At 62.4% G+C, this 85,072-nt stretch carries 90 protein-coding genes and 6 pseudogenes; 59 read left to right on the forward strand and 37 right to left on the reverse strand.

Features of this window, described 5'->3' with window-relative positions:
- The 8 genes from J7I86_RS20765 to J7I86_RS20800 form a co-directional block, all read left to right on the forward strand.
- Positions 1-156, forward strand: a 156-nt coding sequence (locus J7I86_RS20765; RefSeq protein WP_214822829.1) for an L-serine ammonia-lyase, iron-sulfur-dependent, subunit alpha, incomplete at its 5' end; no start/stop codon positions are given.
- 105 nt (positions 157-261) lie between these two features.
- Complete coding sequence (gene lipA, locus J7I86_RS20770; RefSeq protein ID WP_011774451.1) at positions 262-1,269, forward strand: lipoyl synthase; 1,008 nt, start codon at positions 262-264, stop codon at positions 1,267-1,269.
- 71 nt (positions 1,270-1,340) lie between these two features.
- Positions 1,341-2,108 (forward strand): methylenetetrahydrofolate reductase, encoded by a 768-nt coding sequence (locus J7I86_RS20775; protein ID WP_214822756.1) that lies wholly within the window; start codon positions 1,341-1,343, stop codon positions 2,106-2,108.
- Between the two features lie 142 nt (positions 2,109-2,250).
- A complete protein-coding gene (locus J7I86_RS20780; RefSeq protein ID WP_214822757.1) occupies positions 2,251-3,315 on the forward strand; it encodes an FUSC family protein in 1,065 nt (354 codons plus the stop codon).
- A 74-nt stretch (positions 3,316-3,389) separates the two neighbouring features.
- Positions 3,390-3,908 carry a MarR family winged helix-turn-helix transcriptional regulator gene (locus tag J7I86_RS20785; RefSeq protein WP_214822758.1) on the forward strand — a complete coding sequence of 173 codons (519 nt, stop codon included), beginning with the start codon at positions 3,390-3,392 and terminating at the stop codon, positions 3,906-3,908.
- Positions 3,909-4,023: 115 nt separating this feature from the next.
- Positions 4,024-4,389: a hypothetical protein gene (locus tag J7I86_RS20790; protein ID WP_309476775.1), complete on the forward strand. Its 366-nt coding sequence runs from the start codon at positions 4,024-4,026 to the stop codon at positions 4,387-4,389.
- A complete protein-coding gene (locus J7I86_RS20795; protein WP_214822760.1) occupies positions 4,386-5,000 on the forward strand; it encodes a protein kinase domain-containing protein in 615 nt (204 codons plus the stop codon). The genes J7I86_RS20790 and J7I86_RS20795 overlap by 4 nt, the downstream gene beginning before the upstream one ends.
- Before the next feature lie 74 nt (positions 5,001-5,074).
- Positions 5,075-5,335, forward strand: coding sequence for a GlsB/YeaQ/YmgE family stress response membrane protein (locus J7I86_RS20800; RefSeq protein WP_062065229.1), 261 nt, complete (start codon positions 5,075-5,077; stop codon positions 5,333-5,335).
- 79 nt (positions 5,336-5,414) lie between these two features.
- Here J7I86_RS20800 and J7I86_RS22985 read toward each other — a convergent pair whose 3' ends face one another.
- Positions 5,415-5,576, reverse strand: a complete 162-nt coding sequence (locus J7I86_RS22985) for an SHOCT domain-containing protein (RefSeq protein ID WP_286180095.1) — start codon at positions 5,574-5,576, stop codon at positions 5,415-5,417.
- A 211-nt stretch (positions 5,577-5,787) separates the two neighbouring features.
- On the opposite strand from J7I86_RS22985, the gene J7I86_RS20810 reads away from it, so the two are divergent.
- Positions 5,788-7,062 carry a hypothetical protein gene (locus J7I86_RS20810; protein ID WP_214822761.1) on the forward strand — a complete coding sequence of 425 codons (1,275 nt, stop codon included), beginning with the start codon at positions 5,788-5,790 and terminating at the stop codon, positions 7,060-7,062.
- A 72-nt stretch (positions 7,063-7,134) separates the two neighbouring features.
- Here the strand turns inward: J7I86_RS20810 and J7I86_RS20815 are convergent, their stop codons facing one another.
- A complete protein-coding gene (locus J7I86_RS20815; protein ID WP_214822762.1) occupies positions 7,135-7,890 on the reverse strand; it encodes a ZIP family metal transporter in 756 nt (251 codons plus the stop codon).
- A gap of 287 nt (positions 7,891-8,177) precedes the next feature.
- Here J7I86_RS20815 and J7I86_RS20820 point away from each other — a divergent pair, with 287 nt between their 5' ends.
- The 3 genes from J7I86_RS20820 (at position 8,178) to J7I86_RS20830 (ending at position 10,115) form a co-directional block, all read left to right on the forward strand.
- Positions 8,178-8,786, forward strand: a complete 609-nt coding sequence (locus J7I86_RS20820) for a TasA family protein (protein ID WP_286180096.1) — start codon at positions 8,178-8,180, stop codon at positions 8,784-8,786.
- 191 nt (positions 8,787-8,977) lie between these two features.
- The gene (locus J7I86_RS20825; RefSeq protein ID WP_214822764.1) at positions 8,978-9,709 is read left to right on the forward strand and encodes a signal peptidase I; all 732 of its coding nucleotides are present in this window, start codon (positions 8,978-8,980) and stop codon (positions 9,707-9,709) included.
- A complete protein-coding gene (locus tag J7I86_RS20830) occupies positions 9,702-10,115 on the forward strand; it encodes an Hpt domain-containing protein (RefSeq protein WP_214822765.1) in 414 nt (137 codons plus the stop codon). Before J7I86_RS20825 ends, J7I86_RS20830 begins: the two co-directional genes overlap by 8 nt.
- A gap of 47 nt (positions 10,116-10,162) precedes the next feature.
- Here J7I86_RS20830 and J7I86_RS20835 read toward each other — a convergent pair whose 3' ends face one another.
- Positions 10,163-11,461, reverse strand: a complete 1,299-nt coding sequence (locus tag J7I86_RS20835; RefSeq protein WP_214822766.1) for an aromatic acid/H+ symport family MFS transporter — start codon at positions 11,459-11,461, stop codon at positions 10,163-10,165.
- Positions 11,462-11,771: 310 nt separating this feature from the next.
- Between J7I86_RS20835 and J7I86_RS20840 the strand changes: the two genes are divergently transcribed.
- Positions 11,772-12,512: an IclR family transcriptional regulator gene (locus tag J7I86_RS20840; protein ID WP_214822767.1), complete on the forward strand. Its 741-nt coding sequence runs from the start codon at positions 11,772-11,774 to the stop codon at positions 12,510-12,512.
- A gap of 118 nt (positions 12,513-12,630) precedes the next feature.
- On the forward strand, positions 12,631-13,818 hold the full coding sequence (locus J7I86_RS20845) for a 4-hydroxybenzoate 3-monooxygenase (protein WP_214822768.1): 1,188 nt from the start codon (positions 12,631-12,633) through the stop codon (positions 13,816-13,818).
- A 263-nt stretch (positions 13,819-14,081) separates the two neighbouring features.
- Here J7I86_RS20845 and J7I86_RS20850 read toward each other — a convergent pair whose 3' ends face one another.
- Positions 14,082-15,932: a DUF222 domain-containing protein gene (locus J7I86_RS20850; RefSeq protein WP_396019931.1), complete on the reverse strand. Its 1,851-nt coding sequence runs from the start codon at positions 15,930-15,932 to the stop codon at positions 14,082-14,084.
- Between J7I86_RS20850 and J7I86_RS22990 the strand changes: the two genes are divergently transcribed.
- A complete protein-coding gene (locus J7I86_RS22990) occupies positions 15,835-16,440 on the forward strand; it encodes a hypothetical protein (RefSeq protein ID WP_286180116.1) in 606 nt (201 codons plus the stop codon). The genes J7I86_RS20850 and J7I86_RS22990 overlap by 98 nt on opposite strands.
- A 277-nt stretch (positions 16,441-16,717) precedes the next feature.
- On the opposite strand, the gene J7I86_RS20855 is transcribed toward J7I86_RS22990, so the two are convergent.
- Together J7I86_RS20855 and J7I86_RS20860 are read right to left on the reverse strand one after the other, a co-directional pair.
- Entirely contained in the window at positions 16,718-17,341 is a 624-nt protein-coding gene (locus J7I86_RS20855) for a hypothetical protein (protein ID WP_214822769.1), read from the reverse strand.
- 141 nt (positions 17,342-17,482) lie between these two features.
- Positions 17,483-18,367, reverse strand: coding sequence for a helix-turn-helix transcriptional regulator (locus J7I86_RS20860; RefSeq protein ID WP_214822770.1), 885 nt, complete (start codon positions 18,365-18,367; stop codon positions 17,483-17,485).
- Between the two features lie 211 nt (positions 18,368-18,578).
- Between J7I86_RS20860 and J7I86_RS20865 the strand changes: the two genes are divergently transcribed.
- A complete protein-coding gene (locus J7I86_RS20865) occupies positions 18,579-19,961 on the forward strand; it encodes an MFS transporter (RefSeq protein WP_214822832.1) in 1,383 nt (460 codons plus the stop codon).
- Between the two features lie 103 nt (positions 19,962-20,064).
- Here J7I86_RS20865 and J7I86_RS20870 read toward each other — a convergent pair whose 3' ends face one another.
- Positions 20,065-20,925: a class II glutamine amidotransferase gene (locus J7I86_RS20870; RefSeq protein ID WP_214822771.1), complete on the reverse strand. Its 861-nt coding sequence runs from the start codon at positions 20,923-20,925 to the stop codon at positions 20,065-20,067.
- Positions 20,926-20,946: 21 nt separating this feature from the next.
- Entirely contained in the window at positions 20,947-22,347 is a 1,401-nt protein-coding gene (locus tag J7I86_RS20875) for a glutamate decarboxylase (protein ID WP_214822772.1), read from the reverse strand.
- 471 nt (positions 22,348-22,818) lie between these two features.
- On the opposite strand from J7I86_RS20875, the gene J7I86_RS23365 reads away from it, so the two are divergent.
- From J7I86_RS23365 to J7I86_RS20885, 3 genes are all read left to right on the forward strand, one after another.
- Positions 22,819-23,310, forward strand: coding sequence for a PRC-barrel domain-containing protein (locus tag J7I86_RS23365; protein WP_396019926.1), 492 nt, complete (start codon positions 22,819-22,821; stop codon positions 23,308-23,310).
- The gene (locus J7I86_RS23370; RefSeq protein WP_396019927.1) at positions 23,307-23,678 is read left to right on the forward strand and encodes a YsnF/AvaK domain-containing protein; all 372 of its coding nucleotides are present in this window, start codon (positions 23,307-23,309) and stop codon (positions 23,676-23,678) included. Before J7I86_RS23365 ends, J7I86_RS23370 begins: the two co-directional genes overlap by 4 nt.
- A 114-nt stretch (positions 23,679-23,792) precedes the next feature.
- Entirely contained in the window at positions 23,793-24,002 is a 210-nt protein-coding gene (locus tag J7I86_RS20885) for a hypothetical protein (protein WP_214822773.1), read from the forward strand.
- Here J7I86_RS20885 and J7I86_RS20890 read toward each other — a convergent pair.
- The 4 genes from J7I86_RS20890 to J7I86_RS20900 form a co-directional block, all read right to left on the reverse strand.
- The gene (locus tag J7I86_RS20890; RefSeq protein ID WP_214822774.1) at positions 23,971-25,830 is read right to left on the reverse strand and encodes a glycoside hydrolase family 15 protein; all 1,860 of its coding nucleotides are present in this window, start codon (positions 25,828-25,830) and stop codon (positions 23,971-23,973) included. The two genes, J7I86_RS20885 and J7I86_RS20890, sit on opposite strands and share 32 nt — an antisense overlap.
- 99 nt (positions 25,831-25,929) lie before the next feature.
- The gene (locus J7I86_RS22995) at positions 25,930-26,349 is read right to left on the reverse strand and encodes a TetR/AcrR family transcriptional regulator C-terminal domain-containing protein (RefSeq protein ID WP_286180097.1); all 420 of its coding nucleotides are present in this window, start codon (positions 26,347-26,349) and stop codon (positions 25,930-25,932) included.
- Positions 26,313-26,591, reverse strand: a complete 279-nt coding sequence (locus tag J7I86_RS23000; RefSeq protein ID WP_286180098.1) for a TetR/AcrR family transcriptional regulator — start codon at positions 26,589-26,591, stop codon at positions 26,313-26,315. The genes J7I86_RS22995 and J7I86_RS23000 overlap by 37 nt, the downstream gene beginning before the upstream one ends.
- A gap of 454 nt (positions 26,592-27,045) precedes the next feature.
- A complete protein-coding gene (locus tag J7I86_RS20900) occupies positions 27,046-27,708 on the reverse strand; it encodes a hypothetical protein (protein WP_214822775.1) in 663 nt (220 codons plus the stop codon).
- Positions 27,709-28,085: 377 nt separating this feature from the next.
- Here J7I86_RS20900 and J7I86_RS20905 point away from each other — a divergent pair.
- From J7I86_RS20905 to J7I86_RS20930, 6 genes and pseudogenes are all read left to right on the forward strand, one after another.
- Positions 28,086-28,259: pseudogene (locus J7I86_RS20905) on the forward strand (cold-shock protein); the annotation flags it as partial.
- Positions 28,260-28,491: 232 nt separating this feature from the next.
- A pseudogene (locus J7I86_RS20910) lies at positions 28,492-28,626 on the forward strand (A/G-specific adenine glycosylase); the annotation flags it as partial.
- A 65-nt stretch (positions 28,627-28,691) separates the two neighbouring features.
- Positions 28,692-29,123 carry a DUF3592 domain-containing protein gene (locus J7I86_RS20915; protein ID WP_214822776.1) on the forward strand — a complete coding sequence of 144 codons (432 nt, stop codon included), beginning with the start codon at positions 28,692-28,694 and terminating at the stop codon, positions 29,121-29,123.
- 12 nt (positions 29,124-29,135) lie between these two features.
- Positions 29,136-29,558, forward strand: coding sequence for a DUF3592 domain-containing protein (locus J7I86_RS20920; RefSeq protein ID WP_214822777.1), 423 nt, complete (start codon positions 29,136-29,138; stop codon positions 29,556-29,558).
- Positions 29,559-30,074: 516 nt separating this feature from the next.
- Positions 30,075-30,290, forward strand: coding sequence for a hypothetical protein (locus J7I86_RS20925; protein WP_214822778.1), 216 nt, complete (start codon positions 30,075-30,077; stop codon positions 30,288-30,290).
- A gap of 92 nt (positions 30,291-30,382) precedes the next feature.
- The gene (locus tag J7I86_RS20930) at positions 30,383-30,754 is read left to right on the forward strand and encodes a hypothetical protein (protein ID WP_214822779.1); all 372 of its coding nucleotides are present in this window, start codon (positions 30,383-30,385) and stop codon (positions 30,752-30,754) included.
- A gap of 247 nt (positions 30,755-31,001) precedes the next feature.
- Here J7I86_RS20930 and J7I86_RS20935 read toward each other — a convergent pair whose 3' ends face one another.
- Together J7I86_RS20935 and J7I86_RS20940 are read right to left on the reverse strand one after the other, a co-directional pair.
- Positions 31,002-31,442 carry a hypothetical protein gene (locus tag J7I86_RS20935; RefSeq protein ID WP_214822780.1) on the reverse strand — a complete coding sequence of 147 codons (441 nt, stop codon included), beginning with the start codon at positions 31,440-31,442 and terminating at the stop codon, positions 31,002-31,004.
- Positions 31,443-31,512: 70 nt separating this feature from the next.
- Positions 31,513-31,746, reverse strand: a pseudogene (locus J7I86_RS20940) (integrase core domain-containing protein); the annotation flags it as partial.
- Here J7I86_RS20940 and J7I86_RS20945 point away from each other — a divergent pair.
- Positions 31,700-32,155, forward strand: a pseudogene (locus tag J7I86_RS20945) (SulP family inorganic anion transporter); the annotation flags it as partial. The pseudogenes J7I86_RS20940 and J7I86_RS20945 overlap by 47 nt on opposite strands.
- A 45-nt stretch (positions 32,156-32,200) precedes the next feature.
- Here J7I86_RS20945 and J7I86_RS20950 read toward each other — a convergent pair.
- Positions 32,201-33,130, reverse strand: a complete 930-nt coding sequence (locus tag J7I86_RS20950) for a DMT family transporter (RefSeq protein WP_214822781.1) — start codon at positions 33,128-33,130, stop codon at positions 32,201-32,203.
- Positions 33,127-33,729 carry a helix-turn-helix domain-containing protein gene (locus tag J7I86_RS20955; RefSeq protein ID WP_214822782.1) on the reverse strand — a complete coding sequence of 201 codons (603 nt, stop codon included), beginning with the start codon at positions 33,727-33,729 and terminating at the stop codon, positions 33,127-33,129. The genes J7I86_RS20950 and J7I86_RS20955 overlap by 4 nt, the downstream gene beginning before the upstream one ends.
- A gap of 116 nt (positions 33,730-33,845) precedes the next feature.
- On the opposite strand from J7I86_RS20955, the gene J7I86_RS20960 reads away from it, so the two are divergent.
- The 4 genes from J7I86_RS20960 (at position 33,846) to J7I86_RS20975 (ending at position 35,984) form a co-directional block, all read left to right on the forward strand.
- Positions 33,846-34,742: an SDR family oxidoreductase gene (locus J7I86_RS20960; RefSeq protein WP_214822783.1), complete on the forward strand. Its 897-nt coding sequence runs from the start codon at positions 33,846-33,848 to the stop codon at positions 34,740-34,742.
- Positions 34,743-34,871: 129 nt separating this feature from the next.
- Positions 34,872-35,102, forward strand: a complete 231-nt coding sequence (locus J7I86_RS20965) for a DUF6458 family protein (protein ID WP_214822784.1) — start codon at positions 34,872-34,874, stop codon at positions 35,100-35,102.
- Between the two features lie 91 nt (positions 35,103-35,193).
- Positions 35,194-35,682 carry a TetR family transcriptional regulator C-terminal domain-containing protein gene (locus J7I86_RS20970; RefSeq protein WP_309476776.1) on the forward strand — a complete coding sequence of 163 codons (489 nt, stop codon included), beginning with the start codon at positions 35,194-35,196 and terminating at the stop codon, positions 35,680-35,682.
- Positions 35,683-35,699: 17 nt separating this feature from the next.
- Positions 35,700-35,984, forward strand: a complete 285-nt coding sequence (locus J7I86_RS20975) for a hypothetical protein (RefSeq protein ID WP_214822785.1) — start codon at positions 35,700-35,702, stop codon at positions 35,982-35,984.
- A 128-nt stretch (positions 35,985-36,112) separates the two neighbouring features.
- On the opposite strand, the gene J7I86_RS20980 is transcribed toward J7I86_RS20975, so the two are convergent.
- The 4 genes and pseudogenes from J7I86_RS20980 to J7I86_RS20995 all read right to left on the reverse strand — a co-directional run bounded on the left by J7I86_RS20980 (position 36,113) and on the right by J7I86_RS20995 (position 41,123).
- Positions 36,113-36,706 carry a histidine phosphatase family protein gene (locus J7I86_RS20980; RefSeq protein WP_214822786.1) on the reverse strand — a complete coding sequence of 198 codons (594 nt, stop codon included), beginning with the start codon at positions 36,704-36,706 and terminating at the stop codon, positions 36,113-36,115.
- Positions 36,707-36,842: 136 nt separating this feature from the next.
- Positions 36,843-38,464: pseudogene (locus J7I86_RS20985) on the reverse strand (amidohydrolase).
- Positions 38,461-39,684, reverse strand: coding sequence for a serine hydrolase (locus tag J7I86_RS20990; protein ID WP_214822787.1), 1,224 nt, complete (start codon positions 39,682-39,684; stop codon positions 38,461-38,463). Before J7I86_RS20990 ends, J7I86_RS20985 begins: the two are co-directional and overlap by 4 nt.
- On the reverse strand, positions 39,681-41,123 hold the full coding sequence (locus J7I86_RS20995) for a cytosine permease (RefSeq protein WP_214822834.1): 1,443 nt from the start codon (positions 41,121-41,123) through the stop codon (positions 39,681-39,683). The genes J7I86_RS20990 and J7I86_RS20995 overlap by 4 nt, the downstream gene beginning before the upstream one ends.
- 127 nt (positions 41,124-41,250) lie before the next feature.
- Here J7I86_RS20995 and J7I86_RS21000 point away from each other — a divergent pair, with 127 nt between their 5' ends.
- Both J7I86_RS21000 and J7I86_RS21005 read left to right on the forward strand, forming a co-directional pair.
- Positions 41,251-41,895, forward strand: a complete 645-nt coding sequence (locus tag J7I86_RS21000; RefSeq protein ID WP_214822788.1) for a TetR/AcrR family transcriptional regulator — start codon at positions 41,251-41,253, stop codon at positions 41,893-41,895.
- Between the two features lie 226 nt (positions 41,896-42,121).
- The gene (locus J7I86_RS21005) at positions 42,122-43,546 is read left to right on the forward strand and encodes a serine/threonine-protein kinase (RefSeq protein WP_214822789.1); all 1,425 of its coding nucleotides are present in this window, start codon (positions 42,122-42,124) and stop codon (positions 43,544-43,546) included.
- Positions 43,547-43,612: 66 nt separating this feature from the next.
- On the opposite strand, the gene J7I86_RS21010 is transcribed toward J7I86_RS21005, so the two are convergent.
- Both J7I86_RS21010 and J7I86_RS21015 read right to left on the reverse strand, forming a co-directional pair.
- A complete protein-coding gene (locus tag J7I86_RS21010; protein ID WP_286180099.1) occupies positions 43,613-45,136 on the reverse strand; it encodes a polysaccharide deacetylase family protein in 1,524 nt (507 codons plus the stop codon).
- An 86-nt stretch (positions 45,137-45,222) separates the two neighbouring features.
- Positions 45,223-46,451, reverse strand: a pseudogene (locus tag J7I86_RS21015) (ATP-binding protein).
- Between the two features lie 78 nt (positions 46,452-46,529).
- Here J7I86_RS21015 and J7I86_RS21020 point away from each other — a divergent pair.
- On the forward strand, positions 46,530-47,945 hold the full coding sequence (locus tag J7I86_RS21020; protein ID WP_214822790.1) for an MFS transporter: 1,416 nt from the start codon (positions 46,530-46,532) through the stop codon (positions 47,943-47,945).
- Positions 47,946-47,996: 51 nt separating this feature from the next.
- Here J7I86_RS21020 and J7I86_RS21025 read toward each other — a convergent pair whose 3' ends face one another.
- The gene (locus tag J7I86_RS21025) at positions 47,997-48,635 is read right to left on the reverse strand and encodes an isochorismatase family protein (RefSeq protein WP_214822791.1); all 639 of its coding nucleotides are present in this window, start codon (positions 48,633-48,635) and stop codon (positions 47,997-47,999) included.
- A gap of 132 nt (positions 48,636-48,767) precedes the next feature.
- Here J7I86_RS21025 and J7I86_RS21030 point away from each other — a divergent pair, with 132 nt between their 5' ends.
- The 7 genes from J7I86_RS21030 to J7I86_RS21060 all read left to right on the forward strand — a co-directional run bounded on the left by J7I86_RS21030 (position 48,768) and on the right by J7I86_RS21060 (position 54,129).
- The gene (locus tag J7I86_RS21030) at positions 48,768-49,709 is read left to right on the forward strand and encodes a GlxA family transcriptional regulator (protein ID WP_214822792.1); all 942 of its coding nucleotides are present in this window, start codon (positions 48,768-48,770) and stop codon (positions 49,707-49,709) included.
- 133 nt (positions 49,710-49,842) lie between these two features.
- Complete coding sequence (locus J7I86_RS21035) at positions 49,843-50,265, forward strand: STAS/SEC14 domain-containing protein (protein WP_214822793.1); 423 nt, start codon at positions 49,843-49,845, stop codon at positions 50,263-50,265.
- A gap of 106 nt (positions 50,266-50,371) precedes the next feature.
- Complete coding sequence (locus J7I86_RS21040) at positions 50,372-50,851, forward strand: hypothetical protein (RefSeq protein WP_309476777.1); 480 nt, start codon at positions 50,372-50,374, stop codon at positions 50,849-50,851.
- 522 nt (positions 50,852-51,373) lie between these two features.
- The gene (locus J7I86_RS21045; protein WP_214822795.1) at positions 51,374-51,577 is read left to right on the forward strand and encodes a hypothetical protein; all 204 of its coding nucleotides are present in this window, start codon (positions 51,374-51,376) and stop codon (positions 51,575-51,577) included.
- 121 nt (positions 51,578-51,698) lie between these two features.
- Entirely contained in the window at positions 51,699-52,502 is an 804-nt protein-coding gene (locus J7I86_RS21050; protein ID WP_214822796.1) for a DUF1206 domain-containing protein, read from the forward strand.
- A gap of 80 nt (positions 52,503-52,582) precedes the next feature.
- On the forward strand, positions 52,583-53,518 hold the full coding sequence (locus tag J7I86_RS21055; protein WP_214822797.1) for an SDR family oxidoreductase: 936 nt from the start codon (positions 52,583-52,585) through the stop codon (positions 53,516-53,518).
- Between the two features lie 47 nt (positions 53,519-53,565).
- Positions 53,566-54,129, forward strand: coding sequence for a cysteine hydrolase family protein (locus J7I86_RS21060; RefSeq protein ID WP_214822798.1), 564 nt, complete (start codon positions 53,566-53,568; stop codon positions 54,127-54,129).
- Here the strand turns inward: J7I86_RS21060 and J7I86_RS21065 are convergent.
- The 4 genes from J7I86_RS21065 to J7I86_RS21080 all read right to left on the reverse strand — a co-directional run bounded on the left by J7I86_RS21065 (position 54,121) and on the right by J7I86_RS21080 (position 56,204).
- Positions 54,121-54,984, reverse strand: coding sequence for a helix-turn-helix domain-containing protein (locus J7I86_RS21065; protein ID WP_214822836.1), 864 nt, complete (start codon positions 54,982-54,984; stop codon positions 54,121-54,123). The genes J7I86_RS21060 and J7I86_RS21065 overlap by 9 nt on opposite strands.
- Positions 54,985-55,179: 195 nt before the next feature.
- On the reverse strand, positions 55,180-55,440 hold the full coding sequence (locus J7I86_RS21070) for a hypothetical protein (protein WP_214822799.1): 261 nt from the start codon (positions 55,438-55,440) through the stop codon (positions 55,180-55,182).
- On the reverse strand, positions 55,433-55,702 hold the full coding sequence (locus J7I86_RS21075; RefSeq protein ID WP_214822800.1) for a GlsB/YeaQ/YmgE family stress response membrane protein: 270 nt from the start codon (positions 55,700-55,702) through the stop codon (positions 55,433-55,435). Before J7I86_RS21075 ends, J7I86_RS21070 begins: the two co-directional genes overlap by 8 nt.
- A gap of 304 nt (positions 55,703-56,006) precedes the next feature.
- Positions 56,007-56,204, reverse strand: a complete 198-nt coding sequence (locus J7I86_RS21080) for a CsbD family protein (protein ID WP_214822801.1) — start codon at positions 56,202-56,204, stop codon at positions 56,007-56,009.
- 186 nt (positions 56,205-56,390) lie between these two features.
- On the opposite strand from J7I86_RS21080, the gene J7I86_RS21085 reads away from it, so the two are divergent.
- Complete coding sequence (locus J7I86_RS21085) at positions 56,391-56,828, forward strand: hypothetical protein (RefSeq protein WP_214822802.1); 438 nt, start codon at positions 56,391-56,393, stop codon at positions 56,826-56,828.
- Here J7I86_RS21085 and J7I86_RS21090 read toward each other — a convergent pair.
- On the reverse strand, positions 56,825-57,529 hold the full coding sequence (locus J7I86_RS21090; protein ID WP_214822803.1) for an alpha/beta fold hydrolase: 705 nt from the start codon (positions 57,527-57,529) through the stop codon (positions 56,825-56,827). The two genes, J7I86_RS21085 and J7I86_RS21090, sit on opposite strands and share 4 nt — an antisense overlap.
- Positions 57,530-57,571: 42 nt before the next feature.
- Positions 57,572-58,141, reverse strand: coding sequence for a YdeI family protein (locus J7I86_RS21095; protein ID WP_214822804.1), 570 nt, complete (start codon positions 58,139-58,141; stop codon positions 57,572-57,574).
- Positions 58,142-58,338: 197 nt separating this feature from the next.
- Between J7I86_RS21095 and J7I86_RS21100 the strand changes: the two genes are divergently transcribed.
- The 8 genes from J7I86_RS21100 (at position 58,339) to J7I86_RS21135 (ending at position 67,870) form a co-directional block, all read left to right on the forward strand.
- Positions 58,339-59,859, forward strand: coding sequence for a fumarylacetoacetate hydrolase family protein (locus J7I86_RS21100; protein WP_214822805.1), 1,521 nt, complete (start codon positions 58,339-58,341; stop codon positions 59,857-59,859).
- The gene (locus J7I86_RS21105) at positions 59,852-60,535 is read left to right on the forward strand and encodes a GntR family transcriptional regulator (RefSeq protein ID WP_214822806.1); all 684 of its coding nucleotides are present in this window, start codon (positions 59,852-59,854) and stop codon (positions 60,533-60,535) included. Before J7I86_RS21100 ends, J7I86_RS21105 begins: the two co-directional genes overlap by 8 nt.
- A gap of 35 nt (positions 60,536-60,570) precedes the next feature.
- Complete coding sequence (gene hpaE, locus J7I86_RS21110; protein ID WP_214822807.1) at positions 60,571-62,082, forward strand: 5-carboxymethyl-2-hydroxymuconate semialdehyde dehydrogenase; 1,512 nt, start codon at positions 60,571-60,573, stop codon at positions 62,080-62,082.
- A 37-nt stretch (positions 62,083-62,119) separates the two neighbouring features.
- Complete coding sequence (gene hpaD / locus J7I86_RS21115; protein ID WP_214822808.1) at positions 62,120-63,214, forward strand: 3,4-dihydroxyphenylacetate 2,3-dioxygenase; 1,095 nt, start codon at positions 62,120-62,122, stop codon at positions 63,212-63,214.
- A gap of 4 nt (positions 63,215-63,218) precedes the next feature.
- Positions 63,219-64,004, forward strand: a complete 786-nt coding sequence (gene hpaH, locus J7I86_RS21120) for a 2-oxo-hept-4-ene-1,7-dioate hydratase (RefSeq protein ID WP_214822809.1) — start codon at positions 63,219-63,221, stop codon at positions 64,002-64,004.
- Positions 63,989-64,792: an HpcH/HpaI aldolase/citrate lyase family protein gene (locus J7I86_RS21125; protein WP_214822810.1), complete on the forward strand. Its 804-nt coding sequence runs from the start codon at positions 63,989-63,991 to the stop codon at positions 64,790-64,792. Before hpaH ends, J7I86_RS21125 begins: the two co-directional genes overlap by 16 nt.
- A gap of 84 nt (positions 64,793-64,876) precedes the next feature.
- Positions 64,877-66,370: an NAD-dependent succinate-semialdehyde dehydrogenase gene (locus J7I86_RS21130; protein ID WP_214822811.1), complete on the forward strand. Its 1,494-nt coding sequence runs from the start codon at positions 64,877-64,879 to the stop codon at positions 66,368-66,370.
- 63 nt (positions 66,371-66,433) lie between these two features.
- Entirely contained in the window at positions 66,434-67,870 is a 1,437-nt protein-coding gene (locus J7I86_RS21135) for an MFS transporter (RefSeq protein WP_214822812.1), read from the forward strand.
- Between the two features lie 74 nt (positions 67,871-67,944).
- On the opposite strand, the gene J7I86_RS21140 is transcribed toward J7I86_RS21135, so the two are convergent.
- Positions 67,945-68,325 (reverse strand): nuclear transport factor 2 family protein, encoded by a 381-nt coding sequence (locus tag J7I86_RS21140; RefSeq protein WP_214822813.1) that lies wholly within the window; start codon positions 68,323-68,325, stop codon positions 67,945-67,947.
- A 53-nt stretch (positions 68,326-68,378) separates the two neighbouring features.
- Entirely contained in the window at positions 68,379-68,924 is a 546-nt protein-coding gene (locus tag J7I86_RS23010; protein WP_286180102.1) for a hypothetical protein, read from the reverse strand.
- Between the two features lie 296 nt (positions 68,925-69,220).
- On the opposite strand from J7I86_RS23010, the gene J7I86_RS21150 reads away from it, so the two are divergent.
- Positions 69,221-70,429, forward strand: a complete 1,209-nt coding sequence (locus J7I86_RS21150) for an aspartate transaminase (RefSeq protein WP_214822814.1) — start codon at positions 69,221-69,223, stop codon at positions 70,427-70,429.
- Positions 70,430-70,450: 21 nt separating this feature from the next.
- Positions 70,451-71,125: a 4-carboxy-4-hydroxy-2-oxoadipate aldolase/oxaloacetate decarboxylase gene (locus tag J7I86_RS21155; protein ID WP_214822815.1), complete on the forward strand. Its 675-nt coding sequence runs from the start codon at positions 70,451-70,453 to the stop codon at positions 71,123-71,125.
- 525 nt (positions 71,126-71,650) lie between these two features.
- On the opposite strand, the gene J7I86_RS21160 is transcribed toward J7I86_RS21155, so the two are convergent.
- Positions 71,651-72,595, reverse strand: a complete 945-nt coding sequence (locus tag J7I86_RS21160; RefSeq protein ID WP_214822816.1) for a LysR substrate-binding domain-containing protein — start codon at positions 72,593-72,595, stop codon at positions 71,651-71,653.
- A gap of 300 nt (positions 72,596-72,895) precedes the next feature.
- Here J7I86_RS21160 and J7I86_RS21165 point away from each other — a divergent pair, with 300 nt between their 5' ends.
- The 5 genes from J7I86_RS21165 to J7I86_RS21185 all read left to right on the forward strand — a co-directional run bounded on the left by J7I86_RS21165 (position 72,896) and on the right by J7I86_RS21185 (position 77,694).
- Entirely contained in the window at positions 72,896-73,684 is a 789-nt protein-coding gene (locus J7I86_RS21165; protein WP_214822817.1) for a LamB/YcsF family protein, read from the forward strand.
- A gap of 1 nt (position 73,685) precedes the next feature.
- Complete coding sequence (locus J7I86_RS21170; protein WP_214822818.1) at positions 73,686-74,453, forward strand: allophanate hydrolase subunit 1; 768 nt, start codon at positions 73,686-73,688, stop codon at positions 74,451-74,453.
- The gene (locus J7I86_RS21175) at positions 74,450-75,463 is read left to right on the forward strand and encodes a biotin-dependent carboxyltransferase family protein (protein WP_214822819.1); all 1,014 of its coding nucleotides are present in this window, start codon (positions 74,450-74,452) and stop codon (positions 75,461-75,463) included. Before J7I86_RS21170 ends, J7I86_RS21175 begins: the two co-directional genes overlap by 4 nt.
- 57 nt (positions 75,464-75,520) lie before the next feature.
- Positions 75,521-76,861 carry an MFS transporter gene (locus tag J7I86_RS21180; protein WP_214822820.1) on the forward strand — a complete coding sequence of 447 codons (1,341 nt, stop codon included), beginning with the start codon at positions 75,521-75,523 and terminating at the stop codon, positions 76,859-76,861.
- An 83-nt stretch (positions 76,862-76,944) separates the two neighbouring features.
- Entirely contained in the window at positions 76,945-77,694 is a 750-nt protein-coding gene (locus J7I86_RS21185; RefSeq protein WP_214822821.1) for an SDR family oxidoreductase, read from the forward strand.
- A 134-nt stretch (positions 77,695-77,828) separates the two neighbouring features.
- Here the strand turns inward: J7I86_RS21185 and J7I86_RS21190 are convergent, their stop codons facing one another.
- The 4 genes from J7I86_RS21190 to purB all read right to left on the reverse strand — a co-directional run bounded on the left by J7I86_RS21190 (position 77,829) and on the right by purB (position 81,521).
- Positions 77,829-78,263, reverse strand: a complete 435-nt coding sequence (locus tag J7I86_RS21190; protein ID WP_011776502.1) for an acyl-CoA thioesterase — start codon at positions 78,261-78,263, stop codon at positions 77,829-77,831.
- 52 nt (positions 78,264-78,315) lie between these two features.
- Entirely contained in the window at positions 78,316-78,819 is a 504-nt protein-coding gene (locus J7I86_RS21195; protein WP_214822822.1) for a GNAT family N-acetyltransferase, read from the reverse strand.
- A 221-nt stretch (positions 78,820-79,040) separates the two neighbouring features.
- Positions 79,041-79,703 (reverse strand): histidine phosphatase family protein, encoded by a 663-nt coding sequence (locus J7I86_RS21200; protein WP_214822823.1) that lies wholly within the window; start codon positions 79,701-79,703, stop codon positions 79,041-79,043.
- A 411-nt stretch (positions 79,704-80,114) separates the two neighbouring features.
- Positions 80,115-81,521 (reverse strand): adenylosuccinate lyase, encoded by a 1,407-nt coding sequence (purB, locus tag J7I86_RS21205; protein ID WP_214822824.1) that lies wholly within the window; start codon positions 81,519-81,521, stop codon positions 80,115-80,117.
- Positions 81,522-81,797: 276 nt separating this feature from the next.
- On the opposite strand from purB, the gene J7I86_RS21210 reads away from it, so the two are divergent.
- Both J7I86_RS21210 and J7I86_RS21215 read left to right on the forward strand, forming a co-directional pair.
- Positions 81,798-82,001, forward strand: coding sequence for a hypothetical protein (locus tag J7I86_RS21210; protein ID WP_286180105.1), 204 nt, complete (start codon positions 81,798-81,800; stop codon positions 81,999-82,001).
- A gap of 95 nt (positions 82,002-82,096) precedes the next feature.
- Positions 82,097-83,341 carry a hypothetical protein gene (locus J7I86_RS21215; protein ID WP_214822826.1) on the forward strand — a complete coding sequence of 415 codons (1,245 nt, stop codon included), beginning with the start codon at positions 82,097-82,099 and terminating at the stop codon, positions 83,339-83,341.
- A gap of 30 nt (positions 83,342-83,371) precedes the next feature.
- Here J7I86_RS21215 and J7I86_RS21220 read toward each other — a convergent pair whose 3' ends face one another.
- Complete coding sequence (locus tag J7I86_RS21220; RefSeq protein WP_214822827.1) at positions 83,372-83,800, reverse strand: phage holin family protein; 429 nt, start codon at positions 83,798-83,800, stop codon at positions 83,372-83,374.
- A 72-nt stretch (positions 83,801-83,872) separates the two neighbouring features.
- On the opposite strand from J7I86_RS21220, the gene J7I86_RS21225 reads away from it, so the two are divergent.
- On the forward strand, positions 83,873-84,991 hold the full coding sequence (locus tag J7I86_RS21225; RefSeq protein WP_214822828.1) for a histidinol-phosphate transaminase: 1,119 nt from the start codon (positions 83,873-83,875) through the stop codon (positions 84,989-84,991).
- Positions 84,992-85,072 lie beyond the last annotated feature (81 nt).

Raw genomic sequence — 85,072 nt, forward strand, 5'->3', positions numbered from 1 at the left:
ATTAATGCTACGAAGATGGCGTTGTGGGGTGATGGAACGCATCGGGTGTCGTTGGACGAGGTGATCGTGACCATGCGTGAAACGGGCAAGGACATGTCCACCAAGTACAAGGAAACCGCGATGGGCGGACTGGCCGTCAACGTCGTCGAATGCTGACCGCCGCATGCGCTGTGAGGCCCGCTCTGCGTGCCTGAACGCTCGTTGCGGGCGCAGAGCAGGCCCCGCAACGCAAGAACTTACACACCAACAAGGAAGAACCTCATGACACTCGCACCTGAAGGCCGTAAGTTGCTGCGCGTTGAGCAGCGTAACTCGGCGGTCCCGGTTGAACGTAAGCCTGAGTGGATCAAGGCCAAGGTCCAGATGGGTCCGGAGTTTGTCCAGCTCAAGAATCTGGTGAAGAAGGAAGGCCTGCACACGGTGTGTGAGGAGGCCGGTTGCCCGAACATTTTTGAGTGTTGGGAAGACAAGGAAGCGACGTTCCTGATCGGCGGGTCCGAGTGCACCCGGCGCTGTGATTTCTGCCAGATCGATACCGGTAAACCGTCGCCGGTGGACATGTTCGAACCCACCAAGGTGGCCCGCAGTGTCCAGGCGATGCAGTTGCGGTACGCGACCGTGACCGGGGTGGCCCGTGATGACCTGGCCGATGAGGGTGTGTGGTTGTACGCCGAAACGGTCCGGAAGATCCATGAGCTGAATCCGGGCACCGGGGTGGAGTTGTTGATCCCTGATTTTTCCGGCAAGCCTGAGCACATCGCGGCGATCTGTGATTCCAAGCCCGAGGTGTTCGCGCACAACGTGGAGACCGTGCCGAGGATTTTCAAGCGGATCCGTCCAGCGTTCCGGTACGAGCGGTCCTTGGATGTCATCACGCAGGGCCGGGATTTGGGGATGGTGACCAAGTCCAACCTGATCCTGGGCATGGGCGAGACCCGTGAGGAGATCTCCGAGGCGTTGCGGGATCTGCACGCGGCCGGGTGTGATTTGATCACGATCACCCAGTACCTGCGCCCGTCCGAGCGGCACTTGCCGGTGGACCGGTGGGTCAAGCCGCAGGAGTTCGTGGACCTTCAGCACGAGGCCGAGGAGATCGGGTTCCTTGGTGTGATGTCCGGGCCGTTGGTGCGGTCCTCGTACCGGGCCGGGCGTTTGTGGGCCACCGCGATGCGGAAAAAGGGCTGGGAAATCCCCGCCGCCCTGGCACACATCGAGTCCTCCGGCACCACCCGCCAGGAAGCCTCCACCATCCTCGCCGCCCACGGCTAAACACCATCCTCGCCGCCCACGGCTAAAGACCAACACCTGCCAAACACCACAAGCACACCAAGGACTCCCTCATGATCCCCATACGTGTTGAAATCGTTCCTACCGATGGCATTGTTGACGCCGTCGGCAAGGCAGTACCAACAGGCGCCGCTATCAGTGTTACTTGCCTGCCGCACCACGGGATCGGGCCAACCCTGCGCACCGCGGCACAGCTCAGCGAGCTCGGCTATAGCGTGGTTCCGCATGTGGCCGCTAAGTGCGTGGAAGGACGGGCCCAGCTCGAAAAGATTCTGCGGGATTGCGAGAATGCGGGTATCTCCGAAGTTTTTGCCATAGGCGGGGACGCGGCCCAACCGGCAGGACCCTATGCCACCGGCAGTGAGTTGCTGAGGGACATCGCGGACGTCACCGGTGGCCAAATGAGGGTTGGGGTGGCGGGCTACCCCGAGGGGCACCCGAACATCAACGGACTCCAACTCGTGGAGGCTCTGCTGGAGAAGCAGGAACTGGCCAGCGGGATCGTCACGCAAATGTGCTTCTCTGCAGAGACCATCCACAGCTATGTGGAGTCGCTGCGGAGGGAAGGCGTGCACCTTCCGGTGATTGCCGGCGTCGCAGGTGCAGTACCCAAGGCCAAGCTCATTTCGCTGGCCACCAAGATCGGGGTGGGTTCGTCGTTGAAGTTCCTGAGCAAGAAGGGCCCGCTCGCCCGGCGCCTGTTGGTGGGTGAACGTTACTCGCCTGAAACGCTGATCCTCGAGCTGGCCGAACGTCCGGGTATAGACGGCATCCAGCTCTACAGCTTCAACTCCTTGGATGCGCTTCCGCAGCCGGTCTAAGCAGCCTGCCGCCCCGGACGCGTGATGAGGGGCACTATCTGCCCACAATTACCGGGTAGCCCTAAAACCCGGGCGTAACCTTGAAGCGGACGCCAGTGCCGCCGTCGTACGTTTGATCCTGCGACGAAAGGCGAGCCGCCCCTTGAAGGCTGTAGCGGAAATGTTCACGATGGGCCCTGGAAACAAGGACCACCATCCCGCACTCCGCTGCGCTGTAGGCGTGTTTGTGCCGCTGATTACGTTGACGCTACTGGGGCGGCTGGACTTGGCCGTGTTCGCGTCGTTCGGTGCGTTCGCCGGAATTTATGGTCGAAACGAACCCCACAGCGTGCGTTTCCGGAGCCAATTGCGCGCCGGTGGCTTCATGCTTTTCATCATTCTTCTGGCCACACTCGTGGCCCGTTTCGCGCAAGCCGGAGGCATCGATGGTGCCGCCTATTCCTGGCTGCTGACTGCAGCCACCACTATTGTGGCCGGTGCGTGCTCCGTGGTGGTGGCGGCTTGGCGGCTCCGTCCCGGCGGCTCGCTCTTTCACATCTTTGCCTTCGCTGCCATTGCCTCGATCGCCGCGCAGCCTCCCCTTTGGGAAGCCATGTTGGTGGCGGTGGGTACTACGATCTTTTGCCTGCTGATCGGTATGTCATCGCGCGTCCTCAAAAGCCACCGGACTCAGTGGAAGCGCCCGCCGCGCATCCGTCACACCGCGGCTGAGCGGCGGGCGATCTGGCTTGAAGGCGGCGGCTACCTGGTTGCTGCAGGCTTGGCGGGAACCATCGCAACGTTGGTGGGGGAGCGGCTCGGGTTCGGGCACACCTACTGGGCTATGGTGGCGGCTGTTGTTCCGCTGGTGGGTCACTCCACCCGGCACAGGGTGAGCCGTGGCATCCAAAGGATCGCGGGAACGGTGCTCGGGCTGGTGCTGCTGGCAGGCATTCTCTGGCTGAATCCCGCGCCGTGGGCCATGGTCCTGGTGATCGCCGCGTGCCAGTTCGGGGCGGAGATGTTCATTGCGCGGCAGTACCTGGTGGCGCAGGTCTTCGTGACGCCCCTGGCCTTGATCGCCACACTTCTGGCTGCCCCCGTTGACCCCGCTTTGTTGCTGCGGGACCGCATCATCGAGACCGTCATTGGTGCCGCCGTCGGCGTCGCAGTAGTGGTGGCTCCGGCAGTTTGGCGGCGTTTGCGGGCGTCTGAACCCGGCGCTTAGCACTCGGGCAACGCCAGGTTTCGGCACCGCGGGAACAAATCACCTACTATCAACTGGTTAGACAAGCGAGATACATGTCTACCAAAGGACTGGTGATGAGCGACAAAGGTGAACGTCAGGGCTATTGGTACGGGCTGGAGAGCCGCAAACAGATGGGCGCCGTGGATGTCCTGAACGCCCTCAGGGACTACCGCTCCGCCGAAGCTGACATGCGGCGACGAACGCAGGCTTCCATGGGCATGGGCGAAACAGATCTCATGGCCCTGAGGTATCTCCTGGAAGCTGAGCGCGCGGGAAGGGACGTAGGGCCGAAGGAGTTGACGGTCCGATTGGGAATCACTTCAGCTTCCATGACGTCTTTGGTGGACAGGTTGGTCAGATCCGGCTACGTGAGCCGTGAGCCGCACCCCACTGATCGGCGGGCCCTCATTCTCAAGCCCACCCTGGGATCGGATCAGGAGGTCCGCAACACTCTGGGTGATATGCATGCCCGGATGATGGAAGTTGCGGGGACCCTTGATCCCGAGGAAACGGCAGTGGTGGTGAACTTTCTCAGGCGCATGCGCGGCGCCATTGACAGCGTGGCTCCGTAACCCCGACTGGACTTAAGTAGTAAGTACACATATAACTAGATAGCCAAGCTACTTACTAGTAAATGTGTGGGAGAGAACGATGACAGTCGCGCTGCGTGAACTAAGCTCCACACCAGTGGCTGAAAATACCGTGGACATTGTCTCGGAACAAGTTATCCCCCAAGGACCCGTTCACTGTGGTTCACATATGGCCATCTCCGCCGGACCATCCTACGACTCCATGCAATGGGTCTCCGTGGAGCCCATCTGGCCCGAGTGGGCCTGCGGGTGCGGTTTCCGCATGGACGTCGACGCCCTGGACCCCGTGAGCGGTGTCTGGATCGCGGCGCTTCGCCGCCAGAGCCTGCAGCACGAACTGGCAATTGCTCAGAACACGCTGGAGCTGGCGTTCAAGAAAGCGGTCGACGCCGGTGTCGACCCTCGCGCTCTGGCCGAGGTGACCGGAGTCCCGGCCACCGAAATCGACTCCCTTCTTCAGTGACGCTCCTTGAACGGGCGGCTGTCCGCGCTGATCGCGGGGCTGTCTGTACTGATCGCGCGGCTGCAAGGGAAACTTCCAGGGCAGCTCGCGTCACCGCAACTGCCGCATCTGCAGCTGCAACCGCAAGCGCCGCAACTGCCGCATCTGCAAACGCCAGTCATCCCAATGTGGTGCTCGGAGGCCGCTACCGGCTCGGCTCCCAATTGGGTGGAGGCTCGGAGGCGTACGTCAAAGAAGCCTGGGATCTGGATACGGGCAAAGCGGTAGCGGTCAAGATCTTCAGGTCAACGGACTCCACGGATAACGCCCCCTTTCGGCGGGAGCTGGATATCCACGGACGTTTGCGGCACAAGAACATCGTCAGAGTTCTGGACTCGGGAGACACCCACGACCCGGGAGTCACTGACCATGTTGAATGCCTGACCGGAACCAAAGCGTTCCCAGGCCCTCCCCTGGAGTCCATGGTGGCAAGGACTCTCGGGGAACCCCGAATTCCCGGCACGGTGCGGCGGCGCTGGTCCATGGTGCTTCATGCCATGACAGACCCCAATCCGGCCGGCAGGCCGTCTGCCAGCCAAGCCGTCGGTATGCTCCGACGACTCAGCTGGTAGCCAACAATCAGGCCGATAGCGGCATGCGTCCTTATGCCGAACTGGGGCCTCCTTTAGGAAAGAGAGAATGAAAAATGGGAATTATCGGATGGATTATTTTGGGTCTGATTGCCGGCGCCATTGCCAAGGCCATCATGCCCGGTAAGCAGGGTGGCGGCTGGATCACCACAATCCTCCTCGGCATTGTGGGCGCCGTTCTGGGTGGTTGGATCGGCAGCGCACTCTTCAAGGTGGGCATCAACGAGTTCTGGTCGCTTTCCACATGGCTGCTCGCCATCGGTGGCGCACTGCTTGTCCTCATCATCTGGGGACTGGTCACGCGCAAGAAGGCGTAACTGCCCCAAGCCAAAGAGACCCCGACACTGCACGTTCTGCAGTGTCGGGGCTTTTGCTTTAAGCCAGCCCACCGCTAAGTCAACGGCCCAGAATCCTGGCCTTCTGGGCCTGAAACTCATTGTCAGTGAGCACGCCGGCACCTTTCAGCTCCCCGAGCTGCTTGAGTTGGGCGAGCATGTGATCTGTTGGATCGACGACGGCGGCCGGTGCAGGCGGCGGAGGCACCGGCGTCGCGCCCAAGTGCGTGCGCCTTCAAGGTATCGGAAGCGTTGAGGCAGAAAGATCACCCACTAAGGGTGAGTGTGGGTGGTTGGCGTTCGACGACGGGTGGCTGGGATAGGTGCATGCCAGTCGGTCACAAATCCCCCGTAGCCGGGCAGCTGCAGACGCCGTCCAGAGGTCGGTTACGCTGCTCAAAGCCACGCCACACTCCGCACGCATAGGGCCACCAATGACGCACTCGTTTGCCGCCGACAACGCCGTCCCACAGTCGGAAAATTCGTCGGAACCTGCGCTCGAGCGCAGCCCCGTCGTCGAACGCAGCGCTGCTGGCACTGCCTTGGGAGCGTTCGGGATGGTGGCCGTCGTCGGCGTGTTCGCATTTCTCCTCCACATGCTGGCTCAGCTTTCACTGCGAGTCGGTCCCGGCTACTCGGGCTGGGCGCTGGACACCATCGATTCCCCGTTGGCCGCACTGCGTTGGTTCTTCGGGGACATGACCGAGCCCCTGTTCTACAAGTCCCACCTCGCAGCCCTCGGACTGCTCGCAGGTGCCGTGGCCGCGTGGTGGGTTGGCCGACGAGGCAGCAACTGGGCGGGCACCCTCAGCTACGGTTCCGGGCTGTGGCCCTGGGTTCTGGCTTCCGCGTCGCTGAGTTTGATGCTCTCCAACCTGGTGTTCGGGTGGATGCTCGACGACGGGTGGCAGCCCACGTTCGTGCCCTTCGTCTGCGTCGCTCCTGCAATCGTCCTGCTCTACGGAGCGGGGTGGAGGACCTGCATCACCGGCGCCGTTCTGGGAGCCGCCACCACCACACCGTTGGCGTTGCTGTTCATTCCCACCCTTTCAGCACCTCTGGGTCTGCCAGCCGTGGTGGCGAACGTGGCTGCCATGTCGGTGGGCTCGGTCATCTCGTTCCTGGTGGCCCGGCGGCTGCCGTGGCTTGCCCTGCGGGAGACCCGGAAAACTCGGGATACTCGGGAGGTTCGCCCGGAGACGCAAGCCGAGCTGCCGCCGTCGAGCCTCAACCGAAACATCCCGGCAGACGCCGCTTGGGCTGCGCGACGGGTACTCAAGGACTTCACCGAAACCCATTTTTTCGCCAACGAACTCGCCGGGGCTGGTGTGATCCTGGCTGTGGCCACGGCGTTTGTCCTCAACCCGGGACTGCCGGCCTACGGGACGGGGCTGCTGCCGCACATTCTGTTTGCCCAAGCGTTCACCTCGGCCATCGGCGTCGTCCTATGGCGGAACTGGTACCGCGCCGGCGGGTGGGCAGCCACCTACGCGTCCGTCGTGTCGGTTGCTCCGGCGGCAGTCCTCGCGTACGGCGGTTCCTGGCAGGGAATGGTGGGCGGGGCCGTCCTGGGCGCGGTCTTCGCCCCGCCTCTGGCCCGGGCTATTTCCGCGCAGCTGCCCGTCGGCTTCCATCCGGTTATCGGTAACACTGCGGCCATGGCAATCTCGACGGCGGTCGCGTTGCCGCTGCTTGGGCTGCTGCCCTAGTTGTACTGCCCAAGTGGCAGCTAATGACAATGTTCCTCGGGAACATTGTCATTAGCTGTGAACTCGGGGAGTTCAGCCGCCAACGTGATGAATCGTGAACGCACTCAAGAAGCCGACGGCGGCCGTGAGCCCGGTCAGGTTGTGGTGCTCCTCGAAGGCCTCGGGGATCATGGTGTCGGCCAGCATGGCCAGGATTCCGCCCGCGGCGATGGCGGTGATGAACGCGATCACGCTCTCCGGAGCATTTTCCAAGGCGGTGTATCCCAGTAGTGCAGCGAGCCCGCTGAACAGTGCAATTCCGGTCCACGTGCCAAAAACGTAGGCGGGGCTACGTCCGGCCTTCTTCATGCCGGCGGTGCTGGACAGGCCCTCCGGGACGTTGGAAATGAAGACGGCGGCGAGCATGGCCGGGCTGACAGCTCCACCTGCGAGGAGGCCAACACCAAGGACCACTGATTCCGGGATGCCGTCAATGAGTGCACCCACTGCGATGGCCGTGCCGCTTCCGGGGGAGTCCTTCTCGGAAGGTTGAGTGCCTCCGGAACGTTTGCGATGCTTGGCTCCAGCCCGGGCCAGCAGGACGTTGGAGCCCACAAAGATCACGGCGCCCAAGAGGAAACCCAGGATGGTGGGGAGCAGCCCGCCGCCCTCCACGGCTTCATCAACCAGTTCGAACGCCAACGCGGAGATCAGGACGCCGGCGCCGAAAGCCATCACCGTGGACACGATTTTGGCCGGCACTTTCCAGATCCACGCTACGCCCGCCCCGAGGACCAAAGCACCACCGGCCAGCGTTCCCCACATCAAGGCCTGCAACCACATCGGCATAATTCCCGCCTTCCATCGGCCTTTACACGTGCATCAAGAAGTGTTGCACATAAGGCCCGGATTGCTTTTCCGAAACTGCACGATAGGGCTGCGTTCGATGGGGGAGCTCGATTTGCCTGCGTGGGATTGGCTTGTGGGAGTCTTGAGGTTTTCCTGAGGAAGTGTTGACCGTTCACAGGATTTGTTCTTGATCCGGGCCCGGCAGAGTAGTTCTTGTCAGCCAGAGAGGCTGGAAAAATGAACGGCCGGCCGGACCCGCGGTGGCCTCCCGAAAGGACCATACTCAGATGGCCATCAGCCTCAAGACCACTTCCGGCAAGATCCTCGCTTCCGTCGCACTGGTCGGCACCGCAGCCGCCGTCGCCGGCATGGGCACCTACGGCGCGTTCACTTCCTCCACCTCAGCCTCCCAGGCAGTCACCGCAGGCACCGTCACCATCGCCCTGGGCGCACCCGGACCGGCCAGCACCCTCAACGTCCCGGTAGCTGGCTTGCTGCCCGGCGACAAAGTCGAAAAACTCGTCACCCTGGCCAACACCGGCAACTCGGATTTGAACAACGTCACCCTCACCACCTCCGCCGGCGCCACCGGATCGCTGCTCACCACGGATGTGACGAACGGTCTGCAGCTGACCATCGAGAACTGCTCCGTGGCCTGGACCGGTGCCACTGCACCCTACAGCTGCACCGGCACCCGAAGCACCGTCCTGGCCTCCGGCCCCGTGATCGCAGCGAACAAGGCCCTGAGCAACCTGGCCTCCCTGACCTCGGCCAAGACCGACAACCTCAAAGTCACCACCGCGTTCCCCACCACCGCGAACAACGACTTCCAAGGCGCCACCTCAACCATCGCCTTCGCCTTCACCGGCACCCAACGCACCGAAACCACCAAGTAAGCAACACCAGGTAAGTACAAGAACCACCACCAGCCCCGCCGGGCCTGGTCGGGCGCCCCCCCTGCCCGATCAGGTCCGCCGGTATTGACGCACCCGGATCCACCGCTTGACGCACCCGGAGCCACCGCTTGACACCGCGAGCAAGCTCTACCCCCGCGAATTTCGCCCCCACACGGAAGGAACGCCAACTCATGAGCACCATCACCAGCATCAACGAACGCGCAGTCCATGGCCGGCGTTCCGCCGCGGAGGCTAGTGCCGCCGTCGGGATTTCAGCGGATCCGGCCGCCGAGACCGCCGCTGTGAAGCAGCCCGCAGCGGCCACAACCGTAACCGCCGTCAGTGCTGAACCGCGTGCGTTCCGCCGGGTTGCCGGCAAAGTGGTCAAGGGCATCGGCGTGGGCATGCTGGTCCTGGCCGCCATGGTCTTCGTACTGCTGGCGATCGGGCCCCGCATCCTCGGCTACCAGACCTCCACCATGCTCACCGGATCCATGGCGCCCCTGATCAACCCCGGTGACGTCGTCGTGACCGTCCCCACCCCCATCACCGACGTCAAGGTAGGCGACATCATCACCTACCACATCCCGGTCGAAGACCAGCGGGTGGAAACCCACCGCATCACCGAAATCACCACCACCGCCGACGGCGGCATCGCGGTCCAAACCAAAGGCGACGCCAACAACGGCATCGACCCCTGGATCGCCACCCTCCAAGGCAAAACCGTGGACAAGCAGATGGCCACCATCCCGCACGTCGGCAACGCCATCCGCACCCTCCGCGAACCCATCGTCATGAACACCCTCATGTACGGCGCACCCGCCATCCTGGTCATCGGAATGCTCGCCTCCATCTGGACCAAAAACCCCAACAAGACCACGCCGGAAGACACCGCAGGAGCCGAGGCAGCAAGCAGTGAGTGAGGATTTGGGCCCCACGATCGAGGCAGCCGTCCTGGAACCGTGGAGACTGCAAGAGTTGGCTGACGAGTTGGGGGACTCAACCCCGGCACTGGGCTTTCTCGCCAACTACCTGTCCATGCTGCCGGACCGGATACTGAACATCTCCCGCGGCTTGTGCCGGCACGACGCCGTTGTGAGCATGGACGCCATCCTGAGCCTCAAGATTTCCTCGGCCATGGTGGGAGCTCTGGAGACAGAGGGCCAGTGCGAGGCCATCGAACTGATGATTCGGGAAGACCAATTCGACTCCGCGGTCCGGGCATTCCCTGCCCTTCAGCAGTCCACGGACCGTTGCTTTGCTGCAGGACCGCAGTTGCTGCGGAAGGCGCGGGAGTCGCTCTGCTCCTGGCCCCGGACTACTTATTAGGCCTCGGATCTCTTGTGAGGATCGCGGGTTCGGTTCAGGGTGAGGGATCAGCGCTCGGCTGGCACGCTGGTGTCAGCCGCCTTGACCTCCTGCGGCACCAGGAACAGTGCGGCTACGGCCAACAGCCCGGCGGCGGCGAACACGTAGAAGCCGGCAGGGTAGGCGATGTTCGCGGCAACCAAAGTCCCCGTCACTGCGGGCCCGACGATCGCTCCTAGCCTGCCCACTCCAGCTGCGAAGCCCAGAGCGGTTCCACGAAGGCGAGGCGGGAAGAGTTGGCTGACCCAAGCGTAGACCAAGACTTGCGAGCTAAAGACGAAGACCCCGGTGACGAACACTGCTGCGTTGAGCAGGAACTCGTTCTGGATCTTGACGCTCAGAATCCCCAGGAACACCGCAGACAGTCCGAACCACATCAGCACGATCTTTTTGGTCCCGTGTTTGTCGGCCAGGACTCCGGCAAGGAAAAGACCCGCGACGGCGCCAAGGTTCAGGACCAGTAGCAGCGTAAGGCCCGTGCTGACGGGGTATCCGGCGGCGGCCATCAGCTGCGGCAGCCACGTGTTTAGGCCGTAAACCAGCAGAAGCCCCATGAACGAGGCGATACCAATGCCGACCGCCACCATGGGGTACGGCTTCTGCAGGAGGTCGCGGAATCCGGTCTTTGGCTTGGTGGCCGTTGAACTCCCGACGGCGATTTTCGCCTTCGCGGGTTCGCTCGCCTGTGGCCTCTCGGCTTCTGCCGGGCCAACCTTGGCCGGAGCTGCTTCAAGGAGCGATTCCGGCAGTTTGGCCCACAGGAAGGGCAGGAGTGCCAGGCCGGCAATGCCGCCGATGATGAACATGAGCCGCCAGTTTGGAACGATGAAAATTGCCAGAAGTGCCGTTGCTACAGCGCCAACGTGATAGCCGGTCATAGTCCGGGTGGTGGACTTACCGGCGGATCCGGCGGGTGCGTAGTCGTTGATGTACGCCAAAGCGGCGGGAAGGCAGGCGCCCAACCCGAGTCCGGCCAGCATGCGAAGCAGGGAGAAGACTGCCACGTTCGGGGCAAAGGCAACGCCGATGGTGAACAGGGAGAAGCTTGCCACGCAGGCGATCAGCAATTTGCGGCGTCCGAACTTGTCTGAGAGCGGCGCGATGAAGAGTGCACCGAGGCCTACGCCCACCAGTGAAATGGTGGCGGCGAAGGTGGCCCCGATGGCGTCAAAGCCAAGCTCGCCTGTCTTGATGAGTGTTGGGATGACGGTGCCCAGCACCACGAGGTCGAAGCCGTCCAACACCATGGCCAACCAGCAGAGCCAAACGGGCCATTGGGAGCGGCGGGCAGATGACATCGTTGGCATAGCGTCCTCGGTACTTCTCAGATGGATCGTTCCGACAGCAGAACGATTGGTCAGTCAGTTATGAGAGTTGTATCACCGCATGCTGTTGTCTGGCACACGCCCTACCATTGAATGGAAGGCTGCTGGGTGAAGGATAGTTGAAGTAGGGCGCTCGGGTGCCGTGCCCTTGGAACACCGTGCCCCTGGAACACGTGATCGGCGAAACAGGCAGCAACGCCGATGGCGTAGTGATCGGGAAGTAGCGCCTACGACAACCCCGCCCGGGAAGCAGTACCTGTGACACGACGACCAAAAAGCAAGGGAGCATCTCGTGGCCAACTCGGCATCAGGCGATTCTGTGGTGGACCGCGTGGTCAGGGTCATCGAGGCCTTCCCGGAAGGGGTGACCTCCTTGCAGTTGAGTGAGCTCGCAGACCGGTCCGGGCTCCCGTTGTCATCGGCCCACCGTCTGGTCCGGCAACTCTCCGGGCATGGCCTCCTGGATCTTGGCGCAGGCGGAACGGTCCGCTTGGGACTGCGTTTGTGGGAACTCGTCAACCGGAATTCACCCACGCTGGCTCTCAGGCAAGCGGCCATGCCCTTCATGGAGGATATACAGCAAGTCCTCAACCAGAATGTGAACCTGGCTGTGCTTGACGGCTGGGAAGCACTGTTTGTGGAACGGCTTTCCCGGCGGGGATCAGTGGCCAACCGGGCGCGAGTCGCAGGACGGATGCCCGTCCACATTTCCTCTGCAGGCCTGGCCCTGATGTCACACCAGTCGCGTGAGGTGCAGGCGGAGTACCTCGAGCAATTTGCAGATCCGTCCGGAAAGGTAACTGCCGGCGTCGTGCGTCATCTGCTGGCAGAAGCGGCGCAGCAGGGGTACGCGCAATTGGCTGGCGTGGTGGATCCGGACACCTGGGGAATTGCCGTGCCGGTGATAAACGGCAAGCGGCGCACTGTAGCGGCGCTTGGAGTGGTTGTGCCGTTAGCCGAGATGCGGTTACAGGCGCTGGTGCCCGCGCTCCAAACAGCGGCTCGGGGGATCGGCCGTCAACTAGGCGACTAAATTCCAGTTTCCGTTCAACGGAATCCATGTAACGCCAATCACGCCTCGCGGCCCACACTGAATCCAGATTCATCCCGCTTCCAAGAAAGCCGGGATCCGCAACGAAGCGAGGAAAACCATGGCACGTACACCGATTATCACCCAAGTCGCCATCATGGGCGCAGGGCCTGCCGGCTTGATGCTCTCCCATCTGCTGGCACAGCAGGGCATCGAGTCCGTGGTGGTGGAAATCCGCAGCCACAAGGAAATTCAGGAAACTGTCCGTGCAGGAATTCTCGAACACGGAACCGTGAACTTGCTGGTCGATTCCGGTGTCTCGGACCGGGTGCTGCGCGAAGGCGACCGACACGACGGAATCGAACTGCGGTTCAACGGCGAGAGCCACCGCATCAATTTCAAGGAACTTGTGGGTGAATCCGTGTGGCTTTACCCGCAGACGGACGTTTTCGCGGACCTTGCCGCTAAGCGGGAGACCGACGGCGGCGACGTCCGCTACAGCGTCACGGACACCACCGTGCACGACCTCGAAGGCAAGCCGAAAGTCTGGTTCACCGACGCCGAAGGCCAGGAGTTCGAAATCCAGGCCGACTTCCTGGTGGGCGCCGACGGATCCCGCAGCCACTGCCGCTTCCAGATCCCTGAAGCCAACCGCAAATGGTACTTCCACGAGTACCCGTTCGCATGGTTTGGGATTCTCGCGGAGGCGCCCCGCAGTGCCGACGAACTCATCTATGCCAACTCTGAGAACGGTTTTGCCCTGATCAGCCAGCGCACCGAAACCGTTCAGCGCATGTACTTCCAGTGCGACCCCAAGGAAAACGTGGCCGACTGGGACGACGAACGCATCTGGACCGAGTTCCGCAAGCGCGTCAACGGCAACGGGTTTGAGCTCAAGGAAGGACCTGTCCTGGAAAAGATGGTCCTGCCGTTCCGCAGCTTCGTCCACACCCCCATGCGTTACGGCAACCTTTTCCTTGCCGGCGATGCTGCGCACACAGTTCCGCCCACCGGCGCCAAGGGCCTCAACCTGGCCATCCACGACGTCAAGGTGCTCTTCGAGGGTTTGGATTCCTTCTACTCCAGCGGCTCCACTGCGCTGCTCGATTCTTACAGCGATCGCGCCCTGGACCGTGTGTGGAAGGCTCAGCACTTCTCGTATTGGATGACGTCCATGCTGCACACCGTGCCAAGCGCCGACGATTTCGACCGCGCCCGCCAGCTCGGCGAGCTTCACTCCGTGGTCACGTCCGAGCACGCCAAAGCGTATCTGGCGGAGTCGTACACGGGCTGGCCGACCTCGCGGTAAGAGCTGGACGTTCCACGCTGGATATTGGGGGGCGCGGTTCCGGGCCCTGGGCCGCCCTGGGCGCGGGTCGCCGAGGGCAGGCGGCGGGATGCACGACGCAGGTTTGGTGGGAGTAGGAGTCGCCGACCAGACCGTGTATCGCCCCTGCCTGGAGCCTGCCCCACAACCCGTACCGCCCCTCGCATCGCATCGGACCGGACACGCCACACGCCACACGCCGTTATTCAGACAAGTCCCACGCCAACCCAGGGCAGCGCCCTGCGTCATTTGTGGCGTGTTTGTGTTCTGTGGGGTGTGTGGTGGTGGTTGCGTCGGGGTGTTTGGTTTGGGTCGATGTGGGGTGGGGGGATGAACCAGGGGACGCCGGTTTTCATGTCGATGCGCCAGTGTTCTTTGTGGATGAGGTGGTGGTGGTGGCTGCAGAGCAGGGTGCCGTTGTCGGTGCCTGTGGTGCCGCCGTGGGACCAGTAGGTGGTGTGGTGGGCTTCGCACCAGGGTGCGGGCATGGTGCAGTCGGGGAAGGTGCAGCCTTGGTCGCGGGCGGTGATGGCTTTGCGGATGTGGGGTGGGAAGATCCGGGTGGTGCGGCCGATGTCCAGGACGCGGGAGTCGCTGCCGAGCAGGACGGGGATGATGTCGGCGTCGCAGGCGATTTTGCGGATGGTGCTGGGGTGGATCGGTCCGAGGAACGTCCCAGTCCCAGTCCCAATCCCGGACCCGGTCCCTGCCCTTACAACGCTGCCGCTGCCGGTGCTGGTGTCGTTGGGCTGGCTGGCTTGGTTGTGGTCGGTGAGTTGTTTGAGGAGTTCTTGGTAGCCGATGGTGACGGTGAGTTGGGGTCGGAGTCCGCCGTTGGAGGGTAGTTTTTCTGTGGTCATCGCGACGCTGCAGGCACCGACGAGGCCGTTGAGGAGTTTCTGGGCCCGGGAGCGCCGGTCCAGGTCCGGGCCGGTTCCCTTGTCCGTGCCGGCATCATCGCCTCGGCGTCCTTCAGCGTTGGTTGCGACTGCGACGGCTTCGGGGGTGGTGTCGGTGCTTTGGAGTCGGGGGTTGGTGGCGGTGTTCATGACGGTGGTGAGGGTTTCGTATTGTTCGTCGGTGGCGAAGATTTCGATGTGGTGGAGTCCGTAGCGGCGTCGGCTGCGCAGGAACGCGCCTTGGTGTTGGCGGAGGGCTTCTTCGGATGGTTCGGGGCCGTCGTGGTCGATGTGGTCGATCCAGCGTTTGGTCATTTTGGTGACGAAGTCCGGGTCGGTTTCCACCGCGGTGGTGGTCAGGGCGTGTTCCATCCGGGTGATGGTTTCGGCGTCGGTGAGGTGCCGGACTTTGTCCAGGGCGGTGCTGATGATCGTCGCGGACCGGGAAGACACCAGTCCGGATCCGACAGCGTCGGCGAGGGCTTCGCGGCGGGCCGGGATCTGCTGCCCGGTCATGCCTGTCTGGGGGAGGACGTCGGGGGCGAGCGCGAGCCTGCGCCGGGCTTCACCGATACCGATCCGCAACCGTGCCCGCAGGAACTGTGCCGCGTCCCGAAACCCATCATCCAGCACACTGGCCGTGGACCTGGCGCCACCCGCTGACCCTGTGCCCATGCTCGTTGCGGAACAGGCCCTACTTACGGCCTGTGCCGCGTTAGTGGAGCGTTCTTCACCAACGAACGATGATTCCGTGTCGGTTCCCGTCACCGGTTCGGTCCACCCCGTCCGCCAATCCTGCGCACCTGCTGTCGCTGACGACGACCGAGGTCCCGATTCTTGTGCTTCCTTCCGGGCCTGTTCCACCGCCTGCGCCGCAACGACCTGCAAATACTCCACGCTCCGCGAGATCTCCTCAACCCGGCCCGCAAAATCAGCAGCCTCCACAAACCCCAACAACCGCACCTCACTGGCCGCCATTGATCGCAACACATTGGTTGCAGCAGCACCCGCTAGAAGCGCCGCTTCCAACGCATGAACATCGGACCCGGAGAACCCCGCAGACGGTTCTGCCCCTACCGCAGGCGCGCATCCCGCCGAGGTGCTCAGCGACTCTGCCCCTACCGCAGGCGCGCATCCCGCCGAGGTGCCCAGTGACTCTGTCCCTACCGCAGGCGCGCATCCCGCCGAGGTGCCCAGTGACTCTGTCCCTACCGCAGGCGCGCATCCCGCCGAGGTGCCCAGCGACTCAGGCACTTCCCCAGGTGTGGATTCCGTGGACCCGGATAGGGGCGTGGACAAGGGCGCAGGTACGCGTTGCGGCTCGGATTCGGCGGGATCGGTCAACGGTTCAAGCAAAGCCGCGGACAAAGGCCCGGCCACGCTCTTCGACCCGGATTTCGAACCTTTCGACCCGGGTTTTGCACCCTCGGACAGCGTCTCAAGTCCAAATAGCAGCCCAGTGCTCCGGGACATTCCCGCGTTGGTTGCTGCCGCCGTCGGGCACTTGCGCGCTGGTGGTCGGGAGGCCACGTCCAAGGAGATGCGTGTGACATCCTGGGGCGCCTCATTGGCGCCGGGCGAACCTGCCCGCCGCGCCAAAATCTGCCCTATGCCTTCCATAACTCAACCCTGTCACGAAGGCTCGACGGGCATCAGCCCCTATCGGTGCTATGTGGAAAACCCGGTTCGAGGCGCAGAATACTGATGGAATCCGAGCTGCACGAACTACCGTGCAAACAGGCCCATTGAACCAAGCCCGGCATCACCGGTACGGCAGTTGCGCCTCGTGGTGGGGGCTGAGGCTGCGTTAGCGTTTTTCCGTGACGCCCTGGGCCTGCCCGAGCAGGCTGCGGTCGAAGGAGATGGGGACGCCCCCGTCACTATCCTGGAAGCCGGGCGCACCACACTGGAGGTTTCCAACCCCGGATAGGTTCCGCTGATCGAGGAGGTTGAGGCCGACGGCCAACCTTTTTGGGCGGGGCCTAACTGACGAGCCCGGTTTGGTGATCGACGCCGGCTTGGTCGACTTTGCGGTGGAAGCGCATGCCGGCCTTGCCTCCCACAATGGCACCGATGAGGGGGACGAGCAGGGCGATGATGAGGCCAATGATGCCGCTGGCGGTCATGAGGCTTCCGTCGACGGGAATCTGCGGGGCGCCGTTGAGATTGCCGAGGATGTTGAATTGGCTTCCGGCCACCGCAGCGAGAACAGCCACGATGATGGCGATGATGATGCCCCATAGCCACACGGCGAGCCCTTGTTTCACGCCGTCGAACCGGGCCATGCGGCCAGCGACGTATCCTCCGCAGTAGTAGGCCACGAACAAGACGACCGCAAGGACGATTCCGCTCACTATGCCCAACGTTTCGGCGTTCTGCTGGGCCTGGTTTGCCGCTTGTTCGGCGCCGGATGGGTTCGCCGCTCCTACGCCTACGCCGATGGCTGTGGCCAGACCGCTGAGGAGGACAGTCATGCCGATGGCCGTTAACCAGCCAAAGAAGGCTGAACCCCACTTGATGCCGCCAAAGCGTTCCTTTTCCGCTCTGACAACGTCGTCCCTGCGGCCTTGAGGGGTGCTCGATCCCGCGCCGTTTTCATCTGCCATGTCAGCTCCTATGCCGGGTGCCTGAACTGTGGTTAATCAAGCAAAGCACCACTTTCAGCAGGAAAGCAAGGATACTTACTAAATTGCTGCATCAAAGCGATCGCCGATGGCCGGGCGGACACGTGGGCATGAGCAGATGGCTCAGGAGTCGATGACTGCCAAACTGTGCGGGACTTCCTCCATGCCGCCCGAACGTTGGAGAAGCTGAAGAGCCGTCGCCGCTGGAGATCCCGGGTCAGCTGCGTACAGGAGCACCCGGTGTCCGGATTCGTCCGGGGGCGTAAGGACCTCGAAGTCCAACTCCAGATATCCGATTTCAGGGTGGTGCAGGTATTTCATACCGGACATGCAGTTCTCCACCGGGTGTTTGGCCCAGAGCTTCGCGAATTCCTGACTCTTCAACGTGAGCTCACCCACCAAGGATGCCAGCTCCTGGTCGTCGGCGGATTTTCCCGCCACCAGGCGCAGTGAAGCGACCGCGCGGCTCGCCTCCTCCGGCCACCGCGCGTACAGCTCCCGTGTGTGATCGTCGAGGAAGAGGAGTCGGGTCATGTTGGGACGAGTGGCAGGTGCCTCCGGCGCTGCGAAGTCCACGTGACCGGCAACGAGCCGGTGCCCCAAGGCATTCCACGCCAAAACTTCGCTTCGACGACCCAACACAACCGCCGGCGTTCCTGGCATGGACTGGATCAGCTTCATTGTCCCGGGCCGAACCTTGTCCGGTTTGGTCGGCAAGCGCCGCTTCGTCTTCCCGGGACGCGCCAGATTGAAGAGGTGCGAGCGTTCGTCCTTGCTGAGATTCAAGGCGCGGGCGATGGCGTCGATAACGGCTTCTGAGGCGTTCGTGCTCAGGCCCTGCTCCAACCGGGTGTAATAGGTGGTGCTGACCCCTGCCAGCATGGCAAGCTCCTCCCGGCGCAGACCAGGGACGCGCCGGATGCCGTAATTCAGAACACCAACGTCCTCAGGCTGCAAGGCTGCCCTGCGGACGCGGAGGAACTCCCCAAGTTCACTGTGTGTACTCATTCACCCATTGTTCAGCCATCGGCCGGGGTTGTCCTGTCACTGCCAGTGATACCCACAGCGGGGTGTGGTTACCGTCTACGGAAATGGCCACGCTGGAGGCATGCCAACAACCGATAGAGCCAGCCATTCCGACGCCGGACCAACACTCAGCAGGACAACGCCGGACATGACTCCGCCGGACATGACCCCGCGGAACATGACCGCGCAGGCCATGACCACCAGGCAACGTCTGGCACTCATCGTCCTCCTGGCAGCGAGCTTCACGCTGGCTGTCGATTTCTCCATCCTCAACGTCGCGCTGCCTGCCATCGGCACAGACGTTGGCTTCTCTCTGGAAAACCTCCAATGGGTGGCAACGGCTTTCGCCCTGTGCGCGGCCGGCTTCACTTTGCTGTTCGGTCGCGTGGCAGACCTGGCGGGTCGGCGGAAGATGTTTCTGATCGGCATGGCACTGCTCGGGGCGGCGTCACTGGCGGGCGGGCTGGCCACTGAACCGGCGTTGCTGCTGCTGGCACGGGTGGGCCAAGGCATGGCCACGGCCATGGTGGTGCCGGCGGCTCTGTCTTTGTTGCTGGTTTCGTTTCCGGAAGGCCCGCGTCGGGATAAAGCACTTGGACTCAACGGTTCCCTGATGGCTGCCGGATTCACCACCGGAGCCATTCTGGGTGGGCTGCTGACCGACCTTCTGAGCTGGCGGTGGGCGTTCTTCATCAATGTTCCCATTGCGGTGGCGGTTCTCGTCATCGCACCCGTTGTCCTCGCCGAAAGCAGACCAGCGTCCAAGCTGCGGCTTGACGTGCCGGGGGCCCTCACCGTGACCGCAGGGCTGCTCGCCTTGGTGTTCGGACTCACCCGCGCCGCCGAACACTCATGGAGCCACCCTCTAACACTCGGTGCGCTTGCGGCCGCAGTCGTCCTCTTCGCGGTCTTTGCCCGGGTTGAGAGCCGCGCACCGCACCCGCTGGTGCCCCTTGGCATCCTCAAGCGTTCCAACGTGGCGTGGGGCAACGTAGCCGGGGCCCTGGCGTTTGCTACCGAGACCTCGCTGGTGTTCCTGCTGACCCTGTACCTGCAGCAGGTTCTTGGCTATACGCCGCTCGGCGCGGGTCTTTCCTTCGCGGTCCTGGGCCTGGGCACGGTCCTCGGAGGCATGCTGGGACCTAAAGTCATCTCGAGGATGGGCAGCAAGAAGGCGATCGTGTACGGGTTCGTGGTCCAGGCAGCCGCAACCGGGGTGCTGATAGTGCTCAGCTCAAATCCGGCCTCGATCGGTCTCCTCCTGGTGGCGACTTTCATTGGGGGAGTCGCCAACCTGGTGGTCATTGTGGGTTTCATGGTCACCGCCACTTCAGGGCTCCCCGACGCTGATCAAGGAATGGCCACCGGGCTGGCAACCATGAGCCAACAGATCGGCATCACCATGGGCATCCCGGTGATGAGCGCGGTATTCGCGGCTCAGCTGCTTGCCGTCGGGGTGAGCGACGCGCCCGCGGTGATGAGCGGCGTGACCGTAGCCATCGCGGTGAATGCGGCGCTATGCCTCGGGGCTGCTGCGGTTGTGGCCGTCTTCCTTAAGAAGCCGAGCGTGGTCTGACACCGCGGAAAGGCGAGAAGCGCACGACGGCGGAAGGTCGCCGTCGTGCGCTTGTCCTGTTGGGTGCGGCGCTTGTCCTGTCAGGTGGGGACCGACTTAGCGGTTACGGCTGCTGCGACGCCGCCGCGGTGGGTTCGAGGTCGGCGAGGGTGAGCAGATGGCTGGGAGCGTTCGGGAAGTGCACAGCGGAGGACACGGCGAGGTCGGGGCCAACGTGAATCAGCTCCCCGGAGGCCATGGCACGCCAGCCAGGGCGGGGATCCATGGGTTCAGTGGCGAATAGAACGTGCGGGGAGCGGGAAAGCTCGGTGCTCTTTGAACGGATTCGCGGACTCCGAGCGTCCAGCGGGGCGGATGCGCTGGCCGGGTGCCTTTCCAGCACGTACAAATCGTGGGTCGCCGGGTACCTCAGTGCCCACATGTCCGTCGCGGTGGACAAAATGAAGTTGAGGCTGAACACGGGTAGTTCAGAGGCCACCCAGTTGATCGCCTCCACTATGCCGGCTCCCACGTCTCCTCCGGCCCGACGCGTCTCCACAGTGATGAGTGCGAAGAGTCGCTCGCTGTCAGACTGTCCCAGCACCAGGTCCATCACGCCGAGCTCGATGAGGCGCTGATCCAGGCGTTCCAGGCCGTGAAGGACGCCGTTGTGCGCAAACAGCCGCCCGTCCTGCTCGAAAGGGTGCGTGTTGACCCAGGTGAGCGCGCCCGTGCTGGCGTACCGCACATGGGCCAGGAACGTGGTGCTTAACAGGTCCCGCGCTTCGCGGGCGAAGGCGTGATCCTCCCACGCGGCCAAAGGTTGTTTGGCGACGTGAGCCTTGCCAGCCGTATCAAACGTTCCTATGCCGGCGCCGTCGGGCTCCCGCCGGCTCTGAACCGAGAGACTGTCCGGGGCGTTCAACAACCAGAACGTCGCGCGCACCGGCCGGGGACCGGCGTGGAGCCCGAAGAGACGGCACATAGGGAACTTCCCTTCCAAGAGCTAGTGATGAAAACCTTCCGACTGCTTGTTCGTGGGCATCGGTGCCGTGAGGCTGTCGAGGTAGTCGACTTCCTTCTTCAGGTCAACCAGGAAACTGGAGGCGAGGTCGCGGGTGAAACCGTTCCGGACCACGATCCTCTGCACTGTGACCTCACTCAACCCGTCAGGCAGCGGGTACGCCGGAACCAACCAACCGTTCATTCTGAGCCGCTCCGAGAGATGGTGCAGGTTCCAGTGCTCCGTGTGGCCGTCGCTGAGCTGCCACGCAAACACCGGAATGTCCGACCCATCGCTCCAGAGGGTGAACGCGTCCATTTCCCCGATCTCGCTGGAGAGGTAAAGGGCCACATCCCGCGATGTCGCTTGGACGGACCTGTAGCCGGCAAAGCCAAGGCGGAGAAAAAGGTAGTACTGCAGCAACACCTGGGCGCCGGGCCGGGAGAAGTTCAAGGCAAACGTGGGCATGTCCCCGCCGAGGTAGCTGACATGGAAGATCAGGTCCTCAGGCAGGGCTGCCGCATCCCGCCACACCACCCATCCGAGACCGGGATACACCAGCCCGTACTTATGGCCCGAGGTGTTGATCGAAGCCACCCGGGGGAGCCGGAAGTCCCATACCGTTTCCGGTTGCAGGAACGGTGCCACCATAGCTCCGGACGCCCCGTCTACATGGATGGGTATGTCCAGTCCGCGGCGTGCCTGGATCTCATCCAAGGCTTCCGAGATGAGTTCCACGGGTTCGTACTTACCGGTGTAAGTGACGCCCAGGATAGCGACCACGCCGATCGTGTTCTCGTCCACGTACTGGTCCAGGTCATGGCCATCCAGTGTGGGGTGCTCGGCGGAGACCGGGACATAACGGGGCTCCACGTCCCAGTAATTGCAGAACTTCTCCCAGCACACCTGGACCGCGGAGCTGAGGATCAGGTTGGGTTTGTCCGTGGACTTGCCGGCGGCGCGCCGGGCGTGTTGCCAGCGCCGTTTCAACGCCAGCCCGCCCAGCATGCAGGCCTCGGAGGAGCCGATGGTTGAGGTGCCGATGCTCTTCGCGGGATCCGGCGCATTCCACAGGTCCGCAAGCATCCGCCAGCACCTGGTTTCAATGAGCGCCGTTTGAGGGTATTCGTCCTTGTCGATCATGTTCTTGTCGAACGTTTCGGCATAGAGCCTTGATGCTTCAGGCTCCATCCACGTCCCCACGAACGTGGCCAGGTTCAGCCGCGCATTGCCGTCAAGCATCGCTTCGTCGTGGACAACCTGGTAGGCCGTTCCCGGCAGGGATTCACCGTCCGGCAGGGTGAAACGCGGAAAAATGGTGGATTCGCCAGGCCTGCTGAACAAAGGATTAAGTTCGACGGCGGTGTCCGGTTCATGCTGTGACGCTCGGTGGGATCTGCTCATACGGCAACTCCTTGGGATCGTTCGCTCGCGGCGGGTCGCAACCTGTCTCCGGCTCACGCTACCGGTGACGGGCCGCTCACCCAAGCTCCCGGGTAGCCGGCTGTAAGCGCACGACGGCGGTAGCTCGCCGTCGTGCGCAATCTACCTTGGCGTGCCGCAGAACTCAGCGGCCGCTGTTAAGCCGCTGTAAAGCGCCGGTTAGTCCAGAACCCCGACGCTGAATCTGCATTCGTCGCAGTTCAACGCCGTGGTGTCGAGATAGACGTCCAACTCGGGGTCCACGGATGGGGCCGCGATGCCGCCGGTTCTCACATTGGGGCTTGCCAAGCAAACACTAAGCATGCTTATTGTATTGGTGTTCCTTAAAGCTGACGGGTTGAATTCATTCCCCGTCCGGCGTCCGGAAACCATGCCTGGTGATGCAGCCCGCTTGGCAACCCACATAAGAGAACCGCATTCCAAGGAGACATCATGCTCGCGAGGGAAAACATTGACCGTTTGATGGGCCTCAACGGAAACGTCCGCACCACTGAAGGTGACAAGGTCGGCTCCATCGGTACGTTCTACACCGACGATGACACAGGCGAACCCACGTGGGTGACCGTCAAAACCGGTCTTTTCGGCAGTTCGGAATCGTTCATTCCGCTCCAGGAAGCAACGGTGGAAGGCGACGACGTCGTAGTGCCCTTCAGCAAGGACCACATCAAGGACGCTCCCCGCGTGGCCGAGGACGGTCACTTGGATCCGGGTGAGGAGAGCCGCCTTTACAACCACTACGGGCTCGAAGGGGAACGCGGCTTCAGCGGACACGATGACTACGCCGGCACCACTACTGGCACTGTCGGAACCGCCGGCACTGTCGGAACCGCCGGCACTAGGGACGCAGTGGACACAGACGCCAACTACACCCGCGATGCGACACCAGCCGCGATGCCGACACCAGCCGCGGCGATGACGCCATGACGCGCTCGGAGGAGCGGCTGAACGTAGGCACGGAGAAGCAGGCCACGGGGCGGGCCCGCTTGCGCAAGTACATCACCACCGAAAACGTGACCACCACCGTCCCGGTGCAGCGTGAGGAAGTCCGCTTGGAGCGGGAACCCATTACGGACGCCAACGCGGGTGACGCCATGTCCGGTGCGGATCTGACGGAAAGCGAACATGAGGTCACCCTCCACGAAGAGCGGCCAGTGGTGGAGAAGGAAACCGTTCCGGTGGAGCGCGTACGCCTCGAAAAGGACACGGTCACTGATGACGTCCAGGTTGACGAAGAAGTCCGTAAGGAGCGGATCGAAACCGAGGGAACCGACGTAGACCAGAACAGGCGCTAAACGCATGTTGTGAGGCCCGCTCTGCGCCCCTAGAACTCGTATGAGTGCGCAGAGCGGGCCTCGCAACGGCAGTTTGAGCTATCGCTGATGAACTGGTGATGGGACCATTGACTCATGGGCGAACAAGAGAACGTGCAGCCCGCCGAGGGTGCAGCTGCAGGCAGCGCAATGTCAGAAGAACGGGGAGATCCCACCACGCAGCAGATGCGGACCGTCGGCCAGCGCCGGCGTGAAGCCGAACGAAAGCTGGACCTTCATTTGCAGGAAGCGAGCCACAAAGGCGAAGCGACTGCTACCGAAGGCGAGGATCATTCCGAAGTGTAGAGCCGCTGGCCCGCGCCGGATGCTTGGGTTTATGCAGCGGGGTGTCACTGCTGTGGGCTTCGCCTTGGTGAAGTTGCAGGGCGCTGTGAATCAGCGGGAAGTGGCTGAACGCTTGCGGGGTGTTGCCGAGTTGACGTCGGGTGCGCGGATCCCACTCCTCGCTGAGCAGCCCAACATCATTGCGAAGGCTGAGAAGACGCTCAAATAGCCGGGTTGCTTCCCCGGCGCGACCGATTCCCAGCAGCGCATCCACCAGCCAGAACGAACAGGCCAGGAAAACGCCCTCATCGCCCGGGAGTCCGTCGTGACCGGACTCGGTGCGATACCGGAGAACCAAGCCATCGTCCGTGAGGCCCTTTTGGATGGCCTCCACAGTTCCTGCAACACGGGGGTGTCGGTGCGGCAGGAAGCCGACCCGTGGAATCAGCAGCAGGCTCGCGTCCAATTCCGTACTGCCGTAGGACTGGACGAAGGTGTTGAGTTTCTCGTCGAAGCCCTTGGTCATGACATCCTTGTGGATCTCGCTGCGCAGTGCCGCCCACCTATCAGCAGGACCCGGCAGGCCGGATGTTCGTACGGCCTTGACCATACGGTCCGCCGCCACCCAAGCCATCACCTTGGAGTGGGTGAAGTGCCTTCGCGGTCCACGCATCTCCCATAGCCCGTTATCAGGCTGATCCCATGCGCCTTCCAAGTACTCCATCAACGCGATCTGGATATCCCAGGAGTTGTCCACCGTGCCGTCAGGGGACGCCGCCCGGGTCAGGGAAAGACCATCCAGCACCTCGCCCCATACATCCAACTGGAGCTGTGGGGCGGCGGCATTTCCGGTACGGACCGGTTGTGAACCTTCGTAACCGGAGAGCCAGGGGATGTCCGCTTCCGGGAGTCTCCTGGCGCCGTCGAGCCCGTACACAATCTGCAGCTCGGACGGGTCGCCGGCGATAGCCCGCAGCAGCCAATCCCGCCAAGCGGCGGCTTCTTCCGTGTAGCCCGCGGCGAGCAGTGACTGCAAGGTCAGGGTGGCGTCGCGCAGCCAGCAGTAGCGGTAATCCCAGTTGCGCGGGCCGCCCAGTTGCTCCGGCAGGGACGTAGTTGCGGCGGCCACAATGCCACCGGTAGGTGCATAAGTCAGGGCTTTGAGAGTAATCAGGGACCGCTCCACCGGCTCCTTGTATTTGCCGGTCATCTCGCTGCGGCCAGTCCATTCCAGCCAGAATTTCTCGGTTACGGAAACCGCCCGGAAGGGGTCGATCCGCCGCGGCTCCCGCTCGTGGCTGGGTGCCCAGCGCAGCACGAAGGGAACGCGCTCGCCCGCTCTCACCGTGAATTCGCTGAAGGTGCGCTTATCCCGGCCTTCCAAGGTGACCGGGGTGGTGAGGTACGCCGAGTCGGGGCCGGCCACCGCGCTGATGCCGTGCTCGCTATGGCGGACCCACGGCACAACGCGGCCGTAGTCGAAGCGCAGAACCAGTTCCATCTGCATGGTCACCGCACCGGACAGTCCTTCGACAATGCGCACCAGATCCACGGCCTCGTCGCGGACGGGCATGAAATCGATGACGCGGACCGAGCCTCCGTCAACTTCCCATTCCGTTTCCAGGATCAGCGTGTCCTCACGGTACTGACGGCGTGTGCAGTTGCCGCCGTCAGGTGTGCCGGTGGGTGCGAGTAGCCAGCGACCGGCGTCGGAATTATGCAGCAGAGCGGCGAAGCACGCCGGGGAATCGAAGCGCGGCAGGCACATCCAGTCGATGGAGCCGCTGCGCCCCACCAAGGCGGCCGTATTCAGGTCCCCGATGATGGCATAGTCCTCGATCCTGGCCATGAACTTTAACTCCCTCGCTCGGCATCGTCAGCTATGCCCGACCGTACCCCCTGGGGCTGAGTGCCTCCAATGAGACTCGCGCCTCCTGCGGGAGGGCTTTTATTCGGTGCCGGCTTTCAAGCGTTCAAGGCCATCCAAGAGGAGGTTGAGGCCGAACTCAAACTCGTCGCCGAAGTCGTAGCCGGGTTTGAGGACATGCTCGACGGCGATCTCCACCATCCGCGGATACTCGCCGGTGGAGAAAGGCTCCATGATGGGTTTGGTGATTTCGGCGGCGGTGTCGTGGCCCTCGAACGGCAGGGCAGCTTCCTGGATGGCAAATCCGTAGATGAAGCTGTCCAGCAGGGCATAGGCGTGGGCTGTCAGTTGCACGGAGAAGCCGGCTTCCCGCAACGTGGAGAGGGTCGCTTCATGGTGCCGGAGTGTGGCCGGGCCCGGGGCGGACGGGCTCTCCAGCAGCCCGACTGCCCACGGGTGGCGCCTCAGCGCTGACCGCACTCCGTTAGCCCTCCGCTGCATTTCTTCGCGCCAATCTCCCCCGGCGTCGGCAGGGTGATTTCACTGAAGACCATGTCCACGATGCCGTCCAGGATCTCGTCCTTGTTGGCTACGTAGTAGTAGAGGGACATGGGTTTGGTTCCCATGCTTTGTGCGAGCGTGCGGATGGTCAGGGCAGCGATCCCGGACTGGTCCGCGAGAGCGACGGCGCACTCGAGGACGCGTTCCCGGCTGAGGGGGCGGCGCTGGGGTACTGCGGTCATGTAGTCTCCGTGTTGAGTGTGGGGCTGGTAGCCGGCGTGAGGCTCTAGCCGTTGCGGTGGCCGTGCACAGCCTGCGGTCGCTGAGGTGCTACCTTAACGAACTTCAACGTTTCTGGTGTGGGCTGGGTGGTGGGTTTTGGGTGATCGCTGGGAGTACCCCGACGTGAATCCCCCTGCCGCTTGAGAACACTTCCGGCACTCATGGTTCCTGTGCCTGTCATGCCCCGGCCCCGCTCAGCCAGTGGGTGGCGTCAAGGCTGAAAGAACCCGGCCCCGCCCCCACGGTGCGACGGCAACGGCAGTCTTGGATGCTTCTATATACGTCAAGCGGTCATTCTGGCTTCGCGTTGGCGCTTAGGAGCAGAATTCGTGGGACATCTGGGTTGCTATCTGGCGTCCAGAGGAGCGCTACCGCGACCCATGAGAGGAGGACGGCCGGCAAGGGGGTGAGTAGTCACACGGACCGCCATTTGTATCCCCGAATCATCATGAAAACCATCTTCACGTTGGTAAGTCGGGCGAGCCTACTGAATCGGGTGTTTATGTATTTTATGTGCGGCCACTCGTGGGGGACTTCGCCGGGTTTGCTGTCCAGCGCTTTGTCGATTGCAGCTTGGTAGGTCGCATTGAGAGCTTTCTTGGAGGACAGCATTGAGCGGCCTCCATCAGTCTTTATGAAGTCTTCCAGCCAAGTCTTGCGGCGCGCGAGTGCGAACTGTTTCAGATCCTCGTCTTCTGCCCAGGATTTGTGTAAGTCACTGTAGAGGTCGTTGAGGGTGTCCGGGCTTTCACTGGCTAGTTCGAGTCGGTATGTAACTAGTGCTGCGGCAATCACCACTATCAAGGTGAGGGCGGGAGTGTAGCTCGGAACCCCAGGTGCGTTTTGTTGTGTAAATCCAGGAAAAACGAGCACAATTGCGGCCAGGCTGGCGGCACCCGTTGTGAGTATGACCTTGATGACGTTGGTGATGTATTGCTTGCGTTGGTTCTCCGTGAGACCAACCACGCGCTGTTTATAGAAGAGGACTTCGATAAGTCCGACGAGGACCGAAATCGCGGCGAGACAGATGACGAAACTCGCGACAAGGGTCGCAACTATAAAGAGTGGCTGGTCCATGGATTCCTTAATTGAGGTACACGCCGGATGGTTGATATTCCAGGTTGTGCATGATCGCCGGTCGCTGTTGGTGACTTGTGCTCTGGTGGTGCTCTGGCGATTGTGTGCAACCGGTCAGCTGGGTCCCGTCGTCCACATGTGTGCGGGAAAAGCCCGAAGGATTTAGCTTTTGCCGTGCCCATGATGCTCCTATAGCCGTCAAATCTACGTTTGGCGACCATGAACTGGGTCCACTGGTACAACACAGAGCAGATGCACAGCACCTTGTCCATGATCCCGCCCGACGAGTTCGAGCAGAACTACTATGCTCAAAATAGACGCCTCATCAGACGACGAGGCCACCAGCAAGAAGACGGCCTAAAACCCGGTACGGTTTAACAGGTACCGTCAAGTGGTTCAACTCCGAAAAGGGCTTTGGTTTCATTGCCCCTGACGACGGAAGCGCTGACGTGTTCGCACACTATTCGGCAATCGCATCCAGCGGTTACAAGTCCCTGGACGAGAACCAGAAGGTTCAGTTCGACATCACCCAGGGCCTCAAAGGCCCCTAGGCTGAGAACATCCAGCCGCTCTAGCAACCCCCGAGAGACTGGTGAGCCGTTGCGGCCGGCCAGTCTCTTGCTGCGTCCGGGCCTTTCACACTCCCATTCCACCGCGGGACTGTGGAAATAACTGTGTATCCGGCTCGACACGCCGGGCGAGGCAACGGCGAACTTTCTGCCATCACGGCGCGGCAGCGACACTGGGACGCCAGCCGGAGTGGTGATGCTGCCGATCCGGCCCGGGGGCATCGGCATGCCCCTGGCCGCACTCCACCGGCTCAATTCCGCGCCGGAACAGCTCGAACGCGCGCTGGGCGGCGCGGTCTGTGACGGACTGGCCCACCTGCACCAGGACGGCTACCGGCTGCCCGCCTGACGCCTCGTTACGGACCGGCGCCGTCCGGATGGCATACTTTCAGGTGACTGGAACCGGGGACGTTTATGAGAATCGTGCTGTACATTATCTGGGCGCTGTTTGTTGCCACCGCCACTTACCTGCTCGTCAAACACCTGCGGCAAACAAAGCGGCATGAACAGCAGATCGCCAGCTGGCCCAAAGTGCAGGCCACTGTGACAGGCAACGTGGGGGGCTGGACAAACGGCGGCGGCGGAGGCACCCGAAGCCGGGTCTTTTACCCCACCTACCAGTTCGTTCACCCGAACGGAGCCCTGCATGCCGGTGAATCCGAGGTTTCGTACCGCAACCAGCAGGAACCGGGATCGCTCCTGAATGTGGCCTACAACCCGGCGAATCCCAACCAGTCGTTCGAGGTATCCTCCGAATCCAAGGCGGTGGTCGGGTGCCTGATCCCGGTCTTCGCACTTTTCGCCCTGTTGCTGTTCTGGTTTGCCGGCGCCTTCCCGCTGGGCTGAACCATGGACTCCGTGAAACTGATTTTCATCGTCCTGCCCGGGCTCTTCCTGGTCCTTGGCCTGATCCTGGCAGCGATGTCCTTGACTGCGTCTTATCGGCGCCGTGCCTCCATGCGCGGGTGGGTGGAGGTTTTAGCTACCGTCACCGGAAACCTGCACGGCAAAGACGGCCACGGGAGCAACGGCCGGAACCGCTTCGCGCCGTCCTTCGAATTCTACGACGCCGCCGGGAAGCGCTGGCTGGGCCAGTCCGATATTTACGGCCCGGACCAGGAGATCATCGGCACGGCCATTCCGGTGCGCTACAACCCGGCCAACCCCGCTGAGTCCACCCGTCCGGGATCTGTGGTCGCCAAGGGCCGCATGGCTACAGGTCTCATTCTGGTGATCTTCGGTGCGTTGGGCATAACAATGTTTGCGTCACTTCTCTGGTAACAGTTCAGCGCTGATTCCGCCGGATCGACGCTACGGTTGCCACTGTCCGGTCCTTGGCAACGTCGACAATCAGCTGCGTCTGCCCGCGTAGAATCGCCCGAAGAGCAACAAATTGGGGGACGCGTGATTTTGGGCAGGAAACAGTCATATCAGAGGTGGGGGCGCAGGAATCGCCTCCGGCGACCGGGGCCGATCCTTAGTGGGGCCCGTGCATGAATCCCGACCAACAACATCAGCCGCCGCGTCCCCCACAACCGCGCCGCTCTCCTCAGGCCCAGTCTCAGCGACAGCCCTACTTCAGACGCCTCAGCCCGGGTGGCAGGGGCCTCCGCGCAGAAGAAGAGCAGGCTTGGCTGGATACTCGGTGGAGTCGCGCTGACGGTGGCCCGGCTGTGCATTCTTGGATTCGCGGGATACTCAGCCCTCGCCCAGGAGATCAATGGTGGCGGCGGCCCCCAAAGGAGGAGGCCCGTGACATGAAGACCCGGGCGAACAACGTACCGGAGGATGATTGGGTTGAGCGCCCGGTGGTCCGTAGACCACAAGGTCAGCCTTGAAGATGCAGCAAGCAGGTTCGGCATGAAGTCCGGGAAAAACGGCCCGGCACTGGGACGGTACGTGGGTTGCATCAAGACCGAGTTTGACGGAGTAAGCGGAGAGTCACTCTGCATCGAAGAGTCCCCGGAAGGCTCGGATTCCTCTGAGGTCACCATTCAGATGCAGCGTGATTAGGAACTGAACTCAGGCACAAACCAGCCCGGTCCCCGCATTCAGCGGCCACGTTTCTCCACGCCGGGAACTAATATCCAAGCCTGGCCAAACAGATGAGGGACCCGGCGTTCAAAGCTGAACAGCTCGCCGGCGTGCACCTTCCCAGCGTCACGACCGTGAACCAGTTGGTCGAGTCCCTCCGGGAGCCTGAGCCTTCGGCCGGCCGGGGGTGGGTGCCCTACGTTGCGCCCCTCCATGTCGGCTCGGAGGCCCGTATCCTGAGCATTTTGCGTGGTCCCGGGTCGATGACCCGCGAGACCAAGGGCTCCGGAATGCTGTGCGTGGAAAACGACGACGATTCCGCAGCGCTCCAATGCCAACTTCTCGCCTCAGTGGATCTGACGCCTGCTGACCTGACCCCAAGAATCACGCACCTAACCCCAAGAATCACGCAACAGCCCCATACACCACGCAAATGGACTTGACCATGCGGGAACTTACCCGGCGGGGCTATGCGGCCGTCCGTCCTTCCTCAGGTGCCTCGACTCCCTGCAGATCGCAGAAGACGCACATCGTGTAGGCACCGTTGGCGTCTCGACAGTCTCCGCTGCAGGCGATGCAGAGCAGCGCCCGCTCAGGCAGTGCGGGATCTCGGCCCTCTTGCCGTCGTCATGGTTTCCATGTGTACGGTGCTCCCCTGGCTGGTCATCGGGGAGCGCCGTACCGGGGAACTCAAAGCTGGACGATGGCGAGCCGGAAGTGATTTTCCGGGCTGTAGTTCCACGCAAAGCCCAAATCTTTCCACGCAGCGTCGGTGGGCTCTGCTGTGGAGGTGGTGAGCTTCATCATCGACTTGATGTCTTTCGGGACTTCCAAGGCGTTCAGGACGCATTGTACGTCAGTCATCGCTGCTCCTGAGGTTTCCCGGGGACCCTTGCTGTCGATGGAGAGCTTTTTCCCGTCCGCGGTCAGCTCTACGCCGTGGGCGCCGTCAAGTCCGCATCCGGATACGGCGTCGGTGAGTTTCGCGCCAGCAGGTGCCGGCGCGGTGGTGGACGAGGCTGGGGTCTCTGTAGTGGGTTCGGGTGTCGGAGCTGGTGCTGAGGTGGAACATCCGCTCAGGATGAGTGCGGCGGCAACGGCGGTGATCGAATACCTGACAGAGTTGAGCATATGGAGCCTTTCGAGGGTTGGGCCGGTTGGCCTGTGCGCAGGAGGCCCGGGCAGGCCTCCCGCCTAATGTCTAGCTGTATTGACCACGGAGGTAGGCTACGCGGCTGATGGGGGTTTTTCCTCCGATGCCGGTATGGGTCCTGTGGTGATTGTAGTGGTGTAGCCAGCTCTGGTAGGTGGCAGCGCGGTCCGGTTCTGAAGCGTAGGGGCGGGAGTAGGCCCATTCGCTGGCGAGGGTTCGGTTAAAGCGTTCGACCTTGCCGTTGGTCTGGGGCCGATATGGGCGGGTTCTGCGGTGCTTGACGTGTGGTCCCACCGAAGCGATCGCCTTTTCGATCATCGCCGGCGTCGATCCGCGGATCGGGCTCTTCGCCTACTTCACCATGGCCGTCACCATCGCCTTTGTCGGCGGACGCCCTGCCATAATCTACGCGGCCACCGGGGCTATTGCCCTGGTTATTGCCCCACTGGTGAAGTCTCACGGCGTGGACTACTTCATCGCCGCCGTCATCCTCGCCGGTATCTTCCAAGTCGTTCTGGGACTCTCCGGCGTCGCCAAGCTCATGCGGTTCATTCCCCGCTCGGTCATGGTGGGCTTCGTCAACGCCCTGGCCATCCTGATCTTCATGTCCCAGGTGCCCGAACTCCTCGGTGTTCCGTGGCTGGTCTACCCCCTCGTCGCACTGGGCCTGGTGATTGTCTTCGGCCTGCCCGAAAAGCGGCGTAAAGCGTGGCGGTGTTCAATCCCCGTGAATATCTCAGGTCTCGTTGCGTGGGCCAGCGGCGGGCAGGGCCTGGGTGAGCGGCGGTTCCAGGCCGGCGACGGTCTCTGGAGACGGTTGGTTCCTTTTCCCGCCACGCTGCGCCATGGCCCCCGCGACTACCACCAGCGTGATGCCAACGAATTGGATGATGGACGGCTGTTGATGCAGTACCAGCAGCCCAAGGAGCACACCAAAGGCCGGCTCCAAGGACATCAGCGTGCCGAAAGCCGTGGACGTCATGCGCCGCAAAGCCATCATTTCCAAGATGAACGGGAGAACCGGCATCAGCACGGCGACTCCGAGGGCGACCAGCAGGATTTCCAGGCTGAGGTGTCCGGCAGCCTGGGGAACACCGACGATTGCGGCTGTAACGGCGGCCACCGGGACGGTGAGTGAGAGTGCTCCGGTTCCCGTGAAGCGGTCACCGATTCTTTGGGTCAGCAGGATGTAGGCACCCCAGCCAACAGCCGCGATGGCTGCGAACATCACGCCTAAGGCATCGATCTCCCCATGCCAGGGTTCTGTCAGAAGGACAACTCCGGCCAACGCCAACGCCGGCCAGACCAAGGCTTTCCGGTTGTGGCTTCGGATCGCTGCTACCGTCAGCGGTCCGAGGAACTCGATGGCCACCGTGGTGCCCAGCGGAATGCGCTCGATCGCGGCGAGGAACATGATGGTCATAAGCCCCGTGGCGACGCCGAGTCCCAAGAGGGGGAGGATGTCCGGCCGGCGGACCGATCGAATCGGCGGGCGGGCAATGGCCAGGAAGATGAGGGCGCCCATGCTCAACCTCAGCCACGCCGTACCGGCCGGACCCACTTGGCCGATGAGATCCACCGAGAACGCGGAACTCAGCTGGACCGAAATCATGGCTGCAACTGCAAGCCCCCACGGTGGTACAGGAATGCGTTGGGGGGTCCTCATGAGCCAGCCTCCTGAAGGTGTCCTGAGCCCACGCCCGGCTCGAACACTGCCAGGGAGAATCGGGTGGAATCCGTGCCGGAGTTTGCGTAGGAGTGGGCGATGTCGCCCGGGAATGTCATGGAGTCGCCCACCTCAAGAGTGGTCACCTGCCCGTTGACCTCCACGGCCAGGGTGCCCTGGAGGACCTGCAGGAGTTCCTTGGTCCCGGAGGCATGGGCTTCACTGCCGTGCTGGTCTCCCGGACCCAAGGTCCAGTCCCACAGTTCCACAACATCCGGAGATTCGGTGCCGGCCACCAGGACTCCACGTCCGCCCAGCGTGCTGGTCCATAAGGTTGCGCCTTCGCCGCTGCGGATAACCTTGATCGGCTTGGGGAGTGGAGATTCAACCAGTGCGGGAAGCCCGACGCCCAAGGCGTCACTGATCCGCAGCAATGTCCCAACGCTAGGGTTCGCGGCTCCGTGCTCCACGTTGATGATCATTCGACGGCTCACGCCAGCAGCCTCTGCCAACTGATCAAGGGTCCATCCGCGGGTTTGGCGTTCTTGCTTCACCCGGGCGCCTATCGCCAAGGAGAGGGTGCTGGTGCTTTCATCCATAAGTGCATCATACTGCACTATCAGTGCACTATTCGTATGAAACCGTAGCGGACCTAGCCCCCAGCTCCCGTAGCGTGCTACCACTGACCCTAGGAACAACCCCCTGAGGAGAAATTGTGGCCGAAGACCTGCCTGTCCTTGTTGTTGGCGCTACGGGATTCCTGGGTGGACAAGTTGTGGACGAGCTCCTCAAGCGCGGAAAGAAGGTCCGCGCACTGGTGAGGCCCACGTCCAACGCCGCCAAACTTGAAGCCAAAGGTGTGGAGATCGCCCGCGGAGACATGCTGGACGCTGCGTCCTTGATCGCCGCGATGACCGGCGTTTCCGCGGCCATCTCCACAGCCGCCGGCTATACGCGAAATGACAAGAACGCCAAAGCGATCGACACCTTCGGCAACAGCAACCTTGCCGTCGCGGCCAAGCAGGCTGGGGTCCCGCGCTTCGTGCTGATCAGCATCGTCACCTGCGACCAAACTCCCCAGATTCCCCATTTTTGGAACAAGAAGCTGGCCGAGGACGCTTTCGAAGAGCTCGGTGTTCCCTTTGTGGCCCTGAGGCCCGGCGCCTTCTTTGACCAGGCGGTGGGCATGGGTGGCGATCCTTTCGCGAAGGGCCGCTTTGTATGGCTCGGCTCCAAGGATGCCCGGTTGACGTTCGTCCTGGCCAGCGACGTCGCCGCTTACCTTGCGGAGGCTGTGGACGCGGACAATGTTGAGGGCGAGCGGATCGATATTGGGTGGAGTCGCCCGGTGTCCATTCACGAAGCTGCGGAAGTGGCTGGCCGCCGGGCCGGCAAGCAGATCAAGGTGATGTCCATACCCGCTGGTGCCATTGCCGGACTGGGCAAGGTGACCGCGAAGGTCCTTCCTTTGGTGGGCGATATGGCAAGCATGGTGGCGTGGTTTGAGACTGGGAAGTACGTCGCGGACGTCACCCGTCAGGAGCAGGTGTTCGGTCCTGCGCCGACTCCCGAGGACGCGATCGCGCGGGTGGCAAAACGCTACGGCCACTAATCAACACTGATCAACGCCGATGAACGCGGCGCGGCAATGACTGGCCGGAGCCCAAGATGATAAGTATCCTGATGACACAGATTCGGCCGTAAACCCTGACTACGCCGAAAACAACATGAGGAGCACGTTATGAGAATTGGTTCTTCCATTGCATTGATTGCCATTGGAGCTATTCTGGCTTTCGCGCTCGCCCCCGGAATCATCCCCTTCCTCGATCAAGTCCTGGTGGGCTACATCCTGATGGCGGTGGGCGTTATCGGCCTCATCATCTCCATCGCCATGTCCAACCGGACCCGCCGCACCGTTGTTGAACGCCGCGGCGATCCCCACACGGTTGTCGAGCGGCGCCCGGAGGTCTAGCAGCCGCAATTCACCGAAGAAGCGCACGACGGCGGGTGGTCGCCGTCGTACGCTTCTTCAGTTAAGTCGTGCGCTTCTACAGTTAAGCGGTGTGCGGCTATGCGCTTGCGGCTCCGCTGCGCTGGCCGGCGGGGCTTTCCTTGAGAAGCTCGCCGACTCCGTTGACCCCGGCATGAGCCCCACGGCGCGGCTCGCCGCCGTCATCAGCGCAGGCACTACAGCCGGGTTGGATGACGACGTCTCCCGGATTCTCTACGAGTACTGGCCCCACATGCTCCGTGACGCCGAGCAACGCCGGATCCAGGAAGAGCTCACCGCTGCACAGGAACGCGTCTACCGGGAAATCATTGACGCCGGAACCCGCACCGGCGAGTTCTCTCCGCTTCTGGACCCGGCCAAGATCGCCCGGACCATGGTTGCCCCGGAAGATGGACTTGTGATGGACGTGCTGGCCGGCAGTGCCAGCAGTGAGTATGTGCTTGACCTGATGGTGAGCCTTGCGGCTGCTCTTCTGGGGATCAAAGCCGAGATCCTGCTTGAGTTCATTGCGGCCCGGAGCGTGTCAGCACCTGCTTCGTAACGGCGTAGGCTGCTGCCATGGAGAAGTCATTCAACATTGAACTGGTCAATCAGAACGAGTACTTGGTGCGGTGGGCCTCGGAAGGCCAAACCGGGGAATCCCTGGTCCACACCAACCCGGAGTTCCTTGCCGAGGTTGGCCTGGATGGTTTCGACGAGCAGCATGTTGTTGAAGAGACCACCACCTACTTGGCCGAACACCAACCCGTGATCGACTTCCCGCAGACCGTTGACCTCGAAGAGATTGCTGCCGCCTACACGGATTACGCTGAGCAGCTGAAGGCGCGGCTGGGCGCACGGTAGTCTGCCGCCGCGACGCTGAAGGCCCGGAAAACAGCAAAGGCCGTGAACCTCATCGAGGATCACGGCCCTTGCCTGTCGCGCTTACTAGTTGATCTGCTGCTTACTTGATCAGTGCGGCGGCTTGCAGATCAGGACTCGACGTCGGCCGTGACCCGCTCGCCGTTGAAGTACTCCAACTGCCAGCCGTCACTGACGTGGTGATGGGCAAGGTTGAGCGCCGCGTTCTGCACGCTGTCCAAGGTGCGTCCGATTGCTCGGCTCAGTGTCAGCCTGATCAGGGTGCCGTGTGCCACCACCAGAACGCGCTTGCCGGCAAACTCTCCGGCCAACGATTCCAAGGCGGCGATACCGCGGTTGGCGGCAGCCTCGTCGGTTTCGCCACCGCGGAAGCCTCCCGGGATGCGGAGTGCTTCCAGCTCGGGCCCGGCCTGGAGTCCTTCGGCGGGACCGAAGCTGCGCTCGGTGAGCTCCGGAACAAGCCGGGCGACCTTGAGCCCCAGGCCTTCGGCGATGATCCCGGCCGTTTCGGAGGCGCGGCTCAGGGGCGAGGACACCACGGTGTCCCATTGCTGATCGGACAGGAAGGCGACGGCGTCGCGCGCCTGTCCGCGTCCGACGTCGTTAAGCGGGATGTCGGTGGCCCCCTGCAACCTGCGCTCCGCGTTCCAATCGGTTTGGCCGTGGCGGACGAGGGCGAAAGTTGTGAGGGTCATGCCTTCCATTGTGCCTTGCGGGTGTGCCGCGCCGCTGTTTCCTACGTCACGTAACACCGCTGCCGCACCTAAGGAAGCGCCCCACGGCGGGAGGTCGCCGTCGGGCGTTTTGCTGCGGTTAGTGCCGCCCGGCCTGGTCCGTTGCCTAGGCAGCCTGGTCCCGTTGGTACACCGTTTTACCGCCAACCACGGTCTGAAGAACCTTCGCGTCCAAGAGCGAGGCCGGATTGTCCGCCGCGAGCACGTCGGTGTCCAGGACCACGAAGTCCGCGTACAGTCCGGCAGCAAGACGACCAATTTCGTGCTCTGCACCGCAGGTCCACGCAGAGTCCCGTGTGGCGTGTTCGATCGATTCGGCCAGGGGCAGCGCGAAATCCGGGAGGTTGATTCCGGCGGACGGATCCAACGCCGAAGCCCGGGTGGTAGCCACGTACATGTTGGGCAGCGGCGCGTGCGGGAGGTGGGGGAGTCCGTACCGAAAGCCAACCGGGCTCCCGTCTCCGTGATCCACGGCCACGGGAAGCCGCGATCCACGCGGTCGTCACCCAACTTAGCGGCCCAGTTCTCGCTGATGGCGGGATCGGCGTGGACCGGCTGCATGCTGGCCGTGATGCCCAACGAGGCGAGGCGATGGACGTCGGCCCTGTCCACCAACTCCAGATGCTCAATGCGGTGCCGGCGTTCGCGGGGGCCGTTCTCCGCAACGGCATGTTCCACGGCGCCGATGGCGATCCGTACTGATTCGTCACCGATGGCGTGCATCGCAACTTTCAAACCGGCGGCGTCTGCCGCGGCAACCACGGGTGCCAGTTCCTCGAGGCTCCAGATCGGCTCCGCATTTGAGCCATCGGCATATGGCATTCCGAGCGTGGCTGTGCACCCGTCGATGGTGCCGTCAATGATGATTTTGATGCCCACCACGCGCAGGAAAGGCGAATCATGGTCGACGGCGAGCGCGGCCGCACGCTGTACCTGGGCGATGTTTTCCTCCGCCGATCCAGCGTTGTTGACGCGCCAATAGGCGATGAGGCGGCTGGTCAATGAGCCGTCTTTGTCGGCCCGGTTGAAGGCTTCGAGGTCGGTTTCGTTGAAACCCATGTCGCAGGCAGTGGTCACGCCGGTCTCGCGGTAGGCGTGTTGGACGGCGGCGATGCTTGCCTCGTGCTCGTCCTCGCTCACCTGTGCGTCGAGGAAGGGGAGCACCATGTCGTAGAACGCGTTTTCGTCGATGTAGCCGGTAGCGTGTCCGTCGGAATCGCGCTTGATGGTGCCGCCGTGTGGATTCTGCGTGTTGTCATCGATCCCGAGTTCGGCAAGCGCCGCAGTGTTCACCCACACGGAGTGGAAGTCGTAGGCGAAGGCGTACACAGGTTTGTCCGGGACTGCGGCATCGAGCATCCCTGCGTCCGGCACGCCGCCCGAAATTGCGCCATGCAGCCAGCCGGTAGCCAGGATCCGGTCAGCATCCGGGCGTTCCGCGGCTCTTGCTTTGATTCGCTGCTGAATTTCCTCCACGGACTTGGCTCCCCAGAGGCTTACTTGCCCCAGGGCCTCTCCGGTGCCGACGACGTGCGCGTGGCCGTCCACGAAACCGGGGACCACCAAGCGGCCCTCGAGGTCAATCCGTTCTGCGTCCGGGCGAAGGCGTTCGGCTGTCTCGGCATCGCCGACGTAGAGGATGCGTTCGTCTTGAACGAGCATGGCCTCAGCCCAGCGGCGGGTATCGGAGGTGAAGATGCGGGCGTTGGCGTAGAGCTGGGTTTTCACGCTGCGGTTTCCTTGCTTTCCGGTGCTGTTTCTTCTGCTGGGATTTCTTGTGTAGCGAGGGGCTTATCCAGGGAGCGGCTGACATCCAGGAGCAGCTGATTCTGTAGTTCGTGGAGGTGGCCGGTATCAGGTTCCGGCCAGGTGGAAAGCTTGACGATCACCGTATCCGTGGAGGGATCGATCCAGAGGTACTGGCCGTAGATGCCGATTCCTGTCACGTTGCCGCGCTCGTTTCCTGTGCACCACCACTGGCGGGTGTAGGAGCCGTGGGGGTGTGCGCCGGTGAAAGAGGCATCGCCCATGGCTTGGTGGTCTCCTCCAGCGAGTATGCTGCGGACCCACCCTTCCGACACCACCCGGCCAGCCGGGCCGAGGCCGCCGTCGAGCATGAGGCGGCCTACCCGCGCGAGGTCGCGGGCGGTGCAGGAGACCCCGCCGTTTGCGAAGCCGAAGCCGCTGGAATCCACGGTGATGGTTGCATCCTGGTCGGCGTCGAGCTTGGACCACAAATATTTGGACAGGGCTTCCGAGTAGCGGAGACCGGTGACGTGCTCGATGGTCCATGCCAGCACGTCCGTGTTCGCGGAACAGTACTGGAAGCGGCCCACGGTGCCGTTGCCAGTAAGCGTGGTGAGAAAGGAGTAGGTGTCCTGCGGGTCGCCGTCCCGGTGGGTGCGCCAGCCGGCAGAGCGGTCGTGGGTCTGCACCTCGGAGGCCGGATCCAGGTAGTCCTCGCTGTAGTTGAGGTGCAGAGCCATGTCCAGCACGTGTTGGACGGTGGGGCCGTCGTAGGCTGATCCGGCGAGTTCGGGGACGTAGTCAACAACGCGGGCGGACGTGACGATCTCGCCGGAATCCACCAACGCTCCGATTACCAGGCCACACATCGACTTCGAAATGCTCATGACCAGATGCAGATCATCAGGGGCAAAGCCCGGGCGGTAGTACTCCGCAATGACTTCGTTGCGGTGCAGAACCAGGAAGGCGTCGGTGAAGCTCTCCTCCAGCTGTTGCCTCAGGCCGGGAACGGCCAAGGAGGCCAAACGGTCAGTAGCCGCAGCCGGGGCCGCCGGGAAATGGCGGGTGACTGACGCCGTCGGCAGCATTTCGCCAAGGTGGGCAAAGGTCCACCGGTTGTGTGGGCCCTCCTGCCAGGTGTCCAAGGTTGGTTGACCGGCGGCGCCCCAGTAACGCGGGGGATGGTTTCCGGGGGTGGTCATGCCGGGGCTCCTTCGGCGACCGGGGTTTTTCTGAGGCCGCGGCGTAACGCCGGGCTGAGGGCGATGTACAGGCCTGCGGTGACGATCATGGATACCGGCACTGCGAGGTCCATGGAGCCCATGGCGGCTGCCACGGGGCCTGTCCACACTGCGTTGCTGAGGAAGAGCGAGGCCACGGCCGCGCCCAGGATGACGGCGAGGAGGCCGGGAAGATGCCAGCCGCTTCTGTACCAGAAGGGGCTGCCGGGCTTCTCGTCAAAGAGGTCGTCGCCGCTGTAGCGGTTGCGCCGAAGGATGACGTCCGTGGCGAAGATGGTCATGGTGGGCCCTGAAATGAGGACCAGGAGTTGCAGCATCAGGTTGACGGCTTCCAAAAGGCTCGTGGACATGACGAGGTAGATGGTCAGCGCTGTGCCGATCGCTCCCACCACTACCGCGGACGGGATACGGCGGATGGGGACGCCGATGGATTGAAACGCCATGCTGGCCGTGTAGGTAGTCATGCCGTTGAGGGAGATGGTGTTGATGATGACGCCCACCACGAAGATGGGTCCGAGCCAGGCCGGAAGCAGGGCGAGGAGTGCTGACTCAATGCCAAGATCCATTGCTGCTGCGTCAATTCCCGTCGCCAACAACGAGCCCACGGCCGTGAAGAACATGCAAGGCAGGGCGCCGCCGAGGGCCGTGGCCGCAATGATGTGGGAAGGCTTGGTGGACTTGGGGAGGTAGCGGGCCAGGTCCGGGCTGTTCGAGTAGGACAGGGGAGTGGACGCCAGGATGGCGAAGCCGATTGTCATCGCGGCCCAGAGCGGCGCACCCTCCAACGGCGCAGGAGCAGCGTAACTCCACTGGACATGGGGCAGGACGAAGGCCGTGACCAGCAGGAAGATGGCCAGCAGCACCGCGGCCACCATGGGGTAACTGCGCAGGATCAGGCTGTGACCGTACACGGCCACCAGTACGGTAATCGCCGCAACCACAAGGGTGACGAACACCGGAACCAGGACAGGATCCGTGAAGCCAAGCTGTGCCAGGAGTTCAGCGCCCATGAAGGAGGACGCGAGCCAGTTCAGGGCCAGGAAGACCGCGGAGATGAACCAACCGAAGAAGGCCACCACCACTCGGTTGCCGCGGATTCCGTAGATGGCGCGGGTGATGACGGAGCCTGACGTCCCGGCGGCCGGGCCGCTTGTTGCGACGATGCCGGTGAGAATCCAAGGGAGGCTGCCGGCAATGATGACGGCGAGGGCTTGCCACAGCTCCAGGCCAAGCAAAATCAGGGAGGCGCCCACCGTCAAGTTCAGGACGCTGACATTTGGGGCCGCCCAGACCGGGAAGAGGTCCCTGGCGCGGCCATGCCGCTCTGAGGCTTCGATGAGTTCGATGCCGCGGGTTTCGGGGTGGGCGAGGGGCTCCGGGTAGCTGACCGGATCGGCCATGTGGGGGTGGGACAACGCTGTTCCTCTCGGGCAAGGACCGGCTCGCAACGCTGGGAAACCGGCCCATCGACGCTATTGATCGCATGACCAATGAGCTATTGGTCACTAATCCAATAGACTGAATGGCATGGTGTCAAGCCCCGCAGCCCAACGCGTCCGGAAGTTACCCGACGAGCGACGAGCCGAAATACTCGCCGAGGCCGCTTCCATTGCCTTGGGTGAGGGGCTCGAGCGGATTACCCTCCGCGCCGTTGCCGATCGCCTGGGTGTGCGTCCAGGGCTGATCAGCCACTACTACCCGGCAGCTGAGGACCTGGTGATCGCCGCGTTTGTGCGCGCCGTTTCAGAGGAGCGGGAAGAGTTGTTTCCCGACGACGGAACTCCCTTGGAGCGCATGGCTCACCTGGTCTCGCGCATCGAAAGTAATCAAACCTTGGAGCTCACCCGGCTGTGGCTCAACGCCCGGCACCTCTGCCGTTTCATACCGGCATTGACCGAGGCGCTGCTGGGGCAGGAATATCTGGATCGCAACCGGCTCACCGCCCTTATTGAGGATGGCGTCGCGTCCGGCGACTTCGTGGCGCCGGACCCCTTTGCGGCGTGCATCCGTATTTGGGTGGCCATTGACGGCGTGGGCTCCTATATCAACAACGCCGAGTCCTTCGACTATGACGCCTTCAAGCGGTTCGTTACCGACGTGGCTGAATGGTCGCTGGGTGTTCAGCCCGGCCAGCTTCGTGCTGCCGTGGACCGGCTGCGGACCGGCTGGTAGCGGGCCTGCGATGCCTTCGCATTACCCTTCCGTCTGTTTAATCAGTATCCTGATTACTTATCTGGTAAACCGGATGATGCTGTTTGGGCTGCTTGCCTGGGCCGCACGTGGCTGAAGCAGACGGCCGCGCGGCCATCGTGAAAGTTTGATTGACGGCATTGCTTGGGTGACGCAAGGACAGCGATAGGGTCCGTGACTCCGGGTATGCCTGAAGGACGTGACATTCGTGGGCAACAACTACGAGGCCGTGGACTCCCAGCTCCCCACCTCCAGCGCAACTGCAGAAACAGAAGCAGGCGCTACTGAAATACTTGACCACCGCTACCAGTTGGGATCCCTGCTGGGCAGAGGCGCCATGTCTGCCGTGTACCAAGCGACGGATCTGCTGCTTGGCCGTGATGTAGCCATCAAAATCTTCCTGCCCGGTTCCGGCGACGAGTCGTTCCGAGCCCGCCAGGAAAACGAAATGCGGCTCCTGGCCGCCTTTGACCACCCGGGGCTGGTGGCCGCCTTCGACGCAGGCGTCGATACACGCAACAACGAAGAACGCGCGTATCTGGTCATGGAACTGGCTGCAGGTCGGGATTTGCGCGCCGTGTTGACCGAGGGGCCGCTCACCGTTCCGGAGACCGCACGAATCGGGATCCGGCTCGCCGGGGCACTGTCCCAGGTTCACCAGCACGGTGTCATCCATCGCGACATCAAACCGGCCAACATCCTGGTATCCGACGACGACGGCCTGGGACAGCACTCCGTAAAACTGGCGGACTTCGGCGTCGCGCTGGTCATGAACGACAACCGCCTCACCGCAACCGGCTTCACTGTGGGGACCGCCCAGTATCTCAGCCCGGAACAGGCTCAAGGCCTTGGCCTGACTCCCGCGAGCGACATCTACTCGCTGGGCCTGGTGCTCCTCGAATGCCTCACCGGCCGGGCCGAGTACCCGGGAACACCCATTGAAACGGCATCAGCCCGCCTTCACCGCGCGCCGCAGATCCCCTTGGAATTGCCCGGTCCGCTGCGGGAACTGCTCGAAGCCATGACGGACATGGATCCTGAAAAGCGCCCCACCGCACAAGACATCGAGCAGGCGCTCGGCGACGAAGGCATACAGGCCGGGCGAAGGACCGCGCTCCTGCCTTCCATGCCTTCGCGGCCACCACTGCGCACGCCAACCAGGCGGCAGGCCACAGTTTCAGGTCTCAGAGACTTCAGCAAACGGCGACCCAAGACCGTTCGCGGTGTGGCCGCTGCGGCGGTAACCATTCCGCTCGCTCTCCTGATCCTCGCCCAGGGGCTCACGCCCACAAGCAACACCGCAGATCCCTCCCAGCCTGCGGACACCGGCGTCTCGCAGGCAGAGCCGCAACCAACCGCGCCGGTTGTGCCCGCTCTTCCTGTTGCGCCTTCGCCCGCTGACGCTGTGCCAGCCGACGCCGGTAACTCCGGCGCCGGAAATGTTGACGTCCAGCCCGCTGATGTAGTCAATCTGCAGGAGCCAGCCCAGGACCCGGCACCTGCTCCAGTACAGGCGCCCGCTCCAGTACAAGCGCCCGCCGTGGTGCCGGGCCCGGACATTGCCAAGGAAAAGAGCAACGGCATGAGTGAGAAAAAGTCTGAAAAGGCCAAGGGATCCGGCGAGGGCAAGTAGCCCCAACCCACTGAAATAACGCACGACGGCGACCTGCCGCCGTCGTGCGCGCTCCGTCCCGGACGTTCAGCGTCCGGCAACGCACCCCGGGGCGTTGCTGCGGCACTTGTACGATGCGCCCGGCTTCAGGTCGATCCCCGCGAAAAGCTGCGGGAGAGTAACCAAGTAGAAGCCCTTGCCTTTGAGCTGGGTGATGAGTTCGCCTTGGCCGTCCACGGTGGAGGCGTGGACGTCGTGCAGGAGGATGATGGATCCGGGCTTGACCAGGCTCATGATCCGGGGGAGGAACACGGCCTTGTTCTTGGATTGCCAATCCATGGAGTCCACATCCCAGAGGATCTGGGGCAATCCCACCGAAGCGGCAACTGACTTGTTGGTGGCTCCGTAGGGTGGACGGACATAGGCCGGTACCACTCCAGTCGCCTTCTCGATGGCGTTCCTGGCCCCTTGGACTTCGCCCTCGATGCCGGCCGGTGACAGCTTGGTGAGGTATGCATGGCTCATGGTGTGGTTTGCGATGGTGTGACCGGCAGCTGCCACGGCCTTCGCCACCTCCGGATTTGCCCTGACGTACCCGCCCTGTTGGAAGAACGTGGCAAAGACATTGTGTTTTTCGAGAATCGCCAGAAGACGGGTTGTTTGGGCGTTTGGCCCGTCGTCGTACGTGAGGGCAGCGCAGGCCACGAGGTTGCAGTTGATGTGAGCTGCGCCGTCGGGGGATGGTCGGGGAGCATTGAAGGGTGCGCCGCTGATCACTGCAGTGCGAAGACGCTGGCCTGCGGGCGATAGGACATCGACTGTTGCCTCGGCATTCAACGTCACCGTGAGGGACCGCGGGAGGGCTGCGCCTGTTCCGGGGTCCTGGTGCAGAGTGACGCTGAGGTTTCCTTCGGAGGTGAATACGACGGCGGTGAGCAACCCGGCGTCGTCAGCGGAACTTGGTGACGGGGCTTGTGTTGGTGCCGAGGTCGCGGCGGAGGACGACGTCGCAGAAACCGGGCTGATGGCTTCTGCAAGTATCGCCCGCAACCTGTCTGTCATAGCGGAGTTGATCAAGGCAGCACTACCGGTGACAACGCCGGTGCTGAGGTCCTCGTAGGTGATCTCATTGACGAGACCGGTGCGGACGCCGTCGCTCATTGTTGTTTGCACAAACCTGGACCCAACAATGCTGCCGGTAGCCAGGACGATTTCATGGGTGACCGAAACACCATCGGCAAGGAGAGCGCCGGGCGTGGCCGGCAGCGCCGCAGGTTCGTGGAGTCCCCCGGCCCTCGTATCGAAAATACTGAGCAGCAGGGTATCGAGCCTGTTGTTGAAAGCCTCCGCCCCGCTGATGTACTGCCACGTCGCAACGGTAGGTGCTGCGCCTGCCGTGCGTGTCGTCATGTCAACGATGGATCCCTGCAGAGCAGACCCCTGCAGGTGGATCTTGGACGGTGCCTCGCCGATCACCGCGATGGGTGCGCTGAGCCCCGGCTGGAGGGGGTGCCCTGGCTGGATAGGCACGGGGACGCAGGCGGACAGGAAGAGCACGATGACGACGAGTGGAATCGTGAACGGTGAGCGGACGGGGGCGGGCCGCTGCATGGTTGCCTCTACCGGGCGTACGAGGTGGTCATGCCTCGAATAATGACAGGCACAACGCCTCAGGACCCGGCGACACCCCGGAGCCCCTAGAGACCGGAGGGAAAGCTGATCGCTACGGTGGTTCCGCCGCCGGGAGTTTCCGTCAGGGTGAGGTCGCCCCCGTGTGCCTTGGCGATGCTGCTGCAGGTGGCCAAACCGAGTCCGGAACCCGGACCGTCGCCCTCCCGACGCAGACGCACCAAGGGCTCCAGGGCTTTGGCGCGATCCTCGGGCTTGATGCCCTTACCGTTGTCGGCCACGAAGATGGTGGCGCCCTGATAGTTGGAAACCCCGCTGATCCGGACGCGGAGATCGCGATCAGGACTGCGGTAGTTCATGGCATTGGAGAGCAGGTTCTGCAGCAGCGTCCGCAGTTGTCCGCGGTCGGCATGCAGAGCCAGATCCTCCACCTCCACGATCCGGTGGTTCTCAATGCCCAAGTCACGGACCACTTCTTCGGTGACCTGGCGCAGGGAGACGCTGGTGGGCTGGACTGCGCCGCCCACCCGGGAGTAGCTCAGAACGTCCTCGAGCATGCCCAGCATCCGCCGTCCGCTGGAGCCGATACGGTCCAGGTAACGTGCAGCGGTGCTGTTCGGTTCGACGTCGGGATCGTCCTCCACCAGCTCCACGTAGCCCAGAATGGTGGTGAGGGGATGCGGAGGTCGTGGCTGACGCGCCCGGCAAACCCTGCGAGCTTGGCGTTGCTGTCCCTCAGCTCGGCATAGGTCCGGTCCAGCTGGACGGTGCGGTGGTGAAGCTCCAACAACTCCACCACCTGCTTCGCCAAAACCTCCAGCATGCTCACCTGTTCGGGCCGCAGCTCATTGGTTTTATCCGAGAAGACGCACAAGGTTCCAGGGACGAATCCGGATTCCGTTTGCAGAGGGACTGATGCATAGAAGCGGACTTTTCCGATTTCACCGGTAACGAAGGGATTGTCCGCGAAGCGCGGATCCTGTGACGCATCTGCCACCACGGTCCTCTCGCGGGAGAGGAACACCTTGGCGCACATGGAGTCCTCACGCGAGCAGACGCCGGGGTCCACGCCCCAAGCGCCGATTTGGTGCTGGTACTCCGCGCTGATGATGTTGACCACGCCAAAGGGAGCACCGCAAAGCTCCGTGGCGAGCCGCACCAGGTTTTGGAGGGCACTCATGACGGCGGCATTGGGAAGCAGGGTGGAATCCGCCGCAGGGTCCAGGCCATACTCCTGTAATTCCAGGTCACGGCTGATGTCGTCAGTGAAGGACAACTGCCCCTGAACTTCCGTCATGTTATTACTCCCCCAAGCGTCATTAGGATTCCCTGCCGATACTACCGGGACGGTGGCGGCGGTGGTTTACTGGGACCCATGACCGAGCAGGAACCGGCCCCGGCCGCGTCTACTGACAGTATCGATCTCTCCGTACGCACTCCCGCACAAAGATCCCGGACCTTCTACGGGATCCTGGTAAACACGGCCCTGGCGAACATCACCACCAGTTACCTGTGGTTCGCCCTGACTTTCTGGGTGTACTTGGAGACACGCAACGTCATTGCTACGGGAGTGATCGGCGGTGCCTACATGCTTCTGATCGCCCTCTCCAGCATCAGTTTTGGAACCTTCGTGGACCGATACCGGAAACTGGCCGTGATGCGTTTCGCAGCTGCATTCACCATGGTGATGTTCGTCCTCTCAGGCGTCATGTTCCTGCTGACACCGGAGCAAGCGCTCCTGGACCTGAAACAGCCGTGGTTCTGGATCTTCACCCTGATCATCCTGATCGGCGCGGTGGTTGAGAACATGCGGAACATTGCCCTGTCCACCACCGTCACCATCCTGATCGAACCCGATCGGCGGGCCAATGCCAACGGGCTGGTGGGCATGGTGCAAGGGCTCATGTTCATTGTCACCTCCGTCCTCTCCGGGCTATCGGTGGGGCTGCTGGGCATGGGCTGGACGGTAGTTATGGCCCTGGTTCTGACCGCGCTCGCCTTCGCACACTTGCTCACGTTGCGCCTGCCGGAGGAAGTGAAGGCAGCGGCCTCCGATGCACAAGGCGGCTTTGACCTGCGGGGGTCGTGGGCTGCGGTCATGGCGATATCCGGGCTGTTCGCGCTGATCCTCTTCTCCACGTTCAACAACTTCATCGGCGGCGTCTACATGGCGTTGATGGACCCCTACGGCTTGGAGATGTTCTCCGTTGAAATGTGGGGAGTTGTCTTTGCCATTGGTGCCACGGGCTTCATCCTGGGCGGTGCGCTGATAGGAAAGTTCGGCCTCGGGTCCAACCCTTTGCGGACCATGCTCATTGCTGTGGCGCTCATGGGGGTAGTCGGTGCGGTGTTCACCTTCCGGGAGTGGGCCTGGCTCTACATTGTGGGAATCTGGGTCTACATGGCATTGGTCCCCGTGGTGGAAGCCGCTGAACAGACCGTTATTCAAAGTGTGGTGCCACTTCCCCGGCAGGGCAGGGTGTTTGGCTTCGCCATGGCATTCGAGTCCGCGGCAGCACCCATCACTGCCTTCCTCATTGCGCCGATCGCCCAATTCTGGATCATCCCCTACGCCCGTTCCGCTGAGGGCTCGGCCAGCCTGGAACCGCTGTTGGGCGAGGGGATCTCCCGTGGCATCGCCCTGGTGTTTTTGGCTGCCGGCATCATCATGATCGTGGTGGCGTTGATCGCCTTCCTGACTCCGGTCTACCGTCGCGTATCTGCCTCATACGCGCAGAAAGCGGCGGAGGAGCAGGAGAGCGAAAACGTGGATTCACCGTCCTCCCACTAGAGGTGTCCTCCAGGGAGTATTGCTCGTGACAATGCCGGCTTTCCGGGTCGATCACGACGCTGCGTGCACCGCGGCTCCTGCCGCGGCAGAACTGCCAAGATCACTCTTTTCCAGAGCCTGTCTCGCCTCGATGGCGTTGGCCCAGGCTTCGGTGGAGGCAACCGCAGCCCAGTTGGAGTTCAGCAGCGCCATCAATGTGGAGTGCACGGTCTTTGCGTCGGCGGTTCCTGCGTCGTTGCTCAGGTTGATGGCTCCCGTTGCATCCGAGAGGACTTCGGTGTTGAAGCCGAGGACCTCCGCTTCAACGGCCGAGGCCAGGATGCAGTTGTTGGTCATGTAGCCCACCAAGGTGACGGTATCGACGTCGTGCTCCCGCAGCCAGACGGCAACATCGGTGCCGGCGTAAACCGAGCCGTATTGCTTGGTGACGTTTTTCCAGGAACTGGTCCTGCGGGCTTCCACCTCGGGGTGCAGCTCGTATTCAACTGTTCCCGGGGCGAAGACGGGCGCGCCTTCTCCGGCATTGTGCTGGATCGCTGCGATGGGAATGCCGGCGGCAGTTGCAGTATCGATTGCCTTGGCGATCATGGGAAGCGACTCCTGGTGGTGCGGGTACTGAATCTCCAGAGGTCCGCTGAAGTACTGCTGCTGGACGTCGACGAGGATCAAGGCGCGGCGGGCTGTGCTCATGGTGTTCTCCCGGAGTGATTACTTGGGCGTATTCGGTGGTCCCTTCCACCTTCCGTCCATGCGTCATCAGGCACCAGTGGCACGTATGCCCATATACGATTGATTCGGGCCAAAAGGAAGAAGGGGCGCAGTGTGAAGATCGCGGTATATGCCTTCAACGGCGTCACGATGTTCCACCTGGCCGTCCCCCAAATGGTGTTCGACGAAGTTTCACGTCAGGGATTGGCTGAGTGGACAACTGTCCTGTTCTCCGACCGGGCCGGCCACGTCCAAACCGCTGAGGGGTACACGTTGGGGCAGGTCCAGGGACCGTCGACGGCGGAACAGGCCGACGTCGTGGTGGTGCCCTCGTGGTTCGACGACGAACGCGAGCCCGGCGAAGCCCTCAGCGAGGTCCTCCGGCAAGCCCACGGCAGGGGCGCAACGATTGTGGGTCTATGCCTGGGAGCCATTCCTGTTGCTGACGCCGGTCTCCTGAACGGACGTTCTGCCGTAACGCACTGGCAGGCCTTTGATTCCCTCGCTGTCCGGCATCCCGATGTCTCCCTGGACCAAACGGTGCTGTACATCGATCACGGCGATGTCCTCACCTCCGCCGGTACAGCGTCCGGACTCGATGCGTGCCTGCACGTTGTGAGGGGCCGCTTGGGGTCGGAGGCAGCCAACCAGGTGGCGCGAAGCCTGGTCATCGCTCCACACCGTGAAGGTGGGCAGGCCCAATACATCGAGCACCCCCTCCCGCCGCGAGCCGAAGGCGACCCCATGGCGCGGCTGCTCGAGTGGGCCATGGGGCGGCTGGGCGAACCCCTCAGCATTGAACGGCTCGCGGCCCAAGCCCACATGAGCCGACGAACCTTTGTACGGGCCTTCCGCGCCTCAACCGGGACCACGCCGTCGGCCTGGATACGGACCCGCCGGCTGGATGCTGCCCGCAGGTTGTTGGAAACTACCCAACTATCCATCGACCAGGTGGCGGCCGACTGCGGCTTTGGCAGCGCAGTGACCCTTAGGCAGAACTTTGCGGGGGCTTTTTCCACTTCGCCCACGGACTACAGGCGTCGCTTTACGGCCTGACTCCTTCCGGTGTAACGCACAGCCAAAGATCACTCTTTTCGGATGAGACGTGATGATTGCCGCGTGGTGCAGGGTGGAGTCAGTCCGCGGCGCGCGGGCGGTCCTGCGATCCTGCAGAGATGGAGACGGTTCTATGGCTGAGGCGGACCACGTCGATTACACTCTCCAGCTTGAGCCGGACAACGTCTTGTTACTGGCATGGGATCCGGGTGTCCGTATTGAGGCCCACAATGCCCGGGCAGCCGTGAATGCAGTCAACGAATTCGCTGTCGGTAATCGCTATCCCTTGCTGGTCAGAATGGCTAACGCAAGTCACTTGAGCCGCGCAGCACGGGACGTTTTCATCGAACCCTGCGCGGCTTCCAGAATCGCATTGCTGGGTGAAAACGCCGTTGACCGCATACTCGTCGATTACCAACTGGCCGCCCAGCCGGCACCCTGCCCCACGCGGTTCTTTACCTCCGAAGTTGAGGCAAGGACGTGGCTCGTGGAAGCAGAGCAGCCAGCCGATCCTCAGAGAAACCCTGCAGGTTCGCTGGGAGCATCTCCGCCGTGACCACGCCGGCAGAAACGTTCCCTACCTCTTCGCGTGAGAACTCCGTGACGCTCTATACCTCGGACAGGAGGTATGGAAGTATCGGCAAATGGACCAATATCTGTGGGTGTTGAAACAAGATCAACTTGATGTGATTCGCGAATTGGAGCCAGCCAGACTTGAGCTCCTGGACGAGGACGGCCTCCTCAAACTCCATAAACGGGTGCGGAAGGCCCGGAACAAATACACCACCAATTACCGGCGCAAAGCAGCAGACGAGGTACTGGTAGCTGGTGGTCGCGGAGCCGCAGCCAACAAGTCGGACAAAGCGCGGGCGCGGGCGTTTGTGTTCGAGGAAGCACTCTCGATTGTGAGCAACGAACTCGCCCGGGTGGCGCACGAGGCCGCCGAGGAACTTAAGGATGAGCGGCTGGAACGCGCCAGCGCCGGCAAGTCCACAGGACCGGAGAGTACCGGAACCGGCAGCCCCTCCACCGACGATTCCGGCCGCGCACGCTCCCACCAAAAAACCACCGGCGGAGTAAAACGGGACGCCTCCAGCAGCTCGCAAGGCGCCCGACGCCAAGCGAAGAAGGACGCGCGCTAAGCCGACCACCAGCGAAAAGCAGCAAACGCACGACGGCGGGAGGTCGCCGTCGTACGTCTGCTGCGCAGCCCCTCTCGGGTACGGCGATCTCTCCGGCGGATCCCTGCACGCCTGCGTGGGCGGTTTACCGGAAATGGGAGCTGCAGCCAATAACTGCAGTCCACTGTGAGGTCCTGTCCACCAAGGCAGCCAGGAGTTTTGGCGGTTGCAGCATCACCGTCCAGACCTCCGGGCCGGCCGATACCTGGCTGAACCTTGGCCAGTGCCAACTGAAGGAGGGCTACAACGGCGAGGTTCGGATCGACGTCGACCCCTCCCGTTCTCCCGGCTTGGACAGCCAGCGGCACGCTTCGGCTGGTAGTCAAAGGTGCCGTGACCATCCACCGGCTGCAGCTGAGCCAGCGCTCGGCCCAAAATCTTGAGGAAATCTTGAGATGACCCGGCGTCCTTCTTGAGGACCCCGTCCCATGGTTGAAACATCAGCCAATCAGCTGACGGGAACTTCCAGGAAGGACCACCAAAATGACTGACCAGATCTCCGCCAAGTCCGCAACAGCCGGCGCCGCCCATACGGCGTCCGATGCCCTCGCAGGCTCCGCGGATGCTGCCGGCCACTCCGGAGACGCCCCTGGACAGGCCCGGGCAGTGGTGACCATCCGTGAGCCGTTCAACCCACTTGGTGCCGGTCTTCGGAGCATATGGCCGCAGTCGGTCGTCGGATTCTAGAACGCCGCAGCTTTTGACTCGGGCAGGGACCTTTCTCTTCGGGAAGGTACCCTGCCCGACGTCGTTTAAGGGACGATGGAGTCCAGCGCAATAACTAAGGAGGCTTGTCATCAAGGACGAGGTGAAAAAGGCCGCCGGAGTGGCCGAGGAAGCCGCTAATTCGCAGACGTTCGCAGCTGTTGCCCGGGCGGGTTATGCCGTGAGCGGCCTGTTGCACATACTCATTGGCATCATCGCAATCCAACTCGCGGTGGGCCGCAGCGGCGAAGCCGATGTCAGCGGTGCGGTAGCCGAGGTGGCCAGCAAGCCAGCCGGACCCGTCCTGCTCTGGGCCTGCTTTGCGGCCTGTGCGGCGCTCGCCTTGTGGCAATTGGGAAACGCCATTCTTGGATACCGGAACGTCTCGGACAACAAGCTGACCAAGAGGCTCTCAGCTCTGGGTCAGGCCCTTGTCTTCGCTGCCTTGGCTGCCACCATCATGTCCTTCGTCATGGGACAGGGCCAAAATAGCCGCGAGTCCAGCAGCGACTTCACCGGCACCCTCATGAAGGCGCCGTTCGGGATATTCCTGCTGGTCGCCGTCGGTGCCGGTATCGCGATTACCGGCGTCGTCTTTGCAGTGAGGGGCTTTCGGAAGAAGTTCACCAATGACCTTTCCCTGTCATCCAACCCGTCCGTGCATAAGTTCCAACTCTGGGTTGGTGTGGTGGGGTACATCGCCAAGGGAATCGCTTTGTTCCTTGTTGGCCTGCTGGTGGTTATCGCTGCGGTCCGCGTCCAGCCCGAACAGTCAACCGGGCTTGACGGGGGCCTGAAAGCTTTGAAGGAGCAGCCTTACGGGCCTTACCTGCTGGCTGCAGTGGCACTCGGGCTGATCGCGTATGGGCTGTTCCTCATGGTCAAAGCGAGGACTCTTCGGACCTAGGGCTGTCCGCGTTTAGGAGCTTGAGAGGCTGGGTACAGGGCAAAAGTACCGTGTAGTGCAATCTGAAAAGGGGCAGAACCATGACTCAAGGTGAACCGAACCAGACTGACAAGCCGCAAACCGACGGGAACCGCCTCACCTCCGCACCATCGGACCCTCGCAGCGGGTACCACTCAGGCGAATTTCCCCAGCAGGAGCAGGAGCAGCCCGGTCTCACCAAGCCTTTGGATCCGCAACCGGATCATGGCGAGAAAAGCTACGTGGGGCACGGACGCTTGCAGGGCAAAACGGCGCTCATCACCGGCGGCGACTCCGGCATCGGTGCTGCAGTAGCCATTGCCTACGCGCGCGAAGGCGCCAATGTGGCCATCAGCTACCTTCCGGAGGAAGAGGAAGATGCGCAGTCGACGGCGGAATGGATCCGTGAGTGCGGATCGCAGGTCCTGCTATTGCCCGGTGACGCACGGGATGAAGGCTTTGCGGCCCGGATTGTGGAACGTACCGTGCAGGAACTCGGCGGGCTCAACGTGGTGGTGTTGAACGCGGCCTATCAGAAGAACCGCGAAGGCCTGGAGACCATACCCACCGAGGAGTTTGACCGCGTCTTCAAGACCAATCTGTACTCCCTCATCTGGACGGCACAGGCAGCCATTCCGCATCTCCGTCCGGGCGCATCGATCATTGTCACAGCCTCCATCCAAGCCTTCAATCCCTCCGCCCAGTTGATCGACTACGCCATGACCAAAGCAGCCCAAGTGGCCTTCACCAAGGCCATGGCCGAGGAACTGGGGCCCAAGGGAATCCGCGTCAACGCTGTGGCACCCGGTCCCATCTGGACTCCGCTGATTCCCGCTACCGAATGGCCGGACAAGCTTCCCACCTTCGGACAGGACACGCCCCTGGGCCGGGCCGGCCAGCCGGCCGAGCTGGCGCCGGCCTACGTTCTGCTGGCGTCTGACGAAGGATCCTACATTTCAGGGGCTGTCCTTCCCGTCACAGGTGGCAAGGGACTCTGATCCGCGGCGGGGCGGGTTGATGGGGTTGAGATTTAAGGGAGATACGAATGATCGCAGTGTTGGTGATCGACATGCAGAACGCCTACTTCGAGGACCCGGCTTTGAAGGGGCGTCAGGAAGAAATTGTTGCTGCCTGCAACTCGTTGACCAGCGCAGCGATCCAAGCCGGGGGCAAAGTTCTCCTGGTGGGAACCGTGCATGAACGGGACAAGTCTACGTGGAGCCTGAACATGCTGGACGATGACCAAGGCTTCATCTTCAGGGGCAGTGAGCAGGCCGAATTCGTTCCGGGCCTGCTCACGGAGGACTATCCACTGCTGATCAAGACCCGGGACAGCGCCTTCTTTGGGACGGACCTGGCAATGCGCCTGCGGAATTGGGAGGTGGACACCGTCATTCTTGCCGGCATCTCAGCCCATAACTGCATTGCTCAGACCGCCGCTGACGCGTTCGCCCACAACATCAAAGTGATCTACGCAGCCGAAGCCATTGGAACAGAAAATGCGGAAGCCGCCGAGTCCGTACTGCGGGTGTTTACCCGCGAATACCGGCAGAATGTGCTGCCGATGGACGAGATTCGCCAGCTTCTCGGAACGGCTCCGTCAGCGTAGGTCTTCCCTTTCAATGGGGATCCACAACTGGCCGCGGCCGTGCGTGCCGCCGGGCTCCACCTGGACACTGAGCATTTCCGGTCCCGGTGCCCACCTGTACGGGTTGGCGGGAAACCACTCCGTAGCGGCGTCTGCCCACATACCCTGAAGGACTTCCGGGAACTTCCCTTCGGTTTCAAAGACCACCCATAAGCCTGCCGGCACCTCAAGGGACTCGAAACCTGCCGGGACCGGTTTGGTAGAGGCCACTGCGTGCCAGTAGTCCAGCTCGCTTCCCTCGGTGCGCTCCTCCTGGATGTTGTCGGTGACGGATACGGGGCCTGCCGGATCCATGTCGGCAAGCTCCAGCAAGCGCTTGGTGACGGCGGGGTCCAACCCGCGTTGGAACTCGATGATGGCGTTGTTAGGTCCTTCGTGGACCAGCGGGACCCGGGCTTTGAGGCCAATAAGGCGGAAAGCCGGTTGATCTTCGATGCGGTGCAACATGTCAGTATTTCCTTCGACTCGGAGGTGGAACCTCAACTGAGGTTGGGAATGGAGAACGGCGCCCGGCAGCCGTGCCTCGGAAGGGGTCAGCCCGTGCATGGCCTTGAACGCACGGTTGAATGCTTCTGCTGATCCGTAGCCGTAGCGAACGGCAACATCCAAGACCGTGAGGCCTTCCAGAACTTCCGCGGTGGCGGCTGTCAGTCGCCGCCTGCGGATGTACTCGGAGATGGGAATGCCTGCCAGCGAGGAAAACATTCGCCGGAAGTGATACTCGGACGTCAAAGCGGCCTTGGCCAGGATCCCCACCTCGACGTCCGTGGTGAGGTCCTGCTCGATCAGCTCTATTGCCCGGTTCCAGCCCTGCATCATGGTCCCTTCCTGCACCCCGTCTCCCTCTTGCACCTGTTTCCATCCTTTCGTCGACGCTACGCGGGCGTCATGGTCCATGCCCCAACAATCCATGCCCGAAAGTATCAGGCCCGGGATGGAGCAGGCCCCGGCCAACGCAAGAACCCGGAGGCTGCAGTTGCAGTTCTCCGGGTTCTTGACTGTCTTCAGATGTTACGGGCGACTTGAGCCTGATGCTTCTTCGTCCGGTTCGGAGGAGAAGGGTCGGTCCTCAGGGACGTCTTCCGTGTTCTTTTCGTTCAATTCGGCGTCTGCCGAAGGTACCGTCTTCTCGGCGTAGTCACCTTCGGTGTAGTCGCCTCCGGCGTCATCCTTCAGGGTTTCCGGAGACACTCCGGTGTCGCCGTAGTCGCCTTCGGAGTACTGGCCTTCCAGTTCCTCACCGTTGGCATCGCGGTTCTGGTTATTAGCCATGGTGTGCCTTGCGTCCGGTGACCAGGCCGTAGATCAGCAGCACGATGATGGAGCCACCGATTGCCAGGAGCCACGTGGTGAGGGAGAAGAATTCCTGCAGGCCAGTATTGAAAATCAGCCCGCCGATCCAACCACCCAGGAGTGCGCCGACGACGCCCAACAGGAGGGTGATAAGCCAACCGCCGCCCTGGCGGCCGGGAAGAATAAGCTTTGCGATAGCGCCGGCCAAAAGACCGAGCAGAAGAAAACCAAAGAAACCCATTTTTGCTCCTACTTTCTTGTTGATGGAAATTCCATGAACGTGATGAAGCGAGTAATTTCATCGGGTGCCTGTTCCAAGGTGTAGGCACCGTAATGGGGCCCCTGAAGGCCCTATGGAATGTGGGGAATTGGAACTAGTGTGAAACCCCGATGAATTTATGAAATACAGCCAATAAAGCACTCCTGCCGATTGGGTCGGTCTCGGTACTACACCAGCAACGCTAGCGGCTTCGGGGGCTGGTAGCAAGTAACCTGACTATTAGCCCTTCCTTGCTTGCGGGCCCGGAATGCCGCGGATTCGCAGCCTAGTGGCCCTTGAAGGAGTCCGAAACGCCCTTGGCGGCGTCCTTGACTTTCTCACCTGACTGCTTGAGGTTTGCCCTCGATTGGTCCCCTTGGCCCTCAGCCTGCAGGTCCCTGTCGCCGGTGGTTTCGCCGGTCTTTTCTTTGACCTTGCCAGCTGCTTCTTCAGCAGCATTTCCAACTTTGTCGCCCAGTCCCATGGTTTTCACTCCTCGGGTTGTGATGCAGTTACTTCCAGCGGGTATCCGCTGGTTGGCATAATAGTTTAGTCGAATGTTTCATTTCGGCAAATCAGTGTTAACTCAGCCCGCAATCAACTGCAGGTGACAGGGCATGGCCCGCAGGGCTAATGTCGGAGGAATAACACCTCGGAAGGAGTGATTGCTGTGAAAGGGAAAGCATTGTTCGCCGTAGGCGTGGCTGTCGGCTACGTGTGGGGGTCGAAGTCCTGGCCGGAGGTGTATCGGCGGGTCCGCGGAGGCACTGAGAAGCTGTGGAAGAACCCTGAGGTTCAAGAGAACGTGCATCAGGCCACGGAGGCAGTCCAGGAGTCAGTGCCGGACATTTTGGACAACTTGTACGAGGCGGGGAAGAAACTGATGGAACGGGCCGAGAGCATGTTCCCGGGCATCAGTTCCGCCAAGACTGGCCAGAATCCCGGCGCCGCTAGTTCAGACAGCAAGCCCACGGTCACTACCGTACCTACTATCAAGTCTGATGTGGTGTCCGATCCCGCCCTGGATGACACCACGGGAAGTGACTGGTCCGACGAGGGCGGCGCTGCACCGGAAGGACCGGCTATCAACACGCCGCCCAAGCACTAGATGACGCTTTCCACCGCGGTCAGGATCGCCTCACCCAGTTCCTTGGGCTTGGTGAACTGAGGCCAGTGTCCGGTGGGGAGGTCGATGTAGTGGACGTCCCGGATTCTGGCGAGTTCGGCGGTGAACGGGTGCCCGGCATTCATCCATTCCTTCAGGAGCGACGACGGGAACTGGCAGGCGATGATCGTGGCGGGTACTTCATAGCGCCGGACGTCGCTCAGGTGTTGCTGGTCTATGGCAACGCCCTTCGGCTCCGGGATCGCCCGCGCGCGGAAGGCTTCCTTGAGGTCATCCGTCAGGTCAACAAGGTCTTCTTCCTCGAACAGTTCCCACGGCGGCAACGGGAGGTCGTCGCCGTCGTCGGGCAGTTCATCATTGATGACCCCGCCCTCACCGAGGGGTCCGCTGTCCACATAAATGGCGCGGGCCACTCGGTCCGGGCGGGCATCTGCCACACCGTGGATGATGGCGCCGCCCCCTGAATGGCCCACCAGGACGACTTTGCCGTCCAGGGAGTCCACTTTCGCCACCACGGCGTCGATGTGGGTGCGGAGGCCGATGCCCGCACGTGAGGCATCCACCGACTCCAGTTCTGGCAGTGTCAGTGGATGGACTGTGTGTCCGGCCGCCACCAGCGGCGGCGTCACCTCCTCCCACGACGACGCGTCCAACCAGAAACCGGGTACAAGGATGATGTCCATGCCGGTACCCTACGGGAGCCCACCGACGGTTTGTAAGAGTGGCTAGTTTCCCTTCGCCAGCTTCTGCACGGTTTTCGCCAGGATCTTGGCGCGCGACTCCGGCGTGCGGGCCTTGAGTATCTGCAGGATGATGAGATAGCGATCGGTTTTGCCGAGGTTTTCAAAGTTCTTCCCGGCGGCCGGGTTTCCGGCGAGTGCGGCGTGCAAGTCCTCCGGAACGGCGGCATTGGCCTGCGATACGTACGCCGCGTCCCAGCGGCCATCGGCCTTGGCTGCATCTATTTCGGCAAAACCTGCCGGACGCATGCGGCCTTCACCAACCAGCGTTTCCACTTTGCCCACGTTCACTTGTGACCACGAACTTCGAGCCCTGCGCCGCGAGTATCTTTGCAGGAAGCTGCTCTCGTCGTAGCCCTTGCGTTGGCCATCAATCCAGCCGAAACAGAGGGCGCCGTCCAGTGCATCCTCTATTTCAATGAGCCCGGCTTTCGAGTTCTTCTTGCCGATCACCAGCCAGGCTTCGGTTTGGGCGGCGTGGTTGGCGGTGAGCCAGCCTTCCCATTCCGCGCTGTGGGCAAATCGTAATAGCTCCCGCTCCTTCTTGTGCTCCATGTTTTCCTTCCTGCGGCTCAGCCTCATACCCAGCATCCCCCAAATACCTCGCAGCAGGGCGCGCTGCCGGGGTTCAAAATGCGCTGTGAGGCTACTCGGTTGGGTTTCGGGAAGGGGGTTGACGCGGCAGTGAAGACCCGTCATAGTAATTCGTATACGATTTCGTACTTGATTGGACTCGAAGAAGAGGAGGCGCCGTGACACTGGAGTTCCGGACCCAGGAAGTCAGCCAGGACATGCTGGCGCGGACGCGCAAAGTCATTGCCGTCCACATCAACTACCCCAGCCGTGCGGCCCAGCGCGGGCGCACTCCGCAGCAGCCGTCGTACTTCCTGAAGCCGTCCTCGTCTCTGGCGCTCGGTTCCGCGGATGCGCCCGGCACGGTTGAGCGGCCCGCCGGCTGTGAACTGCTCGGCTACGAGGGCGAAATCGCACTGGTCATCGGTAAGTCCGCCCGCCGCGTGGGCTTGGACGATGCCTGGAGCCACGTCGAGTGGGTCACGGCGTCCAACGACCTCGGCGTCTACGACCTCCGCTACGCAGACAAGGGCTCCAACGTCCGGTCCAAGGGCGGCGACGGTTTCACCCCCGTTGGCCCGGCTCTCATTCCTGCCGACGCGGTCGATCCCGCCCGGCTGCGGATACGCACCTGGCAGAACGGAGACCTTGTCCAGGACGACACCACCGAGGACCTGCTCTTCCCGTTCGCCCAGCTCGTGGCGGACCTCTCCCAGCTGCTCACGCTCGAAGAGGGCGACATCATCCTCACCGGCACCCCCGCGGGCGCCTCGGTGGCAAAGCCCGGAGACGTCGTCGAGATTGAGGTCACCGGCGGTGACTTCAGCAGCGGCCGCCTGGCCACCAAGGTAACGGAAGGCACGACGCCGTTCGCGGACTTTGGTGCCCGTCCCAAGACTGATGACACCCAGCGGGAAGAAGCGTACGGTTCGCGCGAAGCCGCTGGACTGGAGGCTTCGGAACCGGCGGCTGCCGAGAGTGTCCTCACTCCGGAGCTGAAGACGAAGCTGGAATCCGTCGCCACGGCCACGCTTTCTTCCCAGCTCCGCAAGCGCGGGCTGAACAATGTGAGCATTGACGGACTGCAGGCCACCCGCCCGGACCGTAAAGTGGTGGGCCTGGCCCGGACCCTGCGCTACGTGCCCAACCGCGAGGACCTCTTCAAGACCCACGGCGGTGGCTTCAACGCCCAGAAGCAGGCCATCGATTCCGTGAACGAGGGCGAAATCCTGGTCATGGAAGCGCGCGGCGAGAAGGGCACCGGCACCGTGGGTGACATCCTCGCGCTCCGCGCCCAAGTCCGCGGGGCCGCGGCCATCATTACAGACGGCGGCGTCCGCGACTATTCGGCTGTGGCCGATTTGGAGATGCCTACCTATTTCGCCAACCCGCACCCGGCAGTCCTGGGGCGGCGGCACATTCCGTGGGACACGGACATCACCATCGCCTGCGGCGGTGCTACGGTCCAGCCCGGCGACATCATCGTGGCCGACTCCGATGGCATCCTGGTGATCCCGCCGGCCATCGCCGAGGAACTCGTGGACGACTGCATCCAGCAGGAAAAGGAAGAGACGTTCATCTTCCAGATGGTCCAGGAAGGCAACAGCGTCGACGGGCTGTACCCCATGAACAAGGAATGGCAGGCGCGGTACGCGGAGTGGTCCGCCAAGCAAAGCCCGGAAGGAGCCCGCCATGACTGAGACCGCCGTCGGAAGCACCGCCGTCGAAAGCAAGTCCCAAAGCAAATCCCAGCAGGCGTATGCCGCGGTGAAAGCGCGCATCATCGAGGGAACCTACACTCCGGGTTACCGGCTGGTGCTCGCCAAGATCGCCGAAGACCTGGGCTTCAGCGTGGTCCCCGTCCGGGAAGCGATCCGCCGCCTCGAAGCCGAAGGGCTGGTGAAGTTCGAGCGGAACGTCGGCGCCACCGTGTCCGGGATCGACCCCACCGAATACCTGTACACCATGCAGACCCTGAGCATCGTGGAAGGCGCGGCCACCGCGCTGTCCGCACCGCTGATCGATTCCGTAGCCATCGCCCGCGCCCGTGCGGTGAACGATGAAATGCGTGAGTGCCTGGAGCACTTCGACCCCGTCCGCTTCACCGCACTGAACCAGGACTTCCACAGCGTCCTCTTTGAACACTGCCCCAACCCGCACATTCTGGACCTGGTCCACCGCGGCTGGAACCGGCTGGCATCACTGCGCTCGTCCACGTTCCGGTTCGTCCCCGGCCGCGCACAGGAATCAGTACGCGAACACGAAGCCCTGCTGGAACTCATTGAGGACGCCGCAGACGCCGACACCATTGAAAAAGCAGCCCGCCAGCACCGCGCCGCCACCCTGGACGCCTACCTGGCCCAAGCCAAACAATAACCACCAGCCACTGATCGCTAGTTAGGACTTCAACGATGACGACCTCCGTAGAGACCACCAAGCACTACATCCCCGAAAACCTGCCGTCCCACATCCAGCACTTCATCAACGGCGAGTTCGTTGACTCCATCTCCGGCAAGACTTTCGATGTCCTGGATCCGGTATCCAACGGCAACTACGCCACTGCTGCCGCCGGCCAGAAGGAAGACATCGACCTCGCAGTTGCCGCCGCCCGCGAAGCATTCGTCAACGGTCCCTGGCCCAAGATGAAGCCACGCGAACGTTCCCGTGTGCTGAACAAGATCGCCGATGCCGTGGAGGCCCAGGAAGCCCGCCTCGCCGAACTCGAAACCTTCGATACCGGCCTGCCGATCACCCAGGCCAAGGGCCAGGCCCTGCGCGCGGCGGAAAACTTCCGATTCTTCGCGGACCTGATCGTGGCCCAGTTCGATGACGCCATGAAGGTCCCGGGCTCGCAGATCAACTACGTGAACCGGAAGCCGATCGGCGTCGCAGGCCTGATCACCCCTTGGAACACCCCGTTCATGCTGGAGTCCTGGAAGCTCGCCCCGGCACTGGCCACCGGTAACACCGTGGTGCTGAAGCCGGCCGAGTTCACGCCGCTCTCGGCCTCTCTCTGGGCACAGATCTTCAAGGACGCCGGCCTGCCTGACGGCGTGTTCAACCTGGTCAACGGCCTGGGCGAAGAAGCCGGCGATGCCCTGGTGAAGCACCCGGACGTGCCGCTGATCTCCTTCACCGGCGAGACCACCACGGGCCAAACCATCTTCCGCAACGCCGCTGCCAACCTCAAGGGCCTGTCCATGGAGCTCGGCGGCAAGTCCCCCTGCGTCGTGTTCGCCGACGCCGATCTTGACGCCGCGATCGATTCGGCGCTGTTCGGGGTGTTCTCCCTGAACGGTGAACGCTGCACGGCCGGGTCCCGCATCCTGGTTGAGCGGGCCATCTACGACGAATTCTGCGAAAAGTACGCCGCCCGGGCCAAGAACATCGTGGTGGGCGATCCCCACGATCCCAAGACCCAGGTGGGTGCGCTCGTCCACCCGGAGCACTACAACAAGGTGGCCTCCTACGTGGAGATCGGCAAGTCCGAAGGCCGGCTCCTCGCCGGCGGCGGCCGCCCCGACCACCTGCCCGAAGGCAACTACATCGCACCCACGGTGTTCGCCGACGTCGCGCCTGATGCGCGGATCTTCCAGGAGGAAATCTTCGGTCCGGTCGTGGCCATCACACCCTTCGAGAACGACGACGAAGCCCTCGCCTTGGCCAACAACACCAAGTACGGCCTGGCGGCCTACATCTGGACCCAGAACCTCACCCGGGCCCACAACTTCTCCCAGAATGTGGAGGCCGGCATGGTGTGGCTCAACAGCCACAACGTCCGCGATCTTCGTACCCCGTTCGGTGGCGTGAAAGCTTCCGGGCTGGGCCATGAGGGTGGCTACCGCTCCATCGACTTCTACACCGACCAGCAGGCCGTGCACATCACGCTCGGCTCGGTTCACACGCCCAAGTTTGGCGCCTAAAACTTCCCACCTACCCTTTCAACGAAGAGAGAATCCCATGAGCAACTTCACCGGTCCCATCCCCACCCCCACAGTCCCTGCTCCGGACATCGTCCGGTGCGCCTACCTGGAACTGGTGGTCACGGATCTGGCCAAGTCCCGTGCGTTCTACGTTGACCTTCTGGGCCTGCACGTCACGGAAGAGAACGAGAACACCATCTGCCTGCGCTCCTTTGAGGAGTTCATCCACCACAACCTGGTCCTCCGCAAGGGCCCGGTCGCCGCAGCCGCAGCCTTCGCCTACCGGGTGAAGTCTCCGGCCGAGGTGGACGCCGCCGAGGCGTACTACCGCGAACTTGGCTGCCGCGTTGAACGCCGCAAGGAAGGCTTCACCAAGGGCGTTGGTGACTCCGTCCGCGTGGAAGACCCGCTGGGTTTCCCCTACGAGTTCTTCTACGACGTGGAGCATGTGGAACGCCTCACCCAGCGCTACGACCTCTACTCCGCCGGCGAATTGGTCCGCTTGGACCACTTCAACCAGGTCACCCCGGACGTCCCCCGAGGCCGTAAATACCTGGAGGACCTCGGCTTCCGCGTCTCCGAGGACATCAAGGATTCCGACGGCGTGACCTACGCCGCGTGGATGCACCGCAAGCAGACTGTGCACGACACCGCCCTGACCGGTGGCAACGGACCCCGCCTGCATCACATCGCGTTCTCCACGCATGAGAAGCACAACATCATCCAGATCTGCGACAAGATGGGCGCACTGCGCATCTCAGACCGGATCGAGCGAGGCCCCGGACGCCACGGTGTGTCCAACGCGTTCTACCTCTACATCCTGGACCCGGACGGCCACCGCGTAGAGATCTACACCCAGGACTACTACACCGGCGATCCCGACAACCCCACCGTCACCTGGGACGTCCACGATAACCAGCGCCGTGATTGGTGGGGCAACCCCGTGGTCCCGTCCTGGTACACCGAAGCGTCTCTGGTACTGGACCTCGACGGCAACCCCCAGCCCATCATCGAGCGCGAAGACAAATCCGAAATGGCCGTCACCGTGGGCGCCGACGGCTTCTCCTACACCCGCCCCGAGGGTGCGTCAGGCGAAGCTGCCGAGGGCTTCAAGCTGGGAGCGCAGGTCTAGAGCCATGTTGGACGCGAAGACGATCGAAGCCATTGCCGACGAACTGCTGGAGGCCGGCCGAAACCGCAAGCCGGTTCCGCGCCTCACTGCCCGCTATCCCGAGATGACGGTGGAAGATTCATACGCCGTTCAGCAGTTGTGGATGCGGCGGAACGAGGAAGCCGGGCGCACGTTGGTGGGGCGCAAGATCGGCCTCACGTCCAAGGCCATGCAAGCCGCCACGGGCATCACTGAACCGGATTACGGTGCCATTTTCGATGACATGGTCCTCGAAACCGGCTGCTCCGTGGAGTGGGATAAGTACACTCACCCGCGGGTGGAAGTGGAGTTGGCTTTCGTGTTGAAGTCCGGCCTCAAGGGGCCCGGCTGCACAATTTTCGACGTCCTCAACGCCACCGACTACGTGGTTCCGGCCCTCGAGATCCTGGATTCCAGGATCGAGATGGAGGGCCGGACCATCGTGGACACCATCTCGGACAACGCCGCGATGGGCGCCATGGTGGTGGGTGGCCGGCCGGTGCGTCCCGACGCCGTCGACCTCCGCTGGGTCTCCGCCATCCTGTACAAAAACCAGACCGTGGAAGAGACCGGCGTGGCCGCCGGCGTGCTGGATCACCCGGCCAACGGAGTGCATTGGCTGGCCAACAAGATCGCTGCGCACGGGGACTCCATGAACGCCGGAGATATCATCCTGGCGGGCTCGTTTACAAGGCCTCTGTGGGTGTACAAAGGTGATACTGTGCACGCGGATTACGGACCGTTGGGAGTTGTGACATGTCACTTCAGCTAGGCCCCACTTTCTATTCGGCCCTCTCCGGTGCAGGTCGTCCACTCGCCGGAATGTGGGTGTGCTCGGGCAGTCCGCTGGTGGCGGAAATCTGTGCCGGTTCTGGGTTGGACTGGCTGCTGATCGACGCCGAGCACAGCCCCAACGGACTCGAATCCATCCTCGCGCAGCTCCACGCCGTCAGCGCCTACCCGCTGCAGGTCATGGTCCGGCCTCCCGTGAATGACACCGTGGTCATCAAGCAATACCTGGACCTCGGCGTCCAGAACCTGCTCATCCCCATGGTGAACTCGGCCTTCGAGGCAGCCACCGCCGTAGCCGCGGTAAGGTACCCGCCCCTCGGGGTGCGCGGAGTGGGCTCGGCACTTGCCCGAGCCTCGCGCTGGAACCGCGTCCCGGACTACTTGGCGGCCGCTTCGGAAACGATCAGCCTCACCGTTCAGATCGAATCCGAGGCCGCGGCTTCGGCAGTGGAGGAGATACTTGCCGTCGACGGTGTGGACGGCATCTTCCTCGGCCCCTCGGACCTCGCTGCTTCCATGGGCCTGCTGGGACAGCAGGAAAATCCCTTAGTGAGGGCCGTCGTCGAGCATTGCCTCGCAGCCGCCAAAGCCGCCGGTAAGCCGGCGGGCGTGAACGCCTTCAACGAGGCAACCGCCCGCGCCTATCTCGACGCCGGTGCCTCCTTTGTGCTGGTGGGCGCCGATGTCTCTGTGCTGGCCCGTGCTTCCGAGGGCTTCGCGTCAACCTTCATTCCCGTGTCTGAAACGGCCAAGCGCGAAAGCTACTGACCTTCCCATTTTTCGCGGTCTTTTGCCCACCGCGGCGTTTGCCCGCGTAGTGGGTCCTGTCTGCGCATTTCCTAGGAGATTTCCATGTCTGCTGCACCTGTTGATTTGTCGTCCCGTGAAGCGTCATTGCTGGCTTCCGTTCCCACTGGTTTGTTGGTCGGCGGGCAGTGGCGTGACGCGTCCGACGGCGGAACTTTTGACGTCCACGACCCGTCCACTGGCGAGGTCCTGGCCACGCTCGCGTCCGCCACGAGTGACGACGCCGTGGCGGCCCTTGATGCCGCCGATGCCGTGCAGGCTTCATGGGCCCGGACCGCTCCGCGTGAGCGCGCCGAAATCCTGCGACGTGCCTTCGACCTCGTCATCGAACGAGCCGACGACTTCGCCCTGCTGATGACCCTGGAGATGGGCAAGCCCTTGGCTGAGGCGCGTGGCGAAGTCACCTACGGGGCCGAGTTCCTGCGCTGGTTCTCCGAAGAAACCGTCCGCGACTATGGCCGGTACCTCACCACGCCCGAGGGCAAGAACAAGATCCTGGTCCAGCACAAACCCGTGGGTCCGTGCCTGCTCATCACGCCCTGGAACTTCCCGCTGGCCATGGCCACGCGCAAGGTCGCTCCCGCGATCGCCGCCGGCTGCACCATGGTCCTCAAACCCGCCAAACTCACGCCTTTGACTGCGCAGTACTTCGCCCAGACCATGCTCGACGCCGGGCTCCCCGCCGGAGTCTTGAACGTGGTCTCCTCCTCATCTGCTTCAGGGATTTCCGGGCCGTTGCTCGCCGACCCCCGCCTGCGCAAGGTCTCCTTCACCGGCTCCACCCCGGTAGGACGGCGGCTCATGGCTGACGCAGCGCAGAACGTCCTGCGCACCTCCATGGAACTTGGCGGCAACGCCCCGTTCATCGTGTTCGAGGACGCAGACCTGGATGCCGCGGTAGAAGGGGCAATGGCCGCGAAGATGCGGAACATGGGCGAGGCCTGCACCGCGGCGAACCGCTTCCTGGTCCACTCCTCTGTCGCCGCGGAGTTCACCCGTAAGTTCGCGAGCGCCATGGGAGCCTTAGTGACCGGCCGCGGCACCGAACCATCTACTCAAGTTGGTCCGTTGATTGACGCCGGAGCCCGGGACGACGTGCACGCCTTGGTGAGTGCCGCCGTCGACGCCGGTGCTACCGCCCTCACCGGTGGTAAGCCTGCGGGCGGTCCCGGCTACTTTTACCCGCCCACCGTGCTGGCGGACGTACCCAATGACGCGGATATCCTCCGCCAGGAGATCTTCGGGCCCGTAGCCCCGGTGACCAACTTCGACACCGAAGAGGACGCCATCCGCCTGGCCAACGCCAGCGAATACGGCCTGGCCTCTTACATCTACAGCAAGGACTTCAACCGTCTGCTCCGGGTCGCGGAGCAAATCGAGTTCGGCATGGTCGGATTCAACGCCGGCGTCATCTCCAACGCCGCAGCACCATTCGGCGGTGTGAAGCAATCCGGCCTGGGCCGTGAAGGCGGCTCCGAAGGCATCGCCGAGTACACCACCACCCAATACATCGGCATCGCCGACCCCTACGCAGTCTGAGCCTCCCATCAATGCCACCTATCGCGGGCACATAGCTGTGTCCGCGGGAAATGAGTCACACTCATGAGCGCATCACCATCTGCACAAGCTGGTTTGGAGAAGCGCCACTCGGCGCGGAACAACCGCCGGGTAGCGTTTGCGACGATCGTTGGAACCACGGTTGAGTGGTACGACTTCTTCATCTACGCCAACGCTGCCGGCCTGATCTTTGCCAAGCTCTTCTTCGAGCCGGCCGGTGACGACATCGCACTGCTGATTTCCTTCGCGTCAGTGGGCCTGTCCTTCCTGTTCCGGCCGTTGGGGGCCTTCCTCGCCGGGCACTTCGGCGACAAACTCGGACGCCGGGCCATGCTGGTGCTGACGCTCGTGCTGATGGGTGCGGCCACCATGCTCATTGGTGTCCTGCCCACTTACGAGACGGCGGGCCTCGCAGCCCCGATCCTGCTGCTGTTCCTGCGGATTCTGCAAGGCATTTCGGCCGGCGGTGAATGGGGAGGCGCCGTCCTGATGGCTGTGGAGCATGCGCCCCGGAATAAGCGCGGCCTCTTCGGCTCGTTCCCCCAACTGGGAGTGCCTTTGGGCATGCTCCTCGCCTCCGGCGTCCTCACCCTTATGTCCGGTGTGATCACGCCCGGCGCAGCGTTCGAAGAGTGGGGCTGGCGTGTTCCCTTCCTGCTCAGCTTCGTGCTGATCATCGTGGGCTTCATTGTCCGTAGGGGCGTCGATGAAAGCCCTGTCTTCGCCGAGATCGCCACACGTAAGCAGCAGACCAGGGTTCCCATTGTGGAACTGTTCAAGAAGCACTGGCTGCTGGTCATCCTGGCCGCGCTGATCTTCGCGGGAAACAACGCCGCCGGCTACATGACCACCGGCGGGTACATCCTCAGCTACGCCACTGCACCCAAGGGGCTGGCCATGGACCGAACGCAGGTCCTCCTGGCCATCACAGCTTCCGCAGCCCTGTGGTTCATCTTCACCCTCGTGTCCGGGTACCTCGCTGACAGCATCGGCCGGAAGAAGACGTACCTGATCGGCTACGCATGCCTGATTGTCACGTTCTTCCCGCTGTTCTGGCTGATCAACACCGGGAACATCTGGGCCATGGTGGCTGGACTGGCATTGTTCAGCCTGGGGCTGGGACTGACGTACGGTCCACAGGCAGCGCTGTACAGCGAGCTGTTCCCCGCATCCATCAGGTTCTCCGGCGTCGCTATCTCCTACGCACTTGGTTCGATCATCGGCGGAGCCTTCGCCCCGACCATTGCAACAGCACTGGTTCAAGCGACGGGAACCACTATGAGCGTCTCGGCGTACCTGCTGATTGTTGCCGTGATTTCCACGGTCGCCGTGCTGCTGACCCGCGAGCGCAAGGGCATTGACCTCGGGATCGACAACCAGGCCGAGCAGGAAGTCGGGGCCACCGTGTTCGATCGCCGCACGCCGTCGTCGTTCACTTCCGCAGACAAGGGCCCCACGGACAAGGTTCCCACGGACGCCTGACCTGGGTTTCCCCTACTGACTGACTGGCAGTAGTAGTGGTCGTTCCCAGCCCTGGGAAGAGCCACTACTGCCAGTTAGTTGGGTTGGTGGGGCGATGGGTTCTTGCGGGCCATGTACCACTCGGTGAATTCGCGGGCGCGCCCGTCCTCGGCAAAACGGATCACCCAAAGGTTGTCATAGGTGGGATCCCCGTTGAGGTACGTGGTCAGGCCCTGGACAAACGCGGTATCACCGTCCTCGCCCAGAAGGTTCCATTCGAAAGTCCAGTCCTCGGGTTTGTCGCCGGCGTCGGCCCATGCTTTGACGATTTCGTCGTGGCCGTTCCATTGTTTTTCAGTGTTGGGGCGGTCGTTGTAGACGGCGTCCTCAGTAAAGAGGGCGCGGATGTCGTCGGGCTCATTTGACGTCCACGCACGTTCGTACTGATCCATCCAAAAGTTCACGTCGTTGGTCATCTACCCGTTCTACCCTGCTTGGGCCGGTGGGTTCAACGGTGGGTGAGTTGCTTTCACCTGGCCGGGCGTGCGATTCCACGGGATGCCCGGCGGATGTGGTCCTGGGTGAGGCCGGTCATCGAGGCAAGCTCCAAGTCGTCACAGACCCTGTTCCGGAGCGCCCCAATAATCAAGGCCTCGCGACGTTCACTGATCAGGTCCCGATGGCTTTCCGCTGCCCGGAGTTCATCGCTTTTCACTTGCAGCGCGGACAGGTGGGCTTGGCGGGGGAGTCCGCTGGGATGATGATCGTCATAAGCCAAAGCGATGGTGCGGACGGTGCGCAGGTTCTCTCCGGTAACCGCCGAGACAGTCGCTACCGTGAGCCCATCCTCTATCGCTTGGGCAATCAGCTCGTTTCTGGCTGCAGTCAACGTCCGGATGGCACTGGCCGCATGCGAGAGAAGTTGCCGATGAACCCCGAGTGCGTGGGCGAGCTTGGTGTGTTCGCCGTGATCTGGAGCTTGCGATCGTGGTGCTTTGGCCCGGTAGGCGTACCTTCCAGTGGCTGAGCGAGCCTGCAGGGAAGCGGCCGTGGCTGAGCTGGTTCGGAGGGGCATGGGCTCCCTTTCGGTGCGGATCAGGTCCTTGTGATCCCTCGAATGTAGGCGTTGCTCGCCCGGCCGAGGAAATACCAATACCGCGTGAACCCATAAGTAAAGTGCATGGAAAAGCACTTTTCGGCGCGGAAAGCACTTGAATCGGCGCGTGTGGCAGGAAACCTGGTCAAGCGTCATAAGGACCCCTTATAGATCCACGCACATTAGGTCTTATCCACAAAGCGCGCCAATCCCTAGTCTCGAAAAAGGGGATACGCGAATCCGCGTGTCTTGAGTTCCACATTCCTGGAGGAGACATGTCCGACTACCTGCCGGCGTCGAGGGTCATCCGCATCAAGTCCTCAGCGAGCGTCACCGCGGCGGCCCGTGTCCGTGAACTGAAAGCTGAAGGCATCCCGATCATCGACCTGACCGTCGGCGAGCCGGACTTTGACACCCCGGACCACATCAAGGCCGCCGCCATCGAGGCAATCAACAACGGCGAAACCAAATACACCTCGGTGACAGGTACGCCTGAGCTGCAGACCGCCATCCTTCGCAAAATCGAGGCCCACACAGGGCACCACTACGAGCCGCACCAGCTGACTATCGGCGGCGGCGCCAAGCAGGTCCTCTACGTTGCCCTGATGGCTTCGGTCAACGAAGGCGATGAGGTGATTGTGCCCGCGCCCTACTGGGTCTCGTACCCGGATATGGTGCTCGCCAACGACGGCACGCCGGTGATCGTCGAATGCACGGAAGAGAGCGGCTTTAAGCTCACTCCGGCAGTGCTGGAAGAGGCCGTGACGCCCCGGACCAAGTGGCTCATCCTCAATGCACCGTCGAACCCCACCGGCGCCGTGTACACCCGCGAGGAACTCGAAGCCCTCGGCGCAGTTCTGGAACGACACCCCCACGTCTTCATCCTCACCGACGAGATCTATGACGAAATCCACTTCGGCAACGGCCGTGTCACCAGCCTGGCCACCGCCGCGCCGAAGCTCAAGGACCGCATCCTTCTGGTCAACGGCGTATCCAAGGCCTACGCCATGACCGGCTGGCGCCTCGGCTACGGTGTGGGACCGGCGCCCTTGATTGCTGCCATGAACAAGCTGCAGTCCCAGACGTCGTCTTGCCCGTCGTCCATCAGCCAGGCCGCAGCAACGGCGGCGCTGAACGGCGATCAGTCCTTCGTCCGCGACAGCGTGGAGGTTTACCGCAAGCGTCGGGACGCCGCCGTCGAGGGCCTCAACGCCATCAACGGCCTGTCCGTTGCGCCGGCGGAAGGCGCCTTCTACGCCTACGTGAACTGCAGTGGTGTGATCGGGAAAGCCGCGTCCGACGGCACGGTCATCGAGAACGACCAGGACTTCACGCTCTATCTCCTGAACGCTGCCCGCGTCGCCGTCATCCAGGGTTCGGCCTACGGCCTTGGCCCCTATTTCAGAATCTCCTTCGCCACGTCCATGGAAACCATCAACGGCGGCGTGGACGCCATCCGCGATGCCATCAACGCCCTGTCGTAAGCCCCACAGAAAGATTCCACAATGATCCACGTCAAGACTAAATTCGAGCGCCCCGACGCTGACGTCGTCAGCCGCCTGGCCGGATTTTCCTCCGCTACGATCCACGAAGCCCAGGGCCGCCGCGGCGCGTTGAGCTCCAAGATCAAGCCGATCGACCGCTCCATGTCCTTCTGTGGTCCGGCCGTCACGGTCGCCTGCGCACCCCAGGACAACCTCATGCTCCAAGTCGCCATCCACTATGCTCAAGCCGGCGACGTTGTCTTGGTTAGTGCCCAGGAAATGGCTGAAGCCGGCACCTTCGGCGATGTCCTGGGCAATGCCATGAAAGCCAAAGGCATCGCTGCAATGGTTACCGATTCCGGCGTCCGTGATACCCAGGATCTGATCGAACTTGGCCTGCCCGTCTTCTCCGCCAGTGTCAGCATCAAGGGCACGGTCAAGGAAACGCTGGGCCCGGTAAACCACCCGATCGTCTTCGGTGACGAGATCATTTACCCCGGCGATATCCTCCGCGGCGACGCTGACGGCGTTGTGGTAGTTCGACGCGAGGAAGCCGAGGAAGTCATCGCCCTGTCCCAGGCCCGCGACGACCACGAGCGTGAGATCATCAAGCTGTACCACGACGGCGGCACCACCATCGAGCTGTGTGGCTTGACGGACAAGCTCAAGGAGAAGGGTCTCTTGGTAGAGGACTAGAACCTCCGCTGAAGGCCGGCCGCCGCGACGTGGAGACGCGGCGGCCGGCCCTTTGGCGCGCTTGCTGTTTTCGGGCACAAGAAAGGCGCCGTGCCGGAGCAGGGCGCCTTGTGGCGTTGGAACTTTGATGAAGGCCCGACGGCGGGTGGCTGAGTTGGCCGCTTCCCTTCACCCGGGGCTTAGTCCAGCCCCGAGTGTCCCGGGCGGGTATCCACTAACTGCCATTCGATGCTGCTACCGGCGTGAGGTGGCATCAGGCTGCCTTCGAAGACGAACAGGGGTTCGCCTATCCCGCCGATCGGACGCCAGAAACCATTTCGTGGGCAATGGAATCCGGTTCGTGCGCTAACTGTTCCGCGGGTTGGACTTGATACCCATCCGATTGTGCTGATCTTTTTCACCGTTGTTTCCTTTGAACTCGCCCGCGGGATGCGTGAGCTGTTTTCGAATTTGTTGCTAATTCGATAGTAGGAAAATTCGGCGTTCGTGAATAAGACCAAAGCTGTCTGTCCGGATAAGGCTTTGTTATGGATGGGCCGGCAGTTGAACGGGGTCGGTTCCGTACTTGCTGATGAGTTGTTGATGCAGCATTTCCTTGACCACCATGAGGACAGCTGAGGCGGCCTCGGACAGCGGTTCGTGGTCAGGGGTGCAGAGGGCGATCTTGCTCTGGAGTCCTGGCTCCACAATCCGCAGTACCTTGAAGTCCTGGTCCGGGAAGAGGGCGTCCGCGGCTGACTTCGGCAGTACGGTGCCGCCTAGATTGGCTCGGATAAGTCGTGTCAATGAAGGAACGGACTCCACTTCCCCCACCAGCTTGAGCGGTAGCTCCTGGTCCGTCAGGCCCTTCTCGATGAGCTGGCGCAGCGTGTGGTTCTTTTCGGGGAGGAACAGCCCCACGGTGCTCGCCTCCGCAAGGGTGATCGTGTCCTTGCCGTGGTTGATGTCCACATCCGGGTGCACCACCAAATGCAGGTCTTCCACAATCATGGTGGTGAACTGAACCCCGCGGATTTTCCCGGGTTCGTAGATCAGCGCCATGTCCAAGCGTCCGTTCTTGATGGCCTCGCTCAGCACGCCGCCGAAGATCTCTGTCAGGTGGATCACGATGTCCGGGTAGCGCCGCCCTACTTCGCTGATGATCTGGGGCGTCAGGCTGGAGGCCATGCTGTAGGGCGCAATCGCTATGGACACCCTGCCCGAAGGCGCGGCTCCGGAGGTGGCCACATCTTGCCGGGCTTGCTCAACGAGCCTGAGGATCGACTGGGCATGGCGGTAGAGGGTGTGCCCGGCAGCAGTGGGTTCAACCCCTTGCTTACTGCGGATCAGGAGTCGCTGCTTGAGGTCGTTCTCCAGTGCCGATACCTGCTGACTGAGCGCCGGCTGGGCAACGTGAAGGGCAGCAGCTGCCTTGGTGATGCTCCCTGAATCAACGATCTGAACAAAGTATGAGAGCTTCCTCGTGTCCATGGATTTGCCTTCCTGGAGAGCCACGTCCCCGGGTGGCATGCGTTGGGTAAATTCTATCCGGGCACCTGTGGGACCCATGACACAGTACAGGGTGGTGCAGGTCATAACGGAGAGCTATCACGGGATAGCTATTAGGTCTTTGTGCGGGGGTCTGCCCGAGTGCGAGACTTTTGGAAAGAACTTCAGGCAACGCATCGGATTGAATCCAGCGTCCACAATTTCCGGAAATTCAAGGTCACCTTCCACAGAGGCATGGTGATATTTCCGCTATTAATTCAGAACTCACGGAAAGAGAACCACGTGAACCCCACAATTGATCTTGTAGCGGATCTTGGAGAGGGATTTGGCGCCTACACCATTGGCGACGATTCCGAGCTCCTGGAGATCGTAACAAGCGCCAATATTGCATGCGGGTTCCACGCCGGTGATCCGGACATCATGGCAGCTACCGTTGCTGAATGTGTACGCCGTGGAGTTGGCATCGGTGCGCATCCGAGCTTCCCGGACCTGCGTGGTTTCGGACGACGCGATATGGGGCTCTCCGCCGGCGAGGTACAGAACGACGTCCTTTACCAGCTGGGAGCACTGAACGGCTTCGCAGCCTTCCACGGCACCAAGGTCTCCCACCTGGCACCTCACGGCCGGCTCGGCAACCTGGTTGCTGTCCGCCCCGACTATGCCCGGGCCGTGGCGCAGGCTGCTGCCAAGGTGGACAACAAGATGATCGTTGTCGCACAGGAAGGTGAACTGGCCGCCGCTTCCCGGGCCGCCGGACTTGACGTAGCGATCGTGGGCATCGTGGACCGCGCCTACCAGGAAGACGGCACGTTGGTTCCCCGAACCCAATCGGGCGCCGTGCTCCACGATCCCGCCGAGATCGTTGAGCGGACCCTTCGCATGGTGATTGAGGGCAAGCTCCGCTGCGCCAACGGCGTGGACATGACAATCGACGTCGACACCGTCCTCCTCCACGGCGACAACCCCGGTGCCGTACAACTGGCCGGCCGGATCCGGTCCGAGCTCATCTCCGCCGGCGTCAGCCTCGCTCCGCTGGCCGAGGTCATGGATGCCAAGAGGAAGGCGGCCTGACATGTCCCTTCTTGCAGCGGCCCCCACCGAGATCTACGAATCCGGAGACTCCGCACTGCGTGTTGTCGCGATCTCCGAAGCCAGCGAACACAACTGGCTGACCGTCCACGGGCTGGCAGATTGGCTGGAAAACTGCGGTGCCGAGGGTCTGTGCGGTGCGGTTCCAACCTACGATTCCGTGCTGGTGGAGTTCGATCCCATCCTCGTCTCGGCACGGCAGGTCCGTGCCTTCGTGACGCTCGGGCTGCTGGAACTCGGCCACGCCGGCGAATCCGCAAGAGCACCCCGTGAATTCGATGTCCCCGTGGTGTATGGCGGCGAGTACGGCCCCGATTTAGAGCGCGTCGCGGAGCACCAGGGGATCTCAGTGGGCGAGGTCATTCGCCTCCACACCGCCAAGACTTACACCGTTCGTTGCCTCGGTGCTCCGGCTGGTTCCCCAATGATGGATGGCCCCGCCTTCCCCAAGCCGGTGCCGCGGCTCAAGGACCCCCGACTCAGCGTCCCCGCTGGTGCAGTGGCAGTTGCCGGTCGCCAAGCAGTCATTGCTCCGGCGGTGGCTCCCGGTGGATGGTGCGTCATTGGACAGACCCCGATGTCGGTCCTGAACATCCGCCGCGAACCGTTGGTGCCCTACAAGCCGGGCGACATCCTGCGGTTCCGGCAGATCCGTACCGAAGACTTCGGCCAGTACGCCGGCTTGGAATTGGAGCCGCTGGACGTGGCTTCGGAGGACGTGGACTTTGTGGAGTCAGGGGCGCGGCCATGAGCGGCCCAATCCTGATCCTGCAGGCTGGTAACTCGGTGGTCACTGACCTTGGCAGAACCCGCGGACCCCGATTCGGACTTCCGGTCAACGGAGCTTCGGATCAGTACTCGGCCCGTGCAGCCAACATCCTGGCCGGGAATCCGGACCACCATCCGCTGGTGGAGATCACGGCCCTGGATTTTCGGATGAAGGCCACCACCGACATCCTGATTGCTGTCACAGGTGCTCCGCTCACGCTCACCGTGGGCGGTCGGCCCTGCAGCCAATGGGAGCCGGTATCCGTTCGGGCCGGGGAGTCAGTGACCATCCGTGGCATCCACAGTGGTCTTCGTGCGTACCTGGCAATCCACGGTTCCATAGAGGCCGAAACACTGCTTGGCAGCTGCGCCCCGGACACGGTTGTAGGCTTCGGGCTTCAACTGAAGGAAGGCATCAGCCTCCGCGCCCGCAGGAGCGTTGGGCCCGTACGCCAACCCTACTTTGACCTTCCACTTTTCCGGCTGGGCCTTGAACGGCCAAGCATGGGATCAGAACTGTTGGTTGATGTGACGGACGGGCCGGACGTCGCCGAATTTGGCGAATCCGGCGAACTGCTCTTCACCTCGGAGTACGCAGTCAGTGACCGCAGCAACCACATTGGCCTGCGGCTCGGCGGAGAGCTTCCGGAAAGAACCTCAAGCGGTGAGGTCCTCTCCCGCGGAGTGCCGGTAGGCGCCGTCGAGGTTCCCTCCAGGGAAGAACTGCTGGTACTGCACCGGGGCCGCGGCGTCACCGCCGGGTATCCCGTACTTGCAGTGGTCACCAGCACCGGACTGGATGTCCTGGCTCAAGCGAGGCCAGGGGACAAAGTCCGTTTTCGGAAAACCACAGTGGCAGAAGCAACTGCCGCCCACAGGCGCTCGCGGGCGCAACTTGAAACCCTCCGCGAATCCGTCAACACCGTCTTCGGACTCCTCGGCATCGGATGCCGTCCCCAGTGGCAGGACCTACCAGTTGCGGCATGCAGCTAATAACCCCTGTCGTTAGACCAGTAGGCGTTGCTACGCTCATCTCAGTAAGGAAAAGTCATGACCGCAAGCACCAACGCTGCGCCAGTGCAGCATGAGCGGCTCACCAGCCGCCAAACCCGCAAGGTTGTCACCGCAGGTTGTGTTGGCATCTTCGTGGAACTGTACGACAACGGCATTTTCGCCTTCATGGCGGGAACACTGGCCCTCGTCTTCCTCGCGCCGGGCAACCCGGACAATGCACTGCTCTTCGTGTTCGCCGGCTACGCGGTCTCTTTCTTCGTTCGCCCGCTCGGCGCCGTGGTCTGTGGCTACCTCGGGGACCGGATCGGCAGGCAAAAGCTACTCGTCTTTGTCATCCTCCTGATCAGTGTTGCCACCGCCGGTATCGGTCTGCTGCCTCCCTATGCGGCCATCGGCGTTGCGGCCCCCATCCTGCTGGTCCTCCTGCGTCTTCTGCAGGGCTTCTCGGTGGGTGGCGAAGCTGCCGGCGCCATGACCTTCCTCGCTGAGCACGCCCCTGAGGGCAAGCGCGGCATCATCACCTCCTATGCCCAGATCGCTTCCTTCGCAGCACTGCTGACCGGTACTTTGGTGGCCTTCTCCATGTCGCCGTGGCTTACCCAGGCAGCGATCGACGGCGGTGGCTTCGGCTCGTTCGCGTGGCGCATCCCGTTCTTGGTCGCCATCCCTATGGGCATCATCGGGTGGTATATCCGCAAGGCCATCAGCGACACCCCTAACTTCGAAAAGCTCAAGGAAGAGGGCGGCCTCTCCAAGAACCCGCTCAAGGAAGCCTTCCAGTCCAAGGAACACCGCCGTGCCATGCTCTTGGCCCTCTTCATCCCGCTGATGAACGGCTCCGGCTACTACGTCCTGTTCTCCTACATGCCCACGTTCCTCAAGGGCAAGCAACTGAACTTCACCATCGGTGAAGCACTCTTGGTCACCGCCTGCAGCCTGGTTGTCATCTGCATCGCCATCCCGTTCATGGGCGCCCTCTCCGACCGCGTTGGCCGCAAGAAAGTCATTGCCGGTTCCGCCATCGCCATGGCAGTCCTCGGCATCCCGTCCTACGCCCTGATCGCCACCGGTCAGATGGGTCTGGCCATTCTGGGCGCCTGCATCATGGCCATCGTTTTTGCAGGCCACACCGCAGTCATCCACATCCTGATCGTTGAACTGTTCCCCACCCGCGTCCGCTACTCCGCTTACGGCCTTGGCTATAACATCTCCTCGGCCCTCTTCGGCGGCACGGCGCCGCTGCTGATGACCTGGCTGATCGGCAGCACCGGCAACATCTACATGCCGGCCTTCTATGCAGTCATCACCGCGCTCGGCACGCTCATTGCGGTCAGCACGGTCAAGGACCGTGCCCACGAGCCACTGCGCGACGCCTAGCCCCACCCACCTCCGGCAAGTGCGCCGGGCCTCCAAGTCCGGCGCACTTTTCCCCACCGATTCCCCACCATTTGGAGAACCCGATGTCCTTTTCTGACTACACCACCGCCCTCGTCACCGGCGCCTCAACCGGCATGGGTGCAGCCATCGCTGAACGCCTTGCCAAGCGCGGCCTGACCGTTCACGCCGTGGCCCGCAACGAGGAACGCCTCGCCGAACTGGCCGACCGCACCGGAGCCATCCCGCACGTAGTGGACCTGACTGATACCGCCGCGCTGGCCGCCGTCGTGAATGACCTCAAGGTGGACGTCCTGGTGAACTGCGCCGGGGTTTCCCGGCCGGGCAACATCCTGGACTCTTCCGCAGAAGACATTGACGAACTGGTGGACGTGAACCTTCGTGGCCTGCTGCAGCTCACTCGGCTGGTCCTGCCAGGGATGGTGGAGCGCGACCTCGGCCACGTCATCAACATCAGCTCGATCGCCGGCGTTTACAACTTCTACGGCCACACGGTTTACCACGCAACCAAGGCCGCCGTACACCAGATCTCCCGCCAGCTCCGGAACGACACCGTTGGCAAGCGCATCCGGGTCACGGAAATCTGCCCGGGCCGCGTGGAGACCGAGATCTTCGGCCGAAACCTGGGCGGCACACCCGAGGCTATGGAAGAGGCCTGGCAGACGTACTACGAGGGCTACGAGTCGCTGACCACGGACGACATCGTCAATGCCCTGGACTACGCCATCGAAACGCCGCGCCACGTCAATGTGGGCATGCTCGAACTCATGCCGACGTTCCAGGTGCCCGGTGGCCTGACGTTTGACCGGCGTTGACGTTCGACCGGCGCTGACCTCCGCGGTTCAGACGCCCCACAAGTTCCGGTGACACACACTCCCGTCACCGGATATATAGGCTGGCGGTCGCGTTTGTCGCGGCCGCCAGCACCCGTTTAACGACGCCGGCTGGTTCAGTCTTCGTCCAATGTCTCCGTGAGGTGATGCGTGGGGATGCGGTCACGGTCGTAAGTGATCTCCGTGTAACCGTGCGGTTGGGGGCGGCCGTCCGGCCCGAGGTTTACGAACACGATTTCCTCGATGGTCAGGATTGCCTCTCGGGTGATCATATTGCGGACCTCGGCGCGCATGGTCAAGGATGTGCGGCCAAAGCGCTTCGCAGTGAGGCCCATCTCCACCAGATCACCCTGGACCGCGGAACTGACAAAGTTGATCTCGGAAATGTACTTGGTGACAGCGCGGCCGTTGCCCAGTTGGAGGATGGCGTAGATCGCGGCCTCTTCATCGATCCACTTCAGCAGGCTGCCACCAAAGAGTGTGCCGTTGGCGTTGAGGTCCTCGGGCCGCACCCATTTGCGGGTGCGGAAGGTGATGTCTGCTTTTTCCATAATCCGAGATTATCGAAGTGGCGCAACCTTCGCTTGATGTTGCGCCGCCGTCCTAGGCCATGGCGGTGTGCGAAGCGCTGTGTGAGTCGATCCTCTTTGAGTAGCAGTACGATCCGCTAGCACCCACGTAGGGGCCGAAATTCGGTACGGCAGCAAACCCTGCGCTCTCGTAAAAGCTTCGACCGTCCGACTGGGCTGACCCTGCCTCAGCTGCGATCACGGTGAAACCGTGCGCATGGGCCTGCGCTTCGAGGGCGGCGAGGATGGAGCTTGCCACTCCGGAGCCGCGGGCATAGGGGACCACATAGAGTCGCTTGATCTCCGCGGTGTTCTCATCCAGCATCCTCAAGCCGCCGCATCCCAAAGGTTGGCCCGAGCATTTCTCATAGGCCACCACAAAAACAGCAGTGTCCGCTTCCGTCGGCGGGGATCCAGGCTCATGGTCCGTTGTTCCGAACCGTGCATCGAGTTCTGCCTGCTGTGCGGCTCGGAGGTCTGCGCCCACGGGGTTCGCCCACGTTACCTGCCGGATGTTGAGCCGTGGGTTGGTCTGCATCTTTGCCTCTTTTCGCCGGGTTTCTCAGGAGGTGTCTATGCGTACTAAGCCTAGGCAGCTGTGGTTACCGCGGTGTTTCCTGCGCGTAAGCGTCGGGAGAATTGAGGGCGCTCCCACGTTGCGGGGCACGCTATGCGCCCTCCCGCGTGGGTTTGGCGCGCAGAGCAGGCCCCGCAACGCGCGGGACAGGCCCCGCGACGCAAAGAGCAGGCTAACCGGGGTCAGGGCTGAAGGGCCTCGCCTGTGGGGTCATCGGCTGTTTGGTCGGCAAGCGCCATGCCCCCAACAGGGATTTGGTCCCAATGCAGCACCCGCCATCCCCCGTCGGGGTCCCCTTCCAAGGCCACGATGCCCGTGTTGGGGAGTTGATGCGTTTCGGCGAAGAGGGTGTCAATGTCCGTTGCCCTGCGGCCCGCCCAACAACGGATCGCAGCACCGTGGCTGACGATCGCCGCCGTCGAGTGCCCCGCGTCCGCAACCTGCCGGACTGACGCATCAAATCTGGCAAAGAAGTCGTGCCCGTTGAAAGCCCCGGGCATGCGTGCCTCCAAGTCGCCACCCGTCCACGCAAAGACAGTGCTCATGTAGCGGAGGTGAGATTCGTGGTCAGTTTTCTTCTCCAGCGTGCCGGCCTCGATCTCATGGACCCCGTCCAGGACTGTCGGCTCCAATCCTGTGGTCTTCGCCAGTGGAGCGACAGTCCGCTGGGTACGCAGCAAGGTTGAGGTGTACAAAGCTTCGATGCCTTCGTCGGCCAGCGCCTCTGGAAGGGCCGACGCCTGGCGCTCACCGAGCTCAGTCAGCCCCGGACCCGGAAACGCTGTGTCCAACTGTCCTGCGACGTTGCCGGGTGTCTGTCCGTGCCTGATCAACAGGAGCTTCATGGGTGCTCCGCTCCTTACGTCGTAAATGTTCCGGGTCCACTGCGCTCTCTTCACTGGACCTAGCCGCGCCCCCGCCCGGTTGCTTCCAGCCAATCAGCCGCGTGCGCACTGGAACACCACGACACGCCGTGTCGCCCGCGGCCGGCGCTGCTCGCCAGGCTCAGCAACCGGGATGGAACGCGCAGCTTGCGCGCAACCGGGATGGAACGCGCTTTGCTCACCAGCCCAAGCGCCGGCTGGGGGTTGACTCGACCGCGGGTTACCGCGACTGCTTATACGTCGACGGGTTTAGCGCGACTGCGGTTACGCCGACTATGGGTTGACTCGACCGCGGGTTAACGCCGACGGCGGACCGGGGCACCCAGCCCCAACCCGCCGTCGTCGAGCGTTCTGTCTTACTGCAGGTGATCCTTACTGCAGGTGGTCCACCAGTTTGTCCGCGATGCCCGTGTACTTGCCCGGGGTCAGGGCGAGCAAGCGGGCTTCGGCGTCTGCGGAGAGGCCGAGACCTTGAACGAATTCCTGCATGCGGGCGCCGTCCACGCGCTGGCCGCGGGTGAGGTCCTTGAGGCGCTCGTAAGGGTTTTCCATGCCTTCGACGCCGGCAATTGCCTCGGCACGCATGACCATCTGAATGGCTTCACCAAGGACTTCCCAGTTGGTGTTGAGATCGCCCGCGAGGACCTCTTCTGCGACGTCGAGGGCCTTCAAACCTTTGGCCACATTGGAGATGGCGAGCAGCGAGTGGCCGAAGGCGACGCCGATGTTTCGCTGCGACGAGGAGTCCGTGAGGTCGCGCTGCCAGCGGGAGGTGACCAAGGTGGCGCCAAGGGTGTCCAGGAGGCCATTGGAGATTTCCAGGTTGGCTTCCGCGTTCTCGAAGCGGATCGGGTTCACCTTGTGTGGCATGGTGGAGGAGCCGGTGGCCCCGGCAACCGGAATCTGGCGGAAGTAGCCGATGGAGATGTAGCTCCAGATGTCCGTGCAAACATTGTGCAGGATGCGGTTGAAGCGTGCGATGTCCGCGTACAGCTCAGCCTGCCAGTCGTGGCTCTCGATCTGCGTGGTGAGCGGGTTCCACGTGAGGCCCAGGCCTTCCACGAACGTCTTGGCGACTGCTTCCCAGTCAGCACTCGGGACTGAAGCCACGTGGGCCGCGTACGTTCCGGTGGCGCCGTTGATCTTGCCGAGGTATTCAGTCTTGGCGATGCGCGCCAACTGGCGGTTCAAGCGGTGCGCAATGACTGCAAGTTCCTTGCCCAGAGTGGTGGGCGTGGCGGGCTGGCCGTGCGTGCGGGACAGCATAGGCACGGAGCGGTTTGCTTCGGCCATGGCCTCGATCTGCTGCACGAGGGCGGTGGCGTTGGGCAGCCACACATCTTCCACGGCGCCCTTGATCCCCACAGCGTAGGAGAGGTTGTTAATGTCCTCGGACGTGCAACCGAAGTGCACCATGGCAGTGAGGTTCTCGATGCCGATGGCAGGCAGTCGGCGGCCGATGTAGTACTCAACAGCTTTGACGTCGTGGACGGTGACAGCTTCTATTTCCGCGAGTTCGTTAACGGACGCGGCATTGAATTCGGTAACGATGGCACGTAACTGGGCCACCTGTTCGTCGGACAGAGGCCCCGCGCCGGGCAGTACAGACTGGCTGGTCAGGTGGATGAGCCACTCAACTTCAACGTGAACGCGATCGCGGTTAAGTGCGGCCTCGGACAAGTAGTCCACGAGCGGCGCGACGGCGGCACGGTAGCGGCCGTCAAGGGCGCCAAGGGCGAGGGGTTCGGAAGCGAGGGACACGCGGAGGGATTCAGCCATGAGACCTATTCTTTCATGTTCCGCGCGGGGGCATGGAGTCAATGACGAGGCTATGTGGACGGCCGTTCAGGTTATCCACATAGGCGACAGCGCAACTTCCGTTGGGTTCGGCTGCTCCGTAGCGTCGACCCTATCGATCAGCAGAACAATCAACGGAGTACACAGACAATGAGCGTCGGCTTGATGCCTGCACCCAACCCGCCCACTTTTGATCCCTCGCAGTGTGCTTCCCGAAGCCATGAAGTCCAGAGGCTGGCGTGGCGAGTTCAATCGTGCGTGGATCAAGTGGACGTGGTTCTTACGTCCCTGCGCAAAGCCCAGGTGGACGATTGGCTTTCCCCCGCAGGGCGGGCCTACAGGACAACTATTGCCCTGCATGCTTCAGCGCTGATGCGTGCACGTGAGTCGCTGGAGGCCGCAGTGGCCGTTGTGCTCCGGCACTCTCAAAACGTCTCCGTCTCAAGCGAACGGGGTCCGTGATGGCAGATTCAGCTCCAGTCGGGGCCGGCGCAGCGCCAAAGCCCTCCCGTCCGGCCAACGACGGAATCCTCAGTATCAGGGGAGGGGTAGGCGGAATGTCTTTTCAGCTCGAGGAACTCCTGCGGGGAGCGGGAACGCTCGATGAACTGGTTCAACAACTCCTGGGCATTGAAAACGAGGCCCGTCAGGTCCAAGACGGCCTGGAGCCCTTTCTCTACGACTCTTATGAGACAGGCTGCAACGCCCTCAATGCCGTGGCCGAGAGCCGCAAGGAAGTGGGGAGGGTCCGGCAGGAACTTGTGGAGGTCAGCGCAAGTGTGCGGGCAAGCCACAGGGACTATGTGGAAGCGGAGGCCAAGAATGTTATCCCACGGTTCCCCACCCTCGACGAGATGAAGCCGGCCTGGCCGCCAACCCGGGAAATGAGCAACTATCTGGCCTCAGCACTTCTTCCATTTTGGACAACCCCAGGGGACGTCGTTCATGACGTCCTGGAGGCGCCTCAACTTTCGGACATGCGGCCAAGACCCGTAAGCATCGAAAAGACGTACGAATCGGTCGAGGACATGGAACCGTCCATGGCGGAAAGCCTTCGTCGTCTCGAGAGACTCCACGCCCGGAACGACGGCGAGATTGAGGTTATCCGCCTCGACAACAACGGCTCGCCTTCATGGATGGTGCTGATCCCGGGAACCCAGCCCGACTCACCCAGTACAAACCCCTTCGACGAACAAGGAATCGGCGAAGCGCTGGGCTACGACTCAGAAGAAGTTGTACCTGCCGTCGGCCAGGCACTCCGCGAAGCCGGTGCTGAGGCGGGCGAGCCAGTAGTGGCAGTAGGACATAGCCAGGGTGGCATCCACGCCATGAACTTGAGTCGGAACACAGCGTTTCTCAGCGAATTCGGCCTCAAGTATGTGCTGACAGCCGGAGCACCCGTGGGAGGCATCACCCCCGAGCCCGGCATCAGTTCACTGCATCTGGAACATGTCCAAGACTGGGTTCCTGGAGCCGAAGGCCGACTTAACGTCGACACAAAGGACCGGGTAACTGTCACGCTGACTAATGAGGTCAAAACTCCCGACGGGCAGGATCCCGGCATCGGCCCTGGCCATGATCAGGAAAACTATGCCGCAGGAGCAGCGCTGGTGACGGCAAGCCATGACGAGTCACTGGCAGCGTCCACTGCCGCGTTCGCTGGTGCTGTCGGCATGGGCGGGGTTGCCAAGGTGACTCGGTTCAAGCTGGAAAGAGCGCCGCTTCCGGTCCGACCACGGGCGCTACGTCCCGCCTCGCCACCTACTATCCAGGACACGAGGTCCGGAGCCGCAACAAGGTAGAGCTCGTTCCAAGGTGACTTATCTCAGGAGTTAGCGCTTCTTGGCGCCCGGAATAAGGCCCGCCACCATGGAAATGATGCTGATGATGATGGACGCCAGTATTGCTGTCCAGAAGAAGGAGTCAATAGTGAGGTGCACTGGTGTAAAGGTGCTCAACCATGCCGTCAGGTACAGCATGGCTGCGTTGATCACGATGGTGAACAGGCCCAGCGTCAGGATGGTCACCGGAAGGGACAACACTCTGACCAATGGACGGACGAAGGCATTCACCACTCCGAAGATCAGGCCGATGAACAGATACGCCAGAATGATGCCGGCGGTGTCAGCGCCCTGCGTTAGTCCTGCGTTGGCCGCTGCTGACTCTGTGGCGCTGGTGGTGATGTCCATGCCTTGCAGGAGCCAAGTTGCAACCCACAGGGCAAGCCCGTTGATCAGGACGCGAATGATGAATGAACCCATGGCCCCATGCTTTCACACGGGCCTGATAAAGAGCTCGGTGTTAGCCATGGATGGGCAAGTAGGCTTGAAGCCATGACTACTACTGACAACGTACCGGAGGGCGTAATCCCTCGTCCGGTCGTGGACAGGCTTCCCAAGTACGCGGCCGGCAAACCCCCTGCTGCGATTGAGGGCCTCACCAGCTATAAATTGTCGTCCAACGAAAACCCTCTGCCCCCGATTCCTGCAGTGTTGCAGGCAATCGCGGACCAGACCGACATCAACCGTTACCCGGACCCGCTGGCTACAAAGCTGCGCAAAGCTTTGGCCGATTTCCTGGATGTTCCGGCTGATGATGTTGTCACCGGTGCAGGCAGCTTGGGGGCTCTGAACCAAATCCTGGACACCTTCGCCGGGCAGAATGACGACGGTAAGCAAGACGAGGTGATTTACGCCTGGCGTTCCTTCGAGGCATATCCCATCTGTGTCGGCCTTGCCGGTGCAGCCAGTGTACAAATCCCGCTGCTCCCGGACGGGCGCCACGACCTCGAGACCATGGCCGCCGCAGTGACCGTCCGCACCAAAGTGATCCTCCTGTGCACGCCTAACAACCCCACCGGCCCAATCCTCACAGCCGAGGAAACGGAACGCTTCATCCAAGCAGTGCCGCCCAACGTGGTGGTAGTCATCGATGAGGCATACCAGGAGTTTGTGCGGGACGCCGACGCTGTAGACGGCATCAAGGTCTACCGCAAATACCCCAATGTTGTGGTGCTGAGGACCTTCTCCAAAGCACACGGCCTGGCGGGACTGCGTGTTGGCTACAGTGTCTCCGGCCCCGTGCTCACCCAGCACCTCCGGGTGACGGCCACTCCCTTTGCCGTTTCCCAAATCGCCGAACGCGCTGCCGTTACTTCGATCGAGAATTTCGATCAGGTTGTGGAAAGGGTACAAAGCCTGGTGGATGAACGTGATCGCGTGACGGCCGGCCTGAGGGAACTCGGTTGGTTCGTTCCTGAGGCTCAAGGCAATTTCGTTTGGTTGAATCTCGGGGAGCACAGCGCGGAGTTTGCTGCCTTGGCTGCAGAGCGGGCCTTGTCTGTCCGGGCCTTTGGAAACGAGGGCGTTCGAGTCAGCATCGGCGAGGTGGAAGCCAACACCAGGTTCTTGGATCTCTGTGCAGGTTATACAAAGGCTCCGCGAGGTTCCTAGCGGTTAACAAATGCGCCAACCGTACTTACTGCCGATAAAGTAAGGACGAAAGCCAAAACATATGCCCGTTCCGGAATGCAT

Origin of the sequence: Arthrobacter sp. ISL-95 (assembly GCF_018613695.1) — a bacterium.
Classification (GTDB): Bacteria; Actinomycetota; Actinomycetes; order Actinomycetales; family Micrococcaceae; genus Arthrobacter.

Excerpts from the sequence above, each read along its gene's own strand:
- hpaH (WP_214822809.1), top strand. The coding sequence starts at position 63,219 with ATGTTGGACGCGAAGACGATCGAAGCCATTGCCGACGAACTGCTGGAG.
- J7I86_RS20835 (WP_214822766.1), bottom strand. The coding sequence starts at position 11,461 with ATGCCAACGATGTCATCTGCCCGCCGCTCCCAATGGCCCGTTTGGCTC.
- hpaD (WP_214822808.1), top strand. The coding sequence starts at position 62,120 with ATGAGCAACTTCACCGGTCCCATCCCCACCCCCACAGTCCCTGCTCCG.
- hpaE (WP_214822807.1), top strand. The coding sequence starts at position 60,571 with ATGACGACCTCCGTAGAGACCACCAAGCACTACATCCCCGAAAACCTG.
- J7I86_RS20800 (WP_062065229.1), top strand. The coding sequence starts at position 5,075 with ATGGGAATTATCGGATGGATTATTTTGGGTCTGATTGCCGGCGCCATT.
- J7I86_RS20980 (WP_214822786.1), bottom strand. The coding sequence starts at position 36,706 with ATGGAAGGCATGACCCTCACAACTTTCGCCCTCGTCCGCCACGGCCAA.
- J7I86_RS20815 (WP_214822762.1), bottom strand. The coding sequence starts at position 7,890 with ATGCCGATGTGGTTGCAGGCCTTGATGTGGGGAACGCTGGCCGGTGGT.
- J7I86_RS23000 (WP_286180098.1), bottom strand. The coding sequence starts at position 26,591 with ATGACCGCAGTACCCCAGCGCCGCCCCCTCAGCCGGGAACGCGTCCTC.
- J7I86_RS20955 (WP_214822782.1), bottom strand. The coding sequence starts at position 33,729 with ATGGATGAAAGCACCAGCACCCTCTCCTTGGCGATAGGCGCCCGGGTG.
- J7I86_RS21180 (WP_214822820.1), top strand. The coding sequence starts at position 75,521 with ATGACCGCAAGCACCAACGCTGCGCCAGTGCAGCATGAGCGGCTCACC.
- J7I86_RS21075 (WP_214822800.1), bottom strand. The coding sequence starts at position 55,702 with ATGGGTTTCTTTGGTTTTCTTCTGCTCGGTCTTTTGGCCGGCGCTATC.
- J7I86_RS20860 (WP_214822770.1), bottom strand. The coding sequence starts at position 18,367 with ATGAGTACACACAGTGAACTTGGGGAGTTCCTCCGCGTCCGCAGGGCA.
- lipA (WP_011774451.1), top strand. The coding sequence starts at position 262 with ATGACACTCGCACCTGAAGGCCGTAAGTTGCTGCGCGTTGAGCAGCGT.
- J7I86_RS20870 (WP_214822771.1), bottom strand. The coding sequence starts at position 20,925 with ATGTGCCGTCTCTTCGGGCTCCACGCCGGTCCCCGGCCGGTGCGCGCG.
- J7I86_RS21010 (WP_286180099.1), bottom strand. The coding sequence starts at position 45,136 with ATGCAGCGGCCCGCCCCCGTCCGCTCACCGTTCACGATTCCACTCGTC.
- J7I86_RS20935 (WP_214822780.1), bottom strand. The coding sequence starts at position 31,442 with ATGCTCAACTCTGTCAGGTATTCGATCACCGCCGTTGCCGCCGCACTC.
- J7I86_RS21035 (WP_214822793.1), top strand. The coding sequence starts at position 49,843 with ATGGCTGAGGCGGACCACGTCGATTACACTCTCCAGCTTGAGCCGGAC.
- J7I86_RS21125 (WP_214822810.1), top strand. The coding sequence starts at position 63,989 with ATGTCACTTCAGCTAGGCCCCACTTTCTATTCGGCCCTCTCCGGTGCA.
- J7I86_RS23370 (WP_396019927.1), top strand. The coding sequence starts at position 23,307 with ATGACGCGCTCGGAGGAGCGGCTGAACGTAGGCACGGAGAAGCAGGCC.
- J7I86_RS21060 (WP_214822798.1), top strand. The coding sequence starts at position 53,566 with ATGATCGCAGTGTTGGTGATCGACATGCAGAACGCCTACTTCGAGGAC.
- J7I86_RS20845 (WP_214822768.1), top strand. The coding sequence starts at position 12,631 with ATGGCACGTACACCGATTATCACCCAAGTCGCCATCATGGGCGCAGGG.
- J7I86_RS20875 (WP_214822772.1), bottom strand. The coding sequence starts at position 22,347 with ATGAGCAGATCCCACCGAGCGTCACAGCATGAACCGGACACCGCCGTC.
- J7I86_RS23010 (WP_286180102.1), bottom strand. The coding sequence starts at position 68,924 with ATGCCCCTCCGAACCAGCTCAGCCACGGCCGCTTCCCTGCAGGCTCGC.
- J7I86_RS23365 (WP_396019926.1), top strand. The coding sequence starts at position 22,819 with ATGCTCGCGAGGGAAAACATTGACCGTTTGATGGGCCTCAACGGAAAC.
- J7I86_RS20950 (WP_214822781.1), bottom strand. The coding sequence starts at position 33,130 with ATGAGGACCCCCCAACGCATTCCTGTACCACCGTGGGGGCTTGCAGTT.
- J7I86_RS20785 (WP_214822758.1), top strand. The coding sequence starts at position 3,390 with ATGTCTACCAAAGGACTGGTGATGAGCGACAAAGGTGAACGTCAGGGC.
- J7I86_RS20775 (WP_214822756.1), top strand. The coding sequence starts at position 1,341 with ATGATCCCCATACGTGTTGAAATCGTTCCTACCGATGGCATTGTTGAC.
- J7I86_RS21195 (WP_214822822.1), bottom strand. The coding sequence starts at position 78,819 with ATGCAGACCAACCCACGGCTCAACATCCGGCAGGTAACGTGGGCGAAC.
- J7I86_RS20975 (WP_214822785.1), top strand. The coding sequence starts at position 35,700 with ATGGAGAAGTCATTCAACATTGAACTGGTCAATCAGAACGAGTACTTG.
- J7I86_RS20825 (WP_214822764.1), top strand. The coding sequence starts at position 8,978 with ATGAGCACCATCACCAGCATCAACGAACGCGCAGTCCATGGCCGGCGT.
- J7I86_RS21200 (WP_214822823.1), bottom strand. The coding sequence starts at position 79,703 with ATGAAGCTCCTGTTGATCAGGCACGGACAGACACCCGGCAACGTCGCA.
- J7I86_RS21020 (WP_214822790.1), top strand. The coding sequence starts at position 46,530 with ATGACCGAGCAGGAACCGGCCCCGGCCGCGTCTACTGACAGTATCGAT.
- J7I86_RS20915 (WP_214822776.1), top strand. The coding sequence starts at position 28,692 with ATGAGAATCGTGCTGTACATTATCTGGGCGCTGTTTGTTGCCACCGCC.
- J7I86_RS21170 (WP_214822818.1), top strand. The coding sequence starts at position 73,686 with ATGTCCCTTCTTGCAGCGGCCCCCACCGAGATCTACGAATCCGGAGAC.
- J7I86_RS21055 (WP_214822797.1), top strand. The coding sequence starts at position 52,583 with ATGACTCAAGGTGAACCGAACCAGACTGACAAGCCGCAAACCGACGGG.
- J7I86_RS21080 (WP_214822801.1), bottom strand. The coding sequence starts at position 56,204 with ATGGGACTGGGCGACAAAGTTGGAAATGCTGCTGAAGAAGCAGCTGGC.
- J7I86_RS21185 (WP_214822821.1), top strand. The coding sequence starts at position 76,945 with ATGTCCTTTTCTGACTACACCACCGCCCTCGTCACCGGCGCCTCAACC.
- J7I86_RS21090 (WP_214822803.1), bottom strand. The coding sequence starts at position 57,529 with ATGGACATCATCCTTGTACCCGGTTTCTGGTTGGACGCGTCGTCGTGG.
- J7I86_RS20995 (WP_214822834.1), bottom strand. The coding sequence starts at position 41,123 with ATGGCCGATCCGGTCAGCTACCCGGAGCCCCTCGCCCACCCCGAAACC.
- purB (WP_214822824.1), bottom strand. The coding sequence starts at position 81,521 with ATGGCTGAATCCCTCCGCGTGTCCCTCGCTTCCGAACCCCTCGCCCTT.
- J7I86_RS21220 (WP_214822827.1), bottom strand. The coding sequence starts at position 83,800 with ATGGGTTCATTCATCATTCGCGTCCTGATCAACGGGCTTGCCCTGTGG.
- J7I86_RS21190 (WP_011776502.1), bottom strand. The coding sequence starts at position 78,263 with ATGGAAAAAGCAGACATCACCTTCCGCACCCGCAAATGGGTGCGGCCC.
- J7I86_RS21070 (WP_214822799.1), bottom strand. The coding sequence starts at position 55,440 with ATGGCTAATAACCAGAACCGCGATGCCAACGGTGAGGAACTGGAAGGC.
- J7I86_RS20820 (WP_286180096.1), top strand. The coding sequence starts at position 8,178 with ATGGCCATCAGCCTCAAGACCACTTCCGGCAAGATCCTCGCTTCCGTC.
- J7I86_RS21160 (WP_214822816.1), bottom strand. The coding sequence starts at position 72,595 with ATGGACACGAGGAAGCTCTCATACTTTGTTCAGATCGTTGATTCAGGG.
- J7I86_RS21025 (WP_214822791.1), bottom strand. The coding sequence starts at position 48,635 with ATGAGCACAGCCCGCCGCGCCTTGATCCTCGTCGACGTCCAGCAGCAG.
- J7I86_RS21105 (WP_214822806.1), top strand. The coding sequence starts at position 59,852 with ATGACTGAGACCGCCGTCGGAAGCACCGCCGTCGAAAGCAAGTCCCAA.
- J7I86_RS21175 (WP_214822819.1), top strand. The coding sequence starts at position 74,450 with ATGAGCGGCCCAATCCTGATCCTGCAGGCTGGTAACTCGGTGGTCACT.
- J7I86_RS21135 (WP_214822812.1), top strand. The coding sequence starts at position 66,434 with ATGAGCGCATCACCATCTGCACAAGCTGGTTTGGAGAAGCGCCACTCG.
- J7I86_RS21225 (WP_214822828.1), top strand. The coding sequence starts at position 83,873 with ATGACTACTACTGACAACGTACCGGAGGGCGTAATCCCTCGTCCGGTC.
- J7I86_RS20990 (WP_214822787.1), bottom strand. The coding sequence starts at position 39,684 with ATGACCACCCCCGGAAACCATCCCCCGCGTTACTGGGGCGCCGCCGGT.
- J7I86_RS20890 (WP_214822774.1), bottom strand. The coding sequence starts at position 25,830 with ATGGCCAGGATCGAGGACTATGCCATCATCGGGGACCTGAATACGGCC.
- J7I86_RS21155 (WP_214822815.1), top strand. The coding sequence starts at position 70,451 with ATGATCCACGTCAAGACTAAATTCGAGCGCCCCGACGCTGACGTCGTC.
- J7I86_RS20810 (WP_214822761.1), top strand. The coding sequence starts at position 5,788 with ATGACGCACTCGTTTGCCGCCGACAACGCCGTCCCACAGTCGGAAAAT.
- J7I86_RS22995 (WP_286180097.1), bottom strand. The coding sequence starts at position 26,349 with ATGCAGCGGAGGGCTAACGGAGTGCGGTCAGCGCTGAGGCGCCACCCG.
- J7I86_RS21095 (WP_214822804.1), bottom strand. The coding sequence starts at position 58,141 with ATGGAGCACAAGAAGGAGCGGGAGCTATTACGATTTGCCCACAGCGCG.
- J7I86_RS20855 (WP_214822769.1), bottom strand. The coding sequence starts at position 17,341 with ATGGCAGATGAAAACGGCGCGGGATCGAGCACCCCTCAAGGCCGCAGG.
- J7I86_RS21150 (WP_214822814.1), top strand. The coding sequence starts at position 69,221 with ATGTCCGACTACCTGCCGGCGTCGAGGGTCATCCGCATCAAGTCCTCA.
- J7I86_RS21045 (WP_214822795.1), top strand. The coding sequence starts at position 51,374 with ATGACTGACCAGATCTCCGCCAAGTCCGCAACAGCCGGCGCCGCCCAT.
- J7I86_RS21130 (WP_214822811.1), top strand. The coding sequence starts at position 64,877 with ATGTCTGCTGCACCTGTTGATTTGTCGTCCCGTGAAGCGTCATTGCTG.
- J7I86_RS20900 (WP_214822775.1), bottom strand. The coding sequence starts at position 27,708 with ATGGACCAGCCACTCTTTATAGTTGCGACCCTTGTCGCGAGTTTCGTC.
- J7I86_RS20885 (WP_214822773.1), top strand. The coding sequence starts at position 23,793 with ATGGGCGAACAAGAGAACGTGCAGCCCGCCGAGGGTGCAGCTGCAGGC.
- J7I86_RS21215 (WP_214822826.1), top strand. The coding sequence starts at position 82,097 with ATGTCTTTTCAGCTCGAGGAACTCCTGCGGGGAGCGGGAACGCTCGAT.
- J7I86_RS21065 (WP_214822836.1), bottom strand. The coding sequence starts at position 54,984 with ATGCAGGGCTGGAACCGGGCAATAGAGCTGATCGAGCAGGACCTCACC.
- J7I86_RS21000 (WP_214822788.1), top strand. The coding sequence starts at position 41,251 with ATGGTGTCAAGCCCCGCAGCCCAACGCGTCCGGAAGTTACCCGACGAG.
- J7I86_RS20865 (WP_214822832.1), top strand. The coding sequence starts at position 18,579 with ATGACCACCAGGCAACGTCTGGCACTCATCGTCCTCCTGGCAGCGAGC.
- J7I86_RS20930 (WP_214822779.1), top strand. The coding sequence starts at position 30,383 with ATGAGGGACCCGGCGTTCAAAGCTGAACAGCTCGCCGGCGTGCACCTT.
- J7I86_RS21140 (WP_214822813.1), bottom strand. The coding sequence starts at position 68,325 with ATGACCAACGACGTGAACTTTTGGATGGATCAGTACGAACGTGCGTGG.
- J7I86_RS20965 (WP_214822784.1), top strand. The coding sequence starts at position 34,872 with ATGAGAATTGGTTCTTCCATTGCATTGATTGCCATTGGAGCTATTCTG.